The organism is Streptomyces sp. NPDC015242, from assembly GCF_043079125.1.
Lineage (GTDB): Bacteria > Actinomycetota > Actinomycetes > Streptomycetales > Streptomycetaceae > Streptomyces.
Genome location: NZ_JBIBUF010000004.1, coordinates 398,308 through 511,173, shown reverse-complemented (window position 1 = coordinate 511,173; position 112,866 = coordinate 398,308). Strand labels below are relative to the sequence as shown.

Sequence of the window (112,866 nt, the reverse complement as noted above, 5' to 3'; positions counted from 1 at the left end):
CTCGGTGCGGCGGGGGGTGTAGCGGCCGGTGATCTCCAGCCAGGTGTCGGGGCGCAGGACCGGGGGGACGGCGCCGGTGAGGGCGATCTTGACCGGCTGGGCGTCAGCGGCGCAGCAGTTGAGGCCCATGCGGACCAGGTAGGGGGTGCCGTCGCGGTCCAGGGTGACGAAGCCGGTGATCCTCAGGTCGCGGTCGCGCAGGGAGCGGCCCTTGTCGTAGATCGCGCGGCCGGCGTAGTCGGCGACGCCGAGGCGCACGGGGTCGCCGGCGGGGAGGTCCGGGAAGCCGAGGGGTTTCGTCAGGGCCGTGCCCGTGTGGGAGGCGCTGTAGGAACCGAGGGCCGGCGGGGCGACCAGGATCAGGGCGAGGACCGGGAGAGTGAGCAGCCACGCGACGCGCGGCTCGTGGTGATGTTCCGAACGGTGGTGTTCCGAGGGGTGGTGTTCCGAGGGGTGGCGTCGCGAGGGGTGGGGTGCCGAGGCGCGGCCGCGGCGGTCGTAGTGGAGGGTGGCGGCCGCCGTCACGACGAGGACCGCGCCCGCCAGCAGGACCAGGGGGCGCAGGCCCTCCTTGACGTAGCGGAGGTAGAGGTCGGTGGTGCCGGCGTGCAGCAGGGTGGCGCCGAGCAGGAAGAGGAGGGCCGACTGGGCGAGGCGGTTCACAGCAGGACCGTTCCGGTGAGGGCCGAGACGGCCACGGCCAGGGCGAGGGTCGCGGGGGCGAAGCGCAGGGCGAAGGCGCGGCCGAAGGTGCCGGCCTGCATGGCGAAGAGCTTGAGGTCGACCATCGGGCCGACGACCAGGAACGTCAGACGGGCCGTCAGGGAGAACTGGGTCAGGGACGCCGCCACGAACGCGTCCGCCTCGGAGCAGATCGACAGCAGCACGGCCAGGACGGCGAGGGCCAGGACGGAGAGGACGGGGTGCCCGGCGGCGAAGGCCAGCCAGTGCGCCGGGACTACCGCCTTGAGGGTCGCCGCCGCCATCGCGCCGAGGACGAGGAACCCGCCCGCGTGCGTCACGTCGTGGCGTACCGAGCCCCAGAAGGCCGCGCCCTTCCCCTGACCCTCGTACGGGGCCCGGGCCGGGGTGCGCAGCCAGTCCGTGCGGCCGGCGCGGTGCCAGAGCCAGCCCATCGCGCAGGCCACCAGCAGGCTCGCGACGAAACGGGCCAGGACCATTTCCGGTTCGCCCGGGAACGCCACGGCCGTCGCCGTCAGCACGATCGGGTTGATGGCGGGCGCCGACAGGAGGAACGCCAGGGCGGCCGCCGGGGTGACTCCCCTGCGGACCAGCGCCCCGGCGACCGGCACCGACGCGCACTCGCAGCCGGGCAGGACCGCGCCCGCCGCGCCCGCGACCGGCACCGCCAGGGCCGGGCGCCGCGGCAGGGCCCGGGCGAAGAACGACGGCGGCACGAACACCGCGATCGCGGCCGAGAGCAGGACGCCCAGCACGAGGAACGGCAGCGCCTGGACCAGCACCGCGACGAACACGGTCATCCAGCTCTGCATCACCGGCGCGGACAGGGCGCCGCGGATCGGGTCCTGCAACATCACCGCAGTGAGCAGCAGGAGGGTCAGCACGAGGGGGGAGGTGAGGTGGCCCGCCTCCTGGTCGTCCCCGGCCGTGTCCGTGTTCTCGGAGTCGGTCGGGGTGGTCTGCGTGGTGGCCACGGGCCCGGTACCTCCGGTGGTGCGCGAGGGCATGTCCCTCCCCTCCCCTGGTGTACGGGTGAAGCGGCCCCGCCGTTCACGCCGCACCGTCCCCTTCTGGAACCAGCCGTCCCGGTGGGGCACTCTTCTCCCCGTGGGGAGCGTTCCGAACCAAGGGCAGCCAGGCCGTCCGGCCACGCACATGATCGTGTGCGGAGACGACGGACTCGCGCACCGGCTGGCCGCCGAACTGCGCGGTGTCTACGGCGAACAGGTCACGCTCGTCGTGCCGCCCTCGGGGCGCCGGGTGCGGCAGCCGGTGGTCGGACGGGCCCGGGCCGCTTCGGCCGCGCTGCTCGACCGGTTCGTGAGCGCGACCGCCGGGCGCACGGGCACGGGCACGGGCGGCGCCGAACCCGCCTCGGCCGCCGAACAGGTCGTGGAGGCCGCCGAGATCACCGAGGCCGTGCTCGGCGCGGTGGGCGTGGACCGCGCCGCGGCGCTGGCGCTGGTATACGACGACGACGAGACCAACATCCGCGCCGCGCTCACCGCCCGCCGGCTCAACCCGCGCCTGCGTCTCGTCCTGCGTCTCTACAACCGGCGGTTGGGGCAGCACATCGAGGAACTGCTCGACCAGGCGGCCGCCGTGGCCTCGGGAACCGGGCCGGGGGCGGCGGGACTCGACGCGTCGACGACCGTGCTGTCCGACGCCGACACGGCGGCCCCGGCACTCGCCGCCACCGCGCTCGCCGGGACCAGCAAGGTCGTCCAGACGGAGGGCCTGGTGCTGCGGGCGGTGGAGCGGCAGCCGCCGCGGCCCGGGGAGGTGGCCGACCCGGGGCTGTGCACGCTGGCGCTGCTGTCGGCGACGAGCAACGACCCGGCCGGCGCGGACGGTTCCGAGGGCAGCGGGGAGCAGGGGCCGCGGCTGCTGCCGGACGAGGCGGCCGTGGCGGCGGCGACCGGGCGCGGGACCGTGGTGCTGGAGCAGGTGTCGTACTCGGGGCCGTCCCTGCCCTCGGGGCGGGGTGGCGTGCCGCCGTTCGGCTCACTGTTCTCACGCCGGCTGCGGTGGTCGCTGGCCGGTCTGGTGGGGTGTGTGCTCGGGCTCGCCGTCGCGCTGATGGTCGTGACCGGGGAGCATCCGCTGTACGCGACGTATGTGACGCTGCTCGACCTGTTCGGCATCAACGACCCGGCGTACCACGACTCGACCGGGCGGCAGGTGCTGCAACTGCTGTCCGGGCTGGTCGGGTTGCTGCTGCTGCCGGTGCTGCTGGCAGCGGTGCTGGAGGCGCTGGGGACGTTCCGCAGCGCGTCCGCGCTGCGGAAGCCGCCGCGGGGGCTCGGCGGGCACGTGGTGCTGCTGGGGCTCGGGAAGATCGGCACGCGCGTGCTGACGCGGCTGCGCGAGCTGAACATCCCCGTGGTGTGCGTGGAGTCGGACCCGGAGGCGCGGGGGCTCGCCACGGCGCGGCGGCTGCGGGTGCCGGTGGTGCTCGGCGACGTCACGCAGGAGGGCGTGCTGGAGGCGGCGAAGATCCACCGGGCGCACGCGCTGCTGGCGTTGACCAGCGCGGACACGACGAACCTGGAGGCGTCGCTGTACGCCCGTTCCCTCCGGCCGGACCTGCGGGTGGTGCTGCGGCTGTACGACGACGACTTCGCGACCGCCGTGTACCGCACGCTGCGGGCCGCGCATCCGTCGGCGCTGACCCGGAGCCGGAGTGTGTCGCATCTGGCCGCTCCCGCGTTCGCCGGGGCGATGATGGGGCGGCAGATCCTCGGGGCCATCCCGGTGGAGCGGCGGGTGCTGCTCTTCGCGGAGCTGGAGGTCGGCGGGCATCCGCAGTTGGAGGGGCGGACGGTCGGGGAGGCCTTCCGGGCCGGGGCGTGGCGGGTGCTGGCCCTCAACACGGCGCCGTCCGGGGGGCGGCGGGACGGTGAGGCGCCGGCTGAGGAACGGGCGGCGGCCTCCGGGTTGGTGTGGGATCTGCCGTCGACGTATGTGCTGGGGGCCGGGGACCGGGTGGTGCTGGCGGCGACGCGGCGGGGGCTGGCGGAGTTGCTGGGGCGCAGGCGGCGGGAGCGGACGGGCGCGTGACGCCGGGCGGTGTGACGCCGGGCGGTGTCACACCGGGCCGTGTCACGCCGGGCCGTGTCACGCCGGGCGGTGTCTTTCACGGCTCGGCGTCACAAAATGCCCGGGGCCGGTGCCCGGGGCGGGGCGGTGCGCAGCCCGGCGCTGCGGGGTGCCGCCCGCGCCCACCCGTGCCGCCCCAGCGGCACGACTGCCCGCGGGTGACGCGGGTGGGCCCGACCGCCCGCGGGTGCGCGGGCCCTCCCGCCCGCGGGCGACGCAACGCTCAAGAGGCGCGGGCGACGCAGCACCCAAGAAGCGCGGGTAGCGCAGCGCCCAAGGGGCGCGGGTAGCCCAGCACCCAAGAAGCGCGGGCGACGCAGCACCCAAGAGGCGCGGGGAGCTGCGCGGCCGGCACCCCGCGGCACCCGCAGCCGCCGACGCCCCCTCCCCCGCTCCCCGGACTACCGCGCGACCGAGCCCCCCTTCAGGTGCCGCTCCGCGAACTCCAGCTCCAGCCGCACCTGCTTGATCCGCTCGTCCACCACCAGCGACCCGTGCCCGGCGTCGTACCGGTACACCTCGTGCACCGCGCCCCTCGCCTCCAGGCGCTTGACGTAGTTCTCGATCTGCCGGATCGGGCAGCGGGGGTCGTTGACGCCGGCGGAGATGTAGACCGGTGCCTTGACCCGGTCGACGTACGTGATCGGGGACGAGGCCTCGAAGCGGTCGGGCACCTCCTCCGGCGTGCCGCCGAGCAGCGTGCGGTCCATCGCCTTCAGGGCCTCCATCTCGTCGTGGTACGCCGTGACGTAGTCCGCGACGGGCACCGCCGCGATGCCCAGCGCCCACGCGTCGGGCTGGACGCCGAGGCCGAGGAGGGTGAGGTAGCCGCCCCAGGAACCGCCGGTCAGGACGAGCCGCTCGGGGTCGGCGAGGCCCGAGGCGACCGCCCACTCGCGGACCGCGGCGATGTCCTCCAGCTCGATGAGGCCCACCCGGTGCTTCAGGGCGTCCGTCCAGGCGCGGCCGTAGCCGGTGGAGCCGCGGTAGTTGACACGGATCACCGCATAGCCGTGATCGACCCAGGCAGCCGGGGCCGCCGCGAAGGAGTCGCTGTCGTGCCAGGTGGGGCCGCCGTGGATGTCGAAGACCGTGGGGAGCGGCCCGGTGACGCCCGCCGGCTTCTGGACGAGGGCGTGGATGCGGCCGCCCGGCCCCTCCACCCACACGTCCTCCACCGGCACCGAGCCGGGCGACTTCATGCCGGGCGGGTCGAGCACGACACCGCCCGCCGTGGAGCGCACCGCCGGCGGCTCGGCCGCCGAGGACCACAGGTACTCCACGCTGCCGTCGGGCCGGGCCGTGGCCCCGGAGACCGTGCCGGGCGGGGTCGGGATCTCCGTCAGGGCGCGGCTCGCCAGGTCGTAGCGGAACAGCTCGCTGCGGGCCTCGAAGCCGTGCACGACGAGCAAGCCCGTGCCGTCCGGGTACCACTCGGCGCTGACGTCGCCGGGCAGCTCCAGCGCCAGGTCCGTCTGCTCGCCGGTCGCCACGTCCCACACCAGGGGCTCCCAGCGGCCGCGGCGCTGGTGACCGATGAGCAGGCGCGTGTCGCCGTCGACGGGAGCGAAGCCGAGGACCTCCAGGCCCAGCTCGCGGGTGCCGCCCTCGGTGTCGTCGAGGTCGGCGACCGCCGTGCCGTCCGGGCGCAGGACGCGCAGGGCCGAGTGCATCGCGTCGCCGTGCTCGGTGTGCTCGACGGCGATGAGCGAACCGTCGTGGGAGAGGTCGCCGACCCCGGCCGACTCGCGGTGGCGGTAGATCTCCACCGGGGCCTCGCCGGTGCGGACCAGGTGGATCGTCGTGCCGTCCTCGTCCGTGGAGCGGCCGACGACCGCCGTGCGGCCGTCCCGGCCGAGGGCGAGGCCCGCCGGGTAGGAGGGCTCGAGGCCCGCGGCGGCCGGCTCGTCCGCGCCGCCCTCGAAGGGCTGGCGGCGCCACACGCCGAACTCGTCGCCGTCCTTGTCGTCGAACCACCAGATCCACGCACCGTCCGGTGACAGCACACCGTCCGTCGTGCCGTTGGGCCGGTCCGTCACCTGGCGCTGCTCACCCGTCGACCGGTCCCACGCGTACAGCTCGTACGTCCCCGTCGCGTTCGACACGAACAGGGAGCGGTCCGGGGCGTCCTCCGCCCAGTCGGGCAGGGAGACCCGGGGAGCCCGGAAGCGTTTCTCCCAGTCGGGCACCCGCTCCTGCTGTCCCGCCTGTACCACCTGTTCGTGCTGGTCCCGCTCATCCCGTGCGTCGGGCCCGTTGCTCTCAGTCATGGCCCCATACTGCCCGCCTCCGGCGGTGTTTCGCTGGCCAGGCCCCCAGCCTGTGGACAACCTCCACCGCTCCCCCTCCGGCCGTTGCCCACCCCGCGGGCGGGAAGCGGCCCCCAGCCCCGTACCGTGGGGGTGTGTACCGGTTTCTGCTGACGCCCCGATGGTGGGGGATCAACGCCTTCGTACTGCTGTCGATCCCGTTCTGCATCTTCATGGGGTCCTGGCAGCTGGGCCGGTTCGAGGACCGCGTGCAGGACCACCGCACGGCGACCGAGCAGGTCTCGCAGGCCGCGCGCGAGGCGCCGCGGCCCCTCGGGGAGATGCTGCCGGTGACCAAGGCGACGTCCGGCAAGCTGGTCACCGCGACCGGGCGCTACGGCAGGCAGCTGATGGTGCCGGAGCGGGAGCTCGACGGCAGGCGGGGCTTCTACGTGCTCACGCTGCTGCACACCGACGCGGGCGAGGCGCTGCCGGTGGTGCGGGGGTGGCTGCCCGGGACCGCCGACGCGGCGAAGGCGCCGGCCCCGCCGCGGGGCGAGGTCACGGTGACCGGGGCGCTGCAGGCGTCCGAGACTCCGGGGGACAACGGGGTCCGTGCCCAGGGCGGGCTGCCGGCCGGGCAGACCGGCGCGATCAGCGCGGCGTCGCTGGTGAACCTGGTGCCGTACGACGTGTACGACGCGTGGGTCACGCTGGCGAAGGGCGACGCCGGGATGAAGGCCGTGCCGGCCTCGGCGCCGCCGGACACGGGTCTTGACCTGAAGGCGTTCCAGAACCTCGGTTACACCGCCGAGTGGTTCGCCTTCGTGGGGTTCGTGATCTTCATGTGGTTCCGGTTGCTGCGGCGCGAGGTGGAGTTCGCGCGGGACGCGGCGCTGGGACTGGTGCCGGACGAGGAGCCGGTCGCCGCGGAGGCCGCCGCCAGGTGAGCGGGCGTCCGGGCCGGGCCCGGACGGGTCCGCGGCCCGGCGCCGCCCGGTGCCCTGGCCGGGGCGCCGGGGCGGGCGGCTACGCCCCCGTCAGCATCCCCGTCCAGTACACCGTCCCCGCGCACGCGTTCGGGACGACGACCTGGCTGCCGCCGGAACCGGTGCCGGGCGTGTAGACGACCGCGACGCTGCCGTCGACCGTGCCGTCCTCCCGGGCCAGTTGCGGGGCCGTGCCCGTGTCGCCGCCGGTGGAGGTGCCGGCCGTGGTCGCCGGGTCCTCCGTGGGGGTCGGGTCGGGCGTGGGGTCGGGGCCGCCGACGCCGCCGCCGGCGGGCGGGCAGGTCTCCGAGGGCACCCAGGCGAACCGCACGTCGTAGCCGAGGCCCGGCTGGAGCACCACCTGCGCGGCCTCAAGAGACGGGTCGGGCAGCAGGCTGGCGGCCGCGTCCCCCGCGGCGTGCCGGGCCGAGCCGACCCTGCTGATGTCGGCAGCGCCCTGCGGCACCGCGCTCACCGAGCCGGGGGCGGTGACCGTGCAGGCCGCTCCGGAGACGTTGGTGACGCGGAAGGAGCCGGAGACGGCGCCGGTGGAGTCGGGGGCGCCGCTGCTCCCGGAGGCCGGGCCGAGCTGGGCCGCCGTGCAGGCCGGGACGCCCGCGGTGGTGGTGGAGGAGGGGCCGGTGCCCTGCGACGTGCCGGAGCCGCCGCCGGAGCCGCCGCCCTTGTCCTTCTCCTTCTCCTTCTTGTCGTCCTTCTGCTTGTCCTCGGACCGGCCCGCGGAACCGCCGGAGGTGCTCTCGCCGCCGTCCGGGCCCTTGCCCTCGCCCGTGCCGCCCTGGGTCTGGGAGGCGTGGCCGATGGCGGACGGGTTGGCGTCGGAGCCGGTGGCGTTGGAGACGTGGACGAGAGCGGGGACCGCGGTTCCGATGAAGAGCGCGGCGGCGGCCATGCCCACGACGGCCTGCCGCTTGCGGGTGCGCCTCTGGGGCACCGCCTTGCGCAGGTACTCCAGCGTGCCGTCGCGCGGCTCCACCTCCTGCACCGCCTGGTGCAGCATCGTGCGCAGGTCCAGCTCGTCCGAGTCGAGCCCCTGGGGGCCCTGGTCGTCGGGGCCGTGGTTCACAGTTCCGTTCCCAGCGTGCGATTGCTTCGGATCTTGCCCGTGCAGCCTTGTCGGCTCGTGCCACTCGAAAGGCTCGTGCCGGTCGCGCCCGTCGCGGCGCGCGCCGTCCGACTCGCTCATGCCGGCGCCTCCATGGCCAGCCTGAGCGCCGCGATCCCGCGCGAGCCGTACGCCTTGACCGAGCCGAGGGATATGCCGAGGGTCTCGGCGACCTGCGCCTCGGTCATGTCCGCGAAGTAGCGCAGCACCAGCACCTCGCGCTGACGGCGCTGCAGGCCCTTCATCGCCTTGATGAGGGAGTCGCGCTCCAGCTGGTCGTAGGCCCCTTCCTCGGCGCTGGCCATGTCGGGCATCGGCTTCGACAGCAGCTTCAGGCCGAGGATGCGGCGGCGCAGCGCCGAGCGCGAGAGGTTGACGACCGTCTGGCGCAGGTACGCCAGGGTCTTCTCGGGGTCGCGGACCCGCTTGCGGGCGGAGTGGACACGGATGAAGGCCTCCTGGACGACGTCCTCGCAGGAGGCCGTGTCGTCGAGGAGGAGGGCGGCGAGACCCAGCAGCGAGCGGTAGTGCGCCCGGTAGGTCTCGGTGAGGTGGTCGACGGTGGTACCGGCCGCGACACCGTCCTCGGCGCCGTCACGCTGGTTCGGGATGCGGGCCGGCCGCGCTGCGGGCACGGGCGCGATCACCGGCATGCCACCGGGCGTACCGCCCACGCGGGGTCGGAGAGCCGCCGGACGGGGCGGTCGCAGGACCGTGCCGCGTGCCGCGCTGAAGTCGAGTACCTCTGCCACGTCTGTTGGACACGCTGACCCCCGTGAGGGTTGTACGTGCCGGGCATCACTTTCATGCCGGCCGTCGCCGTCGACGGTCTACCCGCGTCAGGCAGCACAACAGATGGTGCATCACATGCCCTCATGCGTCCCGCTCTTCCCCTATGTCCAGATGTGAACGGACGTCCCCACGTCCGGTTCCAGGCGTCCCCACGCCTGATGAAGCGCTTCCACGGCCGAAGAGGCGACCGCAAAGACGCTCCCCGCCCTCCGCGCGGTTGCGGAGGGCGGGGAGGTAAATCCTCTGCTGCCGGCAGGCCCGGGACAAGTGGTCCGGACCATCGACCAGCTCACATGTCGTCCACAGATCCTACAAACCGCCTCCGACACCGGCCCGGGGTTTTGTCGCGGGGCCGCTCCCGCGCCCCCGGGCCCGCCCGTCAGGACAGCTCGGCCGCCACCAGTTCGGCGATCTGGGCGGTGTTGAGCGCGGAGCCCTTGCGCAGGTTGTCCCCGCACACGAAGAGTTCGAGCGCCGTCGGATCGTCCAGGGCCCGGCGCACCCGCCCGACCCAGGTCGGGTCGGTGCCGACGACGTCGGCGGGGGTCGGGAACTCCCCGGCGGCCGGGTTGTCGAACAGCACGACACCGGGCGCCGTCGCCAGGATCTCGCGGGCCCTGTCGACGGTGACCTCGCCCTCGAAACGGGCGTGCACGGTCAGGGAGTGCGTGGTGATCACCGGGACGCGCACGCAGGTGACGGCGACGGGCAGACCGGGCAGTCCGAGGATCTTGCGGGACTCGTCCCGCACCTTCATCTCCTCCGAGGACCAGCCGTCCTCCCGGGGCTCACCGGCCCACGGCACGACGTTCAGCGCGACCGGCTCCGGGAACGGCCCGGTGCGGTCGCCGACGGCCCGCCGTACGTCGCCGGGGCTGGTGCCCAGCTCGGTCCCGGCGACCAGGGACAGCTGCCGGCGCAGGGTCGTCACGCCCTCGCGCCCCGCGCCGCTGACGGCCTGGTACGAGGAGGCGACCAGCTCGCGCAGGCCGAACTCGGCGTGCAGCGCGCCCAGCGCCACGATCATGGAGAGCGTCGTGCAGCTGGGGTTGGCGACGATGCCGCGCGGGCGCATCCGCACCGCGTGCGGATTGACCTCGGGCACGACGAGGGGCACGTCCGGGTCCATCCGGAACGCGCCCGAGTTGTCGACCACCACCGCGCCCTTGGCGGCGGCCAGGGGCGCCCACCGCCCGGCGATCTCGTCGGGGACGTCGAACAGGGCGACGTCGACCCCGTCGAAGACCTCCTCGGTGAGCGCCACGACCTCGGTCTCCTCACCGCGCACGGCCAGCTTGCGGCCGGCCGAGCGCGGGGAGGCGACCAGTCGGATCTCGCCCCAGATGTCCGCCCGCTGGGAGAGGATCTGGAGGAGGACCGTGCCGACGGCTCCGGTCGCTCCCACCACGGCGAGGGTGGGCCGGCCCGATCGGCCGGTCCGGCCGCCCCGTCGAAGGTCGGCCATCAGCGGCCGGTGCCTCCGTAGACGACGGCCTCGTCGCTGTCGGAGTCGAGCCCGAACGCGGAGTGCACGGCGCGGACGGCCTCGGGCACGTCGTCGGCGCGCGTGACGACCGAGATGCGGATCTCGGAGGTCGAGATCAGCTCGATGTTCACGCCCGCGTCGGACAGGGCCGTGAAGAAGTCGGCCGTGACGCCCGGGTTGGTCTTCATGCCGGCGCCGACCAGGGAGATCTTGCCGATCTGGTCGTCGTAGCGCAGGGAGTCGAAGCCGATGCCGGCCTTGTTCTTCTCCAGCGCGTCGATGGCCTTGCGGCCCTCGGTCTTCGGCAGCGTGAAGGAGATGTCCGTCAGGCCCGTGGAGGCGGCGGACACGTTCTGCACGACCATGTCGATGTTGATCTCGGCGTCGGCGATCGTGCGGAAGATCGAGGCCGCCTCGCCCGGCTTGTCCGGCACGCCGACGACCGTGACCTTGGCCTCGGAGGTGTCGTGCGCGACACCGGAGATGAGAGCCTGCTCCACCTGCTTGTCCCCTTGCTCGATCGGCTCGCTGCTGACCCACGTGCCCTGCAGCCCGCTGAAGCTGGACCGGACGTGGATCGGGATGTTGTAGCGGCGGGCGTACTCCACGCAGCGGTGGAGCAGCACCTTGGACCCGGACGCCGCCAGTTCGAGCATGTCCTCGAAGGAGATCCAGTCGATCTTCCGGGCCTTCTTCACCACGCGCGGGTCGGCGGTGAACACGCCGTCGACGTCGGTGTAGATCTCGCAGACGTCGGCGTCGAGGGCGGCGGCGAGGGCCACCGCGGTGGTGTCGGAGCCGCCGCGGCCGAGGGTGGTGATGTCCTTGGTGTCCTGGCTGACGCCCTGGAAACCGGCGACGATCGCGATGTTGCCCTCGTCCACCGAGGTCTTGATCCGACCCGGCGTGACGTCGATGATCCGGGCTTTGTTGTGGACCGAGTCGGTGATGACACCTGCCTGGCTGCCGGTGAACGACTGGGCCTCGTGACCCAGGTTTTTGATCGCCATGGCCAGCAGGGCCATGGAGATCCGCTCTCCGGCGGTCAGCAGCATGTCGAGCTCGCGCCCGGCAGGCATCGGGGATACCTGCTCGGCGAGATCGATCAGCTCGTCCGTCGTGTCGCCCATCGCGGAAACCACGGCAACCACCTGGTTGCCGTTCTGCTTCGCTTCCACGATCCGCTTGGCGACGCGCTTGATGCCCTCGGCATCGGCTACGGAGGAGCCTCCGTACTTCTGCACGACAAGGCCCACGTGCGCTCCTCGCTCAATCCGTCTCTGTCCGCTCATACGCATTCGTACCGCGGTCGGCTCAGTCTAACGAGCGCCCGAATATCCCCTCCGCGATATCGCATGGTGAGATCCGGCGCCCGTCCAGAGGGGCTCCTGCCCATCTGGCCACCGGCCACGCGGAAAGTGCCCGGCGTCACAGGCCCCGCCCGCGCCTCCACGCCGGTCCGGCGTACGCGAGGCCCTCGCCCGGCCACGGGCGGTCACACCCGGGCGCTACCTTCGTCGCCATGGAGATACTGCGCTACGTGGCGTTCAGCACGGATCCCGAGGGCGGCAACCCCGCGGGGGTGGTGCTCGACGCGAGCGGCGCCGACGACGCGGCGATGCTGGCGGTGGCTGCCGACGTGGGCTACTCGGAGACGGCGTTCGTCACCCCCGCCTGCGACGGCTCCCTGGCCGTCCGGTACTTCAGCCCGCTCGCCGAGGTGCCGTTCTGCGGCCACGCGACGGTCGCGACGGCCGTGGCCCACGCGGAGCGGCACGGCACCGGGCGCCTGCTGCTGCGCACGGCCGCGGGCCTGGTGCCCGTCACCACCGAGCGGGCGGCGGACGGCACGCTCCGGGCGACCCTGGTGAGCGTCGCGCCGCGCACGGCACCGATCGGCGAGGCGGACCTGGCCGAACTGCTGGCGATCCTCGGCTGGTCCGCGGCGGACCTGGACCCGGAGCTGCCGGTCCGCGTCGCCTTCGGCGGGGCCTGGCACCCGGTCCTCGCCGCCGCCACCCGGGACCGGCTGGCCGCCCTGGACTACGACATGCCCGCGCTGGCCGCCCTCATGGCCCGCACCGGCTGGACCACGGTCGACCTGGTGTGGCGGGAGTCGCCCACCGTCTTCCACGCGCGCAACCCGTTCCCGCCCGGCGGTGTCGTCGAGGACCCGGCGACGGGCGCGGCGGCGGCCGCGTTCGGCGGCTATCTGCGGGAACTCGGACTCGTCACGCCCCCGGCTCGGCTGACGGTCCGTCAGGGCGCCGACATGGGCCGCCTGAGCACGATCACGGTGTCCGTGCCGGAGGGCACGGACACCGGAATCTCCGTGACGGGCACGGCCGTTCGCCTGTGACCCGCTACTTCGCCGGGCGCAGCCCCAGCGGGCCCGCGATCTCCTCGGCCATGACCCGGCCCGCCTCGATCTCCAGCGTGTCGTCGCCCATGCCCTGGTCGGTGTCCAGCCCGTCGAGTTCGGCGAGGGGCTGGTCGAGGCGGACGTGGGCGAGGACCGACTGCAGGGCCCGGAGGGTGGCCGAGGCGGTGGAGCCCCAGTTGGAGAAGTACGAGAACTGCCACCACCACAGGGCCTCGGTGGTGCGGCCCGCGCGGTAGTGGGCCATGCCGTGGCGCAGGTCCGTGATGACGTCCGTGAGGTCGTCGGAGATCCTCGCCGGCACCGGGGCCTTGCGCGGCTCGTAGGGGTCGAAGACCTCGGAGTAGACGTCGATCGGGTCCAGCAGCCGGGCCAGGTTCTCGCGGAGTTCGTCGACGTCCGCGTCCGGGCCGGTGTCGGGCTCGTAGCGCTCGTCGGGCACGATGTCCTCGTGCGCGCCGAGCCGGCCGCCGGCCAGCAGCAGCTGGGACACCTCCAGCAGCAGGAACGGCACGGCCGATTCCGGCTCGTCGCCCTTGGCGACCTCCGTGACGGCGACCAGGAAGCTCTCCACCTGGTCCGCGATCTGGACCGCGAAGTCGTCCGGGTTCCGGTCCGTCGCGTGCAGCGTGGCGTCAGACATCTAGGAGTCGTCTCCCCTCGAAGGCGCGGCCGAGCGTGACCTCGTCCGCGTATTCCAGGTCGCCACCCACCGGGAGGCCGCTGGCCAGGCGGGTGACCTTCAGGCCCATGGGCTTGATCATGCGGGCGAGGTACGTCGCTGTCGCCTCGCCCTCCAGGTTGGGGTCCGTGGCGAGGATGAGCTCCGTGACCGCGCCGTCGGCGAGACGGGCCAGCAGCTCCCTGATGCGCAGGTCGTCGGGGCCCACGCCGTCGATCGGGCTGATCGCGCCGCCCAGGACGTGGTACCGCCCCCGGAACTCACGCGTGCGCTCGATCGCCACGACGTCCTTGGGCTCCTCGACCACGCAGATGACGGCCGGGTCGCGGCGGGTGTCGCGGCAGATGTTGCACAGCTCCTCCTGCGCGACGTTGCCGCAGGTCGCGCAGAAGCGGACCTTCGCCTTGACCTCCATCAGGGCCTGCGCGAGACGCCGTACGTCCGTCGGCTCGGCCTGGAGGATGTGGAAGGCGATCCGCTGGGCGCTCTTGGGACCGACGCCGGGCAGCCGCCCCAGTTCGTCGATCAGGTCCTGGACCACGCCTTCGTACAACGGACTGCCCTTCCTGGGTCTTCGAGGCCGGTACGCGACCTCCCGTACGTACCGTAGTTGTCAGCCGCCTGTCCGAGGAAGGCGGTACGCGGGGTCAGAACGGCAGGCCGGGGATGCCGCCGCCGCCCAGGCCCTGCGCGAGCGGGCCCAGCTTCTGCTGCTGGAGCGCCTGCGCGTTCTCGTTGGCCGCCTGCACGGCCGCCACCACGAGGTCGGCGAGGGTCTCGGTGTCCTCCGGGTCCACCGCCTTCGGGTCGATCTTCAGGGCGCGCAGCTCGCCGGCGCCCGTGACGGTGGCCTTCACCAGGCCGCCGCCCGCCTGCCCGTCGACCTCCGTCTGCGCCAGTTCCTCCTGCGCGCGCGCCAGGTCCTGCTGCATCTTCTGGGCCTGCTGAAGCAACTGCTGCATGTTGGGCTGGCCACCACCGGGGATCACGATCAGCTCCTTGCTCGGTACGGGTTTTCCCGTTCGGCACGAGCCTACGTGGTCGGGCCTGCCCCCGCCCCGGCACTCTTTCGAGTGAGTCCCTCTCGCACCCCATAACCGATCAAGGAATACTTCCGGGCGGAAAAGCGGCGAAAGCCCCGCCTTCGCCACCCGGAGGGGGGTAGGAAGGGTCCGGCGCGTTCCGGATGCGGACCCGACGTGTCCTGCGTGCCGGGTGTCACGTGGGCCGGTGGTCGTGCCGGTGGGTCGCGCAGCGTGATCGGTCAGCGCACCGTGCGTCGTCGTTCGTGGTCAGTAGGGAGTGCCGGGTGGGTCAGCCGGAGATGCAGCCCGAGGGGCCGCCTCAGGACGGGCGGGGCGAGCAGGCGGCCCGGCCGCGGCCGGGCGATCTGACCGGGCGGCCCCTTCCGCTCGGGGACTGGGGCGAGCCGGCCGCCCGGCTCGACGAGCTCTACCGGTGGGTGGAGCGCGGGGCGCTGCACACGGCGGCCTGGTACCTGGCGGACCGGGTGTGGAAGCGGCGGTGCGCCCGCGGCCTGCGCTGCGGAGCCGCCGCCGGGGCGGTCACCGGGTTCGCCCTGCCCCTGCTGGACCTCACCGGGGTGGCGGGCGGCCTCGCGCCCTGGGGGTGTCTGGCGCTGCTGCTGGGGGTGGCGTGCGTGGCCCTCGACCGGCACTTCGGGCTGACGTCGGGCTGGATGCGGGACGTGGCGACCGCGCAGGCCGTGCAGCGGCGGCTGCAGGCCCTGCAGTTCGACTGGGCGGCCGAGAGCGTGCGGGAGGTGCTCGGGCCGACGGAGGGCACGGCCGGGGAGGCGGCCGAGCGGTGCCTGGGGGTGCTGCGGAGGTTCTCCGAGGACGTCACCGAGCTGGTGCGCGTGGAGACGGCCGACTGGATGGGCGAGTTCCGGGGCGGGGGCGCGCCGGTGGGCGTGCACGCGGTGGTGTGCCCCGGTCAGGGCCGGGGGGCGGAGGCCCCGGGCGGGACCGGGCGGTTCCCCGTGCCGCCGCACGGGGGGACCCGGCCGAACATGCCCCGGCAGCGGCCGCCGGAACCCCGGTGAGGGCCCGGCCGGCCCCGGCGTCACGCCGGGTCGGGGAAGGCGACCGGGCTGCGCAGGCCCGACCTGCCGACCGCCCGCACCCCGAAGAACACGTTGTCCTTCGACAGGTCCACCTCGTGGGCCGTCACGTCGCCCACCGGGATCACGTGGGTCCACTCCGGTGACGTCGTCTCGCGCCACACCACCTCGTATCCCGCGAGGTCGGCTTCCGGGCCCCGGGTCCACGCCAGTTCCGTCGCGTTCGTGAGCGTGGACGTGAGGATCCTCGCGCCCCGCGGTGTGCCCGGGGCCTGGGCCAGCGTCCACAGGGCCGCCGCGTTGACCCGGGCCACGCGTGCCGTGTAGGCGGCGTCGCAGAACTCCGGCAGGTCGCCGTACTGCTTGCCCGTCTCGTCGACGCGCACGTCCTGGTGCTGGTGGGCGAAGTCCTCGGCCGGCTCGGTGAAGCGGGCCGCCGGGTAGCCGCGTTCGAGGAACGGGATGTGGTCGCCGCCCCTGCGGTAGCGGTCGCGGCGGTAGACGACGCGGACGTGCATGCCGGTGGCGTCGTTGTCGGCCACGTCGCGCACGAAACGGGCCAGCTGGCGGGTGGCGGAGTCGTTCTCGCCGCCCACCGAGCGGCGCACCGCGGCCTGCTCGGGCGTCTCGGAGGACGGGACGCCCTCGGCGAAGAGGCGGATCGTGTACGGGTCCCGCGTGCCGTCGTCGGCCGTCGGGCTGCCGACGATGTCGTTGGTGAACATGCCCTGCACGTCCGTCCCGGCGGCCTTCAGCCGCTGCGCCAGGTGGCCGGACCCGTACAGGCCCTGCTCCTCGCCGGAGACCGCCGCGAACACGAGGGTCGACGCCGGGCGGCGCCGGGCCATCACCCGGGCCAGTTCCAGCACCACGGCCACACCGGAGGCGTCGTCGTCCGCGCCGGGCGCGTCGGACGTGGCGTCCATGACGTCCGTGACGCGGGAGTCGTAGTGCCCCGCGACCACGTAGACCCGCTCGGGGGTGACCGAGCCGCGCAGGGTGGCGACGACGTTCGTGATGCGGGTGGCGGTGGGGATGCGCGGGGCCGGTTCCTGCACGTACGACTGGAGTTCGGCGGTCATCCGGCCGCCGGACGCGGCGGCGTACGAGCGCAGTTCGGACAGCAGCCAGTCGCGGGCCGCGCCGATGCCGCGCACCGGGTCGTCCTGCGAGGAGAGGGTGTGGCGGGTGCCGAAGGAGACCAGCCGGTGGATGGTCGCCTCGATGCGGCGCGGGTCGATCTCCCGTAACAGGGAGCGCAGTTCGCGGGTGGGGCGCTGGGCCGTGGCCGGGGGACGGCCGGTTCCGGGGTGCGAGGCGGCCCCGGCCGGTCCGGTCACCGCCGCTCCCGTCGCCGCGGTCGCCGCCGTCGCGGTCAGGACCGTTCTCCTGCTGGGACGCATGTGTCCTCCCGGGGCTGGGGGTGCCGGTCCTCAAGCATGCGCCGCCGTACGGGAGTTCGTCACTGCCTCGTGTAGGTCAGCCGCTCCCCGCTGCTGGTGTTGGTGCGCTGGAGGGTGCCGTCCGGGAGGACGGTGATCTCCGTGGCGGCGCCCGGGGTGCAGGCGGTGCGCGGCTGCCCGACGGTCACGGTGGACGGGCCGATCCTCAGCGGGCCGGCGGCGCCCGGGGCGGCGGTCAGTTCGCCCTCGAAGACGCAGTGGTAACTGCCGCCGCCCTTGGTCGGGCCGTCCGCCACGAGGCTCAGCACCGTGTCGCCCGGCTCGCCCTGCTGGAGGGTGAGCCGCCGGGTGTGCTGCCCGTCGGCGTTGTCGATGGTGGTGGTCCAGGTGCCGAGGTAGGCCGTCGGGACGGCGCCGTCCGCCGGGGCGGGGGAGGCCGTCGGGGAAGGACCCGGGGTGGTCGGCGGCCCGCCGGTGCTCCGGGTCGGCGAGGGCTGCGCGTGGTCGTCCTTCCCCTCGCCGCCGCCCTGCATCAGCGCGTACACCGTCCCGCCCGCCGCCAGCGCGACGACCAGGGCGATCACGACGAGCAGCGCGGTGGACCGGCCGTCGCGCCCGTGCGGCTCCCCCACCGAGCCGTAGGGCGGGGTCGGGCCGTAGGGCGGGGTGGAGCCGAGGCCGCCGTGGCCGGGGTACGGCGGTGCGGCAGCGCTCGGCGCGCCGGGCTGGGGATGCTGCTGCGGGTACCCGTAGGCCGGCCACGGGGGCGGCGGCGTCCGGGTGTGCGGCGGAACGCCCTGGGGGTGCGGGCCCGCCGGGGCGGCCGGGCCCTGCCCCGCGACCAGGGTGGGCAGGTGGTTCAGCGGCGCCCCGGAGCCCGGCACGGGCGGCGCGGGCGGGCCGGGCGCGGTGCCGGGCACCGGCGGCACGGGCCCGGGCCCGGACGCGTCGGCGGCGGGGGCGTGCTCCGGGGTGGGGCCGGGGCCCGCGGCGGGAACGGCCGCGGGGCCGGGCCAGGGAGCGGCGGAGGGGCCGGGCCCGGGAGCGGCGGGGCTCACCGGACCGGGAGGACCACCAGGACCTCCGGGGCCGGCCGCAGCGGCGGGTCCGGAGTCCGGACGGCCGGCCGGGCCGGGGCCCGGGGCAGGGGCAGGGGCGTCCGCGGCGGCGTCGGGCCGGCCCGCGCCGGGATCCCCCGGCCGTCGCCCGGCCCCGGCGTCCGTCCGGGCCGGTGCTGCCGGCCCGGCGCCCGGGTCCGGCCCGCCTTCCGGGTTCTCCGCGTCGAGCAGCCGCACCGCGTGCCGCCCGAGTTGGGCCACCAGCGCGCTCGGCAGCCACGGGTCGAGGGCGCGGCCGTCGGAGACGGTGTCGTCCGCGCCCGTGCGCCGCAGCACGCTGTCCAGGCCCGGCCGGGCGGCGGGGTCCTTGCGCAGGCAGTCGCGGACCAGGTCGGCGATGCCCTCGGGCACGCCCTCCAGGTCCGGTTCCTCCTGGGCGATGCGGAACATCAGGGCGTGCACGCCGCTGTTGGCGCTGCCGAACGGGAGCTTGCCGGTGGCGGCGTAGGCGAGGACCGAGCCGAGGCAGAAGACGTCGCACGCCGGGGTGATGCGGTCGCCCCGCACCTGCTCGGGCGCCATGAAGCCGGGCGATCCGACGAGCGCGCCGGTGCGCGTGAGCCCGCCGTCGGTCACCGTCTCCAGCGCGCGGGCGATGCCGAAGTCGATGACGCGCGGTCCGTCGATGGTGACGAGCACGTTGGACGGCTTCAGGTCACGGTGGACGATGCCGGCGGCGTGGATGTCCTTCAGGGCGTGCGCGAGACCGGCGGCGAGGATGCGGACCGTCCGCTCGGGCAGCGCCCCGTGGTCGTGCCCGACGACCTGCTGGAGGCTCGGCCCGGCGACGTACCCGGTGGCGACCCACGGCACGGCGGCCTCGGTGTCGGCGTCCAGCACCGGCGCGGTCCAGTACCCGCCGACCCGCCGCGCGGCCCGCACCTCCTGCCGGAACCGCTCACGGAACTCCTCCTGAGCGGCCAGCTCCTCGCGGACCAGCTTCACCGCGACCGTGCGGCCCCGCTCCGAGCGGGCCAGGTACACCTGCCCCATGCCGCCCGCGCCGAGCCGCGCCAGCAGCCGATAGGCGCCGATGCCCTGCGGATCCCCCGGCCCCAACGTCTCCATCGCTCCGCCGCCTTCCCCCCACACGCGAGCAACAGCCCGAGAATAGTGCGGGGCCGGGGCGGGGTGACCTGGGGAACGTCTACGGTTCCGTAACAGGCCGACCCGTCGCGTCGAGCACCTTCGACAGCCGCTCCAGCACCCGGACCGCCTCCGCCAGTTCCGCCTCCCCGAACTCCTCTGCCAGCCGGTCGGCGAAGGCCGCGTGCCCGGGGTCGATGCGGGCGACGGCCGCGCGGCCCTCCGCGGTCGGGGCGAGGAGCTTGGCCCGGCGGTGCGCCGGGTTCGGCCGGTACTCCGCGAGCCCGCGCTCCACCAGCAGGTCGGCGATGCGCTGCACGCTCTGCCGCGTGATCCCCATGGCGCGGGCGATGCCGGAGACGGGCAGCGGCTCGCCGAGGACCGCGCCGAGCACCTGCCACCAGGCGGCGGTGAGCCCGGCCGGCCGGGCCAGCTCCTCCGCCACGGCGAGGAACTGGCCGTTCAGCCGGAACACCCCGAGGGCGCTGCGGCTGAGCAGGTCCTGACGCTCCCGGCTCACAGCGCCCCGGCCTTCTCCAGCACCGCGTACGCCGACGCGTCGGAGTCGTGGAACAGCCGGTACCAGGCGTCCAGCACCTCGCCCTCGTACACCCCGAGCAGCCGGAGGATCTCCCGGGCGAAGGCGACGGGCTCGGTGGGCCCCGCGGTGACCAGGCCCGCGTCGGTGACGGCGTCGGCCTCTACGTAGTGCGCGCCGCCCGCGTAGCCGGTCGCGGCCAGGTAGAAGGAGACCGCGCTGGTGTGGGCCCGGTCGTCGAGCAGGCCCTCCCGGGCCAGTCCGGCGGTGGCCCCGCAGATGGCGGCGACCGGGACGCCCGCCGCCAGGAACGCGCGGGCCGTGCGGGCGAAGGGCGCGAGGTCGTCGGACGTGTCCCAGAGGTCGGCGCCCGGGAGGATCAGCAGGGAGCTGTCCTCGGGCCGCAGGTCGGCCAGGGCCAGGCCGGGCTGGACGCGCAGGCCGCCGATGCTGGTGACCGGGGCGGTGGACGGGCCGGCGGTGCGGATCTCGTGGCCGGCGCGGGCGAGGTGGGCCGTGGCGTGACCGGTCTCCCAGTCGGCGAAGGTGTCGTAGACGGCGAGATGGACGGGCTTGCGGTCTGCGGTGGCGTTCATGGTTCCTCCTCGGACCCCTGTGCCAATGACAGCATCCTGTCATTTAGGCAGGATGCTGTCAATGGTGGCCGTCCGCGTTGGACAACCTGTCGCGGATCGCGCCCGACGCCCGACAGGCCGCCGATACCACCGCCCGCTCCCCCGCGCCTACGCTCGCCCGCATGACCCCTCAGCCGAACCCCGAAGCCGGCGCCGCCGTGAAGGCCGCCGACCGCGCCCACGTCTTCCACTCCTGGTCCGCCCAGGAGCTCATCGACCCGCTCGCCGTCGCCGGCGCCGAGGGGTCGTACTTCTGGGACTACGAGGGCCGGCGCTACCTCGACTTCTCCAGCGGGCTCGTCTACACCAACGTCGGCTACCAGCACCCCAGGGTCGTCGCCGCGATCCAGGAACAGGCGGGACGGCTGGCCACCTTCGCGCCGGCGTTCGCCGTCGAGGCGCGGTCGGAGGCGGCCCGGCTGATCGCCGAGCGGACCCCGGGCGACCTGGACAAGATCTTCTTCACCAACGGCGGCGCCGACGCCGTCGAGCACGCCCTGAGGATGGCCCGGCTGCACACGGGCCGCCCCAAGGTGCTCTCGGCCTACCGCTCCTACCACGGCGGCACCCAGCAGGCCGTGAACGTCACCGGTGACCCGCGCCGCTGGGCCTCCGACAGCGGCACGGCCGGGGTCGTGCACTTCTGGGCCCCCTACCTCTACCGCTCCCGCTTCTACGCGGAGACCGAGGAGCAGGAGTGCGCCCGGGCGCTGGAGCACCTGGAGACGACGATCGCCTTCGAGGGCCCCTCGACGATCGCGGCGATCATCCTGGAGACGATCCCGGGCACGGCCGGGATCATGGTGCCGCCGCCCGGCTACCTCGCCGGGGTGCGCGAGCTGTGCGACAAGCACGGGATCGTCTTCGTCCTGGACGAGGTCATGGCCGGGTTCGGGCGCACCGGCGAGTGGTTCGCCGCGGACCTGTTCGGCGTCGTGCCCGACCTGCTGACCTTCGCCAAGGGCGTGAACAGCGGCTATGTGCCGCTCGGCGGCGTGGCCATCTCCGGCGCGATCGCGGAGACGTTCGGGAAGCGGCCCTACCCGGGCGGTCTGACCTACTCCGGGCACCCGCTCGCGTGCGCCGCCGCCGTGGCGACGATCGAGGTCATGGCCGAGGAGGGCGTGGTCGAGAACGCGGCCCGGCTGGGCGCGTCCGTCCTGGAACCGGAGCTGCGGGCGCTCGCCGAGCGGCACCCGAGCGTCGGCGAGGTGCGCGGCGTCGGCATGTTCTGGGCGCTGGAGCTGGTGCGCGACCGCGCGACGCGGGAGCCGCTGGTGCCGTACAACGCGGCCGGTGAGGCCAACGCGCCGATGGCCGCCTTCGCCTCCGCCGCGAAGGCGGGCGGGCTGTGGCCGTTCGTGAACATGAACCGGACGCACGTGGTGCCGCCCTGCACCGTGAGCGAGGCGGAGCTGAAGGAGGGCCTGGCCGTTCTGGACACGGCGCTGTCCGTGGCCGACACGTACGTGGCGTAAGCGGCTGTAAACCCGTCAGTAAGCGACATACTCGCGTCTCATTCGAACGCGTAAGGTGGCGTGCTCGTAGACATATACGCGCACGCCACCCGAACGCGACGAGGGAGACGCCCCGACCATGCCCGGCAGCACCGGCACCGGCGCCGTGATGCGCAGCACCCTGCGCCAGCAGATCGCCGACGCGCTCCGTGACGAGGTGCTGGCCGGGCGGCTCCAGCCGGGACAGGAGTTCACGGTCAAGGAGATCGCCGAGCAGTACGGCGTCTCCGCGACGCCGGTCCGGGAGGCGCTGGTCGACCTGTCCGCCCAGGGGCTGCTGGAGGCGGACCAGCACCGCGGGTTCCGGGTCCGCGAGTACTCGGTCGAGGACTTCCGCGGCATGATCGAGGCCCGCGACCTGGTCATCGAGGGGATGTTCCACGCCCTGATCACCGGGCAGCGCGCCGCCATACGGACCGACGACCCCCGCGTCGTGGCGACCCTCGCCGGGGTCCGGCGGCGCGGCGAGGAGGCGCAGCGGGCGGCCGCGGCCGGTGACCTCACCGTGCTCATCGGCTACGACCTGCGCTTCTGGCGGGAGCTCGCGGCCGTCTTCGGCAACCCCTACCTCGCCGACTTCCTGCACCGGCTGCGCGTCCAGACCTGGGTGTGCGCGGTGCAGCATCTGCGCCGGCTCGCCGACCTGCGCGGCGAGCTGTGGGCGGGCCACACCGAACTGGTCGACGCGCTGAGCGCCCGCGACACCGACACCGCCCGGGCGATCATCACCGGCTACAACACCCACTCGCTCGCCCTGATCGAGCGTCTTGCCGCCGGATGACCCGCGTCGCATCTGTTCGTCTGGGTATGGGACATGCACGGCAGGAGCCGTGACCGCGCCGCACCGCTACTCTTCCCTGACCACCGTGCTATTCGACCACCGTGCTACCCGACCACCGTGCTGAGCGAGGAGCCTTCTTTGGCCTGTGATCTGTGGCTGGTACCGCTCGTCGACGTGTTGTGCCACACGCCGGACAACCCCTTCGCCGAGGAACTCGCGCAATACAACAAGGTGCTCGCGGAGGCCGGGCTGCCGCCGGTGCCGGTGTACCAGTACATGCCGGGCCTGTCGGGGGACGTCGCTCCGGTCGCGGGCTTCGACTACGACGCGCTGCACTTCCTGCGCCGCGCCTACCTGCTCCAGGTGTGCGGCCTGCCGGTCACGCCGGTGGACGAACTGGGCGGCGACTACGAGCAGTTGCTGGAGATGTTCGAGTCGACGGCCCAGCAGTCGCACCTGGTGTGGCACTACGACCACGCGGGCGCGTACGTCCCGGTCGACTTCCCCCGCCCGCTCGCCGACGACGAACTCCTCGCGGGCGGCGGCCCGCTGGGCTCCTCGCACGCCCTGCTGCGGGAGCTGGAGGTGGTCGCCCCCGCGATCGGCATCGACCCGGCCAACCCCCCGGCGGCTCCCCAGCCGCCGCCGGCCCCCACGGAACTGGAGGAACCCGCCGTTCCGGCCCCGTACGACCCCAGCCCCTTCGCCCGGGAACGGCATGTGTGGCTGGGGCTGCACGCGGCCGTGACGCGGAGTCTGGCCCAGGGATCGATGATCGTCTTCAGCTGAGCGGGCGGTTCAGCGGCCCAGCTGGGACAGTCCCTTCTGCACGTCCTCGACGTTCATCACCGGCGTGTAGGTGATCTCCGCGCCCAGGTGGAGGAAGAAGGGTTCGCTGAGCACCGGCATCTGGGAGCTGTCCTGCATGTCGAAGACCAGGTAGGCGGTGCGCTTCCCCTGGTCGGAGGTGAAGTAGGCCGCTTCCGGCTTGATCTGCTCCAGGGATTCCTGGAGCAGCTTGCCCATGGTGCCATTGCGGATGGCCTCGTTGGCCTTCTCCGTGTCCATGCGGGCCTTGAGCAGTACGCGCATCGCACTCACCTTCTTCTCGTCGACGCACGCAGAGTGTGGAACTTCAGCGTATGCCCGCCCCCGCCGTCGCTTCCTGCGGAAGCCGGCGGAGGCGGGGAGACCGGGGTGCCTAGATGAAGGAGTTGATCTCGATCGTCTCGTCCCGGCCCGGGCCCACGCCGATCGCGGAGATCGGGGCGCCGGACATCTCCTCCAGCGCCTTCACGTACGCCTGGGCGTTCTTCGGCAGGTCGGCGAAGGTCTTCGCCTTCGAGATGTCCTCGCTCCAGCCCGGCAGCATCTCGTAGACCGGCTTGGCGTGGTGGAAGTCCGTCTGGGAGTAGGGCAGCTCCTCGACGCGCCTGCCGTCGATCTCGTACGCGACGCAGACCGGGATCTGCTCCCAGCCGGTGAGCACGTCGAGCTTGGTGAGGAAGAAGTCGGTCAGGCCGTTCACGCGGGTCGCGTAGCGGGCGATGACCGCGTCGAACCAGCCGCAGCGGCGGTCACGGCCGGTGGTGACACCGCGCTCGCCGCCGATGCGCCGCAGCGCCTCGCCGTCCTCGTCGAACAGCTCGGTCGGGAAGGGACCGGCCCCGACCCGGGTCGTGTACGCCTTGAGGATGCCGATGACCCGGCTGATCTTCGTCGGGCCCACGCCCGCGCCCGTGCAGGCGCCGCCCGCGGTCGGGTTGGACGAGGTGACGAAGGGGTACGTGCCGTGGTCGATGTCGAGCAGCGTGCCCTGGCCGCCCTCGAACAGCACGACCTTGTCCTCCTCCAGCGCCTGGTTGAGGACCAGGACGGTGTCGGCGACGTACGGGGCGAGCTTGTCCGCGTAGGCCAGCAGCTCCTCGACCACCTGGTCCACGGCGATCGCGCGCCGGTTGTACAGCTTGGTGAGGATCTGGTTCTTGACGTCGAGGGCCGCCTCGACCTTCTGGGTGAGGATGGACTCGTCGTAGAGGTCCTGCACCCGGATGCCGACGCGGTTGATCTTGTCGGCGTAGGTCGGGCCGATGCCGCGGCCGGTCGTACCGATCTTCCGCTTGCCGAGGAAGCGCTCGGTCACCTTGTCCACCGTCACGTTGTACGGCGTGATGATGTGCGCGTTTCCGCTGATGAGGAGCTTGGACGTGTCGACGCCACGCTCGTTCAGCCCGCTCAGCTCGGAGAGCAGGACCGACGGGTCGACGACGACGCCGTTACCGATGACCGGCGTGCAGCCGGGGGACAGGATTCCGGAAGGGAGCAGGTGCAGGGCGTACTTCTGGTCGCCCACGACCACCGTGTGGCCTGCGTTGTTACCACCCTGGTAACGCACCACGTAGTCGACGGATCCGCCTAGCAGGTCCGTCGCCTTTCCCTTGCCTTCGTCACCCCACTGAGCACCGAGCAGCACAAGTGCGGGCACGCGCGTACACCCCTTCCGGGCGGGGCATGTCCATGGTCGAGGGCGAACGCGGAGCGTCTGCAGCCGCGTCACCGCGACCGCCGTTGGCCGCCAACCGTCGGACCGGATGCCCCGGAATAGACGAAGCCCCTGGCGCAATAGCGCAAGGGGCTCTTGCACAAAGATGCTACCCGAGGAAGCGAGGCATGGCCGAGGTGGCGACTTCCGCGACGTCCGAGCAGCTGCTGGTGGTGGTCGACCCGGTCGCCCGCCGGTCCGACGGCGAGTCCGTCCGGATCGCGAAAGACGTGCTCGGAGCGGGTGCCGGGATGAAGCTGTGCCTGCCGGACGGCCCGGAGGAGTTCGCGCGGGCGCTGGGCCGCCGGGGCTCGCGGCGCCCGGTGGTGGTGGGCGACGACCGGGCCCTGATCCGTGCCGTGTCGCTGCTGCACCGGCACCGGGAGCTGGCCGGATGCGCGCTGTCGGTGGTGCCCGTCGGGAGCGCCGTCTCCCTCGCCCGGTCACTGGGGGTGCCGGCGGGGACGGTGGCGGCGGCGCGGGCCGTGCTCGACGGGGTGGAGCGGCGGATGGACCTGCTGGTCGACGACAGCGACGGGGTGGTCCTCGGCGCGCTGCGGATACCGCCGGTGAGGGCCGCGCCGGGCGAGGCGGAGCCCGAGGGCGCCGAACCGGGCCGCCCCTGGCTGCGCACCTGCCAGTCCCTGGTGCGCACCCTGGTCCCGGCCGCCCGCCCGTCCCGGCTCGCCGCCGCGCCCGAGCCCGGGCCGTCGCGGCTGCGGGTCGAGGTGGACGGGGAGACCCTCGTCGACCTGAACCAGCCGGTGGAGGCGGTGTCGGTGTCGCCCGGCGCCGACGGGACCGCGTCGGTGGAGGTCAGGCCGGTGTCGGTGGGAGCGGAGGCGTCACCGCTGCTCGCGGAGGGCCGCACGGTCACCGTCTCGGGCGCGCACTTCCGCTACCGGGCGGACGCGGTGGTCTCGGGCCCGGTGCGCACCCGCACGTGGGTGGTGAGGGAAGGGGCGTGGGGGCTGACCTTGCCGACAGGGGCGTAGGGGCCCGGGTTCAGTCCCGGTCCGGGCCGTACTTCTTCTCCCGGTGCGCGCGCCAGCGTTCCATCATCGCCACGACCTCGACCTCGACGAACTCGAAGAACTCCAGCGTCTCGGCCATCCGGCGGCCGGCCGGGGTGTCGGGGCCGAGGCTGGTGACGCCCTCGCGCAGGGCGCTCTCCCAGCGTTTGAGGACGGCTTCCCGGTTGGTCAGGGCCTCGTACCACTGGTCGCCGTGCACCCGGTAGCGCTCGCGTCGCGAGCCGGGCTCCCGCTCGCGCGACACCATGTGCGTCTGGGCCAGGTAGCGCACCGCCCCGGACACCGCCGCGGGGCTGATCCGGAGCTGCTCACTCAGCTCGGCCGAGGTCAGCACTCCCTTGTCGGAGGAGAGCAGCGCGGCGAAGACCCGGGCGGGCATCCGCGCCATGCCGGCCTCGACGAGCTGCGCCGCGAAGGACTCGACGAACCTCGACACCGCCTCCGCGTCCCGGCCGCCGCCCACTGCTTCCGTCATGCGGCCACCCTATCCGCGATTCATACGCTTTCTTAACTTCACAAGTTTCTGAAGTCAGCGTAACTTCACCGACATGACGAAGGCCATCACCGTCTCCGGACTGCACAAGTCCTTCGGACGGACGCGCGCGCTCGACGGGCTGGACCTGGAGGTCGCCTCCGGGGAGGTCCACGGCTTCCTCGGCCCCAACGGCGCCGGCAAGTCCACCGCCATCCGGGTCCTGCTCGGCCTGCTGCGCGCCGGCTCGGGCACCGCGCGGGTGCTGGGCCGCGACCCGTGGGCGGACGCGGTCGAGGTGCACCGCCGCATCGCCTACGTCCCCGGCGACGTGACCCTGTGGCGCAACCTCTCCGGCGGCGAGGTCATCGACCTCTACGGGCGGCTGCGCGGCGGCCTCGATCTCCGGCGCCGGGCGGAGCTGACCGAGCGGTTCGAGCTCGACCCCACCAAGAAGGGCCGCACCTACTCCAAGGGCAACCGGCAGAAGGTCGCCCTGGTCGCCGCGTTCGCCTCGGACGTGGATCTGCTGATCCTGGACGAGCCGACCTCGGGCCTGGACCCGCTGATGGAGGAGGTCTTCCAGCGGTGCGTCGCCGAGGAGCGCGACCGGGGCCGCACCGTCCTGCTCTCCTCCCACATCCTCAGCGAGGTGGAGGAGCTGTGCGACCGGGTGAGCATCATCCGCAAGGGCCGCACCGTGGAGAGCGGATCGCTCGCCGACCTGCGCCATCTGACCCGCACCAGCGTGGTCGCCGAGCTCGCCGGCCCGCCGGACGGACTGGCGGACCTGCCCGGGGTGCACGACCTCGACGTGCGGGGGCGCCGCGTCCGCCTCCAGGTCGACACCGACCGGCTGGACGGCGTCCTGCGGGCGCTGGCCGCGTCGGGCGTGCGGTCGCTGACGTCGACGCCGCCCACGCTGGAGGAGCTGTTCCTGCGGCACTACCAGGACGAGGCGGCGGCGCGATGACGACCCTCGCGGTACGGTCCGGCGGCACCCGCGCCCGCACGCGTCAGCTGGCCGGGACGGGCACGCTGCTGCGGTTCGCGCTGCGCCGCGACCGGCTGATGGTCCCGGTGTGGATCGCGGTGAACGCCCTCATGGTCCTCTCCATGCCGGGCACCCTGGAGGGCCTGTACGGCACCCCCGCCGAACGCGCCGGACTGATCCGCCAGATGGAGACCAACTCCTCGCTGCGTGCCATGGTCGGCCCGGTCTTCGGCGACTCCCTGGGCGCCCTGACGGCCTGGCGGGCCGGCGTCTACGCCGCTGTCCTGGCCGCCGTCATGAGCCTGCTCGTCGTCGTACGGCACACCCGCGACGAGGAGGAGAGCGGCCGGCAGGAGCTGGTCGCGTCCGGGGCGGTGGGCCGCCGGGCGTCGTTGACGGCGGCCCTGCTGGCGGCGGCCGTCGCGAACGGGGCCCTGGCGCTGCTGCTGACGGCCGGTCTGGCCGGCCAGGGGGTGACCGGCGCGCTGGCCCTCGCCCTCGGCATCGCCGGCGTCGGCATGGTCTTCGCCACGATGGCGGCGATCGCCGCGCAGCTGACGGAGAGCGCCCGGCTCGCCCGCGGCCTGACGGCGGCCGTGCTGGGCGCCGCGTTCGTGCTGCGCGCGGCGGGCGACTCGGCGACCGTCGACGGCTCGTCCCCGCTGACCTGGCTGTCGCCGCTGGGCTGGCTGGAGAACCTGCGCCCGTACGCCGGTGAACGCTGGTGGGTCCTGGCCCTGCCGGGCGCGGCCCTCGCCCTGCAGGCCGCGGTGGCCTACGTCCTGGCGGGCCGCCGCGACCTCGGCATGAGCTTCCTGCCGACTCGGCCCGGACCGGCGGCGGGCCGGCTGGCCGGAGCGGGGGCGCTGGCCTGGCGGCTGCAGCGGGGCGCCGTGCTCGGCTGGAGCGTGGGCTTCCTCCTCGCCGGGATCGTCTACGGCGGCATGACCGAGGGCGCGGCCGACCTGGTCGGCGACAACGACAACGCCCGTCGCGTCATCGAGCGCATGGGCGGCCGGTCGGGTCTCACGGACGCCTTCCTGGCCTCGATGATCGGCGTGCTCGGGCTGGTCGCGGCCCTCTACATCGTCGCGTCCGTCCTGCGCCTGCACGGTGAGGAGACCTCCGGCCGGGCCGAGCCGGTCCTGGCGAACGCGGTGGGCCGCCTGCGCTGGGCCGCCGGGCACCTGGCCGTCGCCTTCGGCGGAGCCGCCCTGATCATGCTCCTGGCCGGTGTGGGCTTCGCCCTCGGGTACGGCAAGGAGACCGGCCCGGTCCTGGCCGCGTGCCTGGTGCAGCTCCCGGCGGTGTGGGTGGTCGGCGGGGTGGCGGTCCTGCTGCACGGCCTGCTGCCCCGGGCGGCGACGGCGGCGTGGGCCGTCGCCGGGGCGGTGCTGCTGATCGGCTGGGTCGGCCCCGCGCTGGACGTGCCGCAGGCGGTGCTGGACGTCTCCCCGTTCGGGCATCTGCCGAAGCTGCCGGGCGGGGAGATGGCGTGGGGGCCCGTGATCGTGCTGACGGCCCTGGCGGTGGTCCTGGTGGCCGCGGGGCTGGCCGGGCTGCGCAGGCGGGACCTGTCGGTGTGAACCGGCCCCGCCCCTCGGGCCTGTCCCTCAGCCGACCTCCACGCTCAGCCCCTCCAGCCCTCTGATCACGAAGTTGGGCTTGCGCTGCGGCTCGGCGGCGAGCCGCAGCGTCGGCGCCTTGGCCAGCAGCGCCCCCAGCGACGCCGTCAGCTCGATCCGGGCCAGGGGCGCGCCGATGCAGTAGTGGATGCCGGCGCTGAAGGAGATGTGCGGGTTGTCGGCGCGGGCCAGGTCGAGACGGCCCGGGTCGGCGAAGACCTCCGGGTCGTGGTTGGCGGAGCCGAACAGCAGGGCGATCTCCGCGCCGCGCGGAATCGTCGTGCCGGCGATCTCGATGTCGTCCAGCACCCAGCGCTCGAAGAGCTGCAGCGGGGTGTCGTAGCGCATCAGCTCCTCGACCGCGGAGGGGACGAGCGCGTGGTCGGCGCGCAGCGACTCCAGCTGGGCCGGGTTGCGGAAGAGCGCGTACCAGCCGTTGACCGTGGCGTTCACCGTCGCCTCGTGGCCGGCGTTGAGCAGCAGGACGCAGGTGGAGATCATCTCCTGCTCGGTGAGGCGGTCGCCCTCGTCGTGGGCCGCGATCAGGCCCGAGACGAGGTCCTCGCCCGGCTCCTTGCGGCGGGCCGCGATCAGCTCGCGCAGGTAGCCGGAGAACTCCACCGACGCCCGCACCGCCCGCACCGCCGTCTCCGGTGACGGGTTCAGCTCGTACATCCCGCAGATGTCCGCCGACCAGGGGCGCAGCGGGGCCCGGTCGGACTCGGGGATGCCGAGCATCTCCGCGATCACCGCGACCGGCAGGGGCTCGGCGACGTCCTTGAGCAGGTCCCCGCCGCCCCGCTCGACCAGGGCGGCGACGAGCTCGTCGGCCAGGTCCCGCACGTACGGCTTCAGCCGCTCCACCGTGCGCGGGGTGAACGCCTTCGACACCAGGCGGCGGATCCGGGTGTGGTCCGGCGGCTCCAGGTCGAGCATCCCGTGGTCGTTGAGCGTGTGGAACGGCTCGTGCTCCGGCGGGGGCGGGGTGCGGCCGAACTCCTCGTGCGTGAAGCGGTGCTGGTACGTCCGGCCCAGGCGCCGGTCGCGCAGCAGCGCCGAGACGTCCGCGTGGTGCGGGACGAGCCACTGGCCGGTCGGCTCGAACCAGTGCACGCGGCCCCGGGCACGCAACTCGGCGTAGGCGGGGTACGGGTCGGCGAGGAAGGCCGGGTCCCACGGGTCGAAGCCGAGGTCGGAGACAGCTGCCATGACCGGACGCTAGCCCGGATCACCCCGCTCTGACCAGGGGCGGCACCCCGCGTCACCCCGGCGTCACGAGCCGTGCCTCGTAGGCGAACACCGCCGCCTGGGTGCGGTCCCTGAGGCCGAGCTTCACCAGGATGCGGCTGACGTGCGTCTTGATCGTCGACTCGGCCACCACCAGCCGCTCCGCGATCTCCGCGTTCGACAGGCCCTGCGCGATCAGCACGAGCACCTCCGTCTCCCGCTCGGTGAGGTCGCCGTAGGCCGCCTGCGCGGACGGCAGCAGGCGCGGTTTCTCGGAGAGCTTGGAGAACTCGGTGATCAGGCGCCGGGTCACTGAAGGGGCCAGCAGCGCCTCCCCCGAGGCCACGACCCGCACCCCGTCGGCGAGCTGCCGGGCCGAGGCGTCCTTGAGGAGGAAGCCGGAGGCACCCGCGCGCAGCGCCTGGTACACGTACTCGTCGAGGTCGAACGTCGTGAGCACCAGCACCTTCGCCGCGCCGTCGGCGGCGACGATCTCGCGGGTCGCCTCGATGCCGTTCAGCTCGGGCATGCGGATGTCCATCAGCACGACGTCCGGGCCGAGTTCGCGGACCTTGGCGACGGCCTCCCTGCCGTTGACCGCCTCGCCGACGACCTCGATGTCCGGCATCGCGTTGAGCAGCACCGAGAAGCCCTCGCGCACCATCATCTGGTCGTCCGCGATCAGCACGCGGATGGTCATGCCTCACCCTCGTCCGGCAGGGCGACCGGCAGGAACACCGTCACCTCGTAGCCTCCGTCCTGAGTACCGCCCGCCGTCATCTCGCCGTTGAGCATCGCCACGCGCTCCCGCATGCCGGTGATGCCGTGCCCGGCGCCGGGCGAGGGCTTGATCAGGCCCGGGTTCGGCGGCGGGCCGTTGACGACGCGCAGGCCCAGGCCGCCGAGCACGTATCCGATCTCCACCCGGGCGGTCGCGCCCGGGGCGTGCCGCAGGCTGTTGCTCAGCGCCTCCTGCACGATCCGGTACGCCGACAGCTCCACGCCCTGCGGCAGCTCCCGCACCGCCCCGGTCACGGCCTTCTCCACGCTCAGCCCGGCCTCCCGCACGTTGGCCAGCAGCGCCTCCAGGTCGGCGAGGGTGGGCTGCGGGGCGTCCGGGGCCTCGTAGTCCTCGGCGCGGACGACGCCCAGGACGCGGCGCAGCTCGGTCAGCGCCGCCACCGCGTTCTCGCGGATCGTGGCGAAGGCCTTCTCCAGCTCCGGCGGCGGGTTCTCCACCCGGTAGGGCGCGGCCTCCGCCTGGATGGCGACCACCGACATGTGGTGGGCGACCACGTCGTGCAGCTCGCGGGCGATGGTGGTGCGCTCCTCCAGCAGCGTGCGCCGGGACCGCTCGTGCGCGGTGACCGTCTGCTGGGCGGTGACCTCCTGCTCGGCGTCGCGCCGGACGTGCCAGACGGTGACGGCGAGCAGGACCAACGCGGAGACGACCAGCATGGGTCCCGTGTTCGTGCCGTAGCGGCCGCCCGAGCTGAAGAGCGTCTCGGTGAGGACGCCGTACAGCGCGGTCAGCGCCCACATCCAGGCGGCCGTGCGCGGCCTGGTGCGGATGGCCACGATCGTCAGCACCGTCAGATGGCAGGCGAAGCTGCCCGGCAGCCAGGGCCAGTCGCCCCACGGATCGCCGAACGGGATCGCGAGCGGGGTGGCCGCCAGGGACAGCCAGAACGCCCCGACCGGGCGGACCATGGTCAGCAGGACCGGGATCACGGCGAGCAGCCCGAGCATGAGGGCCACGCCCTGGTCGACCGTGGCGATGGCCAGGGTGAGCAGGGCGATCGCGCAGATCAGCGCGTGCGGCGTCCAGGCCGCGTACGCGCGCAGCCGCCCCGGCAGCCGCCTGGTCAGGGGGCCGTCGACGCGCATGCGCGGCAGCAGGCGGTAGGCGAACGCGTCATGTATCAGGTCCTGCCGCAGCCCGCGCAGGGCGTCCGCGGCCAGCCGGAACTCCGGGCTGCGCGGCTTGGCCCCGCCCCCCGGCGGCGTGGTCTGCAGGTGAGTCGTCTCGGTCACGTACAGAACGGTAGGTGCCGGCCGGGGTCGCGGTCGTCCCCAGTGAGAGGGGTTCCTCGGCGTCCCTCTCAGGTACTACGGGGTCCCCGGGACGGAAGCACCGGTCCGTCCCGCTCAGTACCCCGACGGCCGCACCAGTCCCGACTCGTACGCGAACACCGCCGCCTGCGTGCGGTCCCTGAGGCCCAGCTTCACCAGGATCCGGCCCACGTGCGTCTTCACCGTCTGCTCGGCGACGAACAGGTGCCGGGCGATCTCCGCGTTGGACAGGCCCTGCGCGATCAGGGCGAGCACCTCCGTCTCCCGCTCGGTGAGGTCGCCGACGCGCTCCTTCACCGGGGCGCGGGGCCGGCCGTCCAGCCGGGAGAACTCCGCGATCAGCTTGCGGGTGATCACCGGGGCGAGCAGCGCCTCCCCGGCCGCCACCACCCGGACCGCCTCGGCGAGCTGCTCCGACGAGGCGTCCTTGAGCAGGAACCCGGAGGCCCCGGCGCGCAGCGCGTCGTACACGTACTCGTCGAGGTCGAAGGTGGTCAGCACGAGCACCCGGATGTGCGGGTGGGCGGCGGTGATGCGCTCGGTGGCCTCGATGCCGCCGACGCCGGGCATGCGGATGTCCATGAGGACGACGTCCGGGGCGGTCGCGGCGGCCTTGGCGACGGCCTCCTCGCCGTCCTTCGCCTCGCCGACGACCTCTATGTCAGGCTGGGTGCCGAGCAGCACGGTGAAGCCCTGCCGGACCATGCCCTGGTCGTCGACGATGAGGACCCGGATGGGGTCGCCGGTGCCGCTCGTCATGGGGTCCTTCCCTCGCGGTCGGTGACGCGGCCCGTGATGCGGTCCGCGCCGCGGTCGGTGCCCGGGGTGTCGGCGGGCGGGGTGTCCGGCAGGAAGGCGGTGACCTTGAAGCCGTCCCAGTGCCACGGGTGGGCCGTCATGGTGCCGCCGAGCATCGCCACGCGCTCGCGCATGCCGAGCAGCCCGTGCCCCGCCCCGGTCGACGGGGGCGGGGGCGCGGTGGGGCGGCCGTTGACGATCTCCACCTCCAGGCCGTCCGCCTCGTAGGTGAGCCGGACGGTGATGCGCGCGCCGGGCGCGTGCCGCAGGGCGTTGCTCAGCGCCTCCTGCACGATCCGGTAGGCCGACAGCTCCACTCCGGGCGGCAGCGGACGCCGCTCGCCGTTGATCTCGGTGAGGACCTCGCGGCCGGCGGCCCGGGTGTTCTCCACCAGCGCGTCGAGCCGGTCGAGCGTGGGCTGCGGGGTGTGCGCGCCGGTCGTGTCGCCCGGGGCGGCGGACTCCCCCGGCCCGGGGTGCTCCGAGCGCAGCACGCCCAGCACGCGGCGCAGCTCGGTCAGCGCCTCCAGCGCGTTCTGCCGGATGCCGGCCAGGTTCTCCTTGAGCTCGTCGGGCGGGTCCTGCACGAGGTGCGGGGCGACCTGCGCCTGGATGGAGATGACCGACATGTGGTGGGCCACCACGTCGTGCAGCTCCCGGGCGATGCGGCTGCGCTCCTCCAGCAGCGTGCGGCGGGTGCGCTCCTCGGCGGTGAGCGTGGTCTGCTCGACGAGCTGGGCCCGGGCCTCGCGGCGGCCGCGCAGGGCGGTGCCGACTATCACCACGACGGTGAACAGGGAGAGGGCCAGCACGCCGGTGGCGTCGTGAGGCGCCGAGCCTCCCAGACCCTCCAGGACGTAGGTGAGCAGCGCGGTCAGGGCGAGGGCCGCCGTCGCCGCCCGGGTGGGCACCCGCAGGGCGAGCAGCAGCAGCACGAACATCTCGGCGATCATGCCGGCCGCGGTCCAGGGCCAGGTGTAGGTCTCCGGATAACCCAGCTCGAACCGGCCCCGCACCGCCACGGCCCCCACCAGGAAGGCGCCCAGGGACAGCCACCACGCCGGCACCGGCCGCCACAGCCCCAGGACCATGGCGCCGCCCTGGGCGCCCGCGATCAGGAGGGCCGAACCGGCGGCGAGACGGCCGTTGTCGGCCATGTCGCCCGTGCCGCCGACCGTCACCCCGAACGCCGCCAGGCACACGATCCCGTGCGGCAGCCAGCGCAGCCAGGGGGAGGGCGGCAGCGGATCCGCGCGGAGGGTCCACAGGTCCTCGCGCAGCACGCGCAGCCAGCCCCTGACGCGCGCCCGCGGCGCGCGGCCCGCCCCCGTGTCCCTCACCCGGCCCAGCCTAGACATGACGTGCCCCCGCCGCTGTCCCCCGGTCGGACGGACGGTGCTCCCGCACCACCCGGGACCGGCGCTGCCCATCCCCGCCGCCCCGCTCGAAGGTGCGGAAGGCGGCCCAGCCGACGGCAAGGGCCACGGTGAACACGGGCAGCCACAGGAGCCGGGCCGCGACCCAGCCCAGGCCGTCGGGCGGCGTGTGCAGCCCGGGGAGCCGGCCCGCGAGGAGGCCGGTGGCCGTCGTGGCCATCAGGGCCGTCTGGTGCCAGAGGAAGACGGTCATCGCCGAGAGGTTGACGAACGCGACCGCCGCCCAGGCCAAGGGACGGCGCATCGCCCGGCGCAGCCGCTCGCGCAGCAGCAGGGCGAGCCCGCACTGGGCCAGGCCGAACGTGACGACGGCCAGCGTCGGCGGGTCGAGGTTGGACACGCCCTCGCCCGGGACGCCCACCATCGAGGCCGGGTAGCCCGCCCAGGCGACGAGCGCCGCGGTGGCAGCCGCCCCTCCCCCGAGCAGGATCCAGCCCGCGCGCGGGCGCTCCAGCTCGCCCCGGGTCCAGGCGGCGCCCAGGGTGTACGGCACGAGCCAGCCGGCGGCCACGTTCGCCCAGCCCAGCCAGACGGGGCCGCCGAGGCCGAAGCGCAGCAGGTCCACATGGAGGACGACCGCCAGTGGCCAGAGCGGGTTGAGCCGGGCCAGCAGCGGGGTCGCCGCCGTCAGGACCGCGAACACCACGAGGAACCACAGCGGGGACAGGGCCAGCTTCACCAGCGTGCGCACCGTCCCGAACTCCGCGCCCGACAGCAGCAGCGCCGGAGCGGCGACCGTCCACAGGCCCAGGACCGCAAGGACCGGTGTGCCCAGCCGCTTCAGACGGCCCGTCAGCCAGGCGCGGTACGGGACGCCCCGGGCGCGCGCCGAGGCGTGGCCACGGGTGGCGACATGGCCTCCGACCAGGAAGAAGACGGCGAGTGTCTGGAAGAGCCAGGAGACGGGCGCGAGCCAGGGCAGGTGCCGCAGGGGGCTGGCCGCGCGCAGGGTGCCGCTGTCGGCGACCAGGGCCGTGACCAGCCAGTGCCCGAGGACGACACCGAGGACGGCGACGGCCCGCAGGGCGTCCACCGCCCGGTCCCGGCCGGGCGGGGTGGCCGCGCCGACCCGCAGCGCACCACGCCGCAGCCCGCCGAGGGGTCCTCGGATGCCACGGAGTCCTTGGGCACCGCGGAGTCCTCGTCCGCCACGGGGCCCTCGTCCGCCGGGGAGTCCTCGTCCGCCACCTGGCCCTCGTACGCCGGGGAGTCCTCGTACGCCGAGGTCAGTCATGGGTCACCGCCTTGGTCTCGCCCAGGACGATCCGGGCCAGGTTGGTCAGGGAGGTCGAGCCGGGTCCGAAGTAGTCGCTGTGGCCGCCGTCTCCGGCCGAGAAGACCCGGGCGCCGAAGGCCGGGGAGACGGGGTCGGTGCCGAAGCCGACGGTGGTGCCGAACAGGTCCGCGCTGACGTGCGGGACGTGCTCCACCCAGTCGTCGCCGCCCCGGGCCGCCCATACGCGGGCCCGGGTGCGCAGGGCGGCGGCGGAGCCGGCGCCGGTGCCGGGGCTGCCCACGAGCGCGATGTCGTCCACGGGGAGCCCGGCGGCGGCCCGCGCGCAGACGACCGAGCCGTAGGAGTGGCACAGCAGCGCGATGCTCGTCGTGCGGCCGGTGACGGCCCGCAGGTCCGTGACGAGCGCCCGCAGGTGCGGGGCGGCCCGGTCGGCCCGGCCGGTCGTGGTGACCGTCGTGCTGACCGTGCCCGGTGTCTCGTAGCCCAGCCAGGCCACGACCGCGGTGCGTGTGCCCGCCGGGGCCTGCCGCGTGAGCCGGGCGTGCAGGGCGGTGGCCGCCGCGCGGAACCGGCCGTAGGTGTCGATGCCGGTGTCGGAGCCCGGGACCAGGACGGCGACCCGGTCGGCCCGGGCGAGGTCGCCCAGGACCTCCGTCACGCGGCCGGAGCCGCGGCCGTCGAAGGCGAGCAACTGCCGGTCCGGTGCGGCCAGCCGGCGGTCCGCTGCGGCCCGGTCCCGGTCGTGGTGGGCGGCGGCCACGCGGGCCGCCTCGGCGGCGTTGGCCCGGTTGGCGGCGTACGCCTCGCCGAGTGTGGACGCGTCGAGCGGGGCTAGGGCCGCGGGCGGGGGCGCGGGGATCTCCGGTCGCACCGCCGCGGACAGCGGGAGCACGACCGCGCCCGTGACGAGGGCGGCGAGTGCCGCCCTGCGCCATCGCCCGGCGCGGGACCGCCGTGCCCCGTCGTCACGGCGGTCCTTCGCTGCGGTCACCACGGTCGCCCCCCTCCACCACGCCCGGCCATCGGGCTTGCGTGGAAGGGAAGTTACGGAGCCGGACCCGTCGTCCGCGTCCCACCGCGGAGCTCATCCGCGACGTAGCTCTCAGGTACTAGGGGTATGACCGGGGCCGGACCACCACAGGCCCCGGACAAACCTCGGACAGGCCTTGCACAGACCCCGAACAGGCATGAAACGGCCCGTCTACCAGGCCAGTTGGGCGATCTCCTCCGCCACCACCGCGCACGCGTCCGCCGCCGGGTCGATGAGCGGGAAGTGCCCGACGTCCTCCAGGAGCGTCAGCCCGACCATCTCACCGGCCTTCGCCGCCGCGTCCGCGTACGACTCGGCGACCAGCTGCGGCACGTCGCGGTCGGCACGGCCCTGGACGAGTGTGGTGGCGATGCCGGTCGGCAGCAGCAGCGCCGGGTCCGTCTGCGCCTGCCGCTCGGCGAAGTGCTCCTCGCCGCCCAGCAGTTGGCGCACCGCACCGCCGCACACGTCGAGCTTGTCGGCGATCGCGAGGTCCGCGATCGGGGCCAGGGCCACCACGCCGCGCAGGGCCGCCGAACTCCCGCTGCGCCAGGGCGAACCGGCCGGCAGCACGTGCCGGGCCGCACCCCACAGCGCGAGGTGCCCGCCCGCCGAGTGACCGGTGAGGACGGTCCGGCGCGGATCGGCCTGCGGCAGCAACTCCGCCACCAGGGCCGGGAGGGCGTCCAGTGCGGCGGCGACGTCGTCGAACGTGTCGGGCCAGCGGCCCGCGACGGACGACACGTCGTCGTCACCGCGCCGGTACTCGACGCTGGCCACGGCGAACCCGCGCCGGGCCAGGAAACCGGCGAACGGGCTGATGTGGCGCCGGTCGTACGGCGCCCGCCAGGAGCCGCCGTGCAGCACGGCCACGACCGGGGCGGGCCCGCCCGGGCCGCCCGGTCCGCGGGGCGCGTAGAAGTCGATGACCTGGTCGGGATGGTCGCCGTAGGCAGCGGTGGCGTCGGGGTCGACGGGCGCGTGGGAGAAGGCCGACTCCTCCTCGGCAGCGGCCCGTGCTGCTGCGACGTCGTCCGTCATGCTCCAACCTCTCAGCGGTGAAACGTACGCGGCGGACCAGTGGACAGTTCAGCCGTTGGCCGGGACGGTACCAGGCCCGTGACATGCGGCGACACGGGGATGTCACGCTGGGTTAGGGCCGCGGGCCCCCGCCGTTCCCGGGCGGGCGGGGGCCGGGAACGACAGCTGTCGTCCCGGCCCCGCCGCCGGTTCAGCCCAGCGTCCCGGCCAGGACCCGCGCCGCCCGCTCCACGTCGGCGAAGCCCACGTACAGCGGCGTGAACCCGAAGCGCAGCACGTCCGGTGCCCGGAAGTCGCCGACCACACCCTGCTCGATCAGGCGCTTCATCACGTCGCCGGCGTCGTGGCAGCGCAGCGCGATCTGGCTGCCCCGCTCCGCGTGCGCCACCGGCGTCAGGCACTCCACCCGGCCCTCGGGCACGTACGCCGCCACGCACTCCAGGAAGAAGTCCGTCAGCGCCAGGGACTTGGCCCGCACCGCGCCGATCGACACCCCGTCCCACACGTCGAGGGCGGCCTCCAGCGCGAGCATGGAGAGGATGTCCGGCGTGCCGACCCGGCCGCGCAGGGCACCGGGGGCCGGTTCGTAGCCGGTGCGCATCCCGAACGGCTGGGCGTGGGAGTTCCAGCCGGGCAGCGGCGAGTCGAAGCGGTCCTGGAGTTCCCGCCGCACGTACAGGTACGCCGGTGAACCCGGCCCGCCGTTCAGGTACTTGTAGGTGCAGCCGACCGCGAGGTCCACCCCGTGCGCGTCCAGTTCCACCGGCAGCGCGCCCGCGCTGTGGCACAGATCCCAGACGGCGTACGCCCCCGCCTCGTGCACCGCGTCCGTCAGTCCCGGCAGGTCGTGCAGCCGGCCGGTGCGGTAGTCGGCGTGGTTGAGCAGGACGGCGGCGGTGCGGCGGCCCAGCGCCGCCGGGACGTCCGCCGGGGCCACGGGCCGCAGGGTGCGGCCCGTCATCCGGGCGGCTGACTCGGCGATGTACCCGTCGGTCGGGAACGTCGTGGCGTCGACGAGGATCTCGTCGCGGCCCTCCCCGGCCATGCGCACGGCGCCCACCAGTGCCTTGAAGACGTTGACGCTGGTGGAGTCCCCGACCACGATCTGCCCGGACGCCGCCCCGACCAGCGGGGCGATCCGGTCGCCGATCCGCTCGGGCGCCGTCCACCAGCCGCTCTCCTCCCAGGAGCGGATGCGCAACTCGCCCCACTGCCGGCGCACGACGTCCTCGACCCGGCCGGGCACGGCGGCGGGCAGCGCGCCCAGGGAGTTGCCGTCGAGGTACACCACGTCGTCCGTGACGAACTCCGCGCGCTTGGCGGCCAGTTCGTCCTCGGCGTCCAGCTTCTCCGCGCGCACGCTCAGCTCAGACATACGACCGCGCCGTCCACAGCTCGGGGAACACGTTCTTCCGGGCGCGCTTCTCCAGCCAGGCCACCCCCGCGGAGCCGCCCGTGCCGGTCTTGGCTCCCATCGCGCGGCGGGTGGCGACGAGATGGTCGTTGCGCCAGCGCCACACCAACTCGGCGACGTCGCTGAGCGCCTCGCCGAGGCGGGCGATCTCGTGCTGCTCGTCGCCCGAGTAGACGGCCGTCCAGGCGGCCTCCACCTCCGGCGCGGGCTCGTAGCGCCGCGTGACGTCGCGGCGCAGCACCGACTCCGGGATGTCGTGGCCGCGCCGGGCGAGCAGCCGCACGACCTCGTCGTACAGGCTCGGCTCGTGCAGCGCCTTCTCCAGCTCGGCGTGCACACGCGGGGCGCCGCGGTGCGGGACGAGCATCGACGCGGACTTGTCGCCGAGCAGGAACTCCATCCGCCGGTACATCGCCGACTGGAAGCCGGAGCCCTCGCCGAGGGCGCCGCGGTACGAGTTGAACTGGGCCGGCGTGAGCTGCCCGAGCGGCTTCCAGGAGGCGTTGAGCGCCTCCAGCTCCCGAACGGACCTCTTCAGCGCGGCGATGGCGGTGGGGACGTCGTCGCCCCGCAGCGCGCGGGCCGCCGTCTCCCACTCGTGGACGATGACGGTGAACCACAGCTCCATCACCTGGGTCGTCACCAGGAAGACCATCTCTCCGGGGTCGTCGGAGAGGGTGTGCTGGAGGTGCGTGAGCACGTCCGCCTTGACGTAGTCCTCGTACGGCGTCGTGCCGTGGAAGTCGAGATGCGGGGTCTCGGGCTCGTGAGCCTCGTGGGACATCGCTGTCTCCTGCAGATAACTCCGGGTAGCGGTCCGCCCCTGCCGATGCCGGCACGGGGGCCCCGGTCCCCACGGGCATACTCGGCAATCGTGCCCCGGAACCGCAAGGCCCGCCTCCTGAGAGACGGGCCTCACGTGTCGCGGCGGCCGTCGTCAGCCCAGGACCTGCGCCGCCGTGGGCGAGGAGTCCTTCAGGAACTGGGAGCAGCGCTCGTACTCCTCCTGCTCGCCGATCGCCTGCGCGGCACGGGCGAGGGCGTGCAGGGCGCGCAGGAAGCCGCGGTTCGGCTCGTGCTCCCACGGCACGGGCCCGTGGCCCTTCCAGCCGTTGCGGCGCAGCGCGTCCAGGCCGCGGTGGTAGCCCGTACGGGCGTAGGCGTACGACTCCACGGCCGCGCCGCGCTCGAACGCCTCGTCGGCGAGCTGTGCCCAGGCGAGCGAGGAGGTGGGGTGCGCGGCGGCGACGTCGACGGGCGAAGCGCCCGACGCGAGCATCTCGCGCGGCCCGGGGTCATCGGGCAGATGGGTCGGGGGCGGGCCCCCGAGGAGGTTCTCGTGAATGGACATGCCCCAAGTCTGCGCCATGGGGCCGGCTGCGGCTGCGTGCCGGGGTGGGTGGACGGCTCCCGTCGAGGTGCTCGGCCGTGTCGCCGCGCCGACCCGCGCCGCCACGCGGCAGGACCGCCCGCCGCCGCTCCGGGGGCCGTGCGCCAGGCGCGCTCCTGAGCCCTAAGCCAACCGCTTCCGCACCGGCTCACCCTCCAGCGGCGGCGCCGTGACACCGCCGTGCCGCAGGCACTCCGGCCGCTTGCACCCCGGCGGGGGCCGGCGCACCGTCAGCGCCGCGATGACGGCCCCCACCACCAGCGCCCCCGCGCACCACCCCATCGCCTTCCCGAAGGCCGCGTCGAAGGCGGCCGGCTCCCGGTACGCCTCCTCGCCCATCCCCGCCAGCAGCGGCAGCGCCGCCACCGCCACCAGGCCCGCCGCCCGGGCCGCCGCGTTGTTGATGCCGCTGGCCAGCCCGGCCCGGGCCACGTCCACCGACCCCAGGACGGTCGCCGTCAGGGGCGCCACCAGCGTCACCATGCCCAGCCCCAGCACCAGCAGCGCCGGCAGCACGTCGGCCGGGTAGGACGCCCCCGGCCCGACCCGCAGCATCAGCAGCATCCCGGCCGCGCACAGCAGCGGCCCCACCGTCAGCGGCAGCCGCGGCCCGGTCCGGTCGGCCAGTTCCCCGGAGCGCGCCGACAGCAGCAGCATCAGCGCGGTGGTGGGCAGCAGGGCCGTACCGGCCGCGAGGGCCGAGTAGCCCACGACCACCTGCAACTGCAGCGCGGCGAGGAAGAAGAACCCGCCGAGGGCCGCGTAGACGCACAGCGTGACGAGGTTGACGGCCGTGAACTGCCGGGAGGCGAAGATGTCCGGCGGCATCATCGGCTCGGCCCGCCGCCGCTCCACGACCACGAAGGCGACGGCCGCGGCCACCCCGGCCAGAGCCGGGACCGCCGCCACGGCACCGCCTTCACCGGCCTCGATCAGCGCGTACGTGACCAGCGCGAGCGACACCGCGCCCAGCACCGCCCCGAGCACGTCGAACCGCCCGTGCGCCCGCCCGTCGCCGGACTCGGGCACGTGCCGCAGCGCGACCGGCACGCACAGCGCCGCCAGCGGCACGTTCAGCAGGAACACCCACCGCCATCCCGGCCCGTCCACCAGCCAGCCCCCGACGAACGGCCCGACCGCCGCCCCGATCCCGCCGAAGCCGGACCACAGGCCCACGGCCCGCCCCCGGTCGTCGGGATGGAAAGACGCCTGGATCAGCGCCAGCGACCCGGGCGTCAGCAGCGCACCGCCCACCCCTTGCAGGGCGCGCGCGGCGATGAGCACCTCCGCGTCCGGCGCGATCCCGCACAGCAGGGACGCCACCGCGAACCACACCACCCCGGCGACGAAGACCCTCCGCCGCCCGAACCGGTCCCCGAGCGCACCGCCCAGCAGGATCAGCCCGGCCAGCGTGACCATGTACGCGTTGACCGTCCACTGCAGGGCGGCCAGGTCCGCGTCGAGGTCACGGCCGATGCGCGGCAGGGCGACGTTGACGACGGTCGAGTCCAGCAGCGCCATGGAGGAGCCGAGGACGGTGGTGAGCAGGATCCATCTGCCCTGCGGTGAGGCCAGCCGGACGTCGGGCATGCGGGGAGCATACGGAAGAGCCCGGCACCTGGGCAGGTGCCGGGCTCCACGCGGGCGAACGGGTCTTACTTGATCTTCGTGCCAGTCGAGCGCAGGTGGCCGCAGGCCTCGACGACGCGCGCGGCCATGGAGGCCTCGGCGAGCTTGCCCCAGGTGCGCGGGTCGTAGGTCTTCTTGTTGCCGACCTCGCCGTCGACCTTCAGGACGCCGTCGTAGTTGCGGAACATGTGGTCCGCGACCGGGCGGGTGAAGGCGTACTGGGTGTCCGTGTCGATGTTCATCTTCACGACGCCGTTCTCCAGCGCGGTGCGGATCTCCTCCTCCGTGGAGCCGGAGCCGCCGTGGAAGACGAAGTCGAACGGGGAGCCCTTGCCGAACTTGGCGGCGACGCCCTCGTTCAGCTCCTTCAGCAGCTCGGGACGGAGGACGACGTTGCCCGGCTTGTACACGCCGTGCACGTTGCCGAAGGACGCGGCGAGCAGGTAGCGGCCCTTCTCGCCCAGGCCGAGGGCCTCGGCGGTGCGGATCGCGTCGTCGACCGTGGTGTAGAGGGAGTCGTTGATCTCGTGGGAGACGCCGTCCTCCTCGCCACCGGTCGGGGTGATCTCCACCTCGAGGATGATCTTCGCGGCGCGGGCCTGCTCCAGCAGCTCCTGCGCGATCGAGAGGTTGTCGGCGAGGGTCTCGGCGGAGCCGTCCCACATGTGGGACTGGAACAGCGGGGAGAGCCCGGCGTCGACGCGCTTCTTGGACAGGGCCAGCAGCGGGCGTACGTACCCGTCGAGCTTGTCCTTCGGGCAGTGGTCGGTGTGCAGCGCGATGTTCACCGGGTACTTCTCGGCGACGATGTGCGCGAACTCGGCCAGGGCGACCGCGCCGGTCACCATGTCCTTGCTGTACTGACCGCCCAGGAACTCGGCGCCACCCGTGGAGATCTGGACGATGCCGTCGCTCTCCGCCTCAGCGAAACCGCGCAGGGCCGCGTGCAGGGTCTGGGTGGAGGTCACGTTGATGGCCGGGTAGGCGAACTTCCCTGCCTTCGCCCGGTCCAGCATCTCGTTGTAGACCTCGGGAGTTGCGATGGGCATGCGTCCGCTCCTTGTATCTGCGGGTTGACGTACTGCTGTGTCTAACGGCCCTGACCTAGACCTTGGGGTGCGACGTCATCGTCGGCCCCATCTTTCCAGACTTGGCCGGAAGGTCCAGGCCACGTCCACGCCCTGGTCGGCCCCCGGTCAGTCGAGGCCCAGCTCGTCCTTGGAGAAGGCGAACAGGTACGGCACCCCGGCGCCCTCCTGGATCTTCTCGGCGGCGCCGGTCGCCCGGTCGACGATGGTCGCCACGGCGACGACCTCGGCCCCGGCCTCGCGCACGGCCTCGACGGCGGTGAGCGGGGAACCGCCGGTGGTGGAGGTGTCCTCGACGACCAGCACACGGCGGCCGGCGATGTCCGGGCCCTCGACGCGGCGCTGCAGCCCGTGCGCCTTGGCGGCCTTGCGCACGACGAACGCGTCCAGGCGGCGGCCACGGGCGGCGGCCGCGTGCAGCATCGCGGCGGCGACCGGGTCGGCGCCCATGGTGAGCCCGCCGACGGCGTCGAACTCCAGGTCCGCGGTCAGGTCCAGCAGCACCTGCCCGACCAGCGGGGCGGCCTGCCCGTCGAGGGTGACGCGCCTGAGGTCGACGTAGTAGTCGGCCTCAAGACCCGACGACAGGGTCACCTTGCCGTGCACCACGGCCTTGTCCTTGATCTGCTGCAGCAGCGCGCCGCGCGTGTCCGTCATGCCGCCCAGCTTAGAGGCGGCGCCAGCTCCAGGTGGTGGCGGCCTCCAGCGGCTCCAGGGGCGTGACCAGGCGCGGCAGGGTGTTCAGGCCGTTGGGCGGGCCGGTCTGCGGCTCCACGCACACGGCCTCGCGCTGCTCGTCGTAGACGACCACCCACTCCTCGCGGCTGGTCACCTTCAGCTCCAGCTGCCCGGGCCAGGTGAGGGTCACGTCGACGCCGCCGGGCATGCCGAAGCAGTCGTCCCAGGGGCCGGGCTTCGGGTCGAGGCGGTTGCCGGTGGGCAGGTGGTCCTCGCCCCGCTCCTCCTGCCAGGCGGGGTCGAAGGCGAGGGTCACGTCCTCGCCGCCGAGGTTGCGGTTGAACCAGGGGTGCCAGCCGGCCTGCGCCGGGAAGGACGACTCGTACGTCTCCACGGACAGGGTCAGCGTCAGGCTGTCCTCGGCGAGGCTGACGATCTGGGTGACGCGGCCGGGGTACGGCCAGGGGTCGACCAGCTCGTAGGTGAGGACGGCCTCGTCCGTGCTCGTGCGGGCGGTGCGCCAGGCGTGGTCGCGGACGGTGCCGTGGATGGCGTGGGGCGGGGCGTTCAGCGGCATCTGCCGCACGACGGCGCCGTCCAGGAACCGGCCGTCCCGGATCCGCCCGCACCAGGGCACCATCGGGAAGCAGCCGAACCGCTCGCCCTGCCGCAGCAGCTCCACGCCGCCGATCCGCAGCCCTCCGACCCGGCCGCCGTTGCCCGGCTGCACGGTCACCTCCGCGTCACCCGCGGTCAGCGTGATGTCTTCGTCACTCACGGGACGACCCTACTGGGGTGATCAAGAGGGCCTCGGCGCGCGGCTTCCGCACGGGCCGCGGCGGGGCGGCTCAGCGGCGCCGGCGCAGGGCCCGGACCGCGACGATCGCCGAGGCCACGGCGAGGGCGGCGGCGGGGGCCGCCCAGCGCAGCGGGGCCGGGGGTGTGACGGTCTGGGGCGCGGGCACGGGGGCGTACCGGCCGCGGGGCGGAGCGTGGTCGACCTCCTCGGCGCTGCGCCCGATCATGGTCCGCCGCGCGTGCGCCGCCTCGGCGACGTCGTCGTCCTCGCCGTCCTCGTCCAGGGGGCCGAGCGGGGAGGGCGGCACGCCGCCACCGGAGCGGGGCCCGGGCTCCTGCGCCGGGCCGGGGCCGGGTTCCCGCGCCGGCCCCGGTTCTTGCGCCGGGCCGGGACCGGGTTCCTGCGCCGGGCCGGGGCCGGGCTGCTGTGCCGGGCCGGGAGCGGGGCCGGGCTGCTCTTCCGGGCCGGGCCCGGAACTGCCGTCGGCCGGGCCGGAGGTGCCGTCGGCCGGGCCGGGGCCAGGGGCCGGGGTCTCGCCGCCGTTCACCGGCCCGGAGGTCTCCTCGCCGGGCTCCGGGGCGGGAGCCTCGCCCCGCGCGCCGGTAGGGGCTTCGGGGTCCGGGGCGGGAGCCTCGCTCTGCTCACCGGTACGGGCCTCGGGGTCCGTCGTGGGCCGGGGTCCGGAGTCCTGGGGGGCGGCGGGCGTGCCCGTCCCGGGGGCCGTCTGCGCGAGCTGTTCCGCGAAACGGTTCAGCAGCCGGGTGACGGCGCCCTCCACCGCGTCGGCGGGCAGGTCCTTGATCCGGCCGTCCGCCGTGGCCGTCCCGCCGAACACCAGGGTGCAGCCGTCCTCCGCCTCCCGCAGCGCGATGCGCAGCGCGAGCGTGACCGAGCCGCTGCCGCGCGACTCCTGCGCCGACCCCTCGACGCCGTACGCGCCGCCGTCCCGCCGGGCCACCCGTACGGCTCCCCGGTAGGTGACGGAGTGACCGCCGACCCGGATCTTCAGCCGCCCGGCGACGGGCTCCGCGCCGGCGTCCTGCTGGAGCCCGGGCACCGCCCGGGCGACCCGCGCGGGGTCGTCCAGCACCTCCCTGAGCCGCTCGGCCGGAACCGGAACGAACACCTCGTGCTCCATGTCGACGGACTCTACCCAGCCGGGGCCGCATCGCACCCGAGCCTGTTGAATTCGCCCCGGATCCACGCCCGATCCGCCCCGCCGGGCGTACTCTGCGGGCCGCCGGTGCCGTCTCAGTAGCGCGGATGCAGCAGCGTCGAAGCGGGCAGCCCCGCGATCCGCGTGCCGCGCGCCGCCCGTTCGCCCGCGGCGAGGGACGCGTCCGTCAGGACGCGGGGCCTGGGCCCGTCCGGGTCGAGCCGCGGCAGCGGCGGTGTGCGGGCGGCCAGGACGAAACCCCAGTCCCGGGGCGCCCGGGAGCGGTCTGCGGGCGTGCGGTCGGGCCCGACCGCGAACCCGGCGTGCCGGCCGCCGGCCCGGTAGGGGGCGGTCCCGAAGCCGGCCGCGCGCAGGGTGGATTCCACCGTCCAGTACACGCGCGGGCTGGACCGCACCGGCCCGGCGTGCACCACGACCCGGCCGCCCGGGGCCAGCACGCGCCGCGCGAGTCCGTAGAACTCCTGCGAGTACAGCTTCGTGCTCGCCGTGATGCCCGGGTCGGGCAGATCGGAGACGACCACGTCGTACGCCGCCGGGGGCGCGCCCCGCAGCCAGGCGAAGACGTCGCCGGTCGTCACGTGGACGCGGGGGTCGCCGAACGCGTGCTGGTTGAGCGTGGACAGGCCCGGGTCGGTGCGGGCCAACCGGACGACCTCGGCGTCGACTTCGACGACGTCGACCCGGTTCACGCCGGGGTGGCGCAGCACCTCGCGGGCCGCCAGTCCGTCCCCGCCGCCGAGGATCAGCACGCGCGTGTGCGGGCCGGTCATGGCCGGGTGGACGAGGGCCTCGTGATAGCGCCGCTCGTCCCGCTCGCTGACCCGCAGCCGCCCGTCCAGGAACAGGTCCAGGGGCCGGCCCCCCGTGCCCCCCTTGAGGACGACCTCCTGTACCCCGCTCTGCAGCGCCACACGCACGTCCGCGCCGTACACGGCGTGCCGCGCGGCCCGTTCGAAGTCGTCGACGAGGACGGCCGCAGAGGCGAGGACGGCCAGCACGAGCGCGTTGCCGAGCAGCAGCAGCCGGCGGGCCCGCCGGGTCAGGTCCCGGCGGAACAGCCCGAGCACCAGGGCGCAGCCGACGACCGCGTTGACCGCGCCGGTGAGCAGCGCGCCCGTCAACTGCCCGAAGAACGGCAGCAGCAGGAAGGGGAAGGCGAGTCCGCCGACCAGCGCGCCCACGTAGTCGGCGGCGAACAGGTCGGCCACGGCCCCGCCGGCGTCCTGCCGGCGGATGCGCTGGATCAGCTCCATCAGCAGCGGCACCTCGGCCCCGATGAGCAGTCCGGTGGCCAGGGAGAAGGCGACCAGGAGGCAGCGCGGCCCGCTCGCCCACACTCCGCCCCAGTCGCCGGTCCAGGCGAAGACCGCGTACAGGGCCATCGCGCTGCACCCGCCCACCAGCGCGAGGGCGGCCTCGACGGCACCGAAGCCGGCCGCGGCGCGGGGGCGCAGCCGCTTCGCGGCGAGGGAGCCGAGACCCATCGCGAAGACCATGACGGACAGCACGACGGAGGTCTGGGTAACCGAGTCGCCCATCAAGTACGCGGCGAGCGCGACGAGTTCCAGCTCGTACACGAGTCCGCAGGCCGCACAGACGAACACGCCCGCGAGGACCAGGAACCGTCCGGTGCCGGGCCGGACGGGCAGCGGTGCCGGGCCACCGGGGCCGCCCCGGGCGCTCCAGTGCGGCGGGGAACCGGGCGGGGCGGGCGCGTGCGGCTCGATCACGCTGCGACGTTACGTCACGTCTCGACCGCGGTCCGTCACCCACACGTGTGGTGCTGGTTTACGGCGGACCGATGCCGGTACGAGATCGGGTTCGGCACCGGATACGGTCGCCGCGGGCCGGTTCAGCGGACGGCGGCCGACGCCGGGACCCGCACGCCCACCTTGGTCCGGGTCGCCACCAACTGCCCGTCCTGCGGGTACGCGTGCCAGGTCCGCCAGTGCACCTGCCCCTCGTGGTGCTGGGCGAGCAGGGCCGTGAAGGCGTGCGGGCTGCCGGGGAAGACACCGGCGAGACCGTGCGGATGGTCGGAGACGAGGGCCAGCAACTCCTGCGCGCGGCCCGCGAAGGAGCCCGGCGAGAGGACCTCGACCCGGGCCGCGAACTCGTACTCCCAGTCGTCCACCCGCTTGGCCACGCCGAGCGGGAGCGGTGTGCTGCTGCCGGGGATGCACGCCACCGTCTCCGAGCAGGTGCCCCGCTCCTCCTCCAGCAGGACCTGGTGGGACGCGCCAAGGAGGCGCAACTGGAGTTTCCTGCCGGTCAGTTCGAGGTCGAGTGTGGCCAGTGCGGGAAGCGGCTCACGCCCCAGGGCCCAGGCGAGATCGGCCGCGCGTGTATCGGTGTAGGAGGTGTTCAGGGTCGTGAGCATGGATCGGCTCCGCAAGCACACAAGGAGAGGGAGGTGGGTCCGCTGCGCCCCGGTCGCACCCGGGTGAGCCGGCCCGGGCCGGCCCGGTCGGCCGGTTTCAGGAAGGTGTCCGCAAGACGTCCGAGAGGCTGCGTCGGTGAGGGAGAGGGAATCATGAACGGTGGCGTCACCACAGCGTTTTTACCCAAGTCCGTGGGGTTTCCATCCCTCAGAGGGCTCCACAGCTCAACTGTTCAACTACGGCGTGCGCCGGTGCCGGGGAGGCGTGCGCCGGTGCGCCCCGATGCACACCCGATGCCGGACCGGCCCGTCACCGGAGGAAGCGGCCGGATCCTGAAGTCACCTGATGCCACACGGGATTGCCCGCGTCACACGCTGAGGTGCCACGCCCCGCCCCCTTTTGTCCTACAGGCAGGAGAACGTGCCCGCACGCACGTGAAGTCACCCGACACACGTACGACGGATCCTCCGCTCGTGCACCCCGGGCACGGAAGCGCGGGGCCCGCCCCAGGTGCGGACCCCGCGCTCGGTGGTTGCGGCTTCCCCGTCGGGTGAGCGGCCGACCTCGGTCAGCTGCCCCCGCCGCCGCAGCCACCGCCACCGCCACCGCAGGACGACCCGCCTCCGCAGGACGAGCCGCCGCCGCAGGAGCTTCCCCCGTGGTGGCTGTCGCCGCCGGACGAACCGGAGTCTCCCCCGGCCCACCAGCTGCCGCTGCTGCTGTCGTGACGCGATCCGGTGGACGCCGCCGCCCCACGGCCGGCCGTCCGCGTGGGACGGCGGGAACCGCCCCTGCGGGCGAGAGACACCAGCGCCCCCACGAAGAGGACCCCGATCACCGCCAGGATGATGCCGACGAACATGGCGCCACCCTCCTTCCGTTTCCCCCGAAGCGGCCCCCCGTGGGCGCCTCGCACTTGCGTGCCGGGGAGATGCCCTCCCGCCACGCGCGCCAAAGCAGAGTTGAGGAACTCCAGAGCTTCGGCGCAGGATGACCGGCATGACCTCCAGTGCGCGCCCCCTCCTCAACCGCCGGCTCGCCGAGTTCGGGACGACGATCTTCGCCGAGATGTCGGCCCTGGCCCTGAGCACCGGGGCCATCAACCTCGGGCAGGGCTTCCCCGACACCGACGGCCCCGAGGAGGTCAGGGAGGCGGCCGTGCGGGCGCTGCGCGACGGGCGCGGCAACCAGTACCCGCCGGGCCCCGGCGTCCCCGAGCTGCGCACGGCGATCGCCGCCCACCAGCGGCGCCGCTACGGCCTGTCCTTCGACCCGGACACGGAGGTCCTGGTCACGGCCGGCGCCACGGAGGCCATCGCCGCCGCCCTGCTGGCGCTGGTGGAGCCCGGCGACGAGGTGGTCGCCCTGGAGCCGTACTACGACTCGTACGCGGCGTGCGTCGCGATGGCGGGCGGGCGCCGGGTGCCGGTGACGCTGCGCGCGGACCCGGCGGAGGGCCGCTTCCGGCTGGATCTCGACGAGCTGCGCGACGCCGTCACCGACCGGACCCGCCTGCTGCTGGTCAACACGCCGCACAACCCGACCGGCACGGTCCTCACCCGCGCGGAGCTGGCCGCGATCGCCGAGCTGGCGGTGGAGCGGGACCTGCTGGTGGTGACGGACGAGGTGTACGAGCACCTGGTCTTCGACGACGCCGAGCACGTGCCGCTGGCGACGTTCCCGGGGATGCGCGAGCGCACGGTGACGATCTCCTCCGCCGGCAAGACGTTCTCGTTCACGGGCTGGAAGGTCGGCTGGCTGACGGCGGCGCCCGAGCTGGTCACGGCGGTCCGCTCGGCGAAGCAGTACCTGACGTACGTCTCGGCGGGCCCGTTCCAGTACGCCGTCGCGGAGGCGCTGTCGCTGCCCGAGTCGTACTTCACGGACTTCCGCGACGACCTGCTGGACAAGCGGAACCTGCTGGCCACGGGTCTGGAGGCGGCCGGCTTCCGGGTCTTCCGCCCCTCGGGCACCTACTTCGTCACCACCGACATCCGCCCCCTCGGCGAGAGCGACGGCTTCGCCTTCTGCCGCGCCCTGCCGGAGCGCGCCGGAGTCGTCGCGATCCCCAACGCGGTCTTCTACGACCACCGCGAGGAGGGCGCCCCGTTCGTCCGCTTCGCGTTCTGCAAGCGGACGGGGGTGCTGCAGGAGGCCGCGAAGCGGCTGGGGGCGCTTTAGACACGCCGGGTGGCTTGTTCTCCGACTGCCGATTGCTTCCCGCTCGGCTTCCAGCCCGGACCGTTCCCCGTCACGGCCAGGTGCGTTCGATGCGGTCGCGTCGTACCGCGTAGGCGGCGGGACCACCCTTTCCCACTGCTCGATGGATCGCCTCACGGTGCGCGTCGAGCCGTTCCACCATCTCGACACTGCGCAGCTGCTGGTTGTCGAGGTAGAAGAGCACCGCTTCACGCTCAAGGACCGGTCGGATCTCCAGGTCCCGGCTCTTGATCCGGCCGTCCTTCGAGAGCGGCACCCATGACTGATCGAGACCGTGCGCGATCCACTCCTCGTCGGCGACGTCCTGTCCGTCGTCGGGGAAGACATCCCCGATGCGGTGAACAGTCCAGCCGCACGCCCTCAACCCCTCCGCGACGCGACGTCCGAGATTGCGGTCGAGGAAGAACTCAGGCGGCAAGGCGCACCACTGCCCGGCACAGCTCGTCGATCTGCTCGGGCGACATGTCGAAGTCGTACGCGATGTCCTCGACGCTCTCCCCGGCCTCCCAGAGGTCGGTGATGGCCTTGACCGCGACCCGATTGGCGGCCACGACGGGCATTCCGTGCCCGAACCTCGGGTCGATCACGACGGGTACGGAGTCCGGATACTGCCTGAGCCGCAGGCTGGAGGGAAAGTCGTCGTCGGCTTCCCAGTTCAGGTAGCGGAGGTAATCGGAGACCACCTCGTGGATGGGCGCCTGACCGTCCCGGGCCCTGCGGAGATCACCGAGTCCGTGTTCGACGAAGATGTCCACGCCGTCCGTCGCAATCCGCTTCGACACGAGGCCGTAGGGGGTGGCGAAGGCGTCCCGTACGGCCGCGGCCGCTTCCCTGATCTCACTCATCCGGAGCCCCAGAGAGCGTAGGGAACGCAGCACGTGAGCCTCGGCGACCGCGACGAACGGCACCGAGGGCTGCCCCTTGCGCAGCGGCTCGACCTGATGGACCAAGGGCGCCCCGGCAGCCCTGACCTTCAGCCAGGAATGGAGCGTCGACTGCGGGATCCCCAAGTAGGAGGCTGTTTCCGTGGGAGTCAGGAGCCCGTCGTTGAACCTGTCGACCATGCTCCGCCTCCTCCTGACATCTCGCCGAGTACCACGTTTCGCATCGTCGCATATCAAGACTGCCACCCAGGGGCCAACAGCCCACCCGCCCGCTGGCTCAGCCGGCCGCACGCAGGCGTTCCTCGCCGAAGCGGCCACGGCAGCTCCGGCAGTGTCCGGGCACTGGGGCGCGGAAGGCTCGCTCGCAGCCGTCGCAGGTTTGGAAGGGCAGTACGGCCGGACTCTCGCCCGGCTGGGGCCGAGGTGCCGGGGGTGGCACGGGCAGAGGAGTCTCCCGGAGCCGGAAGGCGAGGACGCTGGCCGGCCGAGCCCGGAAACGATCGGGGAGCCGTACGGTCAGAAGCTCCGTGATCTCCCGTGGCCCGACACCGGCCGCCAGCCACTCCGCGACGGCCGGCGCGAGTCGGGCGGCCTCCTGTGCAGACAGGACGAGACGAGGATCGACCCGGCGCAGTGCGGTCAGTACGGCGACGGCATCGGGGTCCGCGTCGGCGAGTGCGGGGGCCGAATCGCCCGGCTCCCGCGAGCGGGCGCCGCCTCCCTCGAGGGCCGAGGCCTCCGGGACGGTGGGCCTAGGGTGGGGCGGTTCCGGCGGCTCGGGCGGGACGTACGGGCCGCCACCGGGCACGTCGTAGAAGTACGTCCGGGTACGGACCTGTCCCGTGGGCGTCCGCTCGCGGCGGCGCTCCAGGTATCCGGCCGCTTCGAGTTCCCGAAGCGCTCGCGAGATGAGGATCTCGCCCTCGCTGAAGTGCTCGCACAGGGCGGCGATGCTCACGGGGGAGCCGTCGGGGAGGGAGGCGATGTACGCCGCGACGCCGACCGTGACCGCGCTGCCGCGTCGCTGGGCGAGGGCGTTGGAGATCACCGTGAAGTCGGCCGTCAGCCGGGTGCGTACGTGGATCACGCCGGAGGTCGGAGTTCCGGCGTCGGCGCGCAGGCGCGCGTTAGACTGCGGGTCAGCCATTGGGAAGGTTGGAGCTTCCTGATCGGTCAGGCCCTCGATCGGGATGCCAGTCCCGGCCGGGGGCCGTATCTGTTTGCGGTTGTCGCGGCGAACGTAACCGCCCGTGTCCCGCCCCTGCAAGCCGGTCACCCGCATGGGTGACGCGGGCTTCGCGGCCGGGGAGGGTGGGTGGGCGGGTAGTTCTTTCCCCGGTTCTTTCAGGAGGTCAGCGGCACGCCGGACCCTCGCGGACGAGGGTCCGGTGAACCCGCGATGTGCACTCTTCGCGCCGCAGGTTCTCGGGGGAGGCCCGGAAAAGACGTACGGCGCGTACGGCGCGCACCTTGCCCGTGCGCGCCGACGCGCCGTGAGAGGCCGCGGCGGGGCCTACTCCTCGTCGTCCCCGGGCTTCTCCGCCTCGTTGATCTCCTGCTCCAGGCCGAGCTGCTCGACGAGCCACTTGTCGAACTCGATCGCGGCGCGCACCCAGCTGACCGTCGAGGAGACGAAGTGCTCCAGGCTGACGCCCATGCCGATCAGCATCTGGGCCTCGCCGATCAGGCGGACCGTGCCGTCGTCGTGGGTGTGGCTGTAGACCTTGGGCCACAGGGTGCGGCGGTTCCAGTCGTCGATCGACTCCAGGATCTGCGGCTTGGCCTCGATCCCGTGAGGCCGGTCGTAGAAGGTCCGCACGGAGAAGACCTGCTGGTCTCCCTCTCCACGGAACATGAAGTACGTGCGGAACTGCTCCCACGGCGCCGCGAGGTCTCCCTCGTCGTCGACGACGTACTTGAGCTCCATCTGGTCGAGGAGCTGCTTCACGAGGTCCTGATCCGGGACGACGGGGCCCGCCGGTCCTTGCGGCTGCGGCTCGGGCTGGCCCCCGAAGTTCGGAATCGAGGACGGGTCGATGGTCACCGTGATTTTCCCTTCGTACGGATTCCGCCATCCTCCCCCATGCGGGGAGGGGGGTGGCAAGCCCCGACAGGCCCTGTCAGCCCTCGGCTGACACGATCCGGTCAACCGCAACCTCCGGGTGCCGTACCCCGTCTTCCCGGGTGGCGGGCGAAGGGGGCGGTGGCGTGGTCGCGGCGGAGCGGGGTCGTACCCGGTGGGCGCTGGTCCTGCCGTTCCTGGCGGTGCCGGTCCTGGTCCTCGGGTTCCTCGTCATCGGCATGTTCATGTGGGCCTGGCAGGACGGGAACGAGGACGAGCGCGCCGGCGCGGCGGCCGCGGTCCCGTGCGCCGAGGCCCTGTCCTTCGGCGGCGCCGGGCGTCCCGGGGGTGCCGAGGTGCGGGACTGCACGGTGCAGCACGGCATCGACACCGCCTACGCGGCCGTGCTGCGGATGCCCCGCGGGGACGTACGGGACTGGCTGCGCGCCACGTACCCGGACGCCCCGGAGCCCCGCACGGGCGGCTCCTGCGGGGCGCTCTGCCTCGACGTGACCCATGAGGAGGGCCTGCCGGGCACCGCGGAGGCGCACGTGGTGCAGGTGCGGGTGGAGTACGAGAACGCCGAGACGGCGCGGGTGCGCTTCTCGGCGTTCACGATGTGACCGGCGGCGTCCGGGCCGCCTACAGCGTCCTGCCCGTGGCCGGGCCCACCAGGAGCCCGTCCTCGAAGCGGTCCACCCGGACCGTGTCGCCGTCCTTGATCTCCCCGGAGAGGATCTCCTTGGCGAGGCGGTCGCCGATGGCCGACTGGACGAGCCGCCGCAGCGGCCGGGCCCCGTACGCCGGGTCCAGGCCCTCCTCGGCGAGCCAGGCCAGGGCCTCGGGCGTGATGTCGAGGGTGAGGCGCCGCTCCGCGAGCCGCTTGGCCAGCCGGTCGATCTGGAGCTTGGCGATGCGCTCCAGCTCCGGCTTGGTCAGCGCGGCGAAGACGACCAGGTCGTCCAGGCGGTTGAGGAACTCCGGCTTGAAGGAGCTGCGCACCACCTCCAGCACCTGTTCCTTCTTCTCCTCCTCGCTGGTGATCGGGTCGACCAGGAACTGGCTGCCCAGGTTCGACGTCAGCACCAGGATCGTGTTACGGAAGTCGACCGTGCGGCCCTGCCCGTCGGTGAGGCGCCCGTCGTCGAGCACCTGGAGCAGGATGTCGAAGACCTCGGGGTGGGCCTTCTCGACCTCGTCGAGCAGCACGACGGAGTAGGGCCGCCTGCGCACGGCCTCGGTGAGCTGGCCGCCCTCCTCGTAGCCGACGTACCCGGGCGGGGCGCCGACGAGGCGGGCCACGCTGTGCTTCTCGCTGTACTCCGACATGTCGATGCGGACCATGGCCCGCTCGTCGTCGAAGAGGAAGTCGGCGAGGGCCTTGGCCAGCTCGGTCTTGCCGACGCCGGTGGGGCCGAGGAAGAGGAAGGACCCGGTGGGCCGGTCGGGGTCGGCGATCCCGGCGCGGGACCGGCGTACGGCGTCGGACACGGCCCGCACGGCCTCGCTCTGCCCGATGAGCCGCTTGCCCAGCTCGTCCTCCATGCGCAGCAGCTTCTGCGTCTCGCCCTCCATCAGCCGCCCGGCGGGGATGCCGGTCCAGGAGGCGACGACGTCGGCGATGTCGTCGGCGCCGACCTCCTCCTTGACCATGGTGTCCCTGGCCACCTCCTCCTCGGCCTCGGACGCGGCCTCCAGGTCGCGCTCCAGGGCCGGGATCTCGCCGTACAGCAGCTTGGAGGCGGTGTCGAAGTCGCCGTCGCGCTGGGCGCGTTCGGCCTGGCCGCGCAGGTCGTCGAGGCGTTCCTTCAGCTCACCGACGCGGTTGAGGGACTGCTTCTCCTTCTCCCAGCGGGCGGTCAGGCCGCGCAGCTCCTCCTCCTTGTCGGCGAGGTCGCGGCGCAGCTTCTCCAGCCGCTCGCGGGAGGCGGCGTCGGTCTCCTTGCCGATCGCCAGCTCCTCCATCTTCAGCCGGTCGACGGCGCGCTGCAGTTCGTCGATCTCGACGGGCGAGGAGTCGATCTCCATGCGCAGGCGGGAGGCGGCCTCGTCGACGAGGTCGATGGCCTTGTCGGGCAGGAAGCGGGAGGTGATGTACCGGTCGGAGAGGGTGGCGGCGGCGACGAGCGCGCTGTCGGCGATCTGCACCTTGTGGTGGGCCTCGTAGCGGCCCTTGAGTCCGCGCAGGATCGCGATGGAGTCCTCGACGGTCGGCTCGGCGACCAGCACCTGCTGGAAGCGGCGCTCCAGGGCCGGGTCCTTCTCGATCCGCTCGCGGTACTCGTCGAGGGTGGTGGCGCCGACCATGCGCAGTTCGCCGCGGGCCAGCATGGGCTTGAGCATGTTGCCGGCGTCCATGGCGGAGTCACCGCCGGCTCCGGCCCCGACGACGGTGTGCAGCTCGTCGATGAAGGTGATGATCTGGCCGTCGGAGTCCTTGATCTCGGCCAGGACGGTCTTCAGCCGCTCCTCGAACTCACCCCGGTACTTGGCGCCCGCGACCATCGCGCCCAGGTCGAGCGCGACGAGCCGCTTGTCCTTCAGCGACTCGGGCACGTCGCCCTTGACGATCCGCTGGGCGAGCCCCTCGACGACGGCGGTCTTGCCGACGCCGGGCTCGCCGATCAGCACGGGGTTGTTCTTGGTGCGCCGCGACAGCACCTGCACCACGCGCCGGATCTCCTGGTCCCGGCCGATGACCGGGTCGAGCTTGCCCTCCCGCGCGGCGGCGGTGAAGTCGGTCCCGAACTTCTCCAGGGCCTTGTACTGGCCCTCGGGGTCGGCGGTGGTCACGCGGCGCTGTCCTCGTGTCTTCTGGAAGGCGGCCTGGAGCTTCTTCGCGTCGGCGCCCTGCCGGGAGAGCACCTCGCCGGCCGCGCCGCCCTTCGCGGCGATGCCGATGAGCAGATGCTCCGTGGAGAGGTACTCGTCGCCGAGGTCCTTGGCACGGGCCTGCGCGTCGGCGACGACGGCGAGCATCTCGCGGTTGGGCTGGGGCGGCGCGACGGTCGACCCGGTCACGCTGGGCAGCCCGGCGAGCACGCGCTCGGCGCCGGAGCGGACGGCGGCCTGGTCGGCGTCGACCGCGGCGAGCAGGTCGGTGATGTTCTCGTTGTCCTGCCCCTGGAGCAGTGCGAGGAGCAGGTGGGCGGGGGTGAGGTCGGGGTGCCCCTCGGTCACGGCCCGGTTGCTGGCAGCGTTGATCGCGTCCCGGCTCCGGTTGGTCAGCTCGGCGTCCACGTTCGCGTTCTCCTCCTTGCACTGACCCGAACGACTTACACAAAGTTGAGTCTACTGCACTCAAGGGCGGGCCGGGAGGGAGCAGGGGTTAAGTTCCGGGTATGGCGACCAAGTACTCCGTCGATCCGGGAGCACCGGACCCGTCGTACCTCGGCTTCTGGCGGGAACGGCACCTGTGCACCCTGACGACGCTCCGCCCGGACGGCACACCGCACGTGGTACCCGTCGGGGTGACCTACGATCCCGCGGCCCGGCTCGCCCGGGTCATCACCAACCGGACGAGCGCGAAGGTGCGGCACGTGCTGGCCGCCGGGGAGGAGGGGGCGGCGGTCGCCGTCTGCCAGCTGGAGGGGCGGCGCTGGGCGACCCTGGAGGGCCGGGCCTTCGTCCGCACCGAACCGGACCGGGTCGCGGAGGCGGAGCGCCGCTACGCGGAGCGCTACGGGCGGACGCCCTCACCGAACCCGTCGCGCGTGGTCATCGAGATACACCTGACGCGGGCGCTGGGGCGCGGCTGACGGAAGTGAACATCCACACCGGTGATCGACTGGTTCCAGCCACGAGGACAGCGGGCGGATACCCGGAAATGTCCCCGCAAACTGCAGCGGCGTCACCGTGTTCAGGTCACGGTGACGCCGCTGCGGGGGGAAGCACCTGAGCGATCTGTTACGACGGGGGAATCGCGTCAGGCACTGCGGGGGGTGGCAGAGATGGTCCGCGGGACAGGCGAGTCGGCCTCCACCTGCTGGTGGTCCCGTTGGTCCAGGTTCACAAAGATCATTCCGTACCGCACGGCACATCGCACTGGCTGCGGCGCCCCCCGAGGCCGCCGCAGACACCGGTACGCCCGTACGTCTCCGTCCTCGTCCCGGGTGACGACGACCGGCTCGCCGAACACGGTCACCATCAGCGAGTCACCGCTGTGGGGGATGGCGGTGACCAGGTCGATGAAGTGCCAGCCGGAGCGGTAGGCGGTGGCCATTTCACGCCGGAAGGAGCGGTCGTCGGGTGGAGTGGTCACGGTCAGCTCCCGGCTTCGTCAGCACCGGGAACCGCGGAGTCTCCCCTGCTGCCGGCGTCAGAATTCACCGCCGCCGAAGGCCAGACACTGTTCGCCCGTACGTCGTCCTTCACATCGGAAAAGCCCCCGAGCACACCCAGGGCCGCGGCGACGGAGAAGGCGGCGACAAGCACCGAGCGAAGCATTCTGCTGCACATAGTCGGCTTCGTCCTCACTTGAAGGTCCCCTTTTCCCCCGTCGAGTACGACGATGGCTCATTCGGGCACGTCATGGCCACAGAATCGATGCATCATGTTCCTGCATGTTCAGGACCCTGGGGGGTGGAGATTTGGGATCAAATCAGACTAACGAGACACATCCCCATCCGATTACGGAGTTGTGCGGGGAAGGTGGACGCCTTTACACCACCGCACTGCGCGCCGGACGTCTGGCGCGCAAGGACGCCGACGCCGCACCCTGTCTGATCGAGCTGGATCTGCTCCACCCCGATCCCGACGACCCGCTCTGGCTCCGCCCCGTCCCTCCTGTAGTAGCCCTCTCACGGCAGCTCAACCCCCTGGAGCAGGAGATAGCGGACCGCAGGCGGCGGGCGATCGACCTCGCGGAGACCTTCCAGCCGTTCATGGCCCTCGGCGCCCAGGTGGCCACCACCAGCGACTCCATCACGGTCCTGGAGGGCGGCGAGCGGATCAACGCCGCGCTGAACCTGGCCACCTCCCAGTGCCAGAAGGAGATGCTCACCCTGCAGCCCAGCGACCGGGTGTCCGAACGCAGCCTGCTGCAGGGGATGAAACGCGACAGGCCGCTGATAGAACGCGGTGTGCGCATCCGCACGGTGTACCAGCACACGGCGCGCTACAACCCGGAGCAACTGGCCTACTCCGCCCGGCTCGCCGACGGCAAGGCGGAATACCGCACGATCGACGAGCTCGTGGAGCGGCTGATCATCTGCGACGAGACCGTCGCCTTCATCCCGACCCGCGACGACCAGCAGGTCGCGCTGGAGCTGCGGCACCCGGGGATCATCCGGTACCTGATCAAGGTGTTCGAGTTCATCTGGAACCGGGCCGTCCCGCTGAGCGAGACCACCCCCTACGAGATCGCGCCGGACGGCATCACCGAGATCCAGTACTCGATAGCCAAGCTGCTGGTCGAGGGGCACGTCGACGAGGCCATCGCCCGCCGCCTGGGCATGAACGTGCGCACCTGCCGGGCCCACATCGCCAAGCTGGCCTCGCTGCTGGGCAGCGGCAGCCGCGCCCAACTGGGCTACCTCATCGCGCAGTCGGGGATCCTGGAGCGCGAGGGAGCGCCCGAGTGAGCGCACGGCACCACGAGCACGGCGTGGAGGACCTCTGCGCCACGGGCCTGGAGTTGTACGAACGCGCCTTGCGGCAAGGGGAGTTGGCGGACGGAGAGGACCGGGCCGCCCCCTGCCTCGTCGACCTCGGTCTGCTGCACCCGGCCATCGACGACCCCACGAGGCTGCACCCCGTCGCGCCGGTCGTCGCACTGCACCGGCTGCTGCGCGGCTCCGAGGAGCGGATCGCCGAGGAGCGGCGGCGAGAGGCACGGCTGGCCGAGACCTTCGGTGACCTCATGCGGATCGCCGGGCCCCGGTCCGCCTCCGGCGACACGCCCACCCTCCGGCTGCTCACCGGGACGGAGCGGATCAACCGGGCCATCACCGACGCCATGGGCGAGGCCGGTGAGGAAGTGATCACCGTCCAGCCCCGCGCCGGCCTGACCGGCGAACGCGGCCAGGCCGCCGACGCCGCGTCCCTCGGCCGCGACCAGGCCGCACTGGACCGCGGGTGCCGGATCCGGACCCTGTACCCGCACACACTGCGCCACTTCCCGACCATCCGCGCCCGGTGCGAGCGGCTGCGGGGCGACGTGGAGCTGCGCTCGCTGGACGAGGTCCCCGACCGTCTCATCCTCATCGACCGCTCGGTGGCCTTCCTGCCGGCCGACGAGGACGGCCGGCTCGCCCTGGAGATACGCCACCCGGCCATCGTCGGGTATCTGACCACGGCCTTCGACCGCCTCTGGCGGCTGGCCACGCCCATGTACCCCGAAGCCGCCCCCCAGCCCTCCCACGACGGCATCACCCCCCGCCAGCGCGCCATCGCCGCCCTCCTCGTCGAGGGCCACACCGACGCCGTCATCGCCGACCGGCTCGGGATGAACGTCCGTACCGCGCGCGTCCACATCGCCAAGCTCGCCGCGACGCTGGGCAGCGAGAGCCGGGCTCAGCTCGGGTATCTCATCGGGCGGTCCGGGATTCTCGACCGGGAACACTGACCTGCCGGGCGGCGGCCGCCCGCGGAGGCCCGTCCAGGCCCGCCTGGGCGATGCGCACGCCCAGCTGGGTACGGCTCGCCGCCCCCAGCGTCTCCGACAGCCGCGCGATGTGGGCCCGGCAGGTGCGGACGCTGATCCCCAGGCGCTCCGCGATCACCGCGTCCTGGTGGCCCTCCGCCAGCAGCGCCGCGATCGACTGCTCCCGGTGGGAGATGCCCTCGATGCCCGTGTCGGGCAGCGGGGCCGTCAGCGGGATCGCCAGCCGCCACAGCCGTTCGAAGACCGTGACCAGGTACGCGACGATCGCCGGGTGCCGCAGCTCCAGCGCCATCGTGCGGTCGCTGTTGGCCGGGATGAACGCCACCGTCCGGTCGAAGAGGATCAGCCGGTCGATGACCTCGTCCAGCGTGCGCGCCTCGACCGCGTCGCCCATCAGCTCCAGATACGTGAGCAACCCCTGCCCGTGCCGGGCGACATGGGTGTACAGGTCCCGCATCCGCACCCCGCGGCCCCGCAGCGCCAGCGCCCGGTGCAGCCCCTCGGAGAGCTCCGCCTCACGCCGGATGCCGCCCGGCTGCACGGTGAGCACCTCGGTCGTGCACGCCTGCGTCGCCTCGTCCATCGCCGCCTGGATGCGGGCGAGTCCGTCCAGGACCCGGATCGCCGGGCCCTCGGCGGCCGACGCGGCCGGCTGCACCTGGCGGCCCAGCCCGGCGTACCGCTCGAACGCCGCCACGGCCGACCCCACCCGCCGCTGGCTCGCGCTGACCTCGTCGTACATCCCGCGCAGCAGCCGGGTCATGACCTCCTGCGGCGAGGTCGGCACCAGCCAGTCCATGTCGTCCGGATCCGGGTGCAGCAGGGCGAGTTCCAGCAGGCAGGGCACCGGCTCGGCGTCCCGGCGCGCCACCCGGCCCCGCCGCACGGCCCGGGAATACACGCGATCCCCGGCCTCGCACAGTCGGTCGGCACCGTGTGGATGCTCCTCCGTCCCGTGCCCGGCCATCGCCCATCCCACCCCCGATTGCGCCGTCTTCCGCAGCGCAACTATGCGCGGCCCGCTCCTGCTCCGCAACACGGCTCCCCCGGGCGCGCGTTCCTTTTTGCGCCATTCGGCCCGTGAACCCGCCTGCCCCGCACGGCCGTTGCGCACGGCGGTGATGCCGGGTGCGCGGCCGGTGTGCGACCGTGGTGATCACGGGCCGGGACCGGGCCCGCCTGCCGGTGAGGGAGAGAGATGAACGACCCGGGGGAACCGGCGGCCCACGGGCGTCTGCCCGCCGTCGACGCGCTGCGCGGCTTCGCCCTGCTGGGCATCCTCGTGGTCAACAGCGCCCAGATGATGAACCCTTACGAGGCGGAAGGGTTCCGTGACCCCGGCGCGACGCCCGTGGACCAGGCCGCCGCGTGGCTGGTGACGGCGCTCGCGTCGGGCAAGTTCTACCTGCTGTTCTCGTTCCTGTTCGGCTACAGCTTCACGCTGCAGACGGCCGCCGCCGAACGGGACGGCGGGAGGGCGGCGGCGCGCTTCCTGCGCCGCTCCCTGGGCCTGGTGCTGCTCGGCCTGGCGCACGCCGTCCTGCTGTACACCGGCGACATCCTCATGGCCTACGGCCTGCTCGGACTGGTCCTGCTGTGGGCGCGGCGGATCGCACCGGCCACGGCCGTGCGGACCGCCGCCTGGATCTACGGGGTGTTCGGCACCGTCCTCACCGGGCTGGGGGCGCTCGCCGCGACGGTGGACGAGGAGGAGCCCGTCCCGCACGGGGAGATCGCGCGGGCCGTGGCCGCCTACCGCGGCACCGCGGGCACGGTCGTGCGCGAGAACCTGGACCGGCTGCCCCTCGTCCTCGCCGCCGCCCTGCTCATGGCCCCGGGCGTGCTCGCGGCGTTCTTCGCCGGTCTGGCCGCGGGCAAGCGGCGCCTGCTCGCGCCCGGCGGCACGGACCGTGCCCGGCTGCGGCGGATCACCGCCCTGGGGCTGGCGGCCGGGATCCCGGGCGCCGTCTTCCACGCCTCGGCGTCCCAGGGGCCGCTGCACGAGCGCTGGCAGCTGCTGGGCGTCGGCGTGGGCACGCTGACGGCGCCCGCCCTGGCGGCCGCGTACGGCTGCCTGCTGCTGCTCCTGCTGGACTCGCCGCGGGGGGAGCGGGTCCGGCGGCTGTTCGTCCCGGCGGGCCGCCTGGCGCTCACGAACTACCTGGGGCAGTCCCTGATCGTGACGGGGGTGGCCACGGCGTACGGCCTGTCCCTGTACGGGCGCCTGGGGGCGGCCGCCGTGCTGGTGCTCGCGCTCGCCGTGTACGCGCTCCAGCTGGCCCTCAGCACGGCGTGGCTGCGGCGCTTCCGGCACGGGCCCGCCGAGTGGCTGCTGCGGGCGCTCACCCTGGCGGCCCGCCCGGGCCGGGCCCGCGCACCACGGGCACCGGAACCGGCTAGTTGAGGCCGGCCGACTCGCACGCCGCCTTGTACTTGGAGGTGCAGATGTCCGACACCTTGTAGATGTCGTCGGCCACGACCGTGTCCGCGATGTTCTCCTTGGTCAGCGCGACCACCGGCACGAGCTGGGCCGGGATGGCCTTGTGGGTGGGGCTGTCGACCTTGTCGCGGGTGAGGGCGGCGAACTGGATGTCCCGGCCCTGCACCTTGGCGACCGCCATCTCCGCGGCGTTCTCCGCCTCCTGCGGGTACGACTTGTAGACGCTCATGTACTGGTCGCCGACGAGGATCCGCTGCACGGCGGCGAGTTCCGCGTCCTGCCCGGTGATCGGCGGCAGGTCGCTCACGCCCGCGGCCTGCAGGGCCTTGACGATGCCGCCGGCCATGCCGTCGTTGGCCGAGTAGACGGCCTTGATGTTGTCCTTGCCGATCTTCGCGATGGCCTCGGCCATGTTGGCCTGGGCGTTCTCCGGCTTCCAGTCCTTGGTGTCGAAGGACTGCGCGATCGTCACCTTGCCGTTCAGCTCGGACATCGCCCCGGCCTTGAACTGCTTGGCGTTGGGGTCCGTCGGCGAGCCGTTCATCATGACGATCTTGTCGGTGAGGCTCGCGTCCTCGCCGATGGCCTCCAGCAGGGAGCGGCCCTGGACCTCGCCGACCAGCTCGTTGTCGAAGGAGATGTACGCCTCGATCGGGCCCTCGGCCAGCCGGTCGTAGGCGATGACGGGGATGCCGGCGTCCTTGGCCTTCTGCACGCCCTCGGCGATGGCGTGCGAGTCGACCGCGTCCAGCAGGATCACGTCGACCCGGTCGTCGATCATCTGCTGCATCTGGTCGGCCTGCTTGGCGGCGCTCGCCTCGGCGTTGGCGTACTGCACGCGGCCCTTGTCGTTGGTGAGGGACTCGACCTTCCGCTTGATGATCGGGTAGTCGAAGTTCTCGTAGCGCGTGTTCGCCTTCTCCGGCAGCAGCAGGCCCACCGTGATGTCGTTGCCCTTGGTCGGGCTCGCGTCGTCGCTGCTCCCGGTCGCGTTGAGGACGCCGCAGCCGGCGAGCGGGACGGAGAGCGTGGCGGCGGCCACGGATATGGCGATACGACGACGCATGCGGAAGCTCACTTCGCGTGTGATTGGGACGTGGGCACAGCTTTGCGACCCATGTGTCTGAAAAGACAACGCGGAGGCGCCCCTCAGCGTCAAGCGGAACCACTTAACGAGATGACAACACCACGCTCCGCAGCAGTTGTGAAGACTCTGCGGAATCATCTTCAAGTCCCGCGCACGGCCCGGTCATCGACGAGGAGGGGCACTGAATCACCCTCAACTCGGGCAAGGGACGCGAAAGGGGCCGGGAATCGCTTCCCGGCCCCTTTCCACGCCACGGGCGCGTCAGTCGGACTGCTGCTGCCGCTTCGGCCGCCACACCACCAGCGCGCTGGTCTGCTGCACCTCCTGGTACGGCACCAGATCCCGGCGGTACGACGCGTGCACCGCCGCCTCGCGCTGGCGCATCGCCGCGGCGGCGCCGTCGAGCGCGTCCTCCAGTTCGGCCACGCGGGCCTGGAGGGCCGCGACCTGGTTCTCCAGTTCGATGATGCGCTTGATTCCGGCCAGGTTGATGCCCTCGTCCTGCGACAACTGCTGCACCTGGCGGAGCAGTTCGATGTCGCGGGCCGAGTAGCGCCGGCCCCGGCCGGCCGTGCGGTCCGGGGACACCAGACCCAGACGGTCGTACTGGCGCAGGGTCTGCGGGTGCAGGCCGGACAGCTGGGCCGCCACCGAGATGACGTAGACCGGGGTCTCCTCGGTCAGTTCATACGGGTTGCGTCGACGACCGTCCATCTGACTCATGCTCCCTTCGCGGCCTGGAACAGCTCCGCCCGCGGATCCTCACCCGCGGTCGCCTCGCGATACGCCTCGAGTGCGTCACGAGCCTTCCCCGTCAGGTCCTTCGGGACACTCACCTCGACGGTGACCAGGAGGTCGCCGCGGGTGCCGTCCTTGCGGACCGCGCCCTTGCCCCGGGCGCGCATCGTACGGCCGTTCGGCGTGCCGGGCGGCAGCTTCAGCGTGACGGGCGGGCCGCCCAGCGTGGGCACCCGGACTTCGCCGCCGAGGGCGGCCTCGGCGAACGTCACCGGGACGGTGACGGTGAGGTTGTCGTCCTTGCGGCCGAAGACCGGGTGGGAGTCGACGTGCACGACGACGTAGAGGTCGCCCGCCGGCCCGCCGCGCTCGCCCGGCGCTCCCTTGCCGCGCAGCCGGATCCGCTGACCGTCGCTGACGCCCGCGGGGATGCGCACCTGCATGGTCCGCGAGGACTTGGCCCGGCCGCTGCCCTTGCAGACGTCGCAGGGGGTCTCCGCGATCAGGCCCCGGCCCTTGCAGTCGGGGCAGGGGTCGGTGAGGGAGAACCCGCCGCCGCTGCCCCGGGCGACCTGCCCGGTGCCGACGCAGGTCGGGCACACGCGCGGTGTGCCGTTCTTGTCGCCGGTGCCCGAACAGGCCTTGCAGGGTGACTGCGACGACATCCGCAGCGGGACGGTCGCGCCCTCGATCGCCTCGATGAAGCTGAGTGTGACCTCGGACTCGATGTCCTGGCCGCGCCGGGGCTGCGTACGCGTGCCCGGACCGGCGCCGCCGCGGTTGAACAGGCCCCCGAAGACGTCACCGAGTCCGCCGCCGAAGCCGCCGGCGCCCTGGCCCCCCTGGCCGCCCCCGAAGAGGTCGCCCAGGTCGAAGTTGAAGGAGCCGCCCGCGCCGCCGGGCCCGGGGCGGAAGCCGCCGTTGCCGAAGAGGGCGCGCGCCTCGTCGTACTCCTTGCGCTTCTTGGGGTCGCCGAGGATGTCGTTGGCCTCGGAGATCTCCTTGAAGCGCTCCTCGGCCTTGACGTTTCCCTTGTTGGCGTCCGGGTGGAACTCGCGGGCGAGCTTCCGGTACGCCTTCTTGATCTCGGCCTCGGTGGCGTCCTTGGGGACGCCGAGGACCTTGTAGTAGTCCTTCTCGATGAAGTCCTTGGTGCTCATCCTCGACGCCCCTCCTTCCCTTCGTCTACGTCAGCCCTCGTCCGGGCCACCGCTCTCCTTGTCGTCGGCGTCGGCGGACTCGTCCGCCTTGACCGTCTGCGCCCCCGGCTGGGGCTCGGCCACCGCCACCCGGGCGGGGCGGATGGTGCGCTCGCCGATCCGGTACCCGGGCTGCAGAATCGCCACGCAGGTCGTCTCGGTGACGTCCGGCGCGTAACTGTGCATCAGGGCTTCGTGGATCGTCGGGTCGAAGGGCTCGCCCTCCTTGCCGAACTGCTGCAGGCCCATCTTCGCCGCGGTGCTCTCCAGCGACTCGGCGACGGACTTGAAGCCGCCGACCAGTTCGCCGTGTTCGCGTGCGCGGCCGATGTCGTCGAGCACGGGCAGGAGCTCGGTCAGGAGGTTCGCGATGGCGATCTCCTTGACCGCGATCCGGTCGCGCTCGACCCGCCGGCGGTAGTTCTGGTACTCGGCCTGGAGGCGCTGGAGGTCCGCGGTGCGCTCACCGAGCGCGGTGCGCACCTGGTCCAGCTGGGCGACCAGACCGGCGTCCTGGCCCGTGTCCCCGGCCGGGGCCGCCTTCTCCTCCTCGGGGGAGGAGGCGGCGGCCTTCGGCTCGGCGTCGTCGGAGGTGGCGCCGGAAGGGACGTCGGGCTGCTGCTCGTCGAAGCCCGGGGTCTCCTCCGTCACGCGGCACCGTCCTTCCGGTCCTCGTCGACGATCTCGGCGTCGACGACGTCGTCGTCGGCCTTGGCGTCACCGGCACCCGCACCGGCGGAGGCGCCGCCGGCGGCCTGGGCGCCCTGGGCGTCGGCGTACATGGCCTGGCCCAGCTTCTGGGAGACGGCCGCGACCTTCTCGGTGGCGGTGCGGATCTCGGTGGTGTCCTCGCCCTTGAGCTTCTCCTTCAGCTCGGCGACGGCCTCCTCGACCTCGGTCTTGATCTCGCCCGGGACCTTGTCCTCGTTGTCCTTGAGGAACTTCTCGGTCTGGTAGACGAGCTGCTCACCCTGGTTGCGGGTCTCGGCGGCCTCGCGGCGCTTGTGGTCCTCCTCCGCGTAGCGCTCGGCCTCCTCGCGCATGCGGTCGACCTCGTCCTTCGGCAGCGAGGAGCCGCCGGTGACGGTCATCTTCTGCTCCTTGCCCGTGCCGAGGTCCTTCGCGGTCACGTGCATGATGCCGTTGGCGTCGATGTCGAAGGAGACCTCGATCTGCGGGACGCCGCGGGGCGCCGGGGGCAGACCGGTCAGCTCGAACATCCCGAGCTTCTTGTTGTACGCCGCGATCTCGCGCTCGCCCTGGTAGACCTGGATCTGCACGGACGGCTGGTTGTCCTCGGCGGTGGTGAAGATCTCGGACCGCTTGGTCGGGATCGTCGTGTTCCGCTCGATGAGCTTGGTCATGATGCCGCCCTTGGTCTCGATGCCGAGGGACAGCGGGGTGACGTCGAGGAGCAGGACGTCCTTGACCTCGCCCTTGAGGACACCGGCCTGCAGGGAGGCGCCGATGGCGACGACCTCGTCCGGGTTCACACCCTTGTTGGCCTCCTTGCCGCCGGTCAGCTCCTTGACGAGCTCGGCGACGGCGGGCATGCGGGTGGAACCGCCGACCAGGACGACATGGTCGATCTCGCTGATGGAGATGCCGGCGTCCTTGATGACGTTGTGGAACGGCGTCTTGCAGCGCTCCAGCAGGTCCGCGGTCAGCTGCTGGAACTGGGCGCGGGTGAGCTTCTCGTCGAGGTGCAGGGGGCCCTCGGCGGAGGCGGTGATGTAGGGCAGGTTGATCGAGGTCTCGGTGGAGGAGGACAGCTCGATCTTCGCCTTCTCGGCGGCCTCGCGCAGACGCTGCAGGGCCATCTTGTCCTTGCCCAGGTCCACGCCGTGGCCGGACTGGAACTGCTGGACCAGGTAGTCGACGACGCGCTGGTCCCAGTCGTCACCACCGAGGTGGTTGTCACCGTTGGTGGCCTTCACCTCGACGACGCCGTCGCCGATCTCCAGCAGCGAGACGTCGAACGTACCGCCACCGAGGTCGAAGACCAGGATGGTCTGGTCGTCCTTGTCGAGGCCGTAGGCCAGGGCGGCCGCGGTCGGCTCGTTGACGATGCGCAGCACGTTCAGGCCGGCGATCTCACCGGCCTCCTTGGTGGCCTGGCGCTCGGCGTCGTTGAAGTACGCCGGGACGGTGATGACCGCGTCGGTCACCTTCTCGCCCAGGTAGGCCTCGGCGTCCCGCTTCAGCTTCTGCAGCACGAAGGCGCTGATCTGCTGCGGGTTGAAGGGCTTCCCGTCGAGCTCGATCTTCCAGTCCGTGCCCATGTGGCGCTTGACGGAGCGGATGGTCCGGTCCACGTTCGTGACCGCCTGGCGCTTGGCGACCTCGCCGACGAGCACCTCACCGTTCTTCGCGAAGGCGACGACGGACGGCGTGGTCCTGGCGCCCTCGGCGTTGGTGATGACGGTGGGCTCGCCGCCCTCCAGAACGCTGACGACGGAGTTAGTCGTGCCCAGGTCGATGCCGACCGCACGTGCCATGGTTGATTCCTCCAGCTGACTTGAGTGGAACGGACTCAAGTGTGCATGACGGTTCGCGGCCGGTCAACAGAGCTGAGTCGACCGGGCTCAACTCTTATCTGTTCCTTACACGCAATGAGGCGCTGACCTGCGGCGATACCGCGCATCGGCCGCATGGACAGGAACTCGAAAGAGGGCCAGCACCACCACCAGCGCCCCACCCGCCACCCACCACAGGGCGCCGCTCCCCACCCGTCCGGCGTGCGCGAGTACCCCGACGAGCACGCCGGACAACGCCGCGAGGCCCAGCAGCAGGGTGATGCCCGGCACGGTCAGCCCGAGCCGCCGCAGCCGGTGCGCGAGATGCCCGGCGCCCCGGCCGGCGGGCCGCCCGCCCAGCCGCCGCGCCAGCAGCACCAGCACGGCGTCGGCGCTCGCCAGGGCCGTCAGCGCGAAGAGCACCCCCGCGCTCTCGCCGAGCCCGGACCCGGCCCGGACGTGTACCAGGGCGAGGGCGATCACGAACCCCGCGGACATGGACCCGCAGCTGCCCAGGCCCACGCGCGCGGGGTGCCAGTTGTGCAGCAGGAACCCGGTCAGCGCCGCGGCCAGGACGCTCATCAGCCCGGCGATCCCGTCCATGACGTCGACGGCCGCGCACGCCGCCACCCCGAAGGCGGTGACCACCCCGGCCGTCCCGGCGAGCCCGTCGGCGTGGTCCAGCCCCCGGAAGGCGAGGGTCACACCCACGGCCCAGACGACGGCGAGCAGCCCGGGCCCCACGCCCGTCTCGCCGTACGGCACGACGCACGCCGCCGCCACGGCAGTGCCGGCGGCCAGTACCCGCCGCCGCAGCCGCCACACGTCGTCGGCGAGCCCGAGCAGGGCGACGGCGCCGCCGGCGGCGAGCAGCCCGCCGGGCCCGTCTGCGTCCGCGCCCCACAGCCCGGTCCCCACGACCGTCCCGGTCACGGCCACGACGGCCACGCCGCCCGACAGCGGCACCTCCCGCTGCCGCCGCCGCTCGACCAGCCGCAGCCTGCGGACGGGAATCCGGAGGACGGCCGCGAGCAGGGCCGTGAGCACGAGGGCGGTGGCGGCGGCAGCGATCCCGTAGAGCACGGATATAAGTTAGGCGTCACTATGACAATTCGGTACGAATAACACGACGGGATCGCGACCGGATTCCGCACCGCTTCTGAGGCAACCCTCAGCGATTCAGATCACTGCCCACCCGGCTACAGTGCGGCGGAAGATAGGGGTAGTCTCAGACGGACTGCATAAGTTACCGCTTAGTAATTTCGGGGAACCCTCTTCGCGACAGGTCACCCCGACGAAACCCTCGCAGGCCCGAGGAGCCCCCATGCAACTCGCCGCGATCATCGTGTCGCTGGTACTGACCGTGGTCGGCGTCGCGCTGCTCGCACGCGCGATCGGCCAGTTCGTCCGGTACTTCAGGCTGGGCCAGCCCGTGCCCGCCGGTACCCGGACCGACAACCCCTACCAGCGCAGCGTGACCCTGGTGAAGGAGTTCCTCGGCCACACGCGCATGAACCGGTGGGGCATCGTCGGCATCGCCCACTGGTTCGTGGCGATCGGCTTCCTGACGCTGCCGCCGACGATCATCACCGCGTACGGGCAGCTGTTCCAGGCCGACTGGATCCTGCCGGTGCTCGGCGGCTTCCTCCCGTACGAGCTCTACATCGAGTTCATCGCGGCCATGACGACCCTCGGCATCGCCACGCTGATGGTCATCCGCCTGCTGAACCTGCCGTCGCGCCCGGGCCGCAAGTCCCGCTTCACCGGCTCGAAGATGGGCCAGGCGTACTTCGTCGAGTACGTCATCCTCACCATCGGCCTGGCGATCTACGTGCTCCGGGGCCTGGAGGGCGCGCTGCACCACGTGGACCACTACGAGGCCGCGTACTTCGCCTCGTATCCGCTGGTCCTCGCCTTCGAGGGCCTGAGCGTCGCGACGCTGCAGAACCTCGTCTACCTCTTCGCGATGATCAAGCTGGGCACGACCATGATCTGGATGATCACGGTCAGCCTCAACACCAACATGGGCGTGGCCTGGCACCGCTTCCTGGCCTTCCCGAACATCTGGTTCAAGCGCGAGGCGAGCGGCGGCACGGCCCTCGGCGCCCTGCAGCCGATGACCTCCGGCGGCAAGCCGATCGACTTCACCGACCCGGGCGACGACGACGTCTTCGGCGTCTCCCAGGTCGAGCAGTTCTCCTGGAAGGGCCTGCTGGACTTCTCCACGTGCACCGAGTGCGGCCGCTGCCAGTCGCAGTGCCCCGCCTGGAACACGGGCAAGCCCCTCTCCCCCAAGCTGCTGATCATGTCGCTGCGCGACCACGCGCACGCCAAGGCGCCGTACCTGCTGGCCGGCGGCGGCAAGACGATGGAGGGCGAGGAGAAGGCGTCCGAGGAGCAGCTGAAGGACGTCCCGGCGTCGGCCCTGGCCGAGGCGGAGCGCCCCCTGGTCGGCACGCTGGAGGACAACGGCGTCATCGACCCGGATGTCCTGTGGTCCTGCACCACCTGCGGTGCCTGCGTCGAGCAGTGCCCGGTGGACATCGAGCACGTCGACCACATCGTCGACATGCGCCGCTACCAGGTGATGATCGAGTCGGCGTTCCCGTCCGAGGCGGGCACGATGCTCAAGAACCTGGAGAAGAAGGGCAACCCCTGGGGCCTGGCGAAGAAGCAGCGCCTGGAGTGGCTCAAGGAGGTCGACTTCGAGGTCCCGGTCGTCGGCAAGGACATCGAGGACCTGTCCGAGGTCGAGTACCTGTACTGGGTCGGCTGCGCCGGCGCCCTGGAGGACCGCGCCAAGAAGACCACGAAGGCCTTCGCGGAGTTGCTGCACATCGCGGGCGTCAAGTTCGCGATCATGGGCGGCGACGAGAAGTGCACCGGTGACTCCGCCCGCCGCCTGGGCAACGAGCCCCTGTTCCAGGAGCTCGGCATGGAGAACGTCATGGCGCTGAACATGGCGTTCGGCGAGGAGATGGACGACGACGGCAAGGTGACGCCCGAGTCGGCGAAGCCGAAGTCCGCGAAGAAGATCGTCGCCACCTGCCCGCACTGCCTCAACACGCTCGGCAACGAGTACCCGCAGCTCGGCGGCGACTACGAGGTCATCCACCACACGCAGCTGCTGCAGCACCTGGTGGACGAGGGCAAGCTCATCCCGGTCACGCCGGTCGAGGGCATCATCACGTACCACGACCCGTGCTACCTGGGCCGCCACAACAAGATCTACACGCCGCCGCGCGAGATCATCGCGGCCGTCCCCGGCGTCCGCAACGAGGAGATGCACCGCCACAAGGAGCGGGGCTTCTGCTGCGGCGCGGGCGGCGCGCGGATGTGGATGGAAGAGCGCATCGGCAAGCGCATCAACAACGAGCGCGTGGACGAGGCCCTGTCGGTCAACCCCGACATCGTCTCGACGGCCTGCCCGTTCTGCCTGGTCATGCTCACGGACTCCGTGAACGGCAAGAAGAACGAGGGCAAGGCGAAGGAGTCCATCACCGTCGTGGACGTCGCCCAGCTGCTGCTGGACTCGGTGAAGACGCCGGTCCCGGCGGAGCCGGACGACACCGACGGCGACGACGAGCCCCCGGCGGGCACGGCGGACTCGGAGAACGCGCCGGAGCCGGAGCCGGTGAAGTAGCCACCCCGGCCGGTTGGTTCACCTGACCCTGACGCCCCCTGCCCGAGTCATCGGGCGGGGGGCGTCGGCATTGCTCCTCACGCCTCCTCACGCCTCCTCCACGCTCCTCCGCCCCCGGCTCTCCGTGACGCACAGAATGTCCCGCAGCGCCTCGGTGAGCCGCTCGGCGAGATACCGGAGCTGGCCCTCGGTTGCGTCCGGGAGCAGGTGGTCGGCGTGGGCGAGGAGCCGGGCGGCCATGTCGAGCTGGGTCGCTTCGGCGATGTCGGCCAGGTTTCTCGCGGGAGGTGCTCGCCAACGCGGGCGTCGAGGTGGAGTCCCTGTTGCTGATCTCCAAGCCGTACATGGAGCGCCGTTCGTACGCGACCTGCCGGAAACTCTGGCCCGAGGTCGACGTCGCCCGCGCCTCCGAACCGCTGGAGCTGGACGACTACATCGAGTCCATCGGGGACGAGAAGCTCGTCATCGACATGCTCGTCGGCGACCTGCAGCGGCTGATCGAGGACCCGAGGCTCGGTTTCGCTGTCGAGCAGGACGTCCCGGGTGAGGTCTACGACGCTTACGAGCGCCTACTGCGTGCGGGTTTCGCCAGCCGCCTCATCGGCAGCTGACGCGCAGGCGCTCTCACCTGGTCAAGCCGTCGTAGCAGCAGACCCCGCCCCGCCCCGCAGCCGCTCCCCGAGCGTCCGGCGGGCCGGGCGGATCACCACGCGGCCGTGGGCCTTCCGGCCGACCAGTTCCACGCGCAGTGTCACCGGCGTATCGGAGGCCGCCGGAGACCGCCGGTGCTTGATCCTGCTGTGCGTCAGCTGCAGCCCGTCGGTGTCGACCACGATGCCCGGCCGTGTGACCAGGGTCAGGGTCTTCCCCGTCATCGCCACCTCGATCCGCAGCCTGTCGTGCGTGATCACCGCTTCGGTGAAGTCGAGCGTCACCGTGCAGAACGTCACCGCGAGCTCCAGCCTCCGCGGGACCACCCAGCGCCCCGCCCGCTCGACCGGCCCGCTGTGCACCTGCTCGATCCGGACGACGTCCTTGGCCTCCGCCCCGGCCGCACCGGTCTCCACCAGGGCGGGCGGAAGATCCGCGGTGAGGGGGGCGAGTTCCTTCAGGGTCCGGGCCGACAGGGCCGCCTCCAGGCGTTCGTCCAGCTCGTCCGCGGTCAGCAGGCCGTCCCCCGCCGCGATGCGCAGCACGTCCACCACCCGGTCGCGGTCGGCGTGCGAGGCGCGCAGGTCGGGCGTGGAGCCGGGGCCGTGCTGCTTCCCGGTGGGCGAGATCTCTCCCGGCATGCTTCCGTCCTGCTTCCGTTCCGTTGCGGTCCTGAGGGTGGCGGGCGTGCGACGCGCGACGCGGGCAGCGGCACCATCATGCCGAGCCCCGGTCCGGGCAACAACGGCGTCCCGCTGCCGCGTTCCCCGGGCGGCGGCACGCACAGGGGGCTCGCCCTCCCGGCCCCCTGACCCTGAACCTAGAATCGAACGCATGAACGATCCAGAGTCGCGGCTCGCGCTGCTCCGTTTCCTGGAGCGCGTGCAGGAGCGCGACCTGGCACGCACCCGTCGGTGGATCGCGGACGAGGAGCGCCGCCAGGCGGAACGGCGGCGCGGCCTCACGGCCAGGCCGCCCGCACCCGACTGGCTGATCGAGCGCGGGCTGTCCGGGCAGGAGGCCGTGTACGTGCACGTCGGCGGCTGCTGGAACGCCGGCCAGCGCAGCAGGGGCGTCGACCGCGATCACGCCCGGCGTGCCCTCGCCGAGGGCGTCAAGGCCTGCCCGCAGTGCCGGCCGGACACGGCCCTGGGCTTCGTGGACGGGTAGACGATCTCCGCCGGGCGGCTCAGCGCCTCACCCGCACCACCGCCGACGTGGCGCCGCGGAACGACTCCGTCTCCTCGAAGCGCGCCCGGTACCAGCCCCGCCCCGCGTCCGGCAGGTCAGCCGAGAAGGCGTGGCCCTCACCGGACCACTGAGCCTCCACCGTGCGCAGGTCCGTCCAGCGCCTGCCGTCCCGGGAGTACTCGACGTGCACCGGGACGGTGCCCGGCGTCCAGCCGTCGGGGAAGTCCATGGCGCCCTCGACGTGCACGCCGCCGCCCTGCGCCCGGGTGGCCGAGAAGGACGTGAAGACCGAGGCGCGCAGGACCTTGATCTCCGCGCTGTTCCTGGAGGCCGGCGCGATGAACGGGTCGTCGCTGCGGGAGGCCACGCGGAACGTGCCGGTCTCCCAGGGGGCGTGGGTGAAGCTGATCCTGCCGTCCGCCCCGGTGGTGAAGTAGCCGACGCTCGCGAACTGTCCTCCCCCCGACGGCTCGAACAGCACCCCGCCGCTCTGGCCCTCGAACGGCACCCAGCCCTGCGCCGTCTCACGCTCCAGCGTCGCCGTGATCGTGACCTCCTCGCCGAGGTCGATCGTCCGGGCCGCCGCCGGGGCCTCGATCGTCCAGCGCGTGGCCACCTGCCGGATGCCGATCTGCGTGGGCGAGGACTCGCCGTAGAGGACGTACGGGTTGGCGGTGTCGTGCCGGTAGACCGCCTGGACCGGGACCGCGTCGTTCACGGTGACCGTGCCGGAGAAGTGGCCCTGCGCGTCGGTGCGGACGGTGTTCTCCGTCCAGAGGTCCACGTCGAGGTCCACCCGGTGGCCGGCCAGCGGCTTCAGCTCGCGGGTCCCCGGCCAGCGTCCCTTCAGCGTGCCGTCGATCCGCACCTGGCGGTCGTCCGTGTCGATCTCCGTGCGGTCGGTGCGCACGTCCTCGAACACGGCCGCGACGTAGTAGGCGAGCGTGCCGGCGGAGTTGTCCACGGTGCGGTCGCCGTCGGCGTCCGTGGCCTCGACGCGGACGTCGTAGGTGCCGAGGGCGGGCAGGTCGAGCGGCTGCCTCGTGTGCCACACGCCGTCGTCCGCCGTGCCGTGGGCCAGGGTGAACGCGTCGAAGTCGACGACGGCGACCTCCTGCTGCGTGGCCGCCGAGACGAGGTGGGCCCGGATGCCCGTGACGGCACTGTCGGAGCGGATGCCGATCTGCAGCGTGCCGAGGTCGCCCGAGACGCTGTTCGCGTAGCGGATGTCCGGGGCCTGCCCCTCCGCCCCCTCCGCCGCGTACGCCGCCGGCCCACCGGTCAGCAGGAGCGCGGCGGCCGTACCGATGGCAGCGCAAGCCGCCCGAGTTCTGAACAAGGTCCCCCCACAGGAACGCGTCGAACGCCGCAGCGGACAGCCCGCGCGCGGCCGAACAGCCTTTCTATCGCACGCCTCTGGCGACGGTCCCCGAGTTTTCCGCGGCTTCACCCGGCCCGCACCGGCCCCCGGCCCACACCGGCCCGGAACAACGCACAGCAGCCCCGAAAACAACCGAACGCACGTACAACCCTTACGCCCTCACGCAGGTCTCCTGATCGCCGACCACCCATGAACGCCGGGACAACCCCCGGCGAACGGGGGCGGACCCGGCACCTCACCGACCGCGGATGCCCGCCAGGCACCCCGCCCGCCGCAGGAGACCCCCGCATGGACCAGCACACCCCGCCGCACGGCGCACCGCCCCGGGACTCCGCACCCACGCCCCCGGCCGGCCCCGGCACCCCTGCCGCCGCCTGAGCCCTCCCGCCCCACCCCCGACCCGGAGCCCCGCCTTGCGCAAGCGCACCCTCTTCCTGGCCGTCGCCCTCACCACCGGCCTGCTCACCACCGCCCCCGCCGCCACGGCCGCACCCTCCGGCCTCTCCGGCGACTTCAACGGCGACGGCTACCGCGACGTCGCCATCGGCGCGTTCGCCGCCGACGTCGGCTCGGTGCACAGCGCCGGCGCCGTCGTCGTGCTGTACGGCTCGTCGTCCGGCGTGTCCGCGGCCCGCAGGACCGTCATCACGCAGGACTCCGCCGGTGTCCCGGGCGCCGCCGAGGAGGACGACCGCTTCGGCTACAGCCTCGCCGCCGGCGACCTCGACCGCGACGGCTACTCCGACCTGGTCGTCGGCGCCCAGTACGAGGACATCGGCGACCGGGACGGCGTCGGCTCGGCCACCGTCCTGTGGGGCGGCAAGTCCGGCCTGTCCGGTGGCAAGGGCCTGCCCCAGCCGTCCGACCTCACCGAGTGGGGCGGCTTCTCCTCCGGCGTCGCCACCGGCGACTTCGACGGGGACGGCGCGACGGACGTGACGCTCACCGGCCAGTCCCGCACCCGCCTCTACAAGGGCCCCTTCACCCGCACGAGCGGCCCCGCGAGCCACACCAGCCTCGGCACGTTCGGCTCGACGTACGAGGTCTTCGCAGGCGACCTCAACCGGGACGGCGACGCCGAGCGCGTCTACCCCTTCCTCGTCGACGGCGACCCGGGCGGCGACATCGCCTTCCACGGCTGGACCGGCACCAGGTACGCCGCCACCGACCTGCCGAACGCCGACGGCGAGCAGGGCACCATCGCCGACGTCAACGGCGACGGCTACGGCGACCTCGTCCTCGGCGACTACCAGGAGCCGAGGGCCGACAAGCCCGGCGGCCACAAGGGCGGCCAGATCACCGTCTGGTACGGCGGCCCGTCCGGCCCCGACCCGGCGCAGAAGCCGACCGTGATCCACCAGGACACCGCGGGCGTGCCCGGAGCGGGCGAGAGCGGCGACCTGTTCGGCTCGGCGCTCAGCGCCGGCGACGTCAACGGCGACGGGTACGCCGACATCGCGGTCGGCGCCTGGGCCGAGGACATCGGCTCGGTGGAGGACGCCGGCTCGGTCACCCTCCTGTTCGGCTCGGCGGGCGGCCTCACCGGCACCGGCGCGAAGTCCTGGTCGCAGGACACCGCCGGCGTCCCCGGCAGCAACGAGACCATGGACGCCTTCGGCATGACGGTGCGCCTGGTCGACCTCGACAAGAACGGCAAGGCCGACCTGGTCACCGGCGCCGGCTACGAGAACGGCTACGGCGCGGTCACCGTCCTGCGCGGCTCCGCCTCCGGTCTGACCACCTCCGGGTCGCTGTTCGTGTCGGCCCGCGACGTCTCCCTCAAGGGCGGCGCCGCCTTCGCCTGGGCCATCGCCCAGTGACCCACCGACGACTCCCCAGCGAGGCACCCATCCCCATGCGGACCCGTACGACCGCCGTCCTGGTCGCGGCAGCCCTGGCCCCCCTCACCCTCACCGTCGTCCCGGCGCACGCCGCCACCGCCGCCGCCCCCTGGGACTTCAACGGCGACGGCCGCACCGACCTCGCGATCGGCGCGCCCGGCGCCACGGTCTCCGGGAAGGCGAGGGCGGGCGCGGTCTCCGTCGTCTACGGCAGCACCGGCGGCCCGAAGACCGCCACGCGCACCCTCCTCACCCAGGACACCGCCGGGATGCCCGGCGCCGCCGAGGCCGACGACGCCTTCGGCTCCGCCCTGGCCTCCGCCGACCTCGACCGGGACGGCTACGCCGACCTGCTGATCGGCGTGCCGGGCGAGGACGCGTACGACACGAACAACGGCACCGTCACCCTGGTCTGGGGCTCGGCGTCGGGCCTGAGCGGCGCCCGCTCGCTCTACAGCCCCTTCGACCGGGACTACGACCGCTACGGCCAGACCCTCGCCGCCGGCGACTTCGACCACGACGGCGACCCCGACGTGGCGGTCGGCGCCACCGGCCCGGTCACCCTCACCCTCGTCAACGGCCCCGTCACGAAGACCGGTTCACCGAACGGCGCCTCGGGCTCCCGCAACGACTGGTGGTCCTCCGCCACCGGCGTCACCCACCTCTCCGCCGGCGACGTCACCGGCGCCGGCCACCCCCACGTCGTCCTGCACGGCCGCGCCGCGCACAACGGCGCCGCCACCACCGCCCTCGCCGACATGACGATCGGCAACTACGGCGACTGGCTGCAGAACCTGCCCGGCGGGTTCGTCTCGGCCGTCGGCGACATCGACGGCGACGGCCACGCCGACATCGCCGTCGGCAACGACCGGGAGGCCTCCGCCGACCCCGGCGGCGCCCTCGGCGGCAAGGTCTCCGTCGTCTACGGCGGACCCGCCGGCGTCGACCCCGGCCGAGCCCCGCTCGTCCTCACCCAGGACACCGCCGGGGTGCCCGGCGCCGCCGAGAAGGGCGACCGCTTCGGCAGCGGCGTGGCGCTCGGCGACGTCAACGGGGACGGGTACGCCGACCTGGCCATCGGCACCGCGGGCGAGAACGCCGCCGCGGGCGCGGTGACCGTGCTGTACGGCTCGGCGTCCGGCCTCACCACCAAGGGCGCGGTGTCGTACACCCAGAACACGGCGGGCGTGCCCGGCGCCTCGGAGAACGGCGACCGGTTCGGCGAGCGCGTCACCCTCACCGACCACACCGGCGACCGCCGCGCCGACCTGTCCGTCTCCGCGCCCGGCGAGAACGCCGGCGACGGCGCGGTCTGGTCCCTGCGCGCCACGGCCACCGGCCCGACGACGTCCGGCGCGGTGAGCTTCGGCCCGGCCACGACCGGCGTCTCCACGGCCGGCGCACCGGGCTACGGGAGGGCCCTCACCTCCTGACCACCGCGGCCCGTACGGCCGATCCCCGACGGGCCACCGACACCCAAGGCCCCTGTCCCTTAAGGGATGTCACAGCTCGGCCGCAAAGCCGGGCCCGGATGCCCGGGCCCGGCCCGCCACCGCCCGGGACCAGGTACGTTCGAAGACGTGGCTGGATTCAGGATCGGACGCGGCCGGAACAACGGCGCTCCTCAGACGCGACCGCAACACCCTCCGTACGGGCAGCAGACGCCGCAGGGGCCGTCGTACGGCTACCCGCCGGCGCCGCAGCCGTACCCGCAGCAGCAGCCGCCGTACGGCAGCGGCGGCGGCCCCGCCTGGCCGCAGTCGAACGCCGGCGGCGGCTACGGCGGCCAGGGCGGTCCCGGTGGTCACGGCGAGCCGGAGTACTTCGGCGACGGCGCGTACCCGCCCGGCCCCCAGGGCCCGCAGGACCCGTACGCGGCGAACAACCCGGGCCACACCCAGGCCTTCTCCGTCGGCGAGGACCCCTACACCCAGGGCGACACCTACCGCGCCGGCTCGGCCGCCCCGCCGCCCGGCCCGGTCGGCCCGCGCCTGCACTGGAAGGCCCTGCTGCGCGGGATCGTCCTCGCCCCGAACCAGACGTTCCTCCAGATGCGGGACTACACGATGTGGGGCCCCGCCCTGATCGTCACGTTCCTCTACGGCCTGCTCGCCGTCTTCGGTTTCGACGGCGCCCGCGAGGATGCGATAAACGCCACACTCTCGAACGCGATCCCCATCGTCCTGACGACGGCCGTCGCGATGGTGCTGAGCGCGTTCGTCCTGGGCGTGGTCACCCACACGCTGGCCCGCCAGCTCGGCGGCGACGGCGCCTGGCAGCCCACGGTCGGCCTGTCCATGCTGATCATGTCCCTCACGGACGCGCCGCGCCTGGTCGTCGCGATGTTCGCCGGCGGCGACGCGACGTTCGTGCAGCTGCTGGGCTGGGCGACCTGGGTGGCGGGCGGTGTCCTGCTGACCCTCATGGTCGGCCGCTCCCACGACCTGCCCTGGCCGAAGGCGCTGGGCGCGTCGGCGATCCAGCTGGTCGCGCTGCTGTCGATCGTGAAGCTGGGCACGGTCTGAGGCTCACCCGCACGAGAAGGGGCTCCCCGGCGGGGAGCCCCTTTCTGCTGCCACTGTCAGGCGTCGAGCACCTGCCCGGACCGCCGCACCACGGGCGGTTCGACGCTCCACGGGAAGTTGATCCAGTCGTCGGTCCGCTTCCACACGTACTCGCACTTCACGAGCGAGTGCGACTTCTCGTACACGACGGCGCTGCGCACCTCCGCGACGGTGTCGAGGCAGAAGTCGCGCACCAGCTTCAGCGTCTTGCCGGTGTCGGCGACGTCGTCGGTGATCAGCACCTTCTTCCGCGAGAAGTCGATCACGTTCGGCACCGGGGCGAGCATGACGGGCATCTCCAGCGTGGTCCCGACGCCCGTGTAGAACTCGACGTTCACGAGGTGGATGTTCTTGCAGTCGAGCGCGTAGGCGAGGCCACCGGCCACGAAGACGCCGCCGCGGGCGATGCTGAGCACGATGTCGGGCTGGTAGCCGTCGTCCGCGATCGTCTGCGCGAGCTCGCGCACGGCGACGCCGAACTGCTCGTAGGAAAGGTTCTCCCGCACAGGGCTCATGCTGCTGTCGCTCACACCTGGGTCCGATGGAAGTTGAGGAAGGACCGGGAGGCGGTCGGCCCCCGCTGTCCCTGGTACCGCGACCCGTACCGTTCGCTGCCGTACGGGAAGTCGGCGGGCGAGCTCAGCCGGAACATGCACAGCTGCCCGATCTTCATGCCCGGCCAGAGCTTGATCGGCAGGGTGGCGAGGTTCGACAGCTCCAGGGTGACGTGCCCGCTGAACCCGGGGTCGATGAACCCGGCGGTGGAGTGCGTCACCAGCCCCAGGCGCCCCAGCGAGCTCTTCCCCTCCAGCCGGGAGGCGAGATCGTCGGGCAGCGTGATGACCTCGTACGTGCTCGCCAGCACGAACTCACCGGGGTGCAGGATGAACGGCTCGTCCCCCTCCGGCTCCACGAGCCGGGTCAGGTCGCTCTGCTCGACGGCGGGGTCGATGTGGGGGTACCGGTGGTTCTCGAACACCCGGAAGTAGCGGTCGAGACGCACGTCGATGCTCGACGGCTGCACCATCGCGTCGTCATACGGATCGATGCGTACCCGTCCGGCGTCGATCTCGGCCCGGATGTCCTTGTCTGAGAGAAGCACGCCCCGAGGATACGCAAGGCGCGCGGAGCGACCACAACCGGACGCCACCGCGCGCCTGCGCTGCTGCTGAGTCCTGCTACCTGCTGTGTCCTGCTGCCTACTGGTCCTGCTGCCTACTAATCCTGCTGCCTGCTGTGTGTCCGCTACTGCTTCTGATAGCTGACGGGCACGACGCTCCGGAGCCGCGCACAGCGCGGGCACCGAAGCAGCCGCCCGGGGCCGAGCCGCTCGGCCTGCTGCATCGGGAACGAAGCGGTGGTGAACACGTGCCCATCGGCACAACGGACGACGGTGCGCTCCATCAAGTCCAAGAGTCCCTTCCCCAAGAGCCGCGTCCGGCTGCTGCTCGCCTGACGACAAAAGCCACAGTACGGGATCAAAGGGACGGCTCTCCAGGCGGCACTCCGGTCCCGCCGGGCACCCGCCTCGACGCCCACACCGTACGCCTCAACTCCGTTCCCCCGCAGCCGCATCCCATCCCTGAGAGACCATCAGGCCCCACGGTGCGGACACCGGGGGCCTGGCATGAGGTAGAGTGGGCGAGCATTCGGACACCGACTCCGGTCGGGGTCTTACGCGGGTGTAGTTTAATGGTAGAACATCAGCTTCCCAAGCTGAGAGCGCGAGTTCGATTCTCGTCACCCGCTCCATGCGAAGCCCCAGGTCCAAGACCTGGGGTTTTTGTTGCGCGGCACGTTGCCCTCGGTCCCACGCGCAGCACGCTTTGCCTTGACCCCCTGGGGTCTCGTCTACCGAACCTCGCCCGTCGCCGACCCACCTCTACCGAGAGCCGACGCAGCGTGCCGGAAATCTGTCGAGCCCGAACCTGCGGCGGCCCTACCCTTCCCGCATGGCCCATGGAAAGACCTCGTACGTTTGCCTGCCCTGCCGGGCCTCGTTCAAGCAGCCCTACCCGGGCTACCACGACCACGACCGGGTCTGTCCACGCTGCGCCGAACCATTGATCCACGTCGGCTCCGCCTTCGCGGCACCCAAGAAGCGGGACACGGCCGCCTGGCGAACCCTCTCCGTACTGCTGCACGCCGGTGTGCGCTTCCACAAGAGCTGCTGCGGGGGCCCCGGCTACCGCCCACGCACCCTCAGTGAGGTGCGTGAGCGGATGGCCTACGCCCGGGCCACCGGAGAGCCGTTCGCTCTGGCGCTGGTCCGCCGCGACTTGTCCTAGCAGCCCGACAGCACACGTAGGGCACACATCACGCGGCTTCGTCTTCAGGGCGACCACTGCCCCTGCCGCTCCACGGGTCTTCCGACCGGATGCCCGGCCGCAAGGAATGCGGAGGACCACGGTGGAGAGCCCCTGCCCGCGGTCGCCCGCTTCCCAAGCTGAGGGAGCGCCAGTTCGTTGTCCGGGCCGGTTCTGTCAAGACTCCGTCCGCTGCCCTGCCGGCGCGTAAGTGCCACGGTCGACCGGCTCGTGCGGGACGCGGTAGCCAGTGGTGGAATCGGGAAGCCGCATACTCGGTGATCGTTGCGGTGCCGTCAGGGTGAGGGCCGCCGCTACCGGTTCTGCGGTCGGACGAGGAAGGGCATGGGGGACATGAGTGATGGCAGCCGGCCGATGATGCCGGAGTCGGTGGACAGTCCGGCTCCGCGGACACCGCCGACCGGCAAGGCTGCTCGGTGGCTGCTGCGTCACCAGGTGCAGCCGGTGGGGCCTGCGGCCGGTGAGAGCCATGCCGAGCCGCATGCCTGGTGGAAGGTGATGTGCCTGACCGGGGTCGACTACTTCTCCAGTCTGGCTTACGTGCCGGCCATCGCCGCCGCGGCCGCCGGGGCCGTCTCGCCCCTGGCGACGCTGCTCATCGTGGCGTTGACGCTGCTGGGGATGCTGCCGATGTACCGGAAGGTGGCCAGGGAGAGCCCGCACGGCGCGGGATCGGTCGCCATGCTGGAGGATCTGCTGCCGTTCTGGTGGGGCAAGCTGTTCGTGCTGGTCCTGCTCGGGTTCGTGGCCACCTCGTGGATCATCACCATCACCCTGTCCACGGCGGACGCCTCCGTGCACGTGATGGAGAACCCCTTCTTCCCTTCCGCCCTCCACGGACACGAAGTCGCCCTGACGGTGGGACTGCTGCTGATCCTGGGGGGTGTCTTCCTGCTGGGGTTCAGTGAGGCGGTCAGTGTCGCCATTCCGCTGGTCGCCGTCTTCCTGATACTCAACGCGGTGGTCATCGGTGTGGGCCTGGTCGATGTCTTCACGACGGACGGTGCGCTGTCGGCCTGGACCGACGCGCTCGTCGCCGGCGGAGGCGGCTTCGGTGACCTTGCCGGCCCGGCGCTGCTGGCCTTCCCCCTGCTGGTGCTGGGGCTGTCGGGCTTCGAGACCGGGGTGAGCATGATGCCGCTCGTGGCGGCCGAGGGTGCCGACGAGGAGCAGCGGCTGCGCGCCCGGATCCGTAACGCGCGCCGGCTGCTGACCACGGCCGCTGTGATCATGAGCGTCTACCTGCTGTCCGCCAGCTTCGTGACCACCGTGCTCATCCCGGAGAAGGAGTTCGAGCCCGGCGGTGCCGCCAACGGGCGGGCGCTGGCCTGGCTGGCGCACGAGCATGTGAGCGAGGCGTTCGGCACCGCCTACGACGTCAGCACCATCCTCATCCTGTGGTTCGCCGGCGCTTCGGCCATGGCCGGACTGATCAACATCGTTCCCCGCTACCTGCCCGACTACGGCATGGCACCCGAGTGGGGACGCGCGGTGCGCCCGGTCGTCATCGTCTACACCGCTCTCTGCATCCTGATCACCATCGCCTTCGACGCCGACGTCGACTCCCAGGCCGGTGCGTACGCCACCGGGATCCTGGCGATGATGGTGTCCGGCGCCTTCGCGGTGACCGTCTTCGTGGCGCGCAACCGCCGACGCGCGAGTACCGCCGGCTTCGCCCTGCTCACCGCGGTCCTGCTCTACGCCCTGGTGGCCAACATCGTCGACAAGCCCGACGGCATCGCCATCTCCGGCTTCTTCATCCTGGGCATCATCGTCGTGTCGCTGATCTCCCGGGTCTCGCGCACCACCGAACTGCGCGCCGATCGCATCGTCTTCGACGAGACCGCCCGCCGGTTCATCGCCGACACGCTCGCCCACGACGAGTCCATCAACATCATCGCCAACCGGCGCCAGGCCGGTGACTTCGCCGAGTACAGCGCCAAGGAACGCGAACAGCGCGGCACCAACCCGGTGCCGGGCCCCGCTGACGTGATCTTCCTGGAGATCGACGTGGTCGACCCGTCCGACTTCAGCGAGACCCTCACCGTCCACGGGGTCGAAGTCGACGGCTACCGCGTCCTGCGCGCCGAGGCACCGGCCGCCCCCAACGCCATCGCCGCCGTCCTTCTCGCCCTGCGCGACGCCACCGGGGTGCGGCCGCACTGCTACTTCGCCTGGGCCGAGGGCAGCCCTCTGGTCCACATGATCCGCTACTTCCTCCTCGGTCGCGGTGACACCGCCCCCGTCACGCGCGAGATCATCCGCAGCCATGAACCCGACCCCGACCGCCGTCCCGGTATCCACGTCGGCGGCTGAGCCGGTCACCTGCGGGTGGGAGCGGGGCGGACCGTCGGCCGGGGGGGGGGAACAGACGCGGTGGCGTTCGGGGCAGTTCGCCGCCTCAGGCCGGCACTCAGGCCGGCGGATCCGTCCGTACTCGCCGCTCCCCCGTCCATCGATCCGGGAGCGGTGGGGAGTTCGGCTGTCGGTCCGCGCCGTTCAACGCGTCGCTGATCTCCCGCAGGCGCCCTTCCGGCAGCGCGAAGGCGTTGTACGGGTTCCGGTAGGAGTGCCCGCCGTCGTTGATCCGGACGGCGTCCTCCATTCTCCAGTGGGCAGGCTCCCACTGGCCCTGGTTCTCCAGGAGCATCCCCGCCACTTCGGCGGGCTCTTCGATCGAGGTGAGTGCGGCAAGCGCGGCAGTGAGGGGAACCGCCGCGTCGTCGGGGAGCCGCGCGTCGCCGAGGGTCGGGAAGAGCAGCAGGAGGCGGGAGTCGGTATCGGCGACTCCCGTGTGCACCGGCTGTCGGGCGGCGGACAGCAGTTCCGGCCAGGCCGTGCCGGGTCCCATGAAGTGGCCGTCGTCCACTGCGAGGGTTTCCGCCGCGGGCCAAGCCGGGTGATGTATCAGGTAGTCCACCCCCCGCTCCCCGTCGAAGTTGCGGTAGACGACGTGGATGGTGTGGCCCGACCGCAGGGGCACCCTGAACACCGGCCACTCGTGGTCGGCGGAGAGGGCACGGTACAGCTCCATGGCCGCGTCCCAGTCGGCGCCGAACGCGGCCCGTTGCGCGTCCTCACCACGCAAGCACGTACCGAGGTGCACGGGCCAGAACAAGGGGTCGTCCAGGTAGGCGCTCCCCTCGGTCAGAGGGCCGCCTTCGTATCCCGGGATGCGCAGCACCCGAGGATCATGGCACGCGGCACCGACAGTCCCAGCGGTCCCGGAGCAGGAGTGGGGCTACGGCCCGCGGAGAACACCGGCGCGTGATCAGCTGGGGGTGTGGAGACCATCATCGCCAGCGGCATAGCCGTCCTGGGAACGCTGCTCGGTTCGGGGATCACTCTGGCGTTCCAGCAGCGCACCACCGACAGGGGCCATCAGTTCACCCGCCGGGAGAAGGTGCGGCAGGAACGACTCGACGCCTACTCCGCCTACGCCGGCGCGCTGGTCAACTACCGGCGCTGCCTGGTGCACCTCTGGTTCTGCGAGCACGAACAGCCACCGCCGGAGGATCCCGACACCGTGCGCATCCGTGCCTACGACCTCCGCTCCCACGCCCAGGAGGCGCTGTTCCGCGTGCAGATGCTCACGGACGACGAGACGCTCAGCCGGTCCGCGGAGGATCTGCTCGCAGACGTCACGGCGCTGTCCAAGACGGACGGCAGAACCGAACTCGACGAGGCCAGGGTGCGGACGCGTGACGACATCAGCCGACTGGTCAGAGCAGCCAAGCAGCACCTGTGAGGCGCCGGCAGGACGGGGACCACGGGTCATGGCCCGTGGCCCCGGTCCTCGTCCTCCGCGAACCGTCCCCGCGGCACGGTGAGCGGAACCCCTACTCCTGGACAGGGAGGTCCGGGTGGGTGGCCAGGAAGAGGATGTACGTGAGGGCCGCTGCTCCTCCCAGGAGGGACAGCGCGCCGCCCGCTATGGCTCGCCGTCTGCTCGCTCGGCCGTGCGCCGACGACCGGAACTCGACGCAGGCCCGCACCAGGCCGGCCAGGGCCAGTGGCAGGGCGAGGAAGCAGACGAGGGCCCAGAAGGGGCAGCAGAACCAGCACGCCACGGATGCCCCGCCGAACCAGACCGCCAGCTCCATCACCTCTTGCGTGCCGTGCGGTGCGTCAGCGGAAGTCATGGGCCGATTCAAGCAGGGCCCGATGGCTGCGCGTGCCGGGAGTGTGCCGGGTTCGTGCGGTCCGGGGCGGCCGCTGCGTCCACAGGCTGTGGATACGCGGGAGCGGTCCGCGCCTGGACCCGGTGGGCGCAGTCGCCTCCCGTCGGTCACAGGTACATGCGCACGAAGTCGTCGTCGTAGTCCTCGTCTCCGTTCATCATGAAGATCGCGCGGCCCTGGTTGATGAGCCCCTCGCTGTCCGGTACGGCGCAGTCGGCGCAGACCTCTCCCGCGTAGTGCTCGTCGTAGTCGAGGTCTCCGTCGAACCAGTCGTTGTATTCGGTGCGCGCCGCTTCCACGTCGAACGCCTTCTCGCACCTGGCGCATCTCCGGGTCCCGGGGGGCGGGTCGGGCAGTGGTGCCTGTGGTGCGTACGTCTCCGCCCGGTCCTCGAAACCCTCCGTGCCGTCGGTGGCTTGGCGGGCCCTGGCCAGGTGGACGAGCACGCCGGCGGCGATGAGGGCCGCCGTGCCGATGATCACCTTCCGGTGCTTCTTGAGGAAGGTCTTCGCCTTGTGGGCGGCGGACGGCGGCTCGCCGTCCTCGGAGGGGGTCTCTGGGGAGGTGTTCACCCGCACAGGCCTACCGGAGCCGCCCCTCGGATGTCAGGGAATCGGCCGACATTCGAGCGACAGTCGGGGCGTCCCCGGACACTTCCCCCTCCCTCGGTGGCATCCCTTGACCACAGCGCCGGATCACCGGAGCGCCGGCGCCCCCCTGCGAAAGCGAGTGACCGTGCCCCTCTACCTGTCGAAGTTCAGCTACACGCCCGAGACCTGGGCGCGCATGATCGAGCGTCCCGAGGATCGGGGACGGGCCGCTCAGGCCTACATCGAGTCCGTGGGCGGGACGCTGCACGGGTTCTGGTACGCCTTCGGCTCGCACGACGGCTACAACCTCTGGGAGGCGCCCGACGACGTCTCCATGGCCGCCGTCGCGCTCGCGATCAGCGGGGGCGGGGCGCTGAAGTCGTTCGAGACGACCGTGCTGCTCAGCGTCGACGAGACGCTGGACGCCCTGCGCAGGGCGGGGAGCGTCGGGTACCGGGTCCCGGGCGCGTAGGGGGGCCGGGTCACGCCGCCTGGGCCGGCTCCGGCTGCGGGTCCGGCCGGGGGGTGGGGGCCGGGGCCGGTTCCCAGCGGCGCGTCGTGCGGATGTAGCCGTAGATCACCGACGTCATCGCCAGGATCAGGGCCGGGCCGGAGATCTCCGGGTGGCGGGCCATCTCCATCGGCAGGTAGCGGTAGGAGAGCAGGAGCGCGACGAAGACCGTCGTGCCGTGCGCGACCAGCCGGACGCCGGAGCGGTCCCAGCCGCGGTCGGCGGCGCGGACGGCCGCCTCGACCGTGAGGGCGAAGACCACGCCCGCGACGAGGTCGACGCCGTAGTGGTAGCCGAAGCCGAGTGTCGCGGTGAGGGTCGCGACCAGCCAGAACGTGCCCGCGAAGCGGAGCAGGCGGGGGGCGCTGCGGGTGTGCAGGTAGATGGCGAGGGCCCAGGCCGTGTGCAGGCTGGGCATGCAGTTGCGCGGGGTGATGCCGTCGTAGGTCATCGGCAGGGGGGTGGTGAGCGGGGGCGGGGTGTGGGGCCACAGGTCGGCCACCGCCCATTCCACGCCGCCCGTGCCGGAGGCGCCGGGGCCGTAGGCGAAGACCGGGCCGACCACCGGGAAGAGCATGTAGACGCCCGGGCCGAGGAGGCCGATCACCAGGAACGTGCGGACCAGGTGGTGGCGGGGGAAGCGGCCTTCGGTGGCGACGTCGCGCAGTTGGTAGCAGGCGACCACGACCGCGGCAACGGCCAGCTGGGCGTACACGAGCTGGGTGACGTGCGGGCCGATCGGGGCGGTGGCCTCGAGCATGCGGCCCACCAGCCAGGACGGGTCGCCCAGGGCGCGGTCGGCGGTGGCCACGTACTGGTCGAGGACCGTCGGGCGGGTCTGCGAGGTGATGAAAAGCCAGGTGTCGCCGGTCTTGCGCGCGGCCACCAGCAGCAGGCCCAGGCCCACGCCCTTGAGGAGCAGGACGCGTTCGGGGCCGGTGCGGCGGGTGAGCGCGACGACGGCGGTGCCGAGCATCACCCACAGTGCGCCCGTGCCGAAGGAGACACCCTCGGGTATCTCGGCGCCGGCCGCCCAGCGCACCAGCAGCAGCACGGTGTCGATGCCGAGCGCGGCTCCGGCCGCGAGGAACCGCTGGCGCCAGGTGAGCACGACCATCATCAGCGCGAGGCCGCCGTAGAGCGGGCCCGACTTGGGGGCGAAGACGAGGGCCGACACCTGGGTGGTGATCGGGCCCGGTTCGCCGTAGTGGCGTGCGGCGAACTCCAGGGCGACGAGGAAGCCGCCCGCCACCGCGACCGCCGCGGCCCACAGCATCGCGCGCCGACGGGGTTGCCCGACCCACGAAGTCATGCCGCTCATCCGCTCATCCGCGAAGACACCCGCGATGCTCCAGTTTTTGATCCTTTGATGAGATCGAACATGCTATCGGAGGGGCGCCGCCGGGTGGCCGGAACGGCGGGAACGGCCGGAACGGAGGGCGGAACGGCTGCTCACGGGTTTCCATGTCGATCATGAACCCAACAACTGCTACGATCCGGCCACTCACCCGGGGGGGTGTCCGAAACGCCGACTGCCGCAGGGTCCGACCTGCGGGGCTGCCGCGCGCACGCCTGCCCCGCCATGCCTACATCCCCGAAGAGGTCCTGCATGGGCAGACGCGCGCTCGTCCGAGGCGCCACCGCCGTCGCCGTCTCGTTCGCACTCGCCGTCGGAGCCGGCGCGCTGAGCGCCGGAAGCGCGCACGGCGAGACGGTCGCCGGAGAGGTGGTCGTCCCGGCCACCACGTCCGCCGTCCCCTGGACGAGCCTGCTGAGCGCGGGGCCCTCCGGGTTCCTCCGCTACGAGCAGGGGCGCGGTCACCTGTGGACGAGCTACACGGGCGCCGACACGGTCGTCGACCCGTCCGGCTGGGACTCGTACGGCACCACCGCCTCGGGCGCGGGCACGGACGTCGTCGCCCGTCACGACCCTTCGGCCCGGACCGTGACACTGCGCGACATGGCCTCCGGTGAGGTCCGCACGGTCGCCCTCCCGGCCGGGCACGCCTAATTCAGCACCCTCGGGTCGACGGTCGTGACGACCACGGGGACCGCGGGCAAGGACGTCGAGGTGCACCTGCTCGACCTCGCGGAGGACGGCTCGGTCACCGACCGCGCGGTGCCGGGCCTGCCCGCCGGCAGCTACCTGTGGCACTCGGACCTGAGCGACGCGGACGGGCAGATCGTGCGCTACCGCACGGGCGACGACGAGTTCACCGCCTGGCTGGACGTGGCGCAGGGGCGGCTGACGACGCTGCCGTACGAGGTGAAGGCGTGGTACTCCCTCGTCGCCCTCGGCGCCACCCACCTGGTGTGGTGGCACAACGGCACCCTGTTCACCGTCTCGCGCCAGGATCTGACCGCCGCTCCGCGGAGCATGCCGGTGCCCGATGTCGCGCAGGTGCTGGGCGTGGTCGGCGACAGCGTCGTCGTGTCCCGGTACGACGCGTCCCTGGGCCGTGCGAACGAGCACCTTCCCGTCTTCCGGGCCGACGCCGTGCCGCTCGACGGCTCCGCGTCCCGGACGATCCTGGCCCGTACCTCGCGGCAGGCCATGCCGACCCCGGACGGCGGGCTGCTGGTGCCGGGCGGTGCCCACCCGGACCAGTGGGGCGTCTCCCTCGTCGAGCCCGCCGACGGCGGCGGGGTCACCGTGCGCAGGGTCGCGGACGCGTACCCCCAGCGGGCCGCTCACACGGTCTCCCGGCTGACCCTCGCCCAGGGCCGGCTGACCACCGTGGAGGAGGACCCCGCCGGGGAGTGGACCTACCTGCACACCCGCGACACCGGCGCCACCGGCTCCCCCACGGCGGGTACGCGCGTCAACCGCGGCCGGATCGACCTGGTGCCCTACGGCGAGGGCGGCCCGCGCCTGGTCGACACCGGCGACGGCCGGACGATCGTCGCCGGGTACGGCGAGGACACCGCCGCGCAGCCCCACCTCCTCGGACCCGCCCAGTCGATGCCCGGCACCCGGATCGACAGCTCCCGCAGCTACCTGCCGGTGACCGCCGCCAGTGGCCGTTTCGCCGCGCTGACCGGTTCGTTCGACAGCGCCGACGCGGGGCGGACCCGGGTCGTCGACCTCGACTCCGGGCGCACGGTGTACGAGACGACGGAGCGGGTGCGGGCGCTGTGGGGCACCACCGCGTGGGTGTCGCTGGGCAACAGCTCCGTGGTCGCGGTCGACCTGCTGACCGGGCGCGAGGGCGAGTCGGTGTCGTTCGGGCGGGGCTGCCTGCTCAACGACTTCCAGGCGGTCGGCCGCTGGCTGCTGTGGAACTGTGTGCTCAACTCGGAGGGCATGGGCGTCTACGACACCGTCACCGGGCGGAACCAGACGCTCGTCTCCGGCCCGGACTGGGAGCAGGCGCAGCTCGGCGACGGCTTCGTCGCGACGGCCGAGGCCGGGCGACTGAAGGTGATCGACGTGCGCGGCGAGACGCCCGTGGCGCACACCGCCGGGAACTTCGAGGGCAACGGCTACCAGACCTGGGACGTCGACCCGTACACCGGCGTGATCGCGCAGCTGCGCTCCGACCACTCCGTCCGGCTGACGCCCAGCGGTGTTCCCGTCTCGCCGCTCGTGCAGCGGGACGCCACCGTCGCCGCCTCCGTGGACGTCAAGGGCGGTGCCGCGCAGTGGAGTCCGAAGTGGTGGCTGAACAAGCCGGCGGCCTCCTGGAAGCTGGTGATCTCCGCCAGGGCGGGCACGGCCGTACGCACCCTCTCGGGTGGCCAGGCGCGCGGCGTGGTGGCCCCGTCCTGGAACGGCAAGGACGGCGCCGGCCGGCTGGTGCCCAACGGCGCCTACGGCTGGACGCTGACCGTCACCCCCGCCGACGGGCAGGGCGCGGCGCTGACCAGGTCGGGGACGGTGAAGGTCACCGGCGCGGCGGCGGCGTGGCGCGACTTCACCGGCTCGGACGGCTTCGGCGAGCTGCTGACGCTGAACGGCTCGGGCGGGCTGACGTACCAGTCCGGCACCGGGACCGGGGTGTTCACCGGGAAGACCACGGGCTCGGGGTGGCCGACGACCGTGAAGGCGGTGCCGTTCGGCGACCTGAACGGGGACCGGTGCAACGACGTGCTGGTGCGGTTCGCCAGCGGGGCGCTGCGCGCCTACCGGCCGGGGTGCGGCAAGGCGGTGACCCCGTCGACGGCGTACACCTCGCTGGGGACGTCCGGCTGGACCCAGTACGACGTGCTGACCTCGCCGGGGGACGTCAGCGGTGACGGGCGCGCGGACCTGGTCGCCCGCCAGGCCACGACCGGGGACGTCTACCTCTACAAGGCGACGAGCACGGGGAAGCTCGCGACCCGGGTGAAGATCGCGTCCAAGTGGACCGGCTACAAGAAGATCGTCGGCGCGGGAGACCTCGACGGCGACGGCCACGGCGACCTGCTCGCGCAGGACAAGTCGAACGAGCTGTGGCGCTACGGCGGCACCGGGACGGGCGGCTTCAAGGCCCGCGTGAAGGTGTTCGCCGACTGGGGTGCCTCCTACAACGCGGTCGTGGGCGTCGGCGACATCACCGGGGACGGCCGCGCCGACCTGGTCTCGCGCGACACCTCGGGCAACGCCTGGCGCAACAACGGCGACGGCAAGGGTTCCTTCGGCGGCCGCACGAAGATCGCGACCGGGTGGCAGGGGTACAAGGGGCTGTTCTGAGGGCGCATCCGGCCGACACCTCGCGCACCGGGTGACATGGGAACGCGGCAAGGGGGCATTCGGACAAACGAGTCGAACGTGAAGGCGCGTACGGCTCGTTCGGTCCGTGTCAACGACAACTGGGAGTTTCCCATGACGAGTTACGGCACCTCCCCTGCCGCGTCCTCCGGATCGCGCACCAACGGCCTGGCGATCGCGAGCCTGTGCTGCGGCATCGTCGGGCTGTTCGTCCTGAACATCATCCTCGGCCCCCTGGCCATCATCTTCGGTGCCGTCGCCCGCCGTCAGGCCTCGGTGAAGAACGGCGCCGGCATGGCGAAGGCCGGCATCATCCTCGGCATCGTCGACGTGGTCCTGTGGCTGGTGCTGCTGGCCGTCGCCACGAGCAACGGCGGCTTCAGCTGGTACGTGGGCGGCTAGCGGACGCCGGCGCGAGGAGCGCGAGCGGGTGGGCACCGGCAGGTCAGGGCCGGTGCCCACCCGCTGTGCTGTTCCCGCCCCGCCTTTTCTCCCCGGCCTCGCCCCACCGGGGTGGCCGTATACCCCCTAGGGGTATATTGTGGGGCTCATGGACCACACCGCTCACCACTCGGCATCCCACGCGTCTCCCCACGACGCCCGTCCGGGCGCCTCCTGGGGCATGGCGGTCAGGGCGACGCTGCACTGCCTCACCGGCTGCGCCATCGGCGAGATCCTCGGCATGGTCATCGGGACCGCGCTGGGCTGGGGCAACGTGCCCACCATGGCGCTGGCGATCACGCTGGCGTTCCTCTTCGGCTACTCCTTCACCCTGTTCGCGGTGGTGCGGGCGGGGCTGAGCCTCAAGGCCGCGATCAAGGTGGCCCTGGCCGCCGACACGGTCTCGATCGCCGTCATGGAGCTGGTCGACAACGCGATCATCGCCCTGACCCCGGGCGCGATGGACGCCCACCTCTCCGACGGGTTGTTCTGGTCGGCCCTGCTCGGCGGGTTCGCGGTCGCCTTCCTGGTCACCACGCCGGTCAACAAGTGGATGATCGGCCGGGGCAAGGGGCACGCCGTCGTGCACGCGCACCACTGACGAGGCCCAAGGCCCTCCCGATACGGGCCGGGGGTATATTGCCCCTGTCGTCCACGACGGAGGTCCAGTCACCGTGGCCGTGAACCGGTACGCACGGGCAGGAGGCGCCTTCGGGCACCTGCTGCTCGTCGTCGTGCTCGCGCTCGGGGTCTTCGTCATGCACACCGTGGGCCACCCCTCCGAGGCGCACGGCTCCGGGACGGGGCAGGCGTCGCACGGACCGGCCGCGGCGATGCCGCTGCCGGGGTCCGTGCACGGCAAGCCCGTCGCGCACGGGCAGCCGGACGCACGCGAGAAGCCCGCCGCGCAGGAGAAGCCCACCGCGCACGGCAAGCCGGCCGCCCTCGGCTTCGGGGAGGCCCCGCACGCGGCTCCCGCGGGGCACGCGGCCTCCACCGATGCGCCCGTCGGGGCCGGGGACATGGCCTCGCTCTGCGTGGCGGTGCTGCTCGCCGCGTGGGCGCTCGCCGCGCTCGTCCGATGGGCGCCGGCCCGCCGTCCCGGCCGGCCGGCCGCGGCCCGCGCCCGGGCCGGCGCCCTGCCGCGCCCCGACCCTCCGCCCCGCGGCATAGATCTCACCCGGTTGTCGGTCCTCCGGCTGTAGGCCGAGACGCCCGCGCGGGCGCGCTTCTCGCGCGACCCGCCGTCTCGCACGCCCGAAACAGCCCGAGAAGACCAGACGACCCGAGGTGAAAGACCACCATGACTGCCTTCACGCGCGCCCTGCGCCGCACCACCGCCCGACGTGCCGCCGCGGCCGGCGTCGTCGCGGCGGGAGCCCTGCTGCTGTCCGCCTGCGGCAGCGGCGACGACACGAGCGGAACGCACCACGGCACCGGGGCGTCCGCCACGGCCGGAGCCGGGACGGGCACCGCCTCCCGCACCCCGGCCGGTGAGGTCAACGACGCCGACGTCATGTTCGCGCAGATGATGATCCCGCACCACGAGCAGGCCTTGGAGATGGCCCGGCTGGCCGGCGGACGGGCCTCCGACGCGGAGATCAAGGAATTGGCCCGGAGGATCGAGCGGGCCCAGGACCCCGAGATCAAGACGATGAAGGGCTGGCTCACGGCCTGGAACGAGCCCACCGCCGCGCCGTCCGCCTCCGGCATGGGCCACGGCGGCGGGCACGGCGCCGACGGCATGATGAGCGCGGCCGACATGACGGAACTCAAGGCCATGAAGGGCACGGAGTTCGACAAGGCGTTCGCACAGATGATGATCGACCACCACGAGGGCGCGATCGCCATGGCCGAGGACGAGCGGCGCGAGGGCGCGAACCCCGACGCCAGGAAGCTGGCGGCAGCCATCGTCAAGGGCCAGTCCGCCGAGGTCGAGCAGCTCCGGGGCGTCCTCGACCGGCTCTGACCGGCGGTGCAGCGGCGGCCGGGCCCCGGGGCACCCGCCCCGGGGCCCGGCCCCGCCCCGCCCGTCAGACCCGTCAGGCCGCCGCCTCGACCGAGGGATCGCCGGCCGGTGCGGCCGTGCGCACGACGCGCCGGCGGCGGGCCGGTCCCAGCACCGGGTGGGCGACGCCCCAGGCCGCGCCCTTGCAGATCAGTTCCTTGTAGAGGGCGGCGAGCCGGCCGGTCAGGGCCGCGTCGACGGCGCGGTCGTCGGCGGTGACGTACTGGATCAGGCCTTCCCTGCGGCCCAGCGAGACGCACTGGTTGAAGTACCTGATCGGCACGTTCGGGAGCTTTCCGCCGGTCAGCCGGGCGGCGATGGCGTCGGCGGCCTGCCAGGCCATGGGCACGCCCGAGGCGCACGACATGCGCAGCGGCTTGCCGCCGGGGCCGGTCGCGAGGGCCGCGTCGCCGACGGCGTACACGTCGGGGTGGGAGACCGAGCGCATGGTCCGGTCGACGACGATCCGGCCCGTGTCGGTGACCTCCAGGCCGGTGGCGCGGGCGATCGGGTGGACGGCGAAGCCCGTGGTCCACACGGTGACCGCGGCCGGGACGCGCCGGCCGTCGGCGGTGGTGAGGTGGCCGGCCGCGACGGAGGCGACCTCGGTGTGCTCGTGGACGGTGATGCCGAGCCGTTCGGTCACCTTGCGCAGGTGCCGGCGGCCCTTCGGCGACAGCCAGTCGCCGAGGCCGCCGCTCGCGGCGAGGGCGACGTCCAGGTCCGGCCTGGCCTCGGCGATCTCGGTCGCGGCCTCCAGACCGGTGAGACCGCCGCCGACCACGACGACGGGTTCACCGGCGCCGAGACCGGCCAGGCGCTCCCGCAGCCGGAGTGCGCCGGAGCGGCTCGCGATGTCGTGGGCGTGCTCGGCGGCACCGGGTACGCCCCGGTCGTCCCAGCCGCTGCCGAGCGCGTACACGAGGGTGTCGTACTCCAGCTCCTCGTACGCCGGCGTCTCCCGGTCCGCTCCCCCGGTGCCGGGGGCGGTGACGGTGACGGTCCTGCGGCCGGCGTCGACGGCGGTGACCTTCGCGAGCTTCAGCGCGACGCCGGTGCCCCGGAACATCTCGTCGAACGGCCGGGGTGTCAGCTCCTGGCCGACGGCGAGCTGGTGCATCCGGACCCGCTCGACGAAGTCGGGTTCGGCGTTGACGAGGGTGATGGCGACGTCGTCGCGGTGCAGTCGCCTGGCGAGGCGGCCGGCGGCGACGGCGCCGGTGTATCCGGCGCCGAGGACGATGATGCGGTGCTGCATTTCCTGGCTCCTGTCGTCTGCGGATTCACCCCTTGAACCGGGTGGTCCGCCGTTTCCTGACAGAAGACGGATGTGAAGCAGCTCACACCCGGGTCGGGTGCCGGGTCAGAAGATCGTGACCAGGGGCTCGCCGTGGTCGGTCGCCGCCCACTGCCGGGTGGCGCGCTCCAGCTTGTCGGGGTTGACCTGGCTGCGGAGCGCGGCGATGCCGTCGGCGGTGATCTCCAGGCTGATGATGCCGAAGACCCGGCCGTCGACGACCGCCACGAGGGCGGGCCCGCCGTTGGCGGTCGTGGCGTGCACGCCGACCGTGCCGCCGGCCAGGGCGCGCTGGGCCTTGCCGGGCTTGAACATGCCGCGCAGGAACCTCGCGACCGCGAGGGCGCCCTCGAACGCCCTCGCCCGGGCCGGGACCTTGCCACCGCCGTCGCCGATCGCCACGGCGTCCTCGGTGAGCAGCCGCACGAGCGGTTCGGTGCGGCCGCTGGTGGCGGCGGCGAGGAACTCGTCGACGATCCGCCGCGCGGTGGCCTCGTCGACCTCCGCGCGGGCCTTGCCGGCGGCGACGTGCCGCTTGGCCCGGTGGAAGATCTGCTGGCTGGCGGCCTCGCTCACGTCGAGGATCCCGGCGATCTCCCGGTGCGCGTAGCCGAAGGCCTCCCGCAGCACGTACACCGCCCGCTCGTTGGGCGTCAGGCGCTCCAGCAGGGTGAGGACCGCGTACGAGACCGAGTCGCGCTGCTCGGCGGTGTCGGCGGGGCCGAGCATCGGGTCGCCGTCGAGCAGCGGTTCGGGCAGCCACTGGCCCACGTAGGTCTCGCGGCGGGCGCGGGCGGAGGTGAGCTGGTTGAGGCACAGGTTGGTGAGCACCTTCGTCAGCCACGCCTCGGGCACCTCGACGCGGCCGGCGTCGGCGGCCTGCCACCGCAGGAACGTCTCCTGCACGGCGTCCTCGGCCTCGCTCGCCGAGCCGAGGAGCCGGTAGGCCAGGGCTTCCAGGCGGGGCCTGAAGGCCTGGAACCGTTCCACGTCGTCCACGGTCAGCGGCATGGCCCGGATCCTAACGCCCGCCCCGTCCGCCCGCCGCCCGGCCGTCGTACGGCCCGGTGCCGAAGGTGCCGTCGGAGCGGGCGGGCGCCGGGGCGAGGCGGCGGTAGGCGGCGCGGGCGTGGGCGACGCGGGACAGGGCCGTGCCGGCGAGGGCGGCGGTGAACAGGCAGGCGAGCCAGGTGGTGTCGCGGTGACCGGCCCAGCTGAGGGTGCCCATGGGCGGGATACCGAAGGCGTTGAGGAACAGCCAGCACAGGACGGCCGTCCCCGGGGCCGCCGTGAACCGGGCGCACAGCCCCGTCACGGCGGCCAGCAACGACAGGGCGGTGAGGACCAGTTCGGGCCGGCCGGGCCCGGCCACGCCGTTGACGAGCGCGACGAGCACCAGCGCGCCGCCGAAGGCCCCGGCCCAGACCAGCGGTGTGGCCAGGGGCTGCGGGACGGGCCTGAGTCCGCTCCTCAGGGGCATCCACTCGATCATGCCGGCGGTTCCTTCCGGTCTGCCTGGACAGGATTGTGCACCCGCCTCCGGGCCGCCGGACACGGCCGGGGGATATGCCGCCTTTGCCCGGGCGTCATCGAGCCGTTCCCGGCCCGTGGCCCCGCGGTGGCCGCCACCCCGGCGGCTCTCGCGCCAGGCCCCGTTACCGTGTCCGGCAGCCGGCAGCCGGCACAGGACGGGGGCGTACGGGGTGACGACGGGCATGCGCGGGAGGCTGCGCGACGGGTGGGAGCGGGGGCGCCGACGCGCCGCGGCCAGACCGCTGCTGGTGGACCTCGGGATCGCCCTGCTCGTGCAGGGCGCCATGACCATGCCGTTCCTGGTGCCGCGCGATCCCGCGCTGCCGCCGGCGACCTGGGGTGCGTACGGGCTGAGCGCGCTGACCGTCCTGCCCCTGGTCTGGCGGCGGCGCGCCCCGCTCGCCGTGCTGTTCGCGGTGCTGGCCGCGAACGCGCTGTACCGGCTGACCCTGGACGGGCCCGGGCAGCCCCTGCCGTACACCGGCCTGGTGGCCGTGTACACGATCGCCGCCCTGTCGCCCGCGCCACGGCGGCTCCTGGCCGGGCTCGTGCTGCTCGCCGCCGTGCCCACGGGCGTGTGGCTCAACACGCGGACCGCGCGCGAACTGACCTTCTCCTGCTTCGTGTTCGCCGCCGCCTACGTCTTCGGGCGGCTCGCCGACGCCCGGCAGCGCGCGCACCGCGTCGAGGCCGAGCGGGCCGCCGCCCGCGAACGGGCCCGGATCGCGCGCGAGATGCACGACATCCTCTCCCACGCGGTGAGCCTGATGATCGTGCAGGCCGAGGCCGGACCCGTGGCGGTGCGGGCCGCGCCCGAACGGGCCGAGGCCGCCTTCGACGCCATCTCCGCTACCGGGCGGGACGCCATGGCACAGCTGCGCCGGATGCTGGGCGTGCTGCGCGACGGCGACGAGCCGGACGGTCCCCCGCGCGCCCCGCAGCCAGGACTCGCCGAACTCCCCGCCCTCCTCGACCGGGTGCGCGGCAGCGGCCTGGACGTCGGCTACCGCGGCGCGGGCCGGGTCCGCCCGGTCCCTGACGGGGTCGAGGCGACCGTGTACCGGATCGTCCAGGAAGCCCTGACCAACACCGTCCGGCACGCCGGCGCCCGTACCGTGACGGTGGAACTCGACTGGAAGGACGAGGAGTTGGAGATCCGGGTGACGGACGACGGGTGCGGGCCCCGGGCCGGGGCGGCGCGTGGAGGAGGCCACGGTCTGGTCGGGATGCGGGAGCGGGCGGCGGCGCACGGCGGCACCGCGGTCACCGGTGCCGGCCCGGACGGCCGGGGCTTCGGCGTGCGCGTCCGCCTCCCTCTCGCCCCGGCCACCGCTCAGGCGGCGCGGTGACCGTCCGGGTGGTCGTGGCCGACGACCAGGAGCTGGTGCGCAGCGGTTTCGCCCTGATCCTGGACGTGCAGCCGGACATCGAGGTCGTCGCGGAGGCCGCCGACGGGGCCGAGGCCGTCGAGGCGGTGCGGCGGCACGCCCCGGACGTGGCGCTGCTGGACATCCGCATGCCCCGCATGGACGGCATCGAGGCCTGCCGGGCGATCACCGCGGCGGGCGGCTGCCGCACGGTGATGCTCACGACCTTCGACTCCGACGCGTACGTGTACGAGGCGCTGCACGCGGGCGCCGCCGGGTTCCTGCTGAAGGACGTGCGGCGGGACGATCTGGTGCACGCGGTCCGGGTCGCCGCCCGGGGCGACGCGCTGCTCGCGCCGAGCGTGGCCCGCCGCCTGGTGGAGCAGTACGTCCGGCCGCCCGCCGCCCGGTCCCGCAGACCCGACCCCCGGCTGGACGTGCTGACCGCCCGCGAACGCCAGACGCTGCTGCTGCTCGCGCGCGGCCTGTCCAACGCCGAGATCGCCGCCGAGCTGGTGGTGAGCGACCACACCGTCAAGACGCACGTCGGCAACGTGCTCGCGAAGCTGGGACTGCGGGACCGGATCCACGCCGTGATCTGCGCGTACGAGAGCGGCCTGATCGCGGCCGGGGAGCCCCGCCCGGGTGAGCCGGAACGGCCGGTTCCTCCCCCGCGCCGGTGAGCCGGCCGCGGCCGGGAACCGCTCGCGCGGGCGATCCGCCGGCCGTGGCCGCCGCGAAGGATGGAGCCGTACCCGACGACGGCTCACCATCACGGAGTTGACCCATGAGGACCCGTACCGGACTGCTGGCTGCCGTGCTCGCCCTGAGTGCGGCGGCCGGGCCGTCCCTCCTGCCCGGCACCGCCCACGCCGCGCCCCCCGCGCTCTCCGCGCCGTCCCCGCACGCCGCCCTGGAGGCCGCCCTCGCCGGACTCCCCGACGCCGACGCGACCGCGGCCCTCGTACGGGTCGGGGGCGAGGAGGGCGTCTGGCACGGCAGTTCCGGGGTGCACGATCTGCGGACCGGCCGCCCGGCCGACCCGGCGGCCCGTTTCCGCGCCGGGTCCGTCACCAAGGTCTTCACCGCGGCCGTCGTCCTGCACCTGGCCGCCGAGGGCCGGCTGGACCTCGACCGCACCGCCCGCTCCTACCTGCCCGACCTCGTCCCTGAGCCGTACGCGGGCGTCACCGTGCGGCAGTTGCTGAACCACACGCACGGCATCCCCGCGCCCGACCTCCCCGGCACCACCGTCGAGGAGTGGTACGCCCACCGCTTCCGGGTCCACGACCCCCGGGACATGGTCCGCTCGGCGACCGCGAAGCAGCCGGAGTTCGCGCCCGGCGCGCGGCAGCACTACCTGAACATCGGGTACACGATCGCCGGTCTGCTCGTCGAACGTGTCACGGGCGACAGCTACGAGCACCAGCTCGCCCGGCGGGTGCTCCGGCCGCTGGGGCTGCGCGACACGTACGCCCCGGGGACGAACCCGCGCATCACCGGACCGCACAACCACGGGTACCAGCGGATGCGGCTGGAGGACGGGACCACCGGGCTGCGCGACGTGTCCGTGTGGAGCGGTACGGACGCCTGGGCGGCCGGGGACCTCGTCTCCACCACGCGGGACCTCGAACGGTTCACCCGCGCCCTGTTCGCGGGCCGGATCGTGCGCGGGCCGCTGCTGGAGGAGATGTTCACCCTGCCGAAGGTGACCGGCCTGGGCGGCGGCGAACCGGCCGCGTACTCCGCCGGCCTGTCCATGAAGGTGCTGGGCGGGCGCGAGGTGTGGGGCAAGACGGGCGGGCGCTGGGGCTACAACGCCGCCCTCGCCTCCACCCGCGACGGCTCGCGCACCCTCGTGTACAGCGTCAACTCCACCGACGCCAAGGGCCGGGACATGAACCGGGTGGCGCAGGACCTCATGGTGGCCGTCTACGGCAGGCCGGCCGCCCCTACGCCGGAGGCGTCGCGCGGACCAGGCCCGTCTGGTAGGCGATGACGACGAGCTGGGCCCGGTCGCGGGCGCCGAGCTTGGTCATGGCCCGGTGGATGTGGGTGCGCACGGTCAGCGGACTGAGCACGAGGTCCTCGGCGATCTCGGTGTTGGAGCGGCCCTCGGCGGCCAGGGCCATCACCTCGCGTTCGCGGACCGTGAGATCGGCGAGGCGCCGCGGCGGTGCCGGATCGGCGCCGGGGGCCGGCGCCATGAGGAAGCGGCTGATGAGGGAGCGGGTGGCGCCGGGTGACAGCAGGGCCTCGCCGGAGGCCACCGTGCGCAGGCCGTCCAGCAGGGTCTCGGCCGTGACGTCCTTGCCGAGGAAGCCGCTGGCCCCGGCCCGCAGGGCCTGCGCCACGTAGTCCTCGGTCTCGAACGTGGTGAGGATCAGCACGCGGGTGGCGGACAGGTCCGGGTCGGCGCACAGCGTGGAGGTGGCGGTCAGTCCGTCGGTGCCGGGCATGCGGATGTCCATGAGGACGATGTCGGGGCGGTGGGCGCGGGTGAGCTCCACCGCCTCCCCGCCGTCGGAGGCCTCGGCGACGACCTCCATGTCCGCGCAGGAGTCGATGAGGATGCGGAAGGTGGCCCGCAGGAGGGCCTGGTCGTCGGCGAGCAGCACCCTGATGCTCATGCGGTGATGGTTCCTTCCGGGAGGTGGTCGGGCTGCAGCGGCAGTGCGGTGGTGACCTCGAAGCCGCCCTGGGGGCGGGGCCCGGCGCACAGGTCGCCACCGATGGAGCGGGCCCGTTCGCGCATGCCCATCACGCCGAAACCGCGGCCCTGGCCGGCCTCCGGCCTGCTCGGGCCGTCGTTGGTGACGGTGATCAGCAGCCGGGAGCCTGTGTAGGAGAGCCGTACGTGCGCGGCCTCGGCGGCGGCGTGCTTGGTGACGTTGGTCAGGGCCTCCTGCACGATCCGGTACGCGGTCAGGTCGACGCCGGGCGACAGCGGCTGCGGCTCGCCCTCGGTGCTGACGGCGACCTCGAGACCCGCCGACTCGCACGCCGAGACCAGCTCGGGCAGCCGGGCCAGCCCGGGCGAGGGCTCCAGCGGGCCGCCGCCGTCGGGGTCGTCGTTCTCGCGCAGCAGCCCGAGCGCGGCCTTCAGCTCGCGCAGCGCGGCGGAGGTGGTGCCCGCCAGGTCGGTGAGGATCTTCCGGCTCTGCTCGGGGTCGGTGAGGGCGAGGTGGGCGGCCGTGCCGGCCTGGGCGTTGGCCAGGGCCATGTGGTGGGCCACCACGTCGTGCAGCTCCCGCGCGATGCGCACGCGCTCCTCGGTGACCCGCAGCCGGGCCTCCTCCTCCCGGGTCCGTTCGGCGTGCTCGGCCCGGGCCTGCACGGCGTGCAGGTAGGCGCGCCGCATCCGCGTCATGTTGCCCGCGGCGAGGGGCAGCAGCAGCCAGAAGAACGGGCCGATGGTCCGCAGCAGCAGCGAGAGGTGGTCCATGGAGTCGGCGAACACGGCCGCGACGGTCACCGCCAGCATGGTGACGAGGCCGTAGACGCGGATGGTCTTGCGCGGGGAGACGGTGGCGAACCAGTACAGCGCCGCCATGATCGGCGCCAGCAGCAGCGGCGTGAGCAGGTAGCCCTTCGCGACCGCCGCCACGGTGCAGGCCGTGTTGACCAGGACGACGGTGCGCGGATAGGCGCGGTGCTTGAGCAGGAAGAGGCACCCCACGCCCATGAGGACGACGCCCGTCTTGTCCTGGGCCGGCGAGGTCGCGCTGGGCAGGGACAGGGAGGTGCCGTAGGTCGCGCAGGCCATCAGCGCCAGGGCCGTCGCCAGGTCGACGAGGAAGGGGCGGCGGTGGGCGAACTCCTCCAGGCGGTCCGCGTAGCGCCGTTCCGGGCTGGTGGTCATGGGGTTCTCCGGTGGGTGGACTGTCACCATCGTGGTCGATCCGGGGCGGGGACGCCCGAGGAGCCGCCCGTGTCCTGCGCCACGGGCGGCCCGGGGGACGGGACGGGTCCGCTCAGGTGCGCGCCGGCTCCAGGTCCGGGGCGCTGTCCGGGGCGGGGCCGGCCGCCGGCCGGGTGAGGGACTCCCCCTCCACGTCGATGCGGGGCAGCAGCCGGTCCAGCCACTTCGGCAGCCACCAGGCCTTGTCGCCGAGCAGGGCGAGCACGGCCGGCACGATCGCCATGCGGACGACGAACGCGTCGAACAGGACGGCCGTGGCGAGCCCGAAGCCGATCATCTTGATCATGGAGTCGCTCTCGCCGATGAACCCGGCGAACACCGCGATCATGATCAGGGCCGCGGCGACGACCACCCGGGCGCTGTGCCGGAAGCCGGAGACGACCGCCCGCTCGGACGGCTCGCCGTGGACGTACGCCTCCCGCATCCGCGAGACGAGGAACACCTCGTAGTCCATCGCCAGGCCGAAGACGATGCCCACCAGGAAGATCGGCATCAGGCTCATGATCGGGCCGGTCTGTTCCACCCCGAACAGCTCCGCCCCGTGCCCCTCCTGGAAGACCACCACGACCGCGCCGAGGGACGCCAGCACCGACAGCAGGAAGCCGAGGGCCGCCTTCAGCGGGACGAGCAGCGACCGGAAGACCACCAGCAGCAGCACGATCGCCAGACCGACCACCACGACCAGGTACGGCACCAGCGCGGCCTGCACCTTCTCCGCGATGTCGATGTTCATCGCGGTGGTGCCGGTGACCTCGTAGGTCACGCCGGTGTCCTTCTCCACTCCGGACCGCTCGTCCCGGATCGTCGTCACCAGGTCCTCGGTCTTCTGGTCGGTCGGCGCCGTCGCCGGCACGACGGAGAAGACGGCGGTGTCGCCGGTGTCGTTGAAGCGGGCCGGGGAGACGGACACCACGCCCTTGGTGGCGCCGATCTGCTCGGCGACCGTGGCGGCGGCGCCCTTGGGGTCGGCGGCGCCCTCGGCGTCCACGACGATGGTCAGCGGCCCGTTGAAGCCCGGCCCGAAGCCCTCGGCGAGCGCGTCGTAGGCCCGGCGTTCGGTGGCGGAGACCGGCTTGGCCTCGTCGCCGGGCATGCCCAGCTGCAGGCCCGTCACCGGCACGGCCAGGGCGCCCAGGCCCAGCACGCCCAGCAGCAGCACCGGCAGGGGGCGGCGCAGGACCTGGCGGGCCCAGCGGGTGCCGCCGTTGGACTCGGTGCTCGCCTCGATGCGGCCGCTCCTGCGGGCCTTGCGGGTCAGCACGGCGTTCGGCCAGAAGCCGAGGAACGCGGGCACGAGGGTCAGCGCGATCAGCACGCCGACGACGACCGCGCCGGCCGCGGCCAGCCCCATCTTGGTGAGCATCGGGATGCCGACGACGGCGAGCCCGGCCAGCGCGATGACGACGGTGAGACCGGCGAAGACCACCGCGGACCCGGCGGTGCCGACGGCCAGCCCGGTCGCCTCCTGCGGTGTGCGCCCCTTGGCGCGCTCCTCGCGGTAGCGGGAGACGACGAACAGGGCGTAGTCGATGCCGACGGCCAGGCCCAGCATCATCGCCAGGGTGCCGGTGGTGGTGGACAGGCCGAGGGCGCTGGACAGGGCGAGGATCGTGGCCATGCTCACACCGACCCCGATGACGGCCGTCAGCAGCGGCAGCCCGGCGGCGGCCAGCGAGCCGAACGTGACGAGCAGCACCACGGCGGCGATCGCGACGCCGATCACCTCGGCCGCGCCGCCCGGCCCGCCCTCCTCGGCCAGCGCGGTGCCGCCCGCCTCGACGGTCAGCCCGGACTTCCGGGCCTGGTCGATCGTCCGCTCCAGGTGGGTGCGGCTGGCGTCGGTCAGGTCGGCCGGGCCGACCTCGTAGGTGACGGTCGCGAAGGCGGTGGAGCCGTCCCGGCTGATCGTCTTGGCCCGGAACGGGTCGGCGGCGCTCGCCACCTGCGTCCCGTCGCCCAGCCCGTCGACGGCCTTCTCTATCGCCTCCTTGTTCTGCGCGGCGGTCACCTTCTCGCCGCCGGGCGCGATGAACACCACCCGCGCGGTCGCGCCGTCGGCGGCGGTTCCGGGGAAGCGCTCCTCCATCAGGTCGAACGCCTTCTGGGACTCGATGCCGGGCATCGAGAACTCCTCGTCGACGGCGCCCGGCGCCTTGAGGGCGCCCAGCCCCACGGCGGCCAGGACGGCCGCCCAGACCAGGGCGACGTACCAGCGTCGCCGGAAGGCCAGACGGCCCACTCGGTACAGGAAAGTTGCCACGGCAGGAGGTCTCCACATCTGGTGTCGATCGTCCGCCCAGCCTCTCCGCCCGGAGGCCCTCCCGTCGTCGTGCGGCTGCCGACAATCCGGGGTACTCGCCACGCAGTAGAACCGGCACCCGGGTCAGCCTCGGGTACGAGATTTTCCGGGCCTTCCTCCGCCCCCTGTGCTACCGTCGTTGTTGTTGCAGTTTTGGTTCCCAGAGACTTCGAGTGCTCTTTCGACCTTTTGTCGACGAGCACTCTTTTTTGTTTCCGAGATTTTCGGATCTCTCCACAGGGTGATCATTTCGGCGACTACGGGTCCGCAAGGTGCGGGCCCTGAGTACTGCCCCTCAAGGGAGATTCATATGGCTACCGGCACCGTGAAGTGGTTCAACTCGGAAAAGGGCTTCGGCTTCATCGAGCAGGAGGGCGGCGGTCCCGACGTGTTCGCCCACTACTCGAACATCGCCACCTCCGGCTTCCGTGAGCTCCAGGAAGGCCAGAAGGTGACCTTCGACGTCACGCAGGGCCAGAAGGGCCCGCAGGCCGAGAACATCGTTCCCGCCTGACGCCGACGCGTCTGCCCTGACCGGGGCCCGCACCCCTCGCGGTGCGGGCCTCGGCTCGTTTACATCCGTTCCGGCTCGCTCTTGCGAATCCTGCGGCTCTCCGGTGCCGTCTGCGCATTCCCCGATACGTGCCGCATCGAGGAAGGTTCCCCCATGGACCGCACGGCTCGCAGGAGCAGCAACGGCTCCTCCCGCTCCCGCAACGGCGGGTTCCGCTCCCGCAAGGCGGGCGGACAGAACACCGCCGCCCGCACGGCGAACGGCGGCCACGGCGCCCGCCGCCCCGCCCCGGCCCGCGAGTTCGCACCGCCCGTCACCGTCACCCCGGCCCTGCCCGCCGTCGAGGCGTTCGCCGATCTCGGCCTGCCGCCGCGGCTGCTCGCCGCGCTGGGCGCGGAAGGCCTGACCGCGCCGTTCCCCATCCAGGCGGCCACCCTGCCCAACTCGCTCGCCGGGCGCGACGTGCTGGGCCGCGGGCGCACCGGGTCGGGCAAGACGCTCGCCTTCGGGCTCGCCCTGCTGGCCCGCGTCGACGGGCAGCGGGCCGAGGCCCGGCAGCCCCTGGCGCTCGTCCTGGTGCCCACGCGCGAGCTGGCCCAGCAGGTCACCGACGCCCTCACCCCGTTCGCCAAGGCGCTGCGGCTGCGGCTCGCGACGGTGGTCGGCGGGCTGCCGATCGGCCGCCAGGCGAACGCCCTGCGCGCCGGTGCCGAGGTCGTCGTCGCGACGCCGGGACGGCTCAAGGACCTCCTGGACCGCGGCGACTGCCGGCTGGACCAGGTCGGCATCACCGTGCTCGACGAGGCCGACCAGATGACCGACATGGGCTTCATGCCGCAGGTGACCGCCCTGCTCGACCAGGTGCGGCCCGGGGGCCAGCGGATGCTGTTCTCCGCCACCCTGGACCGCAACGTGGACCGGCTGGTGCGCACGTACCTGCACGATCCCGTGGTGCACTCGGTCGATCCCTCCGCGGGCGCCGTCACCACGATGGACCATCACCTGCTGCACGTGGACGACGACGACAAGCACGCCACCACGACCCGGATCGCCGCCCGCGACGGACGCGTGATCATGTTCCTGGACACCAAGCACGCCGCCGACCGGCTGGCGAAGAAGCTGCTGGCGGTCGGGGTGCGGGCGATGGCGCTGCACGGCGGCAAGTCGCAGTCCCAGCGGACCCGGACCCTGGCCCGGTTCAAGGACGGCGACGTCACGGTCCTGGTGGCCACGAACGTCGCCGCCCGCGGCATCCACGTCGACAACCTCGACCTGGTCGTCAACGTCGATCCGCCCGCCGACCACAAGGACTACCTGCACCGCGGCGGCCGCACGGCGCGCGCCGGCGAGTCCGGGACCGTCGTCACGCTGGTCCTGCCGCACCAGCGGCGCGAGATGTCCCGGCTGATGGCCGACGCCGGCATCACCCCGCAGATCACACGGGTGGGCCCGGACGAGGCGGAGCTGAGCCGCATCACGGGTGCGCAGGAACCCTCGGGCGTGCCCGTGGTCCTCACCCCGCCGCCCGCCGAGAACCGCCCCGCACGCTCGGGTTCCGCCCAGGGCGCCCGGCGCGGCAGGCCGCCCCGGGCCCGCCGCCGCTGACCGCCGGCGTCACACGGTGCGGGCCCTCCCGGAGGGCGGGCTCGCAGCCGGTCTTCGCCGCCGCCGGGCTCTCAGGCCCGTTTCCCGCCGTCCCGCGCCCTCTCGTGGGCGGCCAGTTCGTGCGCGCTGCCCGGGAAGGCCGGGCCGCAGCCCGGTGGCAGGTGCTCGACGACCCGCGCGACCGCGGCCCGCGCACAGCCGGTCTCGGTGATCCGCGGGCTGCTGCGGCTCGGGCCCTCCACGCGGTACCGGCCGTCGGCCGACGTGCCGATGTAGGGGACGTCCCAGGTGAAGGGATGTTCCGTGCACCGGCTGAAGTGCAGCTCCCACATGCCGGCCCAGGGGTGCAGCCGGCGCAGGAGCGGCTCGGTGTGCGCCACCCGCACCAGTTCGGCGAAGGCTTCCGGGAGCGGTGAGGCGTGGCGGGCGGCGGCCTCTTCGGCCCGGGCCAGGAGGGCGCGCCAAGCGCCCGTGGCAGGCGGGTGCGGACCGTGCGGGTGTCCCACGCGCTCAACCACCCCTGCGCGCGGTGCTCTCGCGCAGCACCAGCCGGGTGGGCACCAGCGTCGTCCCGTGCCCGCCCCCGGCGGAGCCGCCGCCGGCGTCCTCCTCGCGCATCCTGCGCAGCACCCCTTCCACGCACAGCCGCCCCACCTCGGCGAAGTCCTGGTGGACGGTCGTCAGCGGCGGGAGGAAGGACGCGGACTCGGGGATGTCGTCGAAGCCGACGACGCTGACGTCGCCGGGGACGCGGCGGCCCCGCTCGTGCAGGGCGCGCAGCAGGCCCAGGGCCATCTGGTCGTTGGCCGCGAACACCGCCGTGCAGCCGGGCTCGTCGGCGAGCAGGAGGCCTGCGCGGTAGCCGGACTCCGCCGACCAGTCCCCGCGCACCGGGGGCGGCGGGGTGCGGCCCGCCTCGGTGAGGGTCGTGCGCCAGGCGTTGGCGCGGCGCTGGGCGGCGAAGGAGTCCTCCGGGCCCGCCAGGTGCCACACCGTCTCGTGGCCGAGGCCGAGCAGGTGCCGTACGGCGTCCCGGGCGCCGCCCGCCTGGTCGGTGTCGACGACGGGGTAGCGGTCGCCCGCGTCCGAGTCGGCCACCACGACCTGCACCCCCGGCGGCAGGGAGACCGTCGCCGCGTCGAGCAGGTGGATCTCCATGATGACGATCACGGCGTCCACGGCCAGTTCGCCCAGGCGGGAGAACGCGCCGTTCACCTCGTCCTGCGTGGGGACGGCCACCGGCAGCAGCGTGACGGCGTAGCCGTGGGCGGCTGCCGAGGTGGCGATGGCCTCCAGGGTGCGGATGTTGCCCATCGTGGAGAGGGAGAACGTGATCACCCCGAGCGTGCGGAACTCGCCGCGGCGCAGGGCCCGGGCCGCGCTGTTGGGCCGGTAGCCCAGTTCCCGCATGGCGGCGAGGACCTGGCGGCGGGTGTCCTCGGTGACCCCGGCGAAGCCGTTGGAGACGCGGGAGACCGTCTGGGAGGAGACCCCGGCGAGCCGCGCCACATCGGCCATGGAGGCGCCCTGCCGGGGGCGGGCCGCACGCCGTCCCGTCCGGCTGGTGCCCCTCGACCCGCTCTCGCCGTCCATGGCGCCCACCCGCCCCTCGCCCGCGTCGCCGCCCCGGCCTGAACTTCCGGTGCCGTACGACTCCTTGACCCCTGAGATTCGGACAGTGTAGACATCCCGCCAGCGGATGTTTACGTAAACATTGTCGAGCCCGAACCGTACGAGAAGCGACAGAACCGGACCAGTCGCACCACCTGGGCCCCGATCTCTGTGTCCGCCGGGACGCGCGGCACGCAGAAGAGTTGGAGTACTCGATATGGCACACCGCACCCGCAGACGAAGGCTCCTCGGGGCCGTCGGCGTCACCGCCGTGGCGACCGGAACCCTCCTGGCCACGACGACCCTGCCCGCCGCCCACGCCGGACCGGCGGCGGCCGGCCGGGCCGCCGCCGGCGTCACCGTCCGGCCGGACCCCTCCTACGCGGGCGAGAGGTTCGAGGGCTGGGGCACCAGCCTGGTCTGGTTCGCCAACGCCACCGGCGACTACCCGCCCGCGATACGCGAGAAGCTCTACCGGCTCCTCTTCGGCGACGAGGGCCTCGCGCTGAACATCGCCCGCTACAACATCGGCGGCGGCAACGCCCCGGACGTCAAGGACTACCTGCGCGCGGGCGGCGCGGTCGAGGGCTGGTGGAAGGCCCCGGCCGGGACCACCCGCGAGGACGTCGGCTGGTGGGACGCCGGGGATCCGGCGGACTGGAACGAGAACGCGGACCGGACGCAGCGCTGGTGGGTCGACCGCATCAAGAAGGACATCACCCACTGGGAGACCTTCAGCAACTCCCCGCCCTGGTTCATGACCGAGAGCGGCTACGTCTCCGGCAACTTCGACGCCGGCCGGGACCAGCTCAAGCCCGAGTCGGTCGAGGACTTCGCGAAGTACCTGGTGGGCGCCACCGAACGGCTGGAGAAGGCGCACGGCATCGAGGTCGACACGCTCGACCCGTTCAACGAGCCGAACACGGACTACTGGGGCACCCGGCTCGGCCCCGACGGCGAGCCGGCCGGCGGCCGCCAGGAGGGCGCGCACATGGGCCCCGAGCTCCAGCAGAAGGTGCTGCGCGCGCTCGCCCCGGTGCTGGACAGGTCCCGCTCCGGCGCGGAGATCTCCGCGATGGACGAGACGAACCCCGGCCTCTTCGCCACCAACTGGAACTCCTACCCGCGGGAGGTCCGTGACCTGGTGGGCCAGCTGAACGTCCACACCTACGGCACCGGTCAGCGCACCACCGTCCGCGACCTCGCCAAGGCCGCGGGCAAGCCGCTGTGGATGAGCGAGGTCGAGGGCGACTGGGGCGACGGCCAGAGCTTCACGGACATGCGGCCGGGCCTCGGCCTCGCCCAGCGCATCGTCGACGACCTGCGTGAACTGGAGCCGAGGGCCTGGGTGTTCTGGCAGCCGGTCGAGGACTACGACAACATGAAGCCGGGCGGCGAGTCGGCCAAGGGCGGCAACTGGGGCGAGATCCAGCTGCCGTTCAGCTGCACGGCGAAGGACACCCTGGAGACCTGCCCGGTCCGCACGAACACGAAGTTCGACACCGCCCGCAACTTCACGCACTTCATCAGGCCCGGCGACCGGCTGATCAAGACGGACGACACGTCCAGCACGGCCGCCGTCTCCCGCAAGGGCGACGCGGCGACCGTCGTGCACGTCAACAGCACCGCCGAGGCGCGTGACGTCACGCTCGACCTGTCGAAGTTCGGCCACGTCTCCGCACGGGCCACCGTCACGCCGGTGGTGACCAGCGCCGACGGCAAGCTGGCCAGGCAGCGGCCCGTCCGCGTCACGGACGAGCGGGCCACCGTCCGGGTGCCCGCGCAGTCGGTGACGTCCTTCCTCGTGCGGGGCGTGGCCGGTGTCGCGAAGGACGCGGCGGAACTGCGCGAGGGCCACACGTACCGCCTGACCGGCGTGCAGAGCGGCAAGGACCTCGCGATCGCCGGCGACGGCACGGGGCTGGTCATCCGCGGGGCCTCGGCCGGCCCGGCCGGCCGGCAGTGGACGGTGGAGCGGGTGCGCGGCACCGGCAACCAGCGCCGTCACGTCCTCACCGAGGCGGCCTCGGGCAAGCGCCTCGCCGTGCGCGACGGCGCCCTGGTCGCCGAGCCGGACACGGGCCGCCGGGACAGGGCCGCGGAGTGGATCGCCTCCACGACCGGCGACGGCACCTGGACCCTGGTCAACGCCGCCACCGGCCAACTCCCCGACGTCTCGGGCCAGTCGACGAGCGAGAACGCACCTGTGGGCGTGTGGCAGCCCAACTCGGGGGCGAACCAGCGCTGGAGGGTGACGGAGGTGACGGACTGACCTCCGGCACCGCACGCGGACGCGCCCGGCCTCGTCAGTCCCGGGCGCTCCCGTCGGTGGGCGGGGTGAACTCCGGCTGGTCCAGTACGCGGAGCCAGCTGCCGTCGGGCTGGCGCCGGACGACCTGGGCGCGGGCGCCGGTGCCGTCCTTCGGCGGGGTCGACGTGAGGGCGAGGTCGCCGCTGACCAGCGTCGGCAGGGGTGTCTCCGGCTCGAAGCGGGGACGGTCGGCCAGCACCTTCTCCCACAGGGCGCGGATCGCCTCCCTGCCCACCGTCCGCCGGCCGGGCGGGTAGGCCAGCACCGCGTCCTCCTCGTAGAGCGCGGCCACCCCGGCCGCGTCACCGGCGTTGGAGCGTTCGACGAAGAGGCGGGTGAGGTCCTCGGGGCGCATGGCCTTCTCGTACACGGGTCTGTCCTTCCGGTGTCCTCCGGCGGGTTCTTCGGTCGTCTCCAGCCTCGGCCCCGCCCGGCCAGAAGTCCAACAGCTGGTTCTACTGAAAACTAGAATGCCCTGTCATGGAACTGAGGCAGCTGGAGTACTTCGTCGCCGTCGCCGAGGAGCGGAACTTCACCCGGGCCGCCGAGCGCGTGCACATCAGCCAGTCCGGCGTCAGCGCCCAGATCCGCCGGCTGGAGCGGGAGCTCGGGGCCGAGTTGTTCGACCGGTCGGCGCGTACCGTCACCCTGACCCCGGCGGGCCGCGCCGCACTCGGCCACGCCCGTGCGGCGCTCGCCGCTGCCGGGGCGGTGGAGCAGACGGTGGGCGAGGTGACCGGCCTGGTCCGGGGGCGGCTCGTGGCGGGCATGGTCATCGGCTGCACGGTGACGCCCCTGTTCGAGGCGCTGGCCGCGTTCCACCGGGCCCACCCGGGCGTGGAGATCTCCCTGCTGGAGGAGAACTCCGACCGGCTGGTCGAGGCGGTGCGCGCCGGTGAGGTGGACGTGGCGCTCGTCGGCGCCGCCGAGCCCCCCGAAGGGCTCGACGCGCTGACGATCGTCAGCGAGCGGCTCGTGGTGGCGGTTCCGCCGGGCCATCCGCTGGCGGACCGGCGGCGCGTCACCCTGCGCGACGTCACCGCCCACCCGGTCGTGTGCATGCCGCCGGGTACGGGCCTGCGCACCGTCTTCGACCGCGCCTGCGCCGCGCGGGACCTGCGCCCGGCCATCGCGCTGCAGGCCAGCGCCGCGGACGCGATCACGGACCTGGCCGCCCGGGGACTCGGCGTCGCGGTCCTGAGCGCCTCGATGACCCGGGACGCGGGCGAGCGTCTCGTCACCCGCACGATCGCCGACGTCACCGCGCCGGCCCTGCTGGCGCTGGTGTGGAGGGAGGCGTCGGGACCGGCGGTGCGGGAGTTCCTGCGGGTGGGGCGGGGGGTGTTCGCGGGGTGACGCCGCCGGGGTTCCTCCCGGCTGCTCAGGGCTGCTCAGGGCTGCTTACGGCCGCTTGCGACCGCTTACGGCGCTTACGGCCCGCCGCCCGCAGCAACATGAAGCAGCCCGCCGCCGCCGGTCTCCTGGGCAGCGGCTACCGTCCGCGCACCGGGCGGAACCGGTCCGTCGCTCCCACGACCGCCCCCGTCGATGTGCTCCCGGACAGCCCGTGCCCCTCGCCCCCGATCAGCACGAGCTCCGCGTCCGGCCACACCTGTGCCAGGTGCCACGCCACGTCCGGAGGTCCGCTGATGTCCATACGGCCGTGGACCAGCACACCGGGGATGCCGGCGAGCTTCCCCGCGTCGCGCAGCAGCGCCCCGTCCTCCAGGAAGGCGGCGTGCCGCCAGTAGTGCGTGACGAGGCGGGCGAACCGGAACCGGAAACGCGGGTCCTCGAAGCGCGGGTCGGGCCGGTGTCCCGGGTGGGTGGACACGTGCACGTCCTCCCAGCGGCACCACTCCCGCGCGGCCCGCTCCCGCACGGCCGGATCGGGATCCGCGAGCATCCGG

106 protein-coding genes, 1 tRNA gene and 1 pseudogene (2 of these 108 cut by a window edge) are annotated in these 112,866 nt (G+C 73.0%); 40 read left to right on the top strand and 68 right to left on the bottom strand.

All coding sequences use genetic code 11. The features are described 5' to 3' along the window. Both ACF07N_RS16990 and ACF07N_RS16985 read right to left on the bottom strand, forming a co-directional pair. On the bottom strand, positions 1–663 hold the 5' portion of the coding sequence (locus ACF07N_RS16990; RefSeq protein ID WP_392113296.1) for a TIGR03943 family putative permease subunit. The gene continues 99 nt to the left of window position 1, outside the view; only the first 663 of its 762 coding nucleotides appear in the window; it begins with the start codon at positions 661–663; its stop codon lies beyond the left edge, outside the window. Continuing rightward, on the bottom strand, positions 660–1,676 hold the full coding sequence (locus ACF07N_RS16985) for a permease (RefSeq protein WP_392113293.1): 1,017 nt from the start codon (positions 1,674–1,676) through the stop codon (positions 660–662). The genes ACF07N_RS16990 and ACF07N_RS16985 overlap by 4 nt, the downstream gene beginning before the upstream one ends. 181 nt (positions 1,677–1,857) lie before the next feature. Between ACF07N_RS16985 and ACF07N_RS16980 the strand changes: the two genes are divergently transcribed. Further along, a complete protein-coding gene (locus ACF07N_RS16980) occupies positions 1,858–3,762 on the top strand; it encodes an NAD-binding protein (protein WP_392113290.1) in 1,905 nt (634 codons plus the stop codon). 440 nt (positions 3,763–4,202) lie between these two features. On the opposite strand, the gene ACF07N_RS16975 is transcribed toward ACF07N_RS16980, so the two are convergent. Further along, positions 4,203–6,071, bottom strand: coding sequence for a S9 family peptidase (locus ACF07N_RS16975; protein WP_392113287.1), 1,869 nt, complete (start codon positions 6,069–6,071; stop codon positions 4,203–4,205). 134 nt (positions 6,072–6,205) lie between these two features. Here ACF07N_RS16975 and ACF07N_RS16970 point away from each other — a divergent pair, with 134 nt between their 5' ends. Beyond that, complete coding sequence (locus ACF07N_RS16970; protein WP_392113285.1) at positions 6,206–7,000, top strand: SURF1 family protein; 795 nt, start codon at positions 6,206–6,208, stop codon at positions 6,998–7,000. Between the two features lie 79 nt (positions 7,001–7,079). Here ACF07N_RS16970 and ACF07N_RS16965 read toward each other — a convergent pair whose 3' ends face one another. The 4 genes from ACF07N_RS16965 to ACF07N_RS16950 form a co-directional block, all read right to left on the bottom strand. Continuing rightward, positions 7,080–8,123 (bottom strand): hypothetical protein, encoded by a 1,044-nt coding sequence (locus ACF07N_RS16965; RefSeq protein WP_392113282.1) that lies wholly within the window; start codon positions 8,121–8,123, stop codon positions 7,080–7,082. A gap of 116 nt (positions 8,124–8,239) precedes the next feature. Then, the gene (locus ACF07N_RS16960) at positions 8,240–8,815 is read right to left on the bottom strand and encodes a SigE family RNA polymerase sigma factor (protein WP_010032008.1); all 576 of its coding nucleotides are present in this window, start codon (positions 8,813–8,815) and stop codon (positions 8,240–8,242) included. A gap of 518 nt (positions 8,816–9,333) precedes the next feature. Next, a complete protein-coding gene (locus tag ACF07N_RS16955; protein WP_383341328.1) occupies positions 9,334–10,419 on the bottom strand; it encodes an aspartate-semialdehyde dehydrogenase in 1,086 nt (361 codons plus the stop codon). After that, entirely contained in the window at positions 10,419–11,696 is a 1,278-nt protein-coding gene (locus ACF07N_RS16950; protein WP_309095133.1) for an aspartate kinase, read from the bottom strand. The genes ACF07N_RS16955 and ACF07N_RS16950 overlap by 1 nt, the downstream gene beginning before the upstream one ends. 266 nt (positions 11,697–11,962) lie before the next feature. Between ACF07N_RS16950 and ACF07N_RS16945 the strand changes: the two genes are divergently transcribed. Then, complete coding sequence (locus ACF07N_RS16945) at positions 11,963–12,799, top strand: PhzF family phenazine biosynthesis protein (RefSeq protein ID WP_392113277.1); 837 nt, start codon at positions 11,963–11,965, stop codon at positions 12,797–12,799. Positions 12,800–12,803: 4 nt separating this feature from the next. Here the strand turns inward: ACF07N_RS16945 and ACF07N_RS16940 are convergent, their stop codons facing one another. The 3 genes from ACF07N_RS16940 to ACF07N_RS16930 form a co-directional block, all read right to left on the bottom strand. After that, on the bottom strand, positions 12,804–13,463 hold the full coding sequence (locus tag ACF07N_RS16940; RefSeq protein ID WP_383335565.1) for a DUF5063 domain-containing protein: 660 nt from the start codon (positions 13,461–13,463) through the stop codon (positions 12,804–12,806). Continuing rightward, positions 13,456–14,055 (bottom strand): recombination mediator RecR, encoded by a 600-nt coding sequence (gene recR, locus ACF07N_RS16935; RefSeq protein ID WP_350701165.1) that lies wholly within the window; start codon positions 14,053–14,055, stop codon positions 13,456–13,458. The genes ACF07N_RS16940 and recR overlap by 8 nt, the downstream gene beginning before the upstream one ends. 94 nt (positions 14,056–14,149) lie before the next feature. After that, a complete protein-coding gene (locus ACF07N_RS16930) occupies positions 14,150–14,491 on the bottom strand; it encodes a YbaB/EbfC family nucleoid-associated protein (protein ID WP_309095136.1) in 342 nt (113 codons plus the stop codon). A gap of 320 nt (positions 14,492–14,811) precedes the next feature. On the opposite strand from ACF07N_RS16930, the gene ACF07N_RS16925 reads away from it, so the two are divergent. Then, on the top strand, positions 14,812–15,567 hold the full coding sequence (locus ACF07N_RS16925) for an SLATT domain-containing protein (RefSeq protein WP_392113273.1): 756 nt from the start codon (positions 14,812–14,814) through the stop codon (positions 15,565–15,567). Positions 15,568–15,587: 20 nt separating this feature from the next. On the opposite strand, the gene ACF07N_RS16920 is transcribed toward ACF07N_RS16925, so the two are convergent. From ACF07N_RS16920 to ACF07N_RS16905, 4 genes are all read right to left on the bottom strand, one after another. Next, complete coding sequence (locus ACF07N_RS16920) at positions 15,588–16,988, bottom strand: M20/M25/M40 family metallo-hydrolase (protein ID WP_383335568.1); 1,401 nt, start codon at positions 16,986–16,988, stop codon at positions 15,588–15,590. A 59-nt stretch (positions 16,989–17,047) separates the two neighbouring features. Next, complete coding sequence (locus ACF07N_RS16915; protein ID WP_392113270.1) at positions 17,048–19,174, bottom strand: protein kinase; 2,127 nt, start codon at positions 19,172–19,174, stop codon at positions 17,048–17,050. Positions 19,175–19,253: 79 nt separating this feature from the next. Beyond that, a complete protein-coding gene (locus ACF07N_RS16910) occupies positions 19,254–19,712 on the bottom strand; it encodes a MarR family winged helix-turn-helix transcriptional regulator (protein ID WP_392113267.1) in 459 nt (152 codons plus the stop codon). After that, positions 19,709–20,326, bottom strand: a complete 618-nt coding sequence (locus ACF07N_RS16905; protein ID WP_392113264.1) for a type 1 glutamine amidotransferase family protein — start codon at positions 20,324–20,326, stop codon at positions 19,709–19,711. The genes ACF07N_RS16910 and ACF07N_RS16905 overlap by 4 nt, the downstream gene beginning before the upstream one ends. Before the next feature lie 161 nt (positions 20,327–20,487). On the opposite strand from ACF07N_RS16905, the gene ACF07N_RS16900 reads away from it, so the two are divergent. From ACF07N_RS16900 to ACF07N_RS16890, 3 genes are all read left to right on the top strand, one after another. After that, complete coding sequence (locus ACF07N_RS16900; RefSeq protein WP_383335572.1) at positions 20,488–21,843, top strand: aspartate aminotransferase family protein; 1,356 nt, start codon at positions 20,488–20,490, stop codon at positions 21,841–21,843. 118 nt (positions 21,844–21,961) lie between these two features. Next, a complete protein-coding gene (locus ACF07N_RS16895; RefSeq protein ID WP_383335573.1) occupies positions 21,962–22,663 on the top strand; it encodes a GntR family transcriptional regulator in 702 nt (233 codons plus the stop codon). A gap of 138 nt (positions 22,664–22,801) precedes the next feature. Then, positions 22,802–23,452, top strand: a complete 651-nt coding sequence (locus ACF07N_RS16890) for a hypothetical protein (protein ID WP_392113261.1) — start codon at positions 22,802–22,804, stop codon at positions 23,450–23,452. A 9-nt stretch (positions 23,453–23,461) separates the two neighbouring features. Here ACF07N_RS16890 and ACF07N_RS16885 read toward each other — a convergent pair whose 3' ends face one another. Both ACF07N_RS16885 and ACF07N_RS16880 read right to left on the bottom strand, forming a co-directional pair. After that, positions 23,462–23,755: a DUF3303 family protein gene (locus tag ACF07N_RS16885; protein ID WP_311678028.1), complete on the bottom strand. Its 294-nt coding sequence runs from the start codon at positions 23,753–23,755 to the stop codon at positions 23,462–23,464. Between the two features lie 109 nt (positions 23,756–23,864). Continuing rightward, entirely contained in the window at positions 23,865–25,148 is a 1,284-nt protein-coding gene (locus ACF07N_RS16880) for an adenylosuccinate synthase (RefSeq protein WP_383335575.1), read from the bottom strand. A gap of 185 nt (positions 25,149–25,333) precedes the next feature. On the opposite strand from ACF07N_RS16880, the gene ACF07N_RS16875 reads away from it, so the two are divergent. Further along, on the top strand, positions 25,334–26,200 hold the full coding sequence (locus ACF07N_RS16875; RefSeq protein WP_392113257.1) for a diacylglycerol kinase family protein: 867 nt from the start codon (positions 25,334–25,336) through the stop codon (positions 26,198–26,200). Between the two features lie 10 nt (positions 26,201–26,210). Here the strand turns inward: ACF07N_RS16875 and ACF07N_RS16870 are convergent, their stop codons facing one another. Beyond that, entirely contained in the window at positions 26,211–26,714 is a 504-nt protein-coding gene (locus ACF07N_RS16870) for a GbsR/MarR family transcriptional regulator (RefSeq protein ID WP_392113254.1), read from the bottom strand. A gap of 73 nt (positions 26,715–26,787) precedes the next feature. Here ACF07N_RS16870 and ACF07N_RS16865 point away from each other — a divergent pair, with 73 nt between their 5' ends. Continuing rightward, positions 26,788–27,684 (top strand): ATP-binding cassette domain-containing protein, encoded by an 897-nt coding sequence (locus tag ACF07N_RS16865; protein ID WP_392113252.1) that lies wholly within the window; start codon positions 26,788–26,790, stop codon positions 27,682–27,684. After that, a complete protein-coding gene (locus tag ACF07N_RS16860) occupies positions 27,681–29,291 on the top strand; it encodes an ABC transporter permease (protein WP_392113249.1) in 1,611 nt (536 codons plus the stop codon). Before ACF07N_RS16865 ends, ACF07N_RS16860 begins: the two co-directional genes overlap by 4 nt. Positions 29,292–29,318: 27 nt before the next feature. Here ACF07N_RS16860 and ACF07N_RS16855 read toward each other — a convergent pair whose 3' ends face one another. The 19 genes from ACF07N_RS16855 to ACF07N_RS16765 form a co-directional block, all read right to left on the bottom strand. Beyond that, on the bottom strand, positions 29,319–30,539 hold the full coding sequence (locus ACF07N_RS16855) for a cytochrome P450 (RefSeq protein WP_392113246.1): 1,221 nt from the start codon (positions 30,537–30,539) through the stop codon (positions 29,319–29,321). A 52-nt stretch (positions 30,540–30,591) separates the two neighbouring features. Further along, a complete protein-coding gene (locus ACF07N_RS16850; RefSeq protein ID WP_383335581.1) occupies positions 30,592–31,257 on the bottom strand; it encodes a response regulator in 666 nt (221 codons plus the stop codon). Then, complete coding sequence (locus ACF07N_RS16845; RefSeq protein WP_392113243.1) at positions 31,254–32,591, bottom strand: sensor histidine kinase; 1,338 nt, start codon at positions 32,589–32,591, stop codon at positions 31,254–31,256. The genes ACF07N_RS16850 and ACF07N_RS16845 overlap by 4 nt, the downstream gene beginning before the upstream one ends. A 114-nt stretch (positions 32,592–32,705) precedes the next feature. Then, a complete protein-coding gene (locus ACF07N_RS16840; RefSeq protein WP_383335583.1) occupies positions 32,706–33,389 on the bottom strand; it encodes a response regulator in 684 nt (227 codons plus the stop codon). After that, positions 33,386–34,786: a sensor histidine kinase gene (locus tag ACF07N_RS16835; protein ID WP_392113240.1), complete on the bottom strand. Its 1,401-nt coding sequence runs from the start codon at positions 34,784–34,786 to the stop codon at positions 33,386–33,388. Before ACF07N_RS16835 ends, ACF07N_RS16840 begins: the two co-directional genes overlap by 4 nt. Further along, entirely contained in the window at positions 34,779–35,954 is a 1,176-nt protein-coding gene (locus ACF07N_RS16830) for an acyltransferase (RefSeq protein ID WP_392113651.1), read from the bottom strand. The genes ACF07N_RS16835 and ACF07N_RS16830 overlap by 8 nt, the downstream gene beginning before the upstream one ends. A 136-nt stretch (positions 35,955–36,090) precedes the next feature. Continuing rightward, positions 36,091–37,095, bottom strand: a complete 1,005-nt coding sequence (locus ACF07N_RS16825) for an alpha/beta hydrolase (RefSeq protein ID WP_392113237.1) — start codon at positions 37,093–37,095, stop codon at positions 36,091–36,093. Between the two features lie 207 nt (positions 37,096–37,302). Next, a complete protein-coding gene (locus ACF07N_RS16820; RefSeq protein WP_392113234.1) occupies positions 37,303–38,172 on the bottom strand; it encodes an alpha/beta hydrolase in 870 nt (289 codons plus the stop codon). 190 nt (positions 38,173–38,362) lie between these two features. Further along, positions 38,363–39,547, bottom strand: coding sequence for a kynureninase (gene kynU / locus ACF07N_RS16815; RefSeq protein WP_392113231.1), 1,185 nt, complete (start codon positions 39,545–39,547; stop codon positions 38,363–38,365). Further along, positions 39,540–40,370: a tryptophan 2,3-dioxygenase family protein gene (locus ACF07N_RS16810; RefSeq protein ID WP_383335589.1), complete on the bottom strand. Its 831-nt coding sequence runs from the start codon at positions 40,368–40,370 to the stop codon at positions 39,540–39,542. Before ACF07N_RS16810 ends, kynU begins: the two co-directional genes overlap by 8 nt. A 153-nt stretch (positions 40,371–40,523) precedes the next feature. Then, positions 40,524–40,937 carry a DUF3151 domain-containing protein gene (locus tag ACF07N_RS16805; protein WP_114254436.1) on the bottom strand — a complete coding sequence of 138 codons (414 nt, stop codon included), beginning with the start codon at positions 40,935–40,937 and terminating at the stop codon, positions 40,524–40,526. A 162-nt stretch (positions 40,938–41,099) separates the two neighbouring features. Continuing rightward, entirely contained in the window at positions 41,100–42,566 is a 1,467-nt protein-coding gene (locus ACF07N_RS16800; RefSeq protein ID WP_392113227.1) for an MFS transporter, read from the bottom strand. 65 nt (positions 42,567–42,631) lie between these two features. After that, positions 42,632–43,654: a class II fructose-bisphosphate aldolase gene (gene fbaA / locus ACF07N_RS16795; RefSeq protein WP_309096337.1), complete on the bottom strand. Its 1,023-nt coding sequence runs from the start codon at positions 43,652–43,654 to the stop codon at positions 42,632–42,634. A 147-nt stretch (positions 43,655–43,801) separates the two neighbouring features. Continuing rightward, entirely contained in the window at positions 43,802–44,350 is a 549-nt protein-coding gene (gene pyrE / locus ACF07N_RS16790; protein WP_383341372.1) for an orotate phosphoribosyltransferase, read from the bottom strand. Between the two features lie 10 nt (positions 44,351–44,360). Then, a complete protein-coding gene (locus ACF07N_RS16785; protein WP_383335592.1) occupies positions 44,361–45,149 on the bottom strand; it encodes an aldose 1-epimerase in 789 nt (262 codons plus the stop codon). Between the two features lie 70 nt (positions 45,150–45,219). Further along, a complete protein-coding gene (locus tag ACF07N_RS16780) occupies positions 45,220–46,308 on the bottom strand; it encodes an SRPBCC family protein (RefSeq protein ID WP_392113223.1) in 1,089 nt (362 codons plus the stop codon). A gap of 113 nt (positions 46,309–46,421) precedes the next feature. Continuing rightward, positions 46,422–48,077: a polyamine aminopropyltransferase gene (locus ACF07N_RS16775; protein ID WP_392113220.1), complete on the bottom strand. Its 1,656-nt coding sequence runs from the start codon at positions 48,075–48,077 to the stop codon at positions 46,422–46,424. Between the two features lie 122 nt (positions 48,078–48,199). Continuing rightward, positions 48,200–48,727, bottom strand: a complete 528-nt coding sequence (locus tag ACF07N_RS16770; RefSeq protein WP_392113217.1) for a DUF2617 family protein — start codon at positions 48,725–48,727, stop codon at positions 48,200–48,202. 569 nt (positions 48,728–49,296) lie between these two features. Continuing rightward, entirely contained in the window at positions 49,297–49,590 is a 294-nt protein-coding gene (locus tag ACF07N_RS16765; RefSeq protein ID WP_383341381.1) for a hypothetical protein, read from the bottom strand. Between the two features lie 128 nt (positions 49,591–49,718). Between ACF07N_RS16765 and ACF07N_RS16760 the strand changes: the two genes are divergently transcribed. Next, a complete protein-coding gene (locus ACF07N_RS16760) occupies positions 49,719–50,909 on the top strand; it encodes a pyridoxal phosphate-dependent aminotransferase (protein ID WP_392113214.1) in 1,191 nt (396 codons plus the stop codon). 70 nt (positions 50,910–50,979) lie between these two features. On the opposite strand, the gene ACF07N_RS16755 is transcribed toward ACF07N_RS16760, so the two are convergent. From ACF07N_RS16755 to ACF07N_RS16740, 4 genes are all read right to left on the bottom strand, one after another. Continuing rightward, positions 50,980–51,366, bottom strand: coding sequence for a toxin-antitoxin system, toxin component, PIN family protein (locus tag ACF07N_RS16755; RefSeq protein WP_383341438.1), 387 nt, complete (start codon positions 51,364–51,366; stop codon positions 50,980–50,982). Further along, a complete protein-coding gene (locus ACF07N_RS16750; RefSeq protein WP_392113211.1) occupies positions 51,356–52,012 on the bottom strand; it encodes a DUF433 domain-containing protein in 657 nt (218 codons plus the stop codon). Before ACF07N_RS16750 ends, ACF07N_RS16755 begins: the two co-directional genes overlap by 11 nt. A gap of 97 nt (positions 52,013–52,109) precedes the next feature. After that, positions 52,110–52,979 (bottom strand): hypothetical protein, encoded by an 870-nt coding sequence (locus tag ACF07N_RS16745; RefSeq protein ID WP_392113208.1) that lies wholly within the window; start codon positions 52,977–52,979, stop codon positions 52,110–52,112. Positions 52,980–53,345: 366 nt separating this feature from the next. Next, complete coding sequence (locus ACF07N_RS16740; protein WP_383335597.1) at positions 53,346–53,876, bottom strand: YbjN domain-containing protein; 531 nt, start codon at positions 53,874–53,876, stop codon at positions 53,346–53,348. Between the two features lie 164 nt (positions 53,877–54,040). Here ACF07N_RS16740 and ACF07N_RS16735 point away from each other — a divergent pair, with 164 nt between their 5' ends. Continuing rightward, positions 54,041–54,517 (top strand): hypothetical protein, encoded by a 477-nt coding sequence (locus tag ACF07N_RS16735; RefSeq protein WP_392113205.1) that lies wholly within the window; start codon positions 54,041–54,043, stop codon positions 54,515–54,517. Positions 54,518–54,536: 19 nt separating this feature from the next. Here ACF07N_RS16735 and clpB read toward each other — a convergent pair whose 3' ends face one another. Then, on the bottom strand, positions 54,537–57,134 hold the full coding sequence (gene clpB / locus ACF07N_RS16730) for an ATP-dependent chaperone ClpB (protein WP_392113202.1): 2,598 nt from the start codon (positions 57,132–57,134) through the stop codon (positions 54,537–54,539). 101 nt (positions 57,135–57,235) lie between these two features. On the opposite strand from clpB, the gene ACF07N_RS16725 reads away from it, so the two are divergent. After that, the gene (locus tag ACF07N_RS16725; RefSeq protein WP_383335600.1) at positions 57,236–57,652 is read left to right on the top strand and encodes a pyridoxamine 5'-phosphate oxidase family protein; all 417 of its coding nucleotides are present in this window, start codon (positions 57,236–57,238) and stop codon (positions 57,650–57,652) included. Between the two features lie 167 nt (positions 57,653–57,819). On the opposite strand, the gene ACF07N_RS16720 is transcribed toward ACF07N_RS16725, so the two are convergent. Beyond that, on the bottom strand, positions 57,820–58,155 hold the full coding sequence (locus tag ACF07N_RS16720; RefSeq protein WP_094054633.1) for a hypothetical protein: 336 nt from the start codon (positions 58,153–58,155) through the stop codon (positions 57,820–57,822). A 301-nt stretch (positions 58,156–58,456) separates the two neighbouring features. Here ACF07N_RS16720 and ACF07N_RS16715 point away from each other — a divergent pair, with 301 nt between their 5' ends. Next, positions 58,457–59,476: a helix-turn-helix transcriptional regulator gene (locus tag ACF07N_RS16715; protein WP_383335601.1), complete on the top strand. Its 1,020-nt coding sequence runs from the start codon at positions 58,457–58,459 to the stop codon at positions 59,474–59,476. Further along, positions 59,473–60,459: a LuxR C-terminal-related transcriptional regulator gene (locus tag ACF07N_RS16710; RefSeq protein WP_392113198.1), complete on the top strand. Its 987-nt coding sequence runs from the start codon at positions 59,473–59,475 to the stop codon at positions 60,457–60,459. The genes ACF07N_RS16715 and ACF07N_RS16710 overlap by 4 nt, the downstream gene beginning before the upstream one ends. On the opposite strand, the gene ACF07N_RS16705 is transcribed toward ACF07N_RS16710, so the two are convergent. Next, on the bottom strand, positions 60,422–61,465 hold the full coding sequence (locus ACF07N_RS16705) for a LuxR C-terminal-related transcriptional regulator (protein ID WP_392113195.1): 1,044 nt from the start codon (positions 61,463–61,465) through the stop codon (positions 60,422–60,424). The genes ACF07N_RS16710 and ACF07N_RS16705 overlap by 38 nt on opposite strands. 231 nt (positions 61,466–61,696) lie before the next feature. Between ACF07N_RS16705 and ACF07N_RS16700 the strand changes: the two genes are divergently transcribed. Beyond that, positions 61,697–62,902, top strand: coding sequence for a DUF418 domain-containing protein (locus ACF07N_RS16700; protein ID WP_392113192.1), 1,206 nt, complete (start codon positions 61,697–61,699; stop codon positions 62,900–62,902). Here ACF07N_RS16700 and ACF07N_RS16695 read toward each other — a convergent pair. From ACF07N_RS16695 to ACF07N_RS16670, 6 genes are all read right to left on the bottom strand, one after another. After that, positions 62,895–64,004 carry a sugar ABC transporter substrate-binding protein gene (locus ACF07N_RS16695; protein WP_392113189.1) on the bottom strand — a complete coding sequence of 370 codons (1,110 nt, stop codon included), beginning with the start codon at positions 64,002–64,004 and terminating at the stop codon, positions 62,895–62,897. The genes ACF07N_RS16700 and ACF07N_RS16695 overlap by 8 nt on opposite strands. Before the next feature lie 282 nt (positions 64,005–64,286). Beyond that, positions 64,287–64,739 (bottom strand): heat shock protein transcriptional repressor HspR, encoded by a 453-nt coding sequence (locus ACF07N_RS16690; RefSeq protein WP_010032111.1) that lies wholly within the window; start codon positions 64,737–64,739, stop codon positions 64,287–64,289. A gap of 5 nt (positions 64,740–64,744) precedes the next feature. Then, positions 64,745–65,923 (bottom strand): molecular chaperone DnaJ, encoded by a 1,179-nt coding sequence (gene dnaJ, locus ACF07N_RS16685; RefSeq protein WP_383335606.1) that lies wholly within the window; start codon positions 65,921–65,923, stop codon positions 64,745–64,747. A 30-nt stretch (positions 65,924–65,953) separates the two neighbouring features. Further along, complete coding sequence (gene grpE, locus ACF07N_RS16680) at positions 65,954–66,613, bottom strand: nucleotide exchange factor GrpE (protein WP_383335607.1); 660 nt, start codon at positions 66,611–66,613, stop codon at positions 65,954–65,956. Then, the gene (gene dnaK, locus ACF07N_RS16675; RefSeq protein WP_383335608.1) at positions 66,610–68,460 is read right to left on the bottom strand and encodes a molecular chaperone DnaK; all 1,851 of its coding nucleotides are present in this window, start codon (positions 68,458–68,460) and stop codon (positions 66,610–66,612) included. Before dnaK ends, grpE begins: the two co-directional genes overlap by 4 nt. Before the next feature lie 105 nt (positions 68,461–68,565). Beyond that, positions 68,566–69,561, bottom strand: coding sequence for an undecaprenyl/decaprenyl-phosphate alpha-N-acetylglucosaminyl 1-phosphate transferase (locus tag ACF07N_RS16670; protein ID WP_392113184.1), 996 nt, complete (start codon positions 69,559–69,561; stop codon positions 68,566–68,568). A gap of 241 nt (positions 69,562–69,802) precedes the next feature. Between ACF07N_RS16670 and ACF07N_RS16665 the strand changes: the two genes are divergently transcribed. After that, complete coding sequence (locus tag ACF07N_RS16665) at positions 69,803–72,121, top strand: heterodisulfide reductase-related iron-sulfur binding cluster (RefSeq protein ID WP_392113181.1); 2,319 nt, start codon at positions 69,803–69,805, stop codon at positions 72,119–72,121. 87 nt (positions 72,122–72,208) lie between these two features. Here the strand turns inward: ACF07N_RS16665 and ACF07N_RS16660 are convergent, their stop codons facing one another. Further along, positions 72,209–72,361 carry a hypothetical protein gene (locus tag ACF07N_RS16660; RefSeq protein ID WP_392113679.1) on the bottom strand — a complete coding sequence of 51 codons (153 nt, stop codon included), beginning with the start codon at positions 72,359–72,361 and terminating at the stop codon, positions 72,209–72,211. A gap of 35 nt (positions 72,362–72,396) precedes the next feature. On the opposite strand from ACF07N_RS16660, the pseudogene ACF07N_RS16655 reads away from it, so the two are divergent. Further along, positions 72,397–72,732, top strand: a pseudogene (locus ACF07N_RS16655) (YdcF family protein); the annotation flags it as partial. 21 nt (positions 72,733–72,753) lie between these two features. On the opposite strand, the gene ACF07N_RS16650 reads toward ACF07N_RS16655, so the two are convergent. Then, positions 72,754–73,413 carry a DUF1707 domain-containing protein gene (locus ACF07N_RS16650; RefSeq protein WP_392113178.1) on the bottom strand — a complete coding sequence of 220 codons (660 nt, stop codon included), beginning with the start codon at positions 73,411–73,413 and terminating at the stop codon, positions 72,754–72,756. 193 nt (positions 73,414–73,606) lie between these two features. On the opposite strand from ACF07N_RS16650, the gene ACF07N_RS16645 reads away from it, so the two are divergent. Continuing rightward, on the top strand, positions 73,607–73,942 hold the full coding sequence (locus ACF07N_RS16645) for a DUF6233 domain-containing protein (RefSeq protein ID WP_392113175.1): 336 nt from the start codon (positions 73,607–73,609) through the stop codon (positions 73,940–73,942). A gap of 19 nt (positions 73,943–73,961) precedes the next feature. On the opposite strand, the gene ACF07N_RS16640 is transcribed toward ACF07N_RS16645, so the two are convergent. Further along, positions 73,962–75,302 (bottom strand): hypothetical protein, encoded by a 1,341-nt coding sequence (locus tag ACF07N_RS16640; protein ID WP_392113172.1) that lies wholly within the window; start codon positions 75,300–75,302, stop codon positions 73,962–73,964. 455 nt (positions 75,303–75,757) lie between these two features. Between ACF07N_RS16640 and ACF07N_RS16635 the strand changes: the two genes are divergently transcribed. From ACF07N_RS16635 to ACF07N_RS16625, 3 genes are all read left to right on the top strand, one after another. Then, positions 75,758–77,164 carry an FG-GAP-like repeat-containing protein gene (locus ACF07N_RS16635; RefSeq protein ID WP_392113169.1) on the top strand — a complete coding sequence of 469 codons (1,407 nt, stop codon included), beginning with the start codon at positions 75,758–75,760 and terminating at the stop codon, positions 77,162–77,164. 35 nt (positions 77,165–77,199) lie between these two features. After that, positions 77,200–78,618, top strand: coding sequence for an FG-GAP-like repeat-containing protein (locus ACF07N_RS16630; protein ID WP_392113166.1), 1,419 nt, complete (start codon positions 77,200–77,202; stop codon positions 78,616–78,618). 66 nt (positions 78,619–78,684) lie between these two features. Next, entirely contained in the window at positions 78,685–79,710 is a 1,026-nt protein-coding gene (locus ACF07N_RS16625) for a Yip1 family protein (protein WP_383335616.1), read from the top strand. 56 nt (positions 79,711–79,766) lie between these two features. Here the strand turns inward: ACF07N_RS16625 and ACF07N_RS16620 are convergent, their stop codons facing one another. Then, positions 79,767–80,264 carry a phosphoribosyltransferase gene (locus tag ACF07N_RS16620; RefSeq protein WP_383581415.1) on the bottom strand — a complete coding sequence of 166 codons (498 nt, stop codon included), beginning with the start codon at positions 80,262–80,264 and terminating at the stop codon, positions 79,767–79,769. Between the two features lie 11 nt (positions 80,265–80,275). Further along, positions 80,276–80,851 carry a dCTP deaminase gene (dcd, locus tag ACF07N_RS16615; RefSeq protein ID WP_356443594.1) on the bottom strand — a complete coding sequence of 192 codons (576 nt, stop codon included), beginning with the start codon at positions 80,849–80,851 and terminating at the stop codon, positions 80,276–80,278. A gap of 576 nt (positions 80,852–81,427) precedes the next feature. Between dcd and ACF07N_RS16610 the strand changes: the two genes are divergently transcribed. The 3 genes from ACF07N_RS16610 to ACF07N_RS16600 all read left to right on the top strand — a co-directional run bounded on the left by ACF07N_RS16610 (position 81,428) and on the right by ACF07N_RS16600 (position 84,392). Next, positions 81,428–81,501: transfer RNA gene (locus ACF07N_RS16610), tRNA-Gly, on the top strand. A 200-nt stretch (positions 81,502–81,701) separates the two neighbouring features. Continuing rightward, entirely contained in the window at positions 81,702–82,037 is a 336-nt protein-coding gene (locus ACF07N_RS16605; protein WP_392113162.1) for a deoxyxylulose-5-phosphate synthase, read from the top strand. A 372-nt stretch (positions 82,038–82,409) separates the two neighbouring features. Then, positions 82,410–84,392 carry an amino acid transporter gene (locus ACF07N_RS16600; RefSeq protein WP_392113159.1) on the top strand — a complete coding sequence of 661 codons (1,983 nt, stop codon included), beginning with the start codon at positions 82,410–82,412 and terminating at the stop codon, positions 84,390–84,392. 97 nt (positions 84,393–84,489) lie between these two features. On the opposite strand, the gene ACF07N_RS16595 is transcribed toward ACF07N_RS16600, so the two are convergent. Then, positions 84,490–85,260, bottom strand: a complete 771-nt coding sequence (locus tag ACF07N_RS16595) for a hypothetical protein (RefSeq protein WP_392113156.1) — start codon at positions 85,258–85,260, stop codon at positions 84,490–84,492. A 99-nt stretch (positions 85,261–85,359) separates the two neighbouring features. Between ACF07N_RS16595 and ACF07N_RS16590 the strand changes: the two genes are divergently transcribed. Next, entirely contained in the window at positions 85,360–85,824 is a 465-nt protein-coding gene (locus ACF07N_RS16590; protein ID WP_392113153.1) for a hypothetical protein, read from the top strand. A gap of 91 nt (positions 85,825–85,915) precedes the next feature. Here ACF07N_RS16590 and ACF07N_RS16585 read toward each other — a convergent pair whose 3' ends face one another. Next, positions 85,916–86,218: a hypothetical protein gene (locus tag ACF07N_RS16585; RefSeq protein ID WP_392113150.1), complete on the bottom strand. Its 303-nt coding sequence runs from the start codon at positions 86,216–86,218 to the stop codon at positions 85,916–85,918. A gap of 146 nt (positions 86,219–86,364) precedes the next feature. Next, positions 86,365–86,829 carry a hypothetical protein gene (locus ACF07N_RS16580; RefSeq protein ID WP_392113147.1) on the bottom strand — a complete coding sequence of 155 codons (465 nt, stop codon included), beginning with the start codon at positions 86,827–86,829 and terminating at the stop codon, positions 86,365–86,367. A gap of 163 nt (positions 86,830–86,992) precedes the next feature. Here ACF07N_RS16580 and ACF07N_RS16575 point away from each other — a divergent pair, with 163 nt between their 5' ends. After that, complete coding sequence (locus ACF07N_RS16575) at positions 86,993–87,319, top strand: GYD domain-containing protein (protein WP_383335628.1); 327 nt, start codon at positions 86,993–86,995, stop codon at positions 87,317–87,319. 10 nt (positions 87,320–87,329) lie between these two features. Here the strand turns inward: ACF07N_RS16575 and ACF07N_RS16570 are convergent, their stop codons facing one another. Next, on the bottom strand, positions 87,330–88,634 hold the full coding sequence (locus ACF07N_RS16570; protein ID WP_392113648.1) for a phosphatase PAP2 family protein: 1,305 nt from the start codon (positions 88,632–88,634) through the stop codon (positions 87,330–87,332). Positions 88,635–88,967: 333 nt separating this feature from the next. Between ACF07N_RS16570 and ACF07N_RS16565 the strand changes: the two genes are divergently transcribed. From ACF07N_RS16565 to ACF07N_RS16540, 6 genes are all read left to right on the top strand, one after another. Then, positions 88,968–89,369 (top strand): hypothetical protein, encoded by a 402-nt coding sequence (locus ACF07N_RS16565; protein ID WP_392113144.1) that lies wholly within the window; start codon positions 88,968–88,970, stop codon positions 89,367–89,369. Positions 89,370–89,393: 24 nt separating this feature from the next. Continuing rightward, the gene (locus ACF07N_RS16560; protein ID WP_392113141.1) at positions 89,394–92,030 is read left to right on the top strand and encodes an FG-GAP-like repeat-containing protein; all 2,637 of its coding nucleotides are present in this window, start codon (positions 89,394–89,396) and stop codon (positions 92,028–92,030) included. Between the two features lie 132 nt (positions 92,031–92,162). Then, entirely contained in the window at positions 92,163–92,450 is a 288-nt protein-coding gene (locus ACF07N_RS16555; RefSeq protein ID WP_383335631.1) for a DUF4190 domain-containing protein, read from the top strand. Positions 92,451–92,598: 148 nt separating this feature from the next. Further along, on the top strand, positions 92,599–93,090 hold the full coding sequence (locus ACF07N_RS16550; protein ID WP_383335632.1) for a DUF4396 domain-containing protein: 492 nt from the start codon (positions 92,599–92,601) through the stop codon (positions 93,088–93,090). Between the two features lie 73 nt (positions 93,091–93,163). Continuing rightward, entirely contained in the window at positions 93,164–93,694 is a 531-nt protein-coding gene (locus ACF07N_RS16545) for a hypothetical protein (RefSeq protein ID WP_392113137.1), read from the top strand. Between the two features lie 98 nt (positions 93,695–93,792). Next, positions 93,793–94,458: a DUF305 domain-containing protein gene (locus tag ACF07N_RS16540; RefSeq protein ID WP_392113134.1), complete on the top strand. Its 666-nt coding sequence runs from the start codon at positions 93,793–93,795 to the stop codon at positions 94,456–94,458. 73 nt (positions 94,459–94,531) lie between these two features. Here the strand turns inward: ACF07N_RS16540 and ACF07N_RS16535 are convergent, their stop codons facing one another. The 3 genes from ACF07N_RS16535 to ACF07N_RS16525 form a co-directional block, all read right to left on the bottom strand. Continuing rightward, positions 94,532–95,755, bottom strand: a complete 1,224-nt coding sequence (locus tag ACF07N_RS16535; protein WP_392113132.1) for an NAD(P)/FAD-dependent oxidoreductase — start codon at positions 95,753–95,755, stop codon at positions 94,532–94,534. A gap of 105 nt (positions 95,756–95,860) precedes the next feature. After that, positions 95,861–96,805 (bottom strand): RNA polymerase sigma-70 factor, encoded by a 945-nt coding sequence (locus ACF07N_RS16530; RefSeq protein WP_392113129.1) that lies wholly within the window; start codon positions 96,803–96,805, stop codon positions 95,861–95,863. Between the two features lie 10 nt (positions 96,806–96,815). Continuing rightward, positions 96,816–97,286, bottom strand: a complete 471-nt coding sequence (locus tag ACF07N_RS16525) for a hypothetical protein (RefSeq protein ID WP_383326953.1) — start codon at positions 97,284–97,286, stop codon at positions 96,816–96,818. 223 nt (positions 97,287–97,509) lie between these two features. On the opposite strand from ACF07N_RS16525, the gene ACF07N_RS16520 reads away from it, so the two are divergent. The 3 genes from ACF07N_RS16520 to ACF07N_RS16510 all read left to right on the top strand — a co-directional run bounded on the left by ACF07N_RS16520 (position 97,510) and on the right by ACF07N_RS16510 (position 100,693). Further along, the gene (locus ACF07N_RS16520) at positions 97,510–98,676 is read left to right on the top strand and encodes a sensor histidine kinase (protein WP_392113126.1); all 1,167 of its coding nucleotides are present in this window, start codon (positions 97,510–97,512) and stop codon (positions 98,674–98,676) included. Next, entirely contained in the window at positions 98,673–99,377 is a 705-nt protein-coding gene (locus tag ACF07N_RS16515) for a response regulator (RefSeq protein ID WP_383326959.1), read from the top strand. Before ACF07N_RS16520 ends, ACF07N_RS16515 begins: the two co-directional genes overlap by 4 nt. A gap of 104 nt (positions 99,378–99,481) precedes the next feature. Then, positions 99,482–100,693, top strand: a complete 1,212-nt coding sequence (locus ACF07N_RS16510) for a serine hydrolase domain-containing protein (protein WP_392113122.1) — start codon at positions 99,482–99,484, stop codon at positions 100,691–100,693. Here ACF07N_RS16510 and ACF07N_RS16505 read toward each other — a convergent pair. The 3 genes from ACF07N_RS16505 to ACF07N_RS16495 all read right to left on the bottom strand — a co-directional run bounded on the left by ACF07N_RS16505 (position 100,647) and on the right by ACF07N_RS16495 (position 104,876). Further along, the gene (locus tag ACF07N_RS16505) at positions 100,647–101,324 is read right to left on the bottom strand and encodes a response regulator (RefSeq protein WP_392113120.1); all 678 of its coding nucleotides are present in this window, start codon (positions 101,322–101,324) and stop codon (positions 100,647–100,649) included. The genes ACF07N_RS16510 and ACF07N_RS16505 overlap by 47 nt on opposite strands. After that, positions 101,321–102,556, bottom strand: coding sequence for a sensor histidine kinase (locus ACF07N_RS16500; protein ID WP_392113117.1), 1,236 nt, complete (start codon positions 102,554–102,556; stop codon positions 101,321–101,323). Before ACF07N_RS16500 ends, ACF07N_RS16505 begins: the two co-directional genes overlap by 4 nt. 112 nt (positions 102,557–102,668) lie before the next feature. Next, positions 102,669–104,876 carry an MMPL family transporter gene (locus tag ACF07N_RS16495; protein ID WP_383341576.1) on the bottom strand — a complete coding sequence of 736 codons (2,208 nt, stop codon included), beginning with the start codon at positions 104,874–104,876 and terminating at the stop codon, positions 102,669–102,671. A gap of 349 nt (positions 104,877–105,225) precedes the next feature. On the opposite strand from ACF07N_RS16495, the gene ACF07N_RS16490 reads away from it, so the two are divergent. Together ACF07N_RS16490 and ACF07N_RS16485 are read left to right on the top strand one after the other, a co-directional pair. Beyond that, positions 105,226–105,429 carry a cold-shock protein gene (locus ACF07N_RS16490; RefSeq protein ID WP_003991681.1) on the top strand — a complete coding sequence of 68 codons (204 nt, stop codon included), beginning with the start codon at positions 105,226–105,228 and terminating at the stop codon, positions 105,427–105,429. A gap of 153 nt (positions 105,430–105,582) precedes the next feature. After that, positions 105,583–107,034, top strand: a complete 1,452-nt coding sequence (locus ACF07N_RS16485; RefSeq protein ID WP_383326973.1) for a DEAD/DEAH box helicase — start codon at positions 105,583–105,585, stop codon at positions 107,032–107,034. A 71-nt stretch (positions 107,035–107,105) separates the two neighbouring features. On the opposite strand, the gene ACF07N_RS16480 is transcribed toward ACF07N_RS16485, so the two are convergent. Together ACF07N_RS16480 and ACF07N_RS16475 are read right to left on the bottom strand one after the other, a co-directional pair. Next, a complete protein-coding gene (locus ACF07N_RS16480) occupies positions 107,106–107,540 on the bottom strand; it encodes a DUF6193 family natural product biosynthesis protein (protein ID WP_392113112.1) in 435 nt (144 codons plus the stop codon). Between the two features lie 4 nt (positions 107,541–107,544). Next, a complete protein-coding gene (locus ACF07N_RS16475) occupies positions 107,545–108,552 on the bottom strand; it encodes a LacI family DNA-binding transcriptional regulator (protein ID WP_392113109.1) in 1,008 nt (335 codons plus the stop codon). Between the two features lie 310 nt (positions 108,553–108,862). Between ACF07N_RS16475 and ACF07N_RS16470 the strand changes: the two genes are divergently transcribed. Beyond that, positions 108,863–110,917, top strand: coding sequence for an RICIN domain-containing protein (locus tag ACF07N_RS16470; protein WP_392113106.1), 2,055 nt, complete (start codon positions 108,863–108,865; stop codon positions 110,915–110,917). A gap of 34 nt (positions 110,918–110,951) precedes the next feature. Here ACF07N_RS16470 and ACF07N_RS16465 read toward each other — a convergent pair whose 3' ends face one another. Beyond that, positions 110,952–111,311, bottom strand: a complete 360-nt coding sequence (locus ACF07N_RS16465) for a YybH family protein (RefSeq protein ID WP_392113645.1) — start codon at positions 111,309–111,311, stop codon at positions 110,952–110,954. A 125-nt stretch (positions 111,312–111,436) separates the two neighbouring features. On the opposite strand from ACF07N_RS16465, the gene ACF07N_RS16460 reads away from it, so the two are divergent. Then, on the top strand, positions 111,437–112,312 hold the full coding sequence (locus ACF07N_RS16460) for a LysR family transcriptional regulator (RefSeq protein WP_392113103.1): 876 nt from the start codon (positions 111,437–111,439) through the stop codon (positions 112,310–112,312). Positions 112,313–112,448: 136 nt separating this feature from the next. Here the strand turns inward: ACF07N_RS16460 and pip are convergent, their stop codons facing one another. Next, a protein-coding gene (gene pip / locus ACF07N_RS16455) for a prolyl aminopeptidase (protein ID WP_392113100.1) crosses the window boundary here: on the bottom strand, positions 112,449–112,866 show its final stretch. 551 nt of this gene lie beyond the right edge of the window; only the last 418 of its 969 coding nucleotides appear in the window; the start codon falls outside the window, past its right edge — the gene reads right to left on this strand; it ends in the stop codon at positions 112,449–112,451.

Coding starts and splice junctions, on each gene's coding strand:
- ACF07N_RS16980 (WP_392113290.1), top strand. CDS start 1,858: ATGATCGTGTGCGGAGACGACGGACTCGCGCACCGGCTGGCCGCCGAA.
- ACF07N_RS16975 (WP_392113287.1), bottom strand. CDS start 6,071: ATGACTGAGAGCAACGGGCCCGACGCACGGGATGAGCGGGACCAGCAC.
- ACF07N_RS16960 (WP_010032008.1), bottom strand. CDS start 8,815: ATGCCGGTGATCGCGCCCGTGCCCGCAGCGCGGCCGGCCCGCATCCCG.
- ACF07N_RS16955 (WP_383341328.1), bottom strand. CDS start 10,419: ATGGCCGACCTTCGACGGGGCGGCCGGACCGGCCGATCGGGCCGGCCC.
- ACF07N_RS16945 (WP_392113277.1), top strand. CDS start 11,963: ATGGAGATACTGCGCTACGTGGCGTTCAGCACGGATCCCGAGGGCGGC.
- ACF07N_RS16940 (WP_383335565.1), bottom strand. CDS start 13,463: ATGTCTGACGCCACGCTGCACGCGACGGACCGGAACCCGGACGACTTC.
- ACF07N_RS16920 (WP_383335568.1), bottom strand. CDS start 16,988: ATGCGTCCCAGCAGGAGAACGGTCCTGACCGCGACGGCGGCGACCGCG.
- ACF07N_RS16915 (WP_392113270.1), bottom strand. CDS start 19,174: ATGGAGACGTTGGGGCCGGGGGATCCGCAGGGCATCGGCGCCTATCGG.
- ACF07N_RS16905 (WP_392113264.1), bottom strand. CDS start 20,326: ATGAACGCCACCGCAGACCGCAAGCCCGTCCATCTCGCCGTCTACGAC.
- ACF07N_RS16900 (WP_383335572.1), top strand. CDS start 20,488: ATGACCCCTCAGCCGAACCCCGAAGCCGGCGCCGCCGTGAAGGCCGCC.
- ACF07N_RS16895 (WP_383335573.1), top strand. CDS start 21,962: ATGCCCGGCAGCACCGGCACCGGCGCCGTGATGCGCAGCACCCTGCGC.
- ACF07N_RS16885 (WP_311678028.1), bottom strand. CDS start 23,755: ATGCGCGTACTGCTCAAGGCCCGCATGGACACGGAGAAGGCCAACGAG.
- ACF07N_RS16875 (WP_392113257.1), top strand. CDS start 25,334: ATGGCCGAGGTGGCGACTTCCGCGACGTCCGAGCAGCTGCTGGTGGTG.
- ACF07N_RS16870 (WP_392113254.1), bottom strand. CDS start 26,714: ATGACGGAAGCAGTGGGCGGCGGCCGGGACGCGGAGGCGGTGTCGAGG.
- ACF07N_RS16865 (WP_392113252.1), top strand. CDS start 26,788: ATGACGAAGGCCATCACCGTCTCCGGACTGCACAAGTCCTTCGGACGG.
- ACF07N_RS16860 (WP_392113249.1), top strand. CDS start 27,681: ATGACGACCCTCGCGGTACGGTCCGGCGGCACCCGCGCCCGCACGCGT.
- ACF07N_RS16855 (WP_392113246.1), bottom strand. CDS start 30,539: ATGGCAGCTGTCTCCGACCTCGGCTTCGACCCGTGGGACCCGGCCTTC.
- ACF07N_RS16850 (WP_383335581.1), bottom strand. CDS start 31,257: ATGACCATCCGCGTGCTGATCGCGGACGACCAGATGATGGTGCGCGAG.
- ACF07N_RS16840 (WP_383335583.1), bottom strand. CDS start 33,389: ATGACGAGCGGCACCGGCGACCCCATCCGGGTCCTCATCGTCGACGAC.
- ACF07N_RS16835 (WP_392113240.1), bottom strand. CDS start 34,786: ATGTCTAGGCTGGGCCGGGTGAGGGACACGGGGGCGGGCCGCGCGCCG.
- ACF07N_RS16820 (WP_392113234.1), bottom strand. CDS start 38,172: ATGACGGACGACGTCGCAGCAGCACGGGCCGCTGCCGAGGAGGAGTCG.
- kynU (WP_392113231.1), bottom strand. CDS start 39,547: ATGTCTGAGCTGAGCGTGCGCGCGGAGAAGCTGGACGCCGAGGACGAA.
- ACF07N_RS16810 (WP_383335589.1), bottom strand. CDS start 40,370: ATGTCCCACGAGGCTCACGAGCCCGAGACCCCGCATCTCGACTTCCAC.
- ACF07N_RS16805 (WP_114254436.1), bottom strand. CDS start 40,937: ATGTCCATTCACGAGAACCTCCTCGGGGGCCCGCCCCCGACCCATCTG.
- ACF07N_RS16800 (WP_392113227.1), bottom strand. CDS start 42,566: ATGCCCGACGTCCGGCTGGCCTCACCGCAGGGCAGATGGATCCTGCTC.
- fbaA (WP_309096337.1), bottom strand. CDS start 43,654: ATGCCCATCGCAACTCCCGAGGTCTACAACGAGATGCTGGACCGGGCG.
- pyrE (WP_383341372.1), bottom strand. CDS start 44,350: ATGACGGACACGCGCGGCGCGCTGCTGCAGCAGATCAAGGACAAGGCC.
- ACF07N_RS16780 (WP_392113223.1), bottom strand. CDS start 46,308: ATGGAGCACGAGGTGTTCGTTCCGGTTCCGGCCGAGCGGCTCAGGGAG.
- ACF07N_RS16770 (WP_392113217.1), bottom strand. CDS start 48,727: ATGCTCACGACCCTGAACACCTCCTACACCGATACACGCGCGGCCGAT.
- ACF07N_RS16765 (WP_383341381.1), bottom strand. CDS start 49,590: ATGTTCGTCGGCATCATCCTGGCGGTGATCGGGGTCCTCTTCGTGGGG.
- ACF07N_RS16760 (WP_392113214.1), top strand. CDS start 49,719: ATGACCGGCATGACCTCCAGTGCGCGCCCCCTCCTCAACCGCCGGCTC.
- ACF07N_RS16750 (WP_392113211.1), bottom strand. CDS start 52,012: ATGGTCGACAGGTTCAACGACGGGCTCCTGACTCCCACGGAAACAGCC.
- ACF07N_RS16745 (WP_392113208.1), bottom strand. CDS start 52,979: ATGGCTGACCCGCAGTCTAACGCGCGCCTGCGCGCCGACGCCGGAACT.
- ACF07N_RS16725 (WP_383335600.1), top strand. CDS start 57,236: ATGGCGACCAAGTACTCCGTCGATCCGGGAGCACCGGACCCGTCGTAC.
- ACF07N_RS16715 (WP_383335601.1), top strand. CDS start 58,457: ATGTTCAGGACCCTGGGGGGTGGAGATTTGGGATCAAATCAGACTAAC.
- ACF07N_RS16705 (WP_392113195.1), bottom strand. CDS start 61,465: ATGGCCGGGCACGGGACGGAGGAGCATCCACACGGTGCCGACCGACTG.
- ACF07N_RS16700 (WP_392113192.1), top strand. CDS start 61,697: ATGAACGACCCGGGGGAACCGGCGGCCCACGGGCGTCTGCCCGCCGTC.
- ACF07N_RS16695 (WP_392113189.1), bottom strand. CDS start 64,004: ATGCGTCGTCGTATCGCCATATCCGTGGCCGCCGCCACGCTCTCCGTC.
- ACF07N_RS16690 (WP_010032111.1), bottom strand. CDS start 64,739: ATGGACGGTCGTCGACGCAACCCGTATGAACTGACCGAGGAGACCCCG.
- dnaJ (WP_383335606.1), bottom strand. CDS start 65,923: ATGAGCACCAAGGACTTCATCGAGAAGGACTACTACAAGGTCCTCGGC.
- dnaK (WP_383335608.1), bottom strand. CDS start 68,460: ATGGCACGTGCGGTCGGCATCGACCTGGGCACGACTAACTCCGTCGTC.
- ACF07N_RS16665 (WP_392113181.1), top strand. CDS start 69,803: ATGCAACTCGCCGCGATCATCGTGTCGCTGGTACTGACCGTGGTCGGC.
- ACF07N_RS16660 (WP_392113679.1), bottom strand. CDS start 72,361: ATGGCCGCCCGGCTCCTCGCCCACGCCGACCACCTGCTCCCGGACGCA.
- ACF07N_RS16650 (WP_392113178.1), bottom strand. CDS start 73,413: ATGCCGGGAGAGATCTCGCCCACCGGGAAGCAGCACGGCCCCGGCTCC.
- ACF07N_RS16645 (WP_392113175.1), top strand. CDS start 73,607: ATGAACGATCCAGAGTCGCGGCTCGCGCTGCTCCGTTTCCTGGAGCGC.
- ACF07N_RS16630 (WP_392113166.1), top strand. CDS start 77,200: ATGCGGACCCGTACGACCGCCGTCCTGGTCGCGGCAGCCCTGGCCCCC.
- ACF07N_RS16625 (WP_383335616.1), top strand. CDS start 78,685: ATGTCACAGCTCGGCCGCAAAGCCGGGCCCGGATGCCCGGGCCCGGCC.
- ACF07N_RS16620 (WP_383581415.1), bottom strand. CDS start 80,264: ATGAGCCCTGTGCGGGAGAACCTTTCCTACGAGCAGTTCGGCGTCGCC.
- ACF07N_RS16605 (WP_392113162.1), top strand. CDS start 81,702: ATGGCCCATGGAAAGACCTCGTACGTTTGCCTGCCCTGCCGGGCCTCG.
- ACF07N_RS16600 (WP_392113159.1), top strand. CDS start 82,410: ATGAGTGATGGCAGCCGGCCGATGATGCCGGAGTCGGTGGACAGTCCG.
- ACF07N_RS16585 (WP_392113150.1), bottom strand. CDS start 86,218: ATGACTTCCGCTGACGCACCGCACGGCACGCAAGAGGTGATGGAGCTG.
- ACF07N_RS16570 (WP_392113648.1), bottom strand. CDS start 88,634: ATGCTGTGGGCCGCGGCGGTCGCGGTGGCGGGCGGCTTCCTCGTCGCC.
- ACF07N_RS16565 (WP_392113144.1), top strand. CDS start 88,968: ATGGGCAGACGCGCGCTCGTCCGAGGCGCCACCGCCGTCGCCGTCTCG.
- ACF07N_RS16555 (WP_383335631.1), top strand. CDS start 92,163: ATGACGAGTTACGGCACCTCCCCTGCCGCGTCCTCCGGATCGCGCACC.
- ACF07N_RS16550 (WP_383335632.1), top strand. CDS start 92,599: ATGGACCACACCGCTCACCACTCGGCATCCCACGCGTCTCCCCACGAC.
- ACF07N_RS16540 (WP_392113134.1), top strand. CDS start 93,793: ATGACTGCCTTCACGCGCGCCCTGCGCCGCACCACCGCCCGACGTGCC.
- ACF07N_RS16535 (WP_392113132.1), bottom strand. CDS start 95,755: ATGCAGCACCGCATCATCGTCCTCGGCGCCGGATACACCGGCGCCGTC.
- ACF07N_RS16530 (WP_392113129.1), bottom strand. CDS start 96,805: ATGCCGCTGACCGTGGACGACGTGGAACGGTTCCAGGCCTTCAGGCCC.
- ACF07N_RS16525 (WP_383326953.1), bottom strand. CDS start 97,286: ATGATCGAGTGGATGCCCCTGAGGAGCGGACTCAGGCCCGTCCCGCAG.
- ACF07N_RS16520 (WP_392113126.1), top strand. CDS start 97,510: ATGCGCGGGAGGCTGCGCGACGGGTGGGAGCGGGGGCGCCGACGCGCC.
- ACF07N_RS16510 (WP_392113122.1), top strand. CDS start 99,482: ATGAGGACCCGTACCGGACTGCTGGCTGCCGTGCTCGCCCTGAGTGCG.
- ACF07N_RS16505 (WP_392113120.1), bottom strand. CDS start 101,324: ATGAGCATCAGGGTGCTGCTCGCCGACGACCAGGCCCTCCTGCGGGCC.
- ACF07N_RS16500 (WP_392113117.1), bottom strand. CDS start 102,556: ATGACCACCAGCCCGGAACGGCGCTACGCGGACCGCCTGGAGGAGTTC.
- ACF07N_RS16490 (WP_003991681.1), top strand. CDS start 105,226: ATGGCTACCGGCACCGTGAAGTGGTTCAACTCGGAAAAGGGCTTCGGC.
- ACF07N_RS16485 (WP_383326973.1), top strand. CDS start 105,583: ATGGACCGCACGGCTCGCAGGAGCAGCAACGGCTCCTCCCGCTCCCGC.
- ACF07N_RS16475 (WP_392113109.1), bottom strand. CDS start 108,552: ATGGCCGATGTGGCGCGGCTCGCCGGGGTCTCCTCCCAGACGGTCTCC.
- ACF07N_RS16470 (WP_392113106.1), top strand. CDS start 108,863: ATGGCACACCGCACCCGCAGACGAAGGCTCCTCGGGGCCGTCGGCGTC.
- ACF07N_RS16465 (WP_392113645.1), bottom strand. CDS start 111,311: ATGCGCCCCGAGGACCTCACCCGCCTCTTCGTCGAACGCTCCAACGCC.
- ACF07N_RS16460 (WP_392113103.1), top strand. CDS start 111,437: ATGGAACTGAGGCAGCTGGAGTACTTCGTCGCCGTCGCCGAGGAGCGG.